Origin of the sequence: Collimonas sp. OK412 (genome assembly GCF_900112135.1) — a bacterium.
Lineage (GTDB): Bacteria > Pseudomonadota > Gammaproteobacteria > Burkholderiales > Burkholderiaceae_D > Collimonas > Collimonas rhizosphaerae.
The window spans coordinates 1-80,807 of the sequence record NZ_FOLC01000021.1; the positions used below are offsets into that span (position 1 = coordinate 1).

An 80,807-nucleotide genomic window follows, 5' to 3' on the forward strand; every position below is an offset into this window, starting at 1 on the left:
TGCCGGCAAAGCATTTGCCACCGTCTGCACTGGAAAGCTGTTTTGTGAACAGGCAAGGACGACTTCTGCCTTTGCGACATCAACACCAATAAACAGGGGGGATTGCATGAATGCCTCCTTATGGCTAGAGTAAGAATTGTCGGAGTGGCCCTCTCTTCACGTTAGCTTGCACATATCGGCGGTCCGGGCTGGCAGGCCATTAACGGCCGCTGGATTCCTCATCGACGTTGGAGAGGTGGAGTGGGAGAGATCTAATACAGTCTGTCAGTGAAAACTGCAGATGCGAAGCGTTGTCCCTCCACTCCGGCACCTTCTAGTTTCCCAGAAAGCGTCACTTCTAACCATACAAGCGAAGCGTATTACGCCGCATGTTCAGTCAACATAACGCAGCATTCCCTCATCGCCACCGGCCCAGTCAGGTGGATAAACATCATTTTTCACCAGCCAATGGAAAGTAGAGTAAGGCCAATCAACGACTCGTTTCACCAAACCATGTTTAACCGGATTGATGTGGACATAATCCATGTGTGCCGCGAAATCTTTCTCATCTCGGATGAGATGCTCCCAATACCGTCTTTGCCATATGCCGCGTTCACCACGCCTCTCTCGCACGGCAGAGCGCCATTCCTCGTTCGGAAGGTTTTTGGGAAAACGCATTTTGATCAACCGCCAACGCAGCGCAAAATCAGGATCGCCAACAGGTAAGGAAATCACACAGTGCATGTGTTCGTGTAGTACGACCCACCCATGGATAACGAATGGATGGCTACGGCGCACATGCCGCACCGCATCGCATCGCGCAATAGCGCATAGTTTCCATGGCATCCATTGCATTAAAAATTCCAGCGCACCCCGGCATTCGCAGCCCAGCCGCGCAAGCCCGCGCTGCCCATGCCGTGCTGGTAGGTGGCTTCGCCGTAGAGCGATACGTTATTGGCAAACTGGCTGGAAGCACCTGCGCCGACGCGATAGCTGGCGCCCAGACGGCCGCCGCTAAAGGTTTCGCTGACATTCCACGCTTCGCTGGCAACGGTGACCTGCGGACGGCCGCCGATGCTGCGGACCAGGTCGGCGCGCAGGTAGGGAGCGAATTTCGGCTCGTCGGTCTTTGCCACGCGCACACCCACACGGCCTGTGGTCTGCGCTGCCGAAGCGATGTGCGTGGTCAGCCCATCGACGTCATTGAAGTTCTTGAAGTTCAGCCATTGCCGGGTCACCTGCGCTTGCGGCTCGACCGACCAGCCCTTGCCTACGGCAAACGGATAACCGACTTCCAGCGACGCTGTCCACATGTCGGCGTGGATCTTCGCCACGTTGCTGCCGCGCAGCGTTGTGCTGACGTCACCCGAGAAGCGCTGCGCACCCAGTACCGCATCCACGTAAAAACCGCTCGCCTGCTGCCAGGTCAGCCAGCCCGATACGCCATAGGCGGTGTAGTTCGCATGGCTCTCGCCATCAGCGGCCTGGGGAGTGACGCGGGTGGTGCCGAGATCAATCGCCCAGCCGGCGCGCATAGTAGAGTCGCCGGTATGCCATTTGACCAAGCTGCCGCCTGCCTGCAGCGTGTTCATCTGCTGCTCGAAGTCGTAGCCGTAGTCGTTGAAGCTCAGGTCCGAACGGTACTTCAGCTGGCCGCCCAATACGCGGGCGAACACTTCGCCGCCCAGCTGGTCATCTGATTTTCCAGCGATGTTGCGCAGCTCGCCCAACCGTTGGTGCAGCGTGTCGAGGGTGCGTGAACCGTAGTTGAACAGGGCTGTCGGTGCGACCAGGTAGGATGGTATTTGCGGCACGACCGCGATCCGGCCTGGATTCGGCACCTCTGGTTCGCCAGGTCCCTCAGGTTTGTCGATCTCGCCAGGATCTCCGGGTTCTCCAGGCTCACATCCGCCTTCGCAGACAAAGGTATTGCCCAAACGGTAATCCCAGTTTAGCCCGCCGCCCGGCAGCAAACTTTGCGACGGATCGGTCTCGCCCGGGCCGAACGCATGCAAGGTGTATTGCCATGGGCCGGCAGCCACGTAGCCACCCTTGAGCGCGAATGCGCCGGCGTGAGAATCCCCGCCTACCTGTACTATTGAAATCCCTTCATCGGCATCGACCACACCGCTCTTGCGCAAGTCAGTCAGTGCTCCGGTGCCGGTCGGCTTGACCTCGATCAGGGTGGTGCCGGTGGCGTTACCCTCGACCAGCAGGCGGTTGGTGTGCTGGTTAGCCAGCGCACCGCCTTCGTTGAGCACCGTGTTCAACGCCACCACGCCGTTCTGGCCGGCGATGTCGCCTTGCACAGTCAGCGTATGGTAGTTGCCACCCGCCGGGTCGGCAAACGAGACCAGGCCGGCATGGCTCAGGTTCTGCACCGTCGAACTGCCGGCCATTTGCCACTGGCTGCCGGCGTCCAGCGACAGGTTGCGCACGGTACTGGTCGTACCGTTCCACAGCGACCGGTTCTCCAGCGATACATCGACGATGGCGTTGCCATTGGCGACGATATCGCCAACAGCATGTACGCCGCCATTCATGGCCAGGCTGGTTTGCGTGTCGGCGCCGGCATTGAGCAGCACGCCGGTGCCGCTGCTGACCTGCGTGCCGTTGAGCAGGCTGACCTGCACCGGCACGGCTGCCGCGCGGACGGCAGGATCGGCAACCACTTCGATCGCTGCGCCGTCAGTGCTGTTCAACACACTGTTGCTGACGCGAGCCGTTGCGGCTAGCGCTCCGTTTTGCAACAGCAGCGCCGCACCGTCTGCGCCAATAGCCTGGATCGAGGTATCGATAAAGGTAGCGTCGCCGCCGGCAGCGATCAGAGCGCCGACCGCTCCGGCGCCGCTGGCTTGCACTTTGCCGCCTTGAAACACCAAGGTACTGGTGGCGCTATCACCTGCAGCGCCGGCTTGCAGGGCGCGACTATTCGCCCCTTCCGTGTATACAGGCGCATTAAGGAGTTTCGCTGACCCGCCGCCGACCGCCTGTACGCCGATGCCGCCTTCACCAGTGGTGCCGAACGAACCGTTGGACACCAGCAGTTCAGCGGCCGGACCGTCTACACGTGCGCCGACACTATTCACACCGCTAGTTATGATGTGCGTGCCATCCATCGCCAGCACGGCACTGGCGCCGCCAGTGTCGAGCACCTGCAAGGTGATAGCATTGTCGGCCGATGACGATACCCAGGTATCCAGCAACGTTGCGCTGCCGCCACCCGCCCCCACCGTGACAGCATCGCCCTCGCTGCTGATGTATCCGCCCCGAACCACTGCGCTGCCCCCCTGATTGACGACCAGGCCCTGCGCACCGTCTCCGTTGCTAATTAGCAAAACGTCGGCAAGACTGATCAAACTCCCGCTGCCCGTCGCCAAAGCGCCGATACTGTGTGCGGTGCCGCCCGTGAGCCCGGCATCCACCTGGAGGACGCCGTTACTCATCGTGATGACGGAACCCGAACCGGCATTGAGGCCATAGGCATTCGTGAAGCCACCGGCTGAGTTCAGGCTTGCTCTTACGTAGACGCTGGTATCGGCCAGATCGACGCGGGTGCCGCTGTTGAAAGCAGCAACACCGATGAAGGGGTCTTTCCTATTGATACTGCCGCCACTGGCCGACACAAAGATAGTGCTGTTAGTCACAGCAACCTGAGCATTGCCGGATGCGCCGATGCCGGTAGCCAGACCTCCAGGATTGTTTGATACTTCGAGCATGCTGTCCGCCACGGATACCTGCGCACGGCTCGAAGCACTTACGCCGGTACTACCAAAGGCGCCAGAACCCGTAGTAGTCAAGGATGTGTTGCGGATATTGAGAAGGGCGGAATTGGAGGCGCTGGCACCGCTCTGAGAAGCAATCACTGTACCATTCTCAAAATCGAGCTGACTGCCGGTACCTGTCACCAACATGCCGAGCCCGAAAGTACCAGTGGCCAGCACGTTAACTGCATTGGCAGTCAATGTGCTGCGGCTGTTTACATTTAATCCAATGACGGTACCGGCGCCATTGCTGAGATCGCTGTTTGATACCGTGATGTCGCTGTTGGTCAAAATGACTTGCGAAGCGTCTTGAGCATAAACACCTCTTATATCGGCACGGGTATCACCGGCCACAACATTAATGGCTGTGCTATCCATCTTCAAAGTTGCCAGGCTGCTGACCGCCGCACCAGTGCCGACACTGGTGATACTGCCTCCCCGAAAGTCGATCAGGCTGCCAGCGTCAGTGACGCTCACACCCGGGAAGCTAACCAATGTGTTAACTACATTCACCGGACCGCTGGTAGTAATGCTGCCACCTCCGAAAGCCTCCAAGGCAGCAAGACCACCGTTCGCCTCATAATCTCCCGAGGCGATCAGATGCTCACCAGGCCCGGCCACCAGCGGCGGATTGGCCGCATGGACGGAGGCAAATGGCGCGCATAGCAGGCTGCTGATGGCAAGCGCAAGGGTGCGCTTTCTGAGCGCAGGCGGGGAAGTCAATGTTTTCATGATTGTTGCAGTTGATAATCAACGCTTGTTGTATTCAACTCGCAACTATGCGGAACAGCGCCTTTGAGACAAATAGGAAAAGTCTTAAATTAAATTACATTAAGAAAATTCTTAAGTGAGAGCTGGGAATATGCCCGGAAGAAATCGATCTCTGATGCGCCAGGCAGCACTTGCCGGCCTCCCGACATCAGCTGCCGAGGCAAACCATGACTGAAGCCGGCGCGCCAACCATGGCCATCGCCTGCCGATGTCCATTGCCTTATATGTGGCAATGGATAGTTTAAGGCAACATCATTTGACGATAATAAAAAAGCAACGCAAACTTCCACTTCCGACATACTTTGAATCAATCCACATGAAAAACCGCAGCATCACCGTACATGGTACAGAAGTGACCATCACGACACGCCATGAACAGGACTACATCGCCCTGACTGACATGGTTAAAAACTTCGACGGCGGAAGCGCTTTGATTGAGCAATGGCTGAAGAACAAGGACACCGTACTGTTTCTAGGGGTCTGGGAGCAAATCAACAACCCTGATTTTAATTCCCCCGAATTCGAGGGAATTAAAAATAAGGCAGGACACAATAGTTTCTATCTGTCGGCAAAGAAGTGGATTGACGCAACGGGTGCCATTGGCCTACATGCCAAGGCAGGTCGCTATGGTGGAACTTATGCCCACCGCGATATTGCTTTCGAGTTCGGTTCTTGGCTCAGTCCGGAATTCAAGCTTTACCTTATCAAAGAATTCCAACGCCTCAAAGACGAAGAAGCCCGCACTACATCACTGGAATGGAGTTTTCAACGCACGCTGGCCAAGGTTAACTATCGCATTCACGCAGACGCCATCAAAGAACACTTGATTCCGCAGAAACTCACCCAAACACAAACCAGCACGGCGTACGCCAGCGAGGCTGATTTGCTGAACGTGGCGCTGTTCGGCATGACAGCAGCTCAGTGGCGGCAAGCGAATCCCAAGGAGCCAGGCAATATGCGGGATGCGGCAACACTGGAGCAATTGGTCGTGCTGTCGAATATGGAAAGCATCAATGCTGTCTTGATTCATCAGGGATTGGCAGCGTCAGAGCGCCTGGTGCAGCTGAATGCGATTGCGATGACGCAAATGCGGTCTTTGGTTGGGTTGGGGACTGTGAAGCTGTTGGGTGAAGCACCGAAATAATGCGGCAAGACGTACTGTGTGGGGCGTCAATAGATTCAATGGTTTCCGACAAGTTTTTATGGGAACGAAGTGTGGGTTGAAGCTTGTTATGATTTTGGAGTTTAGATCTACAGGATGCGGGATGCGCCTCACCGCATTGCAGAGGCTGAAGGGAACAAGGCTGAAAATTCTTATGCCAGCTGCGGAATTGTCCGCAGCCTGGCGCGCGGGAGAATCGGGCGCGATGCCGGCCCGCTGATATTTAAGCAAAAACTTAGACTAAGAAAAAACTTAGAACACGGCCCGGACATCCGCATGTCCGAACACGTCAGACGCCGTCAGACGCAGTCAGGCGCTACGCTTGACAAAAAACAAGGCTGTCCCCACTCCCATCAGCACACCGCCGAAGAAACGGTTCTGTTTCCTGACCGCGCGCGCATCGCGGAAATAGCCTTGCATGGTCGATGCAGCAAAGGCGTAGCTGTGCATCACCACCAGGTCGACCGTGCACATGGTGACGGCCAGCAGCAGCAACTGCGGCAGCAAGGCGCTGCCGGCGCTGATGAATTGCGGCAGCACCGCCACCATGAAAATGATTCCCTTGGGATTGGTGGCGTTGGTCATGAAGCCCAGCAGCATGCGCTTGCGCATGGTCGGCGGCGTCGATTGCAGGGCCGGCTCTGGCTGCTGCAGCGCGGCGGCGTCGACCTTGGCGCGCCACTGGCTCAGGCCGAGGTAGATCAGGTACAGCGCGCCGACCGTCTTGACCACCGTGAACATGGTTTCGGACGCCAGCAGGATCGAGCCGACGCCGGCGCCGGCCACAAACAGGATCAGCAGCAAACCCAGCTGCAGGCCAGCGATGGTGGCCGAGGTTTTCTTGACGCCGTACGACAAGCCATGCGACATCGACAACACCGCGCCGGAACCGGGAGAAATGGCGATCAGCCAGCAGGCGGCGAAAAAGGTAAACCAGGTATGGAAGTTCATGATCAAAAAAAGAGGATTTAACGGCCTTGGACGGAATTCAGGAGGATATCACCGACCGCCGATCCTGGCTTGCGCGCAGGCGCTGCAAAATTACCACAGGAACTTTTCAGCACACGCCCCGCGCCGCGATTATTTTTAAAAAACTTGAGCTAAGTCAACGCAACGCAGCCGCCGATGGCAGCACTCTGAACCGTCGTACAAAAAATTTTCCTATAACGATGGAGACAACATGACGTTCAGGCTGAAGCCGCTGCAAGCGGCATTTATCGTTGCATTTTCCCTTCCCTCACTGACACTGTCCACCGCGGCCAAGGCCGACCCGGCAACCGATGCCCGCATCGAAGCGCTGGAACAGCAGGTAAAACTGCTGACCACAAAACTGCAGCAGGTATCGACTAAACAAGACGCTCCGGTTACTGCTGCGGCGGAAGTCGCCGCAGCACCTGCGGCATCGCCGGCGCTGGGTGAACGAGCGCGCAAGTTCTTCGAGGCGATCAAGGATGTCGAGTTCTACGGCAACCTGGATGTGTCGGTCGACGGCAGCACCAAGGGCTTGAAGAATTCCTATAACGACGTCGGCGGCAACCGGGTGGTGTCGCCGGTCGGGCAAAACGGCTGGCAATCCGACCTGTCCACCAACCTGTCCTACGTCGGCATACGCGGCAAGCATCCGGTGGGCGACACCTTGTCGCTGGTCTATCAGCTGGAAACGCAGATCGACATTACCGCTACAGCCGGTTCCGCCAATTCCACCAGTGCTCAGGACACTACCGTCAAAGGCGCGCTGACCACGCGCAACAGTTATGTCGGACTGGCCGACGCCAGGTGGGGCGCGGTCAAGATCGGCAAGACCGACGCGCCGTACAAGACCTCCACCGCGCGCATGAATCCTTTCTCCGGCATGTGGGGCGACTACTCGGTCATCATGGGCAATACCGGCGGCGACAACCGGGTCGAATTCGGCACCCGCCTCGACCATGCGCTCTGGTACGAATCGCCCAAGTGGCATGGCTGGAGTTTCAATGCGCTGATCTCGCCGGGCCAGAACCGCGGTTATGAAAACGCGATCCAGGCCAGCGGCGAATCGAGCTGCACCGGCGGCAATATCCCGGGCAGCGGCGGCGGCGCGATCGCTTGCGTCGACGGCAGCTACGGCACCGCCTACAGCGCCAACGTCGCCTATGAAAACGGACCGCTGTACGTGACCGGCGCCTATGAACTGCATTCCAGGGTCAACCGCACCGGCGATGTGGCCGGTACGCCACAGGCGCTGGCCAGCCCGATAGGATTGGATCCGAACGATGTCGGCAATGAATACGCGTACAAGATCGGCGCCCAGTACGCCTTCCCGACCAAGACCACGGTGAGCGCCATCTACGAGGTGATGCGCAGGAATATCCCGGCCTACCTGAACGAGCAGAACGAGCGCTCGCGCAACGGTTACTGGCTGGCGCTGACGCAGGAACTGACACCGGACGACAGCCTCTCGGTCGGCTGGGCCCACGCTAACGCCACGCCTGGCGACCCGGGCCAGCATAACACCAGCGCGGCCGACGGCATCGGCACCATCAGCCCGGACAATGCCGCCAACATGTACACCGTGGCGTATAAACACAAGATCGACAAGCAGACCACCTGGTATGCCAACTATGCGGTGACCGCCAACCACGCCCTGGCCCACTATGACCTGGGGGCGGGCGGACGCGGCGTGACGACCGATTGCCATGACGGCCAGACGATTGCGGCGGGTGCGCCGAACTGTTATGCGGGAGGACGACTGCAAGGCGTGTCGGCGGGCGTGAATTACAAGTTCTGAGCAGGGTGGGCAGTTGCACCCGCAGGAATCCAGCTCGGTACCGCGTGGGCAAGAATCCTTGCCCACGCTACTCTCTTCCTGCTCCCTATCGTATCGAACGATAGGGGGCACTGCGCCCGCGCTTGCTTAACACCAGCTGCCACAGCTGGCCTTGGCCCGAGCGGAAAAAGCCTGCCGAAGAGAGGATGAAATATTTCCACATGCGGTAAAAGCGCTGGTCGTATTTTTCCGACAGGCGCGGCCAGGCGCGCTCGAAATTGTCCCACCAGGCCATCAGGGTCAGGTCGTAGTCGCGGCCGAAGTTATGCCAGTCTTCGATCAGGAAACGCCCTTCCAGCACTTGCGTGATTTCCTTCGCCGAAGGCAGGTGGCCGTTCGGGAAAATATACTTGTCGAGCCAGACGTCGCGCTTCTTTTCGGTGACGTAGTTGCCGATGGTGTGCAGCAGGAACAAACCCTCGGGCGCCAGCAGTTTTCCGGCGACATCGAAGTACTCGGCATAATTCTTGGCGCCGACATGCTCGAACATGCCGACTGAAACAATCTTGTCGTATTGCCCGCTGAGCTGCCGGTAGTCGGTCAATTCAATGGTGACGGGAAGGCCGGCGCAGCGCGCTTGCGCGAGTTTTTGCTGTTCCTTGGAAATCGTGATGCCGGTCACTTCGACCTGATAGCGTTCGGCTGCATAACGGGCCAGGCCGCCCCAGCCGCAGCCGATATCCAGCAGGCGTTCGCCGGGCTTGAGCTCCAGCTTGCGGCAGATCAGCTCCAGCTTGTGCTGCTGCGCTTCTTCCAGGTTGGCGGCGCGCGGCCAATACGCGCAGGAATACATCATGTACGGATCGAGCATGTTTTCGAACAGGTCGTTGCCGATATCGTAGTGCTGCTCGCCGACCTGGAAAGCGCGGCCCTTGGTTTGCAGGTTGAAAAAATTCTGGCGCAGGATTTCCAGGAAAAAACCAATCTTCGCGGGGCCGACCACTGTCTGCTCAAGGTCGTGGCTGGTGACCCGGAAGAAGAATTCGTCGAGCCTGTCGCAATCCCAGTCGCCATCCATGTAGGACTCGCCAATGCCAAGCTCCCATTTGGTGAACATCTTCTGGAAGAACACCGGATCATGGATCTGCATGTCCCACGGCTGGTCGCCGTTGAGCTGGATGCCGGCATGCTCGAACAGCTGCCGGATGATCCTCGGCGCATTCGCCGTCATGTCGAACGTTGCGGGGACAGCCTTCGTTTTATCCATGTAGTACTTCCTTCAAGGGTAGTGCTATGGAACAGAATGACAGACGCAGCTAACTGGGGTCAGAGTGAACTTTCTGCGCGCTTTTTGCAGAAACTTCACTCTGACCCCATTTAGCGGGCCACGGAGTACTTGCCTCATCGTTAAAAAAAACAAAACCGCGTGTGCGCTCTGTCTTTCTCCGAATCCGTCATCTGGGGTCAGAGTCAAGTTTCGCGATGAAACGCTGCGAAAGTTGACTCTGACCCCAGATGACTCTTGCCGCCGCGATGCCATGGAGGACCGGTGCCAACCTCAGCTGGCAGGACGCCGCAGGAACGCCAGCAGCAAGCCGAAGCCGATCATCAGCGTGCCGCTGGCGCGGTTGAACCAGCGGAAGCGTCCGGCGGCGCCGGTAAAGGTTCCAAGCCTGGCGCCGATGGCGGCGTAGATGGCGATCGCGATCAGTTCAAGCATCAGGAATGTTGCGCCGAGCACGACGAAGCTGGCGGCGTAGGCCGAGCGGTCGACAAACTGCGGGAAGAATGCGGTAAAGATGAGGATCGCTTTCGGGTTGCCCGCCGCTACCAGGAACTCTTGCCTGGCGAGCCGGCGCAGCTTGTCAGCCGGGGTTTCCAGGCGCGCCTTGGTTTGATCGGCCGCGCCTGCCAGCGCGACCGGCGCGGCGCGGAACAGCTTGATGCCGAGCCAGACCAGGTAAGCCGCGCCGCCGAATTTCAGCAGCGTGAACAGCGTTTCCGACGCCAGCAGCAACGCGCCCAGCCCGAGGCCGGAAATGGCGATCATGGCCGCAAACGCCAGCAGCCTGCCAAACGCTGCAAGGATCGAATAACGCATGCCGTCGCGCGCACCATTCGACAACGACAGCACGTTGTTCGGACCGAACGCCATGTTCAGCGCGAAACAGGCGGGCAGGAAAAGCCAGTAGTTCTGGAATGACATCGGGTGTGCCTCTCAGTGGTTTTTAAAAAAACGCTTATCTCCGCCTATCTCATCTCCAGCGCACTGCCATGCCGCGGCGGCGGGAATGCCTGGTCAAGCTCAGCCAGGTCTTGCGCCGTGAGCACGATATCAAGCGCCGCGCGGTTCTCGCGTACATGCGCCGGAGCGACTGCCTTGGGAATGACGATCACCTGCTCTTGCTGCAGCAGCCATGCCAGCGCGATCTGCGCCGGGCTGGCTGCATGCCTTGCCGCGACTGCCAGCAGCTGCGGGTTGCCGAGCAGGCGCCGCTGTTCGTTGGCGGAAGACTCCAGCGGCGAATACGCCATCACCGGTATCGCACGCTCGCGGCACCACGGCAGCAAGTCCCATTCGACGCCGCGCCGCTTCAGGTTGTACAGCACCTGGTTGACCGCGACCTCTGCGCCGCCGGGCAATTCGCTCGCTTCCTGCATGCCGTCCCGGTCGAAATTGCTGACGCCGAAATCGCGTATTTTTCCGGCCTTCTTGAGCGACTCGAACGCTTCCAGCGTTTCCGCCAGCGGCACCGAACCGGGCCAGTGCAGCAGGTAGAGATCGATATGGCCGCTGCCGAGGCGCTTCAGGCTGCGTTCGCAGGCGGCCTGCATGCTGCGCCTGCCGGCGTTGTGCGGATAGACCTTGCTGACCAGGAAGACCTCGTCGCGGTGTCCGGCAATGGCCTCGCCCACGACTTTCTCGGCGCCGCCGTCGGCATACATCTCGGCGGTGTCGACCAGCGTCATGCCGAGGTCGATGCCTAGCCGCAGCGCGTCGACTTCACGCTTTTTCTGCGCCGGGTCTTCTCCCATGTACCAGGTTCCCTGTCCCAATGCCGGGATGGCGACGCCTGAAGGTAAAAGCAAAGTTTTCATTGCTGGATTTGCAATCTGGATGGTTGATTTTGCGCCGCGGGTTGAGAACAGCAGTTTTTTCCAAGTTTTGAAGCAGCATTGCTCTTAAACTCGATGTCATTCTACAACGTAATCAAATGGAGAAAACCATGCAATCGAGCGCCGCCCAACAGCATGCAAACACCTTTCACCAGCTGCACCTCGGCCCTGCGCCGCTGACTTTATTGAACGCCTGGGACGCCGTCAGCGCCCGCATCCTCGAACGCGCCGGCGCCCCCGCTATCGGCACCACCAGCGCCGGCATGGCCTGGGCCGCCGGTTATGCCGACGGCGAGCAGATGCCTGCGGCTGAACTGCTGGCTGCTTGCGCCCGCATCTGCCGGGTCGCCGGCGTGCCGGTGAGCGTCGATATCGAGCGCGGTTTCGGCCGCAGCACCGAGGAAGTGTGCGATGTAGTACGAGCATTGGCAGGGATGGGCGTGGCCGGCATCAACATCGAAGACGGCGTACTGCCCGGCACGCGCCAGCTGGCGCCGCCGGAAATCCTGTGCGAGCGCATAGGCGCGCTGCGCAAGATGCTGGCGCAGATGGATGCGCGGCTGTTCATCAATGCCCGCAGCGACACCTATTTTGTCGCCAACGATGACCCAGTTGCGCGTTATGAAGACACGGTGCGGCGCGCGCAGATGTATGCGGCGGCCGGCGCCGACGGCATCTTCGTGCCGGGCCTGGCGCGCATCGAAGAGATCGCCCGCTTCACGCAAACAATCCCTCTGCCGGTGAATATCTACGCCGGTTATGCCGGCGCGCCCGCGGTCGATGTGTTCAGGCAGGCCGGCGTGCGGCGCATCAGTGTTGGCTGCGGCCCCATGCAGTCGGCGCTTGGCCTGCTGCACCGGATCGCCGGCGAGGCGCTCGGCCAGGGCAGCTTCGGCGCCATGGGCGACGGCATGCTTGCGGCAGGCGAAATCAACGCTCTTTTTTCCCGCTAACTTCACCATCAGCCTGCGAGGATCCAGCTAGCGTCAGCGATGAAGCGATGGAGGTTTATCTGCGGGCGTATTGGCGGCATGCGGCCGGGGGCGGTAACAGGCAAACAACTCAATGCCATTAAGCAATATTCCGGCAGGCGCGCTAGAATCCCTCCATCATTTTGTTGTCCGTCACCTAACCGTTGGAGCTTGATTCATGCTGCGTTCTGCCGTGCTGTCCGCCCTGCTTACCCTCTCCGCCACTCCCTTCGCCCACGCCGCCGACCCTGCCCTGAGCACGGTCGCCGAGCGTTCCGGTTTCCAGAAAACCGGCCGCTACGAAGAAGTCATCGCGCTCTGCGCCGCTTTCCAGAAAGCCTATCCGAAGCAGGTGCGCTGCACCGAGTTCGGCCGTACGCCGGAAGGGCGGCCGATGCTGGCGCTGATCGCCTCGCGCAGCGGCGCCTTGACCGCGGAAGCCGCGCACAAGCGCAACCTGCCGGTGCTGCTGATACAGGGCGGCATCCACGCCGGCGAGATCGATGGCAAGGACGCCGGTTTCCTGGCCTTGCGTGAAGCGCTGCAGGATACCTCCGCCAATAGCGTGCTGGACAAACAGGTGCTGGTCTTCGTGCCGGTGTTCAATATCGACGGCCATGAGCGCTTTGGCCGCTGGAACCGTCCGAACCAGCGCGGCCCGGAAGAAATGGGCTGGCGCACCACCGGCCAGAACTTCAACCTGAACCGCGACTACGCGAAAGCCGACGCACCGGAAATGCAAGCCATGCTGCAGCTGGTCAACCGCTGGGATCCGCTGGCGTATATCGACCTGCACGTCACCGACGGCGCCAAGTTCGAGCACGACGTTTCGATCCAGGTCGAGCCGGTGCACGCCAGCGACCTCGCCCAGCGCAAGGATGGCGAGGCTCTGCGTGACGCTGTCATCAGCGATTTGAGCAGGCAGGGTTCGCTGCCGCTGCCGTTCTACATGTCGTTCAAGGTCGACGACGATCCTAGTTCAGGCTTTGTCGACGGCGTCTCGCCGCCGCGCTTTTCAACCGGCTATTTCCATCTGCGCAACCGCTTCGGGATGCTGGTGGAAACCCATTCCTGGAAAGATTATCCGACCCGGGTGCGCATCACGCACAACACCATTGTCTCGATCATGGCGCAGGTCGCCGCGCACGGCGACGCCTGGCTGAAGAATGCGCAGCAGGCCGACCTGCGCGCCGCCAAGCTGGGCGGCCAGCCGGTTGCGCTGACTTACGAGGCGAGCGAAAAGACCCGTCCGGTGGCGTTCCGCGGTTATGAATATACGCGCACCCAGTCGGATATTTCGGGCGCGCTGATGACACGCTACGACGAAAGCAAGCCGCAGATCTGGAATGTGACGGTGCGCGACGACCTGCAGCCGGACCTGAGCGTCAACGCGCCGCAGGCCGGTTACCTGGTGCCGGCGGCGCACGCTGCCTGGGTCGGGCAAAAGCTGCAGCAGCACGGCATTGCTTTCCGCGTGCTGCCGGCGGCGCTGAACCGGGTAACGCTGGAAACTTTCCGCGCCACCAAGACCGCCTTCGATGCGCAACCGATGGAAAGCCACCAGTTGCTCAAGTTGCAAGGCGCCTGGCACAGCGAAACGCGCGACCTCGGCGCCGGCGCCCTGTTCGTGCCGATAGCCCAGGCCAAGGCGCGGCTGGTGATGGCTTTGCTGGAACCGCAGGCGCCCGACTCGCTGGCGGCTTGGGGCCGTTTCAACAATGCCTTCGAGAAGAAGGAGTATATGGAAGCGTATGTGGCGGAAGATGTCGCGCGCGAACAGCTGGCGGCGGATCCGGCGCTGGCGGCCGAGTTCAAGCAGAAACTGGCCGACGATCCGGCGTTTGCCAAAGATCCGGCAGCGCGGCTGGAGTTCTTCGCGCGCCGTCATTCTTCCTGGGATGAGCGCTTTAACCTGTATCCGGTGATGCGGACCGCGGTTGTGCCGGGATAAACGCGTCCGGCTGGGCAGCCGGGCTGCCGGCCGGGAATTACTTCTGGTTGTTGCCGATTTTTTTCGACAGGTAGAAACGCAGGGCAAAGGCGGCGACAACGGCGATTAAAGGCAGGGTTTGAACGAAAGTCATGGCAGGGCTCCGGTTAGATAGACTGTGTTGATGCATCGCAGCATATAAAAACGGGGGACTTATTGCCAATTGTTATTTCTGATTCCTTATATAAGGTTCGTGAATATCACTCTCGCCGCCGAACCGGCTCCACCATATAAAAAGCCCGCTATCTTTAACGATGCGGGCTTTCCCTGTCTCCTCACCTCTAGAGAGATGGACTCTTTTTTGCGTGAAGCGATACTGAGCCAAAAAACTTTAACCGTCATCATGCGCCGCAACATAGCGTTGTTTTGCGCCAACAGGCGCATATGCCGCTTGCCTTGTCAGGCTGTTTTCGCGTAGCGGCAGCGATATTCGTCGCTGCCGGCGCCTTTGCCGTCATCGCCCTTGCCGTATGAAATCCACCGCTTTCTCGGCGATCATGATGGTGGGGGCATTGGTATTGCCGCCGATCAGGGTCGGCATGATGGAGGCATCGACCACCCGCAGGCCCTGGATGCCGCGCACCCGCAAGGTCGGATCCACCACGGCGGCCTGGTCGACGCCCATCTTGCAGGTGCCCACAGGGTGGTAGACCGTATCGACGTGCTGCCTGAGGATGGCGCGTATCTGTTCGTCCGACTGCACGCCTGCGGTGCGTATGTCGCGCGTGCTGTAGGCGGCCAGCGCCGGCGCTTCAAGCAGTTTGCGGGTGGCCTTGAAGCCGGCCACCATGTCTTCCAGGTCTTGCCGATGGTCCAGGAACTTGGGATCGATCAGCGGCGCGTCCTGCGGATTGGTGTTGCGCAGGCTGACGTGTCCTACGCTTTTCGGCCGCAACAGGCAGACATGGCAGGAGAAGCCGTGTCCCCAGCGCAGCTTGCGGGCATGGTTTTCCAGGCAGCCGACGACAAAATGCAATTGCAGGTCCGGCGCCGGCAAATCCGGCCGGGTCTTTAAAAAACCGCCGCATTCGGCGACATTGCTGCTCAACATGCCGCGCCTTTCCTTGCGGTAGCGCTGCAGCTCCTTGAACATGCGCAGCGCGCCGCCGGCGGAAATGCCGAAGGTGTCCAGGCTGTCGGACTGATGGCAAAACACAAAGTCGGGATGATCCTGCAGGTTCTTGCCGACGCCCGGCAAGTGGTGCTGCACATGGATGCCCAGCTTGCGCAGTTCGGTGCCGTCGCCGATGCCTGACAGCATCAGCAGCTGGGGCGACTGGAAAGCGCCGGCAGCCAGGATCACTTCGCGCCTAGCGCGCAGCACACGCAACGTGCCGCCCTGCCGGACTTCAACGCCGACCGCCCGTCCCTGCTCGATGACGAGGCGTTCGGCATAGGCGCCGGTCTCCACCCTAAGGTTGCTGCGCTGTCCCAGGTGCGGCATCAGGTAAGCGCGCGCGGCGCTCCAGCGTTCGCCGTTTTTCTGCGTGACCTGGTAAATGCCGAGACCTTCTTGCTGCTCGGCGTTGAAATCCGCGCTCAGCGGATAACCGGCCTGGCGCGCGGCTTCCAGGTAGTGCTGCTGGATCAGGTTGTCGCTGCGCAGGCCGCTGACCCATAAAGGCCCGTCCTGGCCGTGCCAGGCGTTGGCAAACTGTTCGTTATGCTCTGATTTCTTGAAATAGGGCAGCACATCGTCGAACGACCAGCCGCTATTGCCGAGCTGGGCCCAATGATCGTAATCGGAACGATGGCCGCGGACATAGACCATGGCGTTGATGGCCGACGATCCGCCCAGCGCCTTGCCGCGCGGCTGGTAACCGCGGCGGCCGTCGAGGCCGGCTTGCGGCACGGTCTCGAACGCCCAGTTGTTGATCCGGGTCGGCACCATGGCAACCGCGCCGACCGGCATCTTCACCACCCAGCTGTCGCCGCTGCCGCCGGCTTCCAGCAGGCATACCGATATTTCAGGATCTTCCGTCAGGCGGCCTGCCATGACACTGCCGGCCGAACCGCCGCCTATCACCACGAAGTCGAACTCATCGCTCACTGTGCATCTCCCGCTCTGGTTATATTTATGTGCCTGGACAAGCCAACGGCAACAAATTTAACAGCTGCGGGAGAATCACGCCATGTGGCGGGCTAGAACATTTGTTTCAATTACGCAAAATATGCAATCGGGAAACAATCGGGAAAATGCGGCAATCGCTTCAGTGCGCTTTCGACATGACTACCAGCCATTTGCGAAACAGCAATATTTCGAGATGGCCAGCCTGGATGCCGGCGTTGCATTCGACCACGGGGTTGCTTCGATAGAGGCGCTTGTAGAAATCGCGGCAGATGAACAGCTCACGCTTGCCGAAGCGCATCAGGATTGAGGAAGGGGTAGACTCCATACCAAAGCGGGAGCCGGAGGTAATGTCCAAGTTCGTCATGGCAGCAATTCCAATCTCGTTGAAGGGAATTGCACTGTACCATAACTACTGTATATGCATACAGTAAATTGTAGCGTGTCTGTTTTTAGTCACGCTGCCGACCGGCAGCGTGACCTGATTCTAATCAACGGCGCCAGCCGCGGTCATGCCAGTAATGGTCATGCCAGCCGCGGCCACCGCGCCAGTATCCCGGACGGCCGTAATAAGCCGGCGGATAGTAGCCAGGGGCGCCATACACCACGACCGGAGGCGGCCGCACATACACGGGCGGCGGCGGTGCGTAATAGACTGGCGGCGGGGCATAGTAGACCGGCGGCGGGGCATAGTAGGCGGGGCCAGGCACACCGATATTCACCGACCAATGTGCTCCGGCAAACGCCGGGGCCGCCGCGAACATGCCGACAGCAAGCATTCCGAACAGAGCAACGCGCATGGGGTTTTTCATGGCAATTCTCGATGGCTTTGAGTTAAACATGACTATATTTAACCTAATTTTTGAAGGTGGCGCTACGTACAAGTCGTAAGGCCTGTAACAACATGTATCGCTGTATATGAACTGTGGCTTTTTTCGTACACCCGGGCTTAATCGATCGCCAAGTCCTGGCGCTTGTAACGGGCAATCGCAACCAGGGCCATTGCAATCAGGAAAAATCCCACCAATAGCATGGCGGCATTGGCCATCACCCGCGGATAACCGAGCTGGACGACATTCAGGAACGGATAGGGATAAAAACCCGACAAGCTGCCGCGCACCATTGCCATCACGAAATAAGCCAGCGGGTAGATCAGCCACAGCAGGCTGTCTTTTGCCTGCAGGCCGCTCTTGACCGCGAACAGCAGCCAGTACGACACGAACAGCAACGGCACCACGGTATGCAAACCCTCGTCCGACAGCCTGTGCAGGCCGGTAAACGGCGCATGGTTGCGCAGCAGGAGGTTGTAGCCAAGGCCGACAAAGATGATGTACAGGGCCATCGCGGTGAGCACCCCGGGCCGTGAGAAAAACCGGCCGGACGCGGAATCAGGCTGAAGCAGCAGCAGCGTGCAGCACACCGCCAGCAGGACATTGGTAAGGATGGTCAGGTAGCCGAACATGCGCCAGACGGCCTCGCCGTAGGTCATGCCCTTGGCCACCAGGATCGGGATCGAAATGGAAAATTGCGCGGCGATGGAAAACCATGCAACCAGCGCAATCAGCAGCAGCAACAGCTGCGGTGCGATAGCTTTTTTCATGGGCGCATTCCGGGATGCTTTAAGAAGCCGCACCCTGGTCGACGCTCAGCATGCGTTCCACATAGCGTGCGATCAGGTCCACTTCCAGGTTGACCTGCTTGCCGACCTGCAGATGTTTCAGCGACGTCACCTCAATCGTGTGCGGAATCAGGTTGATCGAAAACAGGCAGCCATCGGCCACATCGTCGACCCGGTTGACCGTCAGCGAGACGCCGTTGACCACCACCGAGCCCTTGTAGGCAAAATATTTGGCAAGATCGCGCGCAGCCTTGATCACCAGCTCCCAGGACTCGCCCACCGGCTCGAATTTCTGCACCAGCCCGAGGCCGTCGACATGGCCCGACACCAGGTGGCCGCCCAGGCGGTCGGCCAGGGTCAGGGCCTTTTCCAGGTTCACTTCGCCGGTGGCGTCGAGGCCGACGGTGCGATTAAGGCTTTCGCGCGAAACGTCGACTTCAAAGCTGCCGGTGCTCTTCTCGACCACGGTCATGCAGGCGCCGTTGAGAGAAATCGAATCGCCCAGCGCGACATCGGCCAGCGACAGGGCGCCGGCGTCGATCTGGAGCCGGACCCCATCATCGGTGCTGGAACCCAGCGGTTTGACGGAAGTGATTTTGCCGACGGCGGCGACGATACCAGTGAACATGATGGCAATATGAAAAATTAACGGAATCGTGCAAGGATACGCAAATCCTCGCCTATCTGCTTGATTTCATGAAATTTCAGGCTTAGCTTGTCGTCGAGGTTTTCCAGCGCCGGCAGGCTGAACATGCCGCGGCCGTCGCCCAGGATCGAGGGCGCCAGGTAGACCAGCAATTCGTCGACGCAATGTTCGCGGATCAGCGAGGCATTCAGCTTGGAGCCGGCTTCGACATGCAGTTCATTGATCTGGCGCTTGCCGAGTTCGCGCATGACTTGCGGCAAATCGACCTTGCCAGCGGCGTTCGGCAGCACCACCACTTCAGCGCCCTGCTGTTCCAGCAAAGCCTGTTTTTCCGGATTGGCGGCAGCGCTGAACACCAGGTTGCCGCCGCCCGCCAGGATTTTTGCGTCCGGGCTGATGCTCAGCTTGCTGTCGACGATCACCCGCAGCGGCTGCCGCGACACCGGCGGCACGGTGCGCACCGTCAGCTGCGGATTGTCTTCTTTCACGGTGCCGATGCCGGTCAGGATGGCGCCGGCGCGGGCGCGCCACATATGGCCGTCGTCGCGCGCCGCCTGCGAGGTGATCCACTGGCTCAGGCCGTTATGCAGCGCGGTCTTGCCGTCCAGGCTGGCGGCCACTTTCAGCCTGACCCAGGGCTTGCCGGTCTGCATGCGCGTGAAGAACCCGATATTTAACTCGCGCGCCTGCGCCGCCAGGACGCCCGATTCGACCGCGATCCCTGCCGCCTGCAGGCGCGCCATGCCCTGCCCCGCCACCAGCGGATTGGGATCGCCTATGGCCGCAACTACCTTGGCTACGCCGGCCTGCACCAAGGCATCGGCGCAAGGCGGCGTGCGGCCGAAATGACTGCAAGGCTCGAGCGTGACGTAGACGGTGGCGCCGCGCACATCGTGGCCCTTGGCGGCGGCATCCTGCAGCGCCTGGATCTCGGCGTGGTTGCCGCCCGGCGGCTGGGTGAACCCGCTGCCGATGACCTGGCCGTCCTTGACGATCACGCAGCCGACGGCGGGATTCGGCGCGCTCGACAGCAGGCCGTTTTCGGCGAGCCGCAAGGCTTGCGACATCAACTGTTCAGCCGTGCTCATGGAAAAAACCTGGAAATCATGTGAAAGCCGTGAGAAAGGAGAGATGCGTTGATTGTACAAAAATATGCCGCCGCCATCGTTAATTAAAATGCGATGCCGGGTATTGCCGGCTTCAAGGCGGCGCCAGGCTCGCCGCGGCGCGGTTGCGCAAGGTAACCACCCGTTTGAATACCGCCCGCAAGCGGCGGTCGCCTGCCAGCCTGGCCGTACCGCTGCAGTCGACGTAGCGCTGCGGGCCGGTGGCCAGCTGGATTTCTCCATGCAACTGCAGGCACAGGCTAACGCTGACGACCCGCTCCCAGTTCTGCAGCTGGTCGTCAGACAAGGCCGTCACTTGGGTTGCGTTCAAGAACTGGCGCGGCGTCGTGTCGCCAACTGCCGCCACGCCGTATGTCAGCCTCATGTCCTCGACATTATTGACGATCGGCTGCGCGTTGTTGCTGCCGTTGCCCTGGCAATAAAGCGAGCTGGCGCCGCTGCCGGCGTGCACCGCAGCAAAATAATGATTGCTGGCGATGGTGACGGACGGCGCCAGCATGTACGCCGGATGGCCTGGCGGCACAGCATTCGACGCCACTCCCGCGCCATGGCAATCGACGCCGGCGCCGCTGGCCGGATCGGGGTAGTCATCCGTCCGGTAGCGGACTTCGAAAGCGGCCATCCCGGGCGCCGTGCTGCAGGAGAAATCCTTGCCTCCGGGCCCCAGCGGCTTGACGAAACCATGCTCGCAGCCGCGCAGCCCCTGGGCCGGCGCGCCGTCGGCCAGGATGAAATCGGTGATGGGCGTGGTCCCGGGCGCGGCGCTGGCCAGGTTGCCAAACCCTGCCTGCCGCAGATCCCTTTCCATCAGGATCATGGCGTCATTGCCGTCCTGGTACAACCGCCGTTTATCCTCGTTCAAGCGGAAGCTGGCTTTGCTGCCGAGATAAAGCGTCGTGCACAGCAGCAGCAAACCGGAAGCAATCGCCAGCGCCACCAGCAATTCCACCATCGAAAGTCCAGCTTGCCTGTTGCCGATGGATGCAGGGTTCAGCATTCGGCGGTGTCAGGTTTTACGCTGATGCGGCCGGTGCTGGAGATGCATACCGTGCGCGCGAACTCGCCGTTGTGGCTGACGGCCAGCTTGGCGAAACTGCTGCTGGCGTTGCCGCCGCTGTGATAGGTGATCGTTTTCCTGGTGGCGGCGACCTGGCTGCTGTCATCCAGCGCCCCCTGCCGCGACAGGATCTGGCCGCTGTCGGCCACCAGCACCAGCCAGCCGGCGCCCCAGTCGTCGGCGGCGCGCTTGGCCGTAGCGGCCGCACTGCATGCGGCGGCGGCTGTGTCGGCGTCTATGCTGCGGCACACCTGCACCCCGCGGCCGCGCTGGATGGCTTCGCTGCGCGCCAGCGTCAGCGCGGCAACCAGCTGGCTGGTGTCTGCGGCCAGCCGGTTCTGGACCAGGAACCCTCGCATGGCTGGCGCCGCCAGGCTCAGCAAGATGCCGGCGATTGCCAGCGCGATCATGGCTTCGATCAGGGTCAGGCCCGCATCGGGCGCAATCACGCGCATGGACGTTCGCAGCAAATGCATAAGGCGCTCCTGGCTAGGCAGTATTCATTTCATTTTCATCAATCATTCTGACAAAAAAATAGCGCCGGACAGGCCGGCGCTAGCGTATTTAAGAAATGACTTCCTGCATGATTCATTTCCTGCGGCTTGGCGGCCCGGAGAATTCTTCGATCATGTTCTGGAATTCCGCCACATCCTCAAAACTCTTGTAGACCGAGGCGAAACGGATATACGCAATCTTGTCCAGGCGCTTGAGTTCGCGCATCACCAGCTCGCCGACATGGCCGGACAGCACTTCGCGCTCGCCGCTCGACAGCAGTTTTTCCTTGATCCGCTGCAGGGCCTCGTCCAGCGCCTCGACCGACACCGGCCGCTTGCGCAGGGCCAGCATCAGGCTGGCGCGCAGCTTGAGCGGATCGAAATCGGTGCGGCTGCCGTTCTTCTTGACGATCACCGGCATCGCCAGTTCTATCCGCTCGAAGGTGGTGAAACGTTTGTCGCATTGCATGCAACGGCGCCGGCGGCGAATCGAGTCGCCCTCTTCCGACACCCGCGTGTCGAGCACCTGGGTTTCTTCATGCTGGCAGAATGGACATTTCATGATGGCGGTAATCCGAAAGTGATTGCAACAGGCTGTGTCGGCAGTTCCATCTCTACATTATTCCTTTTTGCGGCCATGTGCCGATTTGAAACAAACCGGCGTTACATGGAGCATGGGCCCGTGCAGGGTTCAAGCTGCGCCGGGCCCATGGCTCCAGTGCCCTGAGTCAGAAATTCATTGAAGAAAAGCGATGCAATCGGCGCCATGCGTCGTTGCAAATACTCGCAAGGAGCCACACCCTTGCTCCGTTTTGCGCCTAGCCTGGCGCCGATTGCATCACTTTTCTTATTCAACGAACCTCTGACTCAGGACACTAGCCGATTACCGACAGGCTCTGCAGCGCATCGGCAACCGGTGTTCAAGCATCAAGCTGCATATACCGGGAAAGCGTCGGTCAGTTTCTTGACTTCGGCCTTGACCCGTTCGATGGTCGCTGCGTCATGCGGATTGTCGAGCACGTCGGCGATCAGGTTGCCGACCTTGGTCGCTTCCGCTTCCTTGAAACCGCGGGTAGTGAACGCCGGGCTGCCGACACGGATGCCGGAAGTGACGAACGGCTTTTCCGGATCGTTAGGAATGGCGTTCTTGTTGCAAGTCATGTGCGCCGCGCCCAGGATCGCTTCGGCTTCCTTGCCGGTGATCTTCTTGGCGCGCAGGTCGACCAGCATCACGTGCGATTCGGTACGGCCGGAAACGATGCGCAGGCCGCGCGCGATCAGTGCTTTCGCCAAAGCGTCGGCATTCTTCACGACCTGCTGCTGGTAAGCCTTGAATTCCGGCGTCAGCGCTTCCTTGAACGCCACTGCCTTGCCGGCGATGACGTGCATCAGCGGACCGCCCTGGATGCCTGGGAAAATCGCCGAGTTGATGGCTTTCTCGAATTCGGCCTTCATCAGGATGATGCCGCCGCGCGGGCCGCGCAGGGATTTGTGGGTGGTCGAAGTCACAAAGTCGGCATGCGGCACCGGGTTCGGGTATTCGCCCGCAGCGATCAGGCCGGCGTAATGCGCCATGTCGACCATGAAATAAGCGCCGACTGCCTTGGCAACCTTGGACATGCGCTCGAAATCGATGCGCAGCGCATAGGCCGAAGCGCCGGCAATGATTAGCTTCGGCTTCTTTTCGTGCGCCAGGCGCTCGAATGCTTCGTAGTCGATTTCTTCTTTTTCGTTCAAGCCGTAGGACACCACGTTGAACCACTTGCCGGACATGTTCAATGCCATGCCATGGGTCAGGTGGCCGCCTTCCGCCAGCGACATGCCCATGATGGTGTCGCCTGGTTTCAGCATGGCGAAGAATACGCCCTGGTTGGCTTGCGAGCCGGAGTTAGGCTGGACGTTGGCGGCTTCGGCGCCGAACAGTTCCTTGACGCGGTCGATCGCCAGCTGCTCGGCGATGTCGACGAATTCGCAGCCGCCGTAGTAGCGCTTGCCTGGATAACCTTCAGCGTACTTGTTGGTCAGCTGGGTGCCCTGCGCTTCCATGACGGCAGGCGAAGTGTAGTTTTCCGACGCGATCAGCTCGATGTGTTCTTGCTGGCGGTGGTTTTCTTTCTGGATGGCGCTCCACAATTCCGGATCGACATTGGCGATGGTATGGTTTTTTTCGAACATGTGATACTCCAATCGATAAGGGTGTGCCTAAATCGAATGAGGGCCAGGATAAGGGGAAATGCGGCAGCCTCAGTCGTACTTTCCATTAGGGCTGCCCAGGCGCACGGCGGATGAAATCTCACGCTTCCCGGTGGATGCCCACCTTTTGCCGAAGCCGCCGCGATCTTATGAATCCGCGCGGTCCGGTTTTTTCGCCAGTCACGTGAGACGAAATGGTGCGGCTATTGTAAGCGAAGCACCTGGTTTGGGCAAGATTGGGCGCAGGCCTTGAAGCGGAATAAAAAAAGCCGCCCCGGAGGACGGCTCTTACGTGGAATTTACTAAAATGACAACAATTACGAACGCTTATATCTTGCCCGCCAGGCTGACGCCTATGGTGCGCGGCGCGACCCGGTAGCCTTCCGATACCGATTGCACGTTCGGACGCTGGATCACCTTGTCGCTGTTGGTTAAATTCTTGACAAACAAGGTCAGCTCCCAGCGGTCATAGGTGGCGCCGACGCTAGCATCGACGGTGCTGTAGGCCGGACGCTGGTAATCCGGGTCGGTAGCCACCAGGGTGCCGTGGCTGCTGCCGGTCCAGTGCGCGGCGGCGCGGGCGAAGCCGTAATAGTCGCCCGGCAGGTTGAAGGAGTACTGGCCGGTCAGGCTCACGTTGTATTTAGGCACGCCCTGGATCGGATCGCCGGCGTGCGCTTTCAGCGACGGCACGTCGGACGACAGGGTGGCCTTGGTGTAGCCGCCGGACAGGCCGAGCAAGATGTTGGAAGTCGGCTTGCCCTTGATCTCGAACTCGGCGCCGTAGCTCTTGGCCTTGCCGACATTGGTTTCATAATCGAAGCCGCAGCCCGGCAGCTGGATATCCTGCTGCAGGCCGTCCCACTGGATATAGAACACGGAAGCGTTGACCGACAGGCGGTTGCCCAGCAGGCGCGACTTGTTGCCCAGTTCATAGCTCCACAGCTTGTCGGACTTGAACGAAGTCGGCGCCTCGGTGATGCCGAGATTGGCGAAGTCGGAGGCGCACAGCGAGGCCGGGATCGGACGGGTATTGCCGCCCAGCCGGAATCCTTCGGTGGCCGAGGTGTACACGGTGTTGTTGGGATCGACTTCCCAGATCAGCGAAAACTTTGGCGTGAGCTTGGAAGAACTGCTGCTGACCGATGAACTGGTCGGGCCGCCGTTCCAGTAATCGTCGCCGTTGCGGCTCAGGCTGTCGGTGGCTTGCAGGTAACGCAGGCCGACGGTGCCGTGCAGGGTCGGCACGAAATAGTAATTGAGCTCGCCGAACACCGCTTTCTGCTCGGTGCGGTAGTGGCGCTCGCTGAAGTAGGAATTATCGTTCGGGAAAGCGATCCCGAGCTGGCCCGGATCGGCCGGATTGGCGCCGAACGCGGCGTAAGTGGCGTTCAGGCCGAAGATCGGCTCGTTGTCGGTGACATTGGTGTGCAGGTTGGCGTAATAGACGCCGCCCAGCCAGGTGAAAGGCGACACGTTCTGGTCATACGGCTTGGAGGCGACCCGGAATTCCTGCGAGAACTGCCGCACCTGGTTCTGCAGGTACACCGCCGACGGCAAGGCGCCGATCGCGGCCGCCAGGCCGGGCGGCGTGTCCGGCACCGCGGAACCGAGGTTGTTGACGGTGGTGCCGTCCTGGGTGCGGTTGAAGGTGCGCTGGTAAAAGCTGGAAACCGACACCAGGTCAGCCTTGCCCATGTCGTAGTTGACGGTCAGGCTGGGCACCAGCAGGCGGTCGTTGCCCGGTTCGCGCACCAGCTTGCTGGTCTGGTTCTTGGGCAGGGCCAGGTAGGAGGCATCGATATCCTTGGAATTGACTTCCTGGTAGAACACCGAGGGCGTGATGCTCAGGTTGCGGGTCGGCTGCCATTTCATGGCCAGTTTCACCACGCTTGAATCCTGGGAGTTGATGCCGGAAGCGATCACATTGCCTGTGGTTGGCGATACCTGGTCGATATAGCCGCTTTCATGGCCGGTCTGGATGCCGATGCGCAGCGCCAGCTCGCCCGGGATCAGGGGCTGGTTGACGACGCCATTGACGGTGTAGTTGGTGCCGCCGCCCTTGGTCCCCGACACTTCGGAATAGACGCTGGCTTCGCGCTCCTTCAGGTTGGGCTGGTTGCTGATGAACTTGATGGTGCCGCCCATCGAACTGGCGCCATACAGCGTTCCCTGCGGGCCGCGCAGCACTTCGATGCGGTCGATGTCGAAGAACTTCGGTTCGGAACTGCCCATGCTGTACAGGTTGCGGGTGGTCATCGAAACGTCGTCGAGATAGACGCCGACGGTAGCTGAACCGGCGGCCGAACTGATGCCGCGGATTTCGATATTGCTGAGGCCGGCGCCCGCGCCGCTGGCGCCGGAGAACGAGATATTCGGCATGGCCCGCGTGACGTCGGCAAAGTTGTTGATGTGGGCGGCTTGCAGTTCCTCGCCGCTGATCACCGAAATGCTGAGCGGCACCTTGCTGGCGTCTTCCTTGCGCTTTTGCGCCGTCACCACCACCGCTTCAATCTGCTCGCTCTGCTTCGCCGATTTTTTCACTTCGGGCGCGGCGGCCGGATCGGCGCCGGCAGGCAGCTGTTGCGCGGCGGCCGTCGCTGTCGCCAGCAGCAAGGTGGAAGTTGCTGCGGCCGCAGCAATCGCGCAGGTCAGATTCGAGGAACCAGGTCTCATTGTTTTATAACCCTTATCGTAGACAGCAGTGAAAAATGCTGTTCAGCAATATTTGTGCCACACCACGTTTCCCGGCAACGCCGGGCATCGATACCAGCGGCAATCTTGCCGGGTCAAAACCGGGGCCGGTTCCTGTGCCACGTTCTGGTGCGGCCTGCACCAAGGCCAATACCGGGCCGCCGTTCTGCGATAGGCAATGGCGGCCCGCCAAATTGGGCTACAATTTCCGGCTGGACCAACACCGCAACGACAGGAGCATTGACCATGATTGTCTTGATTACCGGCGCAACCGCTGGCTTCGGCGCCGAAATGGCACGTAAATTCACCAAGAACGGCCATCGGGTCATCGCTACCGGCCGCCGCAAGGACCGGCTCGACCAGCTGGCCGCTGAACTGGGCGCAGCCGTCCTGCCGATCGTCATGGACGTCACCGACAAGGCTTCGATCAGCAGCGCGCTGGCGGCGCTGCCGCCGGATTGGCAGGAAATCGACGTGCTGGTCAACAACGCCGGCCTGGCGCTGGGCGTGGAATCGGCGCAGCAAGCCTCGCTGGAAGAATGGGAAACCATGATCGAAACCAATTGCAAGGGCCTGGTGACCATGACCCGCCTGGTATTGCCCGGCATGGTGGAACGCGGGCGCGGCACCGTCATCAACCTCGGCTCCATCGCCGGCGAATATCCCTATCCGGGCGGCAACGTGTATGGCGCTACCAAGGCTTTCGTCAAGCAGTTCACGCTGAACCTGCGCGCCGACCTGGTCGGCACCGGCGTGCGCGCAACCGATATCGCGCCGGGCTTGTGCGGCGGCACCGAATTCTCCAACGTGCGCTACCGCGGCAACGACGAAGCGGCCGCCAAGGTGTATGAAGGCACCCAGCCGCTGACGCCAGGCGATATCGCCGACACCGCCTACTGGGTCGCGACGCTGCCGCCCCACATCAACATCAACCGCATCGAAATGATGCCGACCTGCCAGGGTTTCGCCGGCATGAGCATCAAGCGCAACTGAGCCGCAGGCCAAGCCGAAACGGCTGCAGCGCGCTTCCCGCCTGCAGCCCGTCCCTCCTGATTCCCCTCTACGACAGAAGCAAGCCAGACGATGAGCAACCCGACCCCCGCCCCGCACCCAGACTTCAGCTGGCGCATCCGTGTCTATTACGAAGACACCGATACCGGCGGCGTAGTGTTTTATGCCAACTACCTGAAATTTTTCGAGCGCGCCCGCACCGAATGGCTGCGCGCCGCCGGCGTCGGCCAGCGCGCGCTGGAGCAGGCCGACGGCGTCATGTTTGTGGTCAAAAGCACCAGCGTCGACTATCATGCGCCGGCCAAGCTGGACGACGAGCTGCAGCTGACCGTGGTGGTCGAGCGCATCGGCCGCGTAGTCGTCGACTTCATCCAGCAAGCCTGGCGCCTCGGCGAGGATGGACCAACCTTGCTGGCCACCGGCCGCATCAGCGTGGCCTGCGTAAACGCCGGCAGCTTCCGGCCGCAAGCCATTCCAAAGCAGGTGCTGCACAAGATCAAGCCCGGCGCCGCTGATTCCGTGCCGGCAGCGGCATAAAGCTTGCTTGAATGCACTCAGCCAAATAGTTCGCTGCGGCAACCCTTGAACCTTCCGGCGCCGGGCATGGTCTGAGCAACATTGCAATAAACCCGGGGCCAGCGATAACGTCCGGTAACAATTTCTTCATCAATTGCTAATTTTGCGGTAAGCACTTTACGATTACAATTCACCGTTTAAGTCTTTTACTTAAACCTAAGACCATTCCTCAAGACCGCTATCCATGAATGTCACCCAAGATCTTTCGTTTATTACCCTCATCACCAATGCTTCAGTATTAGTACAGCTGGTCATGGCACTGCTGCTGGCAGTCTCCGTGATGAGCTGGACTTATATTTTCCGCAAGATGTTCGCGATCCGCAGCGCCCGTTCGCAGACCGAGGAATTCGAACGCGCATTCTGGTCCGGCGGCAACCTCGCCACCCTGTACCAAGACGCCACCTCGAACCGCCGCAAGGGCGCAGGACAAACCGGCGCGCTGGAACGCATTTTCGAAGCCGGCATGGATGAGTTCAACAAGGTCAAGGCTTCGCTCGGCCACAAGGCCGCAGGCGATTCCGCCGCCATGCTGGACGGCGCCCGGCGCGCCATGCGCGCGGCTTACCAGCGGGAAATGGATGCGCTGGAATCGCACCTGGCGTTCCTCGCCTCGGTCGGTTCGGTATCGCCGTATGTCGGCCTGTTCGGCACCGTGTGGGGCATCATGAATGCGTTCCGCGGCCTGGCAAACGTCCAGCAGGCAACGCTGGCGGCGGTCGCGCCCGGCATCGCCGAAGCCTTGATCGCCACTGCGATCGGCCTGTTCGCTGCGATTCCGGCGGTGGTTGCCTATAACCGTTTCTCGCATGATGTCGATCGCCTGGCCATCCGCTTCGAGAGCTTCATCGAAGAATTCTCCAACATCTTGCAACGTCAGGCGCGCTAATGTCCGGCTCCTCATCCATGCGCGGCGGCCGCACCCGCAAATTCAAGGCGGACATCAACGTCGTTCCGTACATCGACGTGATGATGGTTTTGCTGGTGATTTTCATGGTATCGGCGCCGCTGACCAACCCGAGCGTGATCAATTTGCCGAATGCGGCGAAATCGGCGACGCCGCCGACCGAATACATCGAGATCACCCTCAAGCCCGGCGACCTGACCAGCATCCGCATCAACGGCCAGAAAAGCGGCACCAGCAAGGCCGAGAGCGTGTCCAGGAACGGCTTGAAGCAAAAGCTGCAGCTCCTGCATGCCGACAAACCCGACATGCCGGTGATGATTTCGGCCGACAAGGATATTAAATACGACGAAGTGATCAAGGTCATTTCGGAAGCCAAGATGCTTGGCATTAACCGCGTCGGACTGGCGACAAAGTGACGATCTGGTTATGACAGGCAACTCCCCGTATTCCGTACCAAAAGAACCCGGCAGCATACGCGCCATCTTGCTAGCAGCGGCGGTGCACGCCGCCCTGTTTGCCTTCCTCTGGTTCGGCATCCACTGGCAAAGCACGCAGCCGATAGCGGTCGAGGCTGAAATCTGGGATCCGCAGATCAAGGACGCCGCGCCGACGCCGCCGGAACCCGTGCCGCAGCCGACGCCACAGCCGAAGCCGGAACCGGTGATCCAGGAAACCACGCCGCCGAAGGTGGTGGCGCCGCCATTGCCGGACCCGGAAATCGCGCTGGAACAGGAAAAGAAACGCAAAGAACAGGAACGCAAGGACCTCCAGCGCCAGGAAGAACTGGAAAAGCAGAAGAAATTGCAAAAACAGCAAGCCGAGGATGAGCTCAAGGACAAGCTGAAGGCTGAAGCCGAGCAAAAAGCCGCCAAGGACAAGGCCGCGGCACAGGAAAAGCAGAAGCTGGATACTGCCAAAAAGGCTGAAGCCGATGCCAAGAAGAAGCAGGCAGCAACCGAGGCCGCCGCCGAAACCAAGCGTCGCAGCGATGAAATGAAGCGCATGCTGGGCCAGGCCGTGGGCAACGGCGCTGCCAACAGCACCGGCACCGCGGCTCAGTCGCAAGGGCCGCGCGGCGATCCCGGCTATGCGCAAAAGGTCGCCAGCAAGATCAAGTCGAACATTATCTTTAATGTGCCCGAAGGGCTGGCTGGAAACCCGGCAGCGGAATTTGATGTCCAACTGCTACCGGACGGTTCGGTAGCAAGCGTACGCCTCAGGAAACCGTCGGGGGTGTCCGGTTTCGACGAGGCGGTCAAACGAGCGATTGAGAAATCGGCGCCTTATCCAAAAGACAAAACGGGTTCTGTACCGTCCAGCTTCATCGGAACCCATAAACCGAAAGATCAGTAAGCCATGAAAAACAAACTGCACCAGATATTCGCGGTCATCGGGCTAGCGCTTAGCGCGCTGGTATTCAGCGCTCCGGTGAATGCTCAATTGCGTATCGAAACCTCCGGCGTCGGCGCTACCCAGATTCCGATCGCGATTGCCGGTTTCAGCAACGAAGACCTGGCGCCGCAACAGGTGACCGCCATCATCAAGGCCGACCTGGCGCGCAGCGGATTTTTCAAGATCATCGATACCGGCGACGTCATCTCCGAAGCGACCCAGGTCAACCTGGGCGACTGGAAAGCGCGCGGCGCCGACGCCTTGGTGGTCGGCAGCGTGCAGCGCCTGGCCGATGGCCGTTTCGATGTCCGCTATCGTCTGATGGACACCGTCAAATCGGCCCAGCTGTCGGCCCTGGCGATGGCCGCCGCGCCACAGTACACGCGGGTTACCGCCCACAAGATCGCCGACGACATCTATGAAAAACTGATCGGTGCGCGCGGCGCCTTCGCTACCCGCATCGCCTACATCATCAAGGCCGGCAAGGAATACCGGCTGGAAGTCGCCGACTCCGACGGCGAAGGCACGCAGGTCGCGCTGCGCTCCAACGAACCGATCATTTCGCCGGCCTGGTCGCCGGACGGCACCAAGGTTGCGTATGTTTCGTTCGAAGCCAAGAAACCGGTGGTCTATGTGCAGAACCTGATCACCAAGCAGCGCATCGTGGTGGCCAACTACAAGGGCAGCAATTCGGCGCCGTCGTGGTCGCCTGACGGCAGCAAGCTGGCGATCGCACTGGCGCGCGACGGCCTGACCCAGGTCTACGTGGTGAACTCCGACGGCGGCGGCTTGCGGCGCCTGACCCAGACCAACGGTATCGACACCGAACCGCAATTCTCGGCCGACGGCCAGAACATCTATTTCACCAGCGACCGCAGCGGTGGCCCGCAAATCTACAAGATGAGCGCCAACGGCGGCGACGCCCAGCGCGTGACCTTCGGCGGCACCTACAACATCAGCCCGCGCATTTCGCCCGACGGCAAGACGCTGGCTTATATTTCGCAGCGCGGCGGCCGCTTCCAGCTGTATGCGCTGGACCTGACCAACGGCCAGGAACAGCGCTTGTCGGATACGGTCAAGGATGAATCGCCGAGTTTTTCGCCGAACGGCAAATACATCATGTACGCCACCGAATCGGGCCGCCGCGGCTCGCTGGCAGTGGTCTCGGTTGACGGCCGCGTAAAACAGCGCTTAACTATGCAAGCTGGCGACATACGGGAGCCTACTTGGGGTCCTTTCATGAAATAATCACGTAGTTACTTTGAATCGACGTTCGTTTCCCACTCTGGAGAATTAAAAATGCTAAATATCAGAAACTTTGCCCTCGTCATTGCCAGCGCCATCCTGCTGGCCGCTTGCTCGTCCCCTGTCAAGCTGGACGACAAGGCAGTCCCGGTCGTCGACAGCGGCGCTACCGGCGCTGATACCCGTTCCGTCAATACGGTTGACGCCGGCTCCAGCGATCCGCTGAACCAGCCAGGCGGCATCCTCTCCAAGCGCAGCATCTACTTTGACTTCGACAGCTACATCGTCAAGGACGAGTTCAAGTCCGTGGTCGAAGCGCACGCCCAGTACCTGAACAGCCACAAGAACCGCAAGATCATCATCCAAGGCAATACCGATGACCGCGGCGGCCGCGAATACAACCTGGCGCTGGGACAAAAACGTGCCGAGGCAGTGCGCAAGGCATTGGTATTGCTGGGCGTATCGGATACCCAGGTCGAAGCAGTTTCGCTGGGCAAGGAAAAACCTAAGGCTCTCGGCAGCGACGAAGCGTCCTACGCTGAAAACCGCCGTTCCGACATCGTTTATCAATAATGATGCGGACGTTCTTCAAAGCCACGATGACTGCGGCCATGCTGGCCGCGGTTTTTTCCGCTCCGACCGCCCGCGCCGGGCTGTTTGACGACGATGAAGCACGTCGGGCGATTTTGGATATACGCAGCAAGATCGATGCGGTGAATGCCAGGGTCGACACCAAGGCAGACAAGACCAGCTCCTTGAGCCTGTCCGACCAGAATGAACACCTGAACCAGGAAATCGCCAAGCTGCGCGGACAGATCGAAGTCCTGACCAACGAGCTGGCCAATACCCAGCAGCGCCAGAAAGATTTCTACGTCGACCTCGATACCCGCTTGCGCAAGCTGGAGCCGCAAAAGGTCAGCGTCGACGGCCAGGAAGTCAGCATCGGCGCCAACGACCAGAAAGCCTACGATGCAGCGCTGGCGACCTTCAAGGCCGGCGACTATAAAACCGCGGCAACGGCGTTTTCGAATTTCATACGGTCCAGCCCCGATTCAGGCCTGGCGCCGTCAGCGCAGTACTGGCTGGGCAACGCCTATTACGCCCTGCGCGACTACAAGAATGCGATTGCGGCACAGCAAGTGGTTGTCACCAAATATGCCGACAATCCCAAGGCCGCCGATGCACTGTTGAATATCTCCAGCAGCTATACCGAGCTGAAGAACAAGCCACAGTCCAAGCGCGCACTGGAACAGCTGCTGTCGCAGTATCCGAACACGCCGGCAGCCCAGACTGCAAAGGAACGGCTGTCCACGCTGAAGTGAGCGGCAAAATTTAATTTTGTGGATTGTGCAAATAAAAGTGCATATGGGTTTGACAGCTCATATGCACTTTACATATAATAGCGGTCTTTCGGGTCGTTAGCTCAGCTGGTAGAGCAGCGGACTTTTAATCCGTTGGTCGCAGGTTCGAATCCCGCACGGCCTACCACGAATAAGCAGTACAGATAAGGCTCCCAGCAATGGGGGCCTTTTTCTTTGCCGCCCACTCAGTTCCGCAAAATTCGAATTGGCAAGATCATTACTGCTGTGTTCGATTTGGCTGTTTTGAATGAAGAATCAGCTCCTTGCCCAGAGTAATTTACGGGCTAAAGAGCTGATTTTATTTATAGGCAAAAAACAGGTCAGCAACGAACGTCATTGGAGCCATTGCAAGACCCGGCTCTCGCCTATTGTCGATGAGCGCGCGGAATTTGATTTGTTTCGCGCTTCACTGGCACAAAACTAGCCGGTGTAGGCGCCCTTGTACCAACCCTCGCCATCCCAGCACCACTCGGTCGTTTGGCTACCAGTGGTTGCATAGACGCGGATATGGATGGTGCTTCCGTTCAACCAGCTGGTTGCAGAGGCATTTTCACCTGGTTGCTTAAAGGCGCCTGTGTACCACCCCTTCGATCCGTCGTAGCAACGTTCAGAGATCGTAGAGCCATTGGACGTATAAACACGGATCGACGGCGAGCTGGTTCCCCATGAAACGGCGGCAGTTTGAGTTGACATTTTTAAACTCCTAGAATGAGTTGAGTAAAGTGACGAACTAAAACACTTCAGTGATCACGACATACGCGTCACTGTGATGGTGCTCATTCAGAGTAGCAAGCAACTAGCGAAATAAATACCTGTCAATTTTCCCTGTCAATTTTCGCAGCCGGCAGATGCAGGCGTAATCTTGCGAGCGCTGGATCCGGCGTCAATGCGGTTTGGCTGGATGAGAAATTTGGTTGGATGAGAAATGATGAGTCATCAAATTTCCACGATGAACGCTTCAGCGGAAAAACATACAATACGAAACGCTCAACCGGAAAATGCAGGTGGCTTTTTTGTTTTGTCCTGCCGATTTTTACATGCGGCAAGGCCCCTCTCCCCCTTTGCGAATTTCATCATCCGGCTACGTATTTGTCGCCAATAATTTATACTTGGCCATCCATTTTCGAATTTTATGTTGCAATGCCGATTTCCCTGTCTTCAAGACGTTTGCAATAATCAGCCCGCCATCCCGTGAACCGCATGAACAAAGGCATTTCCGTAATGATCGATAAATTCGAACATACACCCCTATTTTTTCCGTTTTTCTTTTGATTTGGCAACGCGCATACTTCTTCCAGTTGCTTCAACACTGCATCCGCCGCAATCATTCTTCATGGTGAAAAATGGGGCCGCCTGCAGTCATTGACGGAGAAAACCATGCTTCAAATTCGTAAAAGCGAGGAACGCGGCGTTGCCGACCACGGCTGGCTGAATTCACACCATACATTTTCGTTCGGCCATTATTTCGACGCCGAGCATACCGGCTTCGGGCCGCTGCTGGTGATCAACGAAGACCGCGTAAAAGCCGGCCAGGGTTTCGGCACGCACGGCCACAGCGACATGGAAATCATTTCCTATGTGCTGGACGGCGCGCTGGAACACAAGGACAGCATGGGCACCGGTTCGGTCCTGCATTACGGCGATGTGCAAAGGATGAGCGCAGGCAGCGGCGTGCGCCACAGCGAGTTCAACCACTCGGCGACGGCCCCTGTGCATTTCCTGCAGATCTGGATCAAGCCGAATGTCGCCGGCATCCCGCCCAGCTATGAAGAAAAACATTTCACCGTCGCCGAAAAACAAGGACAGCTGCGCCTGATCGCATCTGCCGACGGCCGCGGCAATTCGGTGCTGATACACCAGGATGCGTCGATCTATGCAGCGATCCTGAACGGCGGCGAGCCGCTGCAGCACACGCTGGCCGAAGGACGCAACGCGTATGTGCATGTGATACGCGGCCACGTCAGCGTCAACGGTCTCGAGCTGAACGGCGGCGATGCGGTGAAGGTGACTGCCGAGGCTGCGGTCACGCTGTCCAAGGCCGAGGCTGCGGAAGTACTGCTGTTCGACCTGCCTTATTGATTTTGCAGGCGCAGCAGAAGTGAACCAGGCCGGGACAGCGCCAAGCTGCCCGGCCTGTTTTTTTTAGCGCGCTCCAGGCACATGGCGGACCAGGCGCGCCATGGCGTCGCTGCCGCGCATGCGCTCCATCCACCAGCTCAAGGCGGCGCCGTCGTCGCCGGTGCGCCACGCCAGCGAAAAGGTTTCGTCCGGCTTCGGCTCTTCCACTTCTTTCACGATCAGGGCGCCCGACGCAATCGCCGCGCGCGCACATGGCTCCGGCAAAAAGCCGAAGCCGATGCCGGCCAGCTGCAAGTCGTATTTGCTGCGCATGTCGGGCACCGTCAGCGTGTCTTGCCCGAACAGCAGGCCGACCGTGCGCGAGGCCATCCTGCGCGCCGAATCCGCTACGCTGATAGCGCGGTGCGGCAACAGCTCGGCCTTGCCCAGCACACGCTTCACCTTGGCCAGCGGATGATTTGGCGCCACTACGAACACAAAAGAAATCGTCCCCATCTTCTCAGCGATATAACCGCCGCCCGCCGGCCCCTGCCCCGGCGCCGCGATCAGCAAATCGACACGGCGCTCCAGCAGCGCTTCCCAGGTGCCGGCCAGCGATTCCCTGGCGATGCGCAAGCGGGTCTTGTCGGCTACCGCGCAGAAGGCGGCGATATCGGTCTCCAGCGCCGTCACCGAAAACAGCGAGTCTATGCAGATCGTCAGCTCGGTCTCCCAGCCGGAGGCCACGCGGCGCACGCGGTGCTCCAGGTCTTCCGCCGCCTTCAGCAGGTAGCGCCCCTCCTTGAGCAGCTCGGCGCCGGCGCGCGTCAGCGCTACCTTCGGTCCCTGGCGTTCGTAGACCTGCACGCCCAGGTCTTGCTCAAGTTTCGATACGGTGTAGGAGATGGTCGAAGGGACGCGGTGCAATTCGCTGCCGGCGGCGGAGAACGAACCGCGGCGGTCGATGGCGTCGAGAATCAACAGCGCATCGAGACTGATTCTGAACATGGAACTCCCGATAGAGAGAAAAGAATTAGGAATCGATCGCGTAGCCGGCTGCGATCCAGGCGTCTATGCCGCCCGACAGCGGCCGCACTTTTTTGTAGCCCCTCAGCATCAGCTGCTTGGCGACCAGCGCCGCCGAGGCTTCGTTGGGACAGGCGCAGTAGACGATCACTTCCTGGTCTACCGGCGCATCGAACACGAAGCTGTTGATTTCCTGGTGCGAGATGGTGCGCGCGCCGGGGATCCTCCCGGCCTGCTGCGAAGCCGGCGAACGGACATCGACGATGGCCGGCGTGATGCCCTGCTTGAACAGCTGGTCCAGTTCCGCCACCGAGATGCGCGCCATGCGCAAGGACATGCGGAAACGCCGGCGCTGCCACCATTTGCTGGCGACGAATATCGCAAAGCCGGCGGCCACCAGCATCATGCCGTACTGGCCGAGCTCGGTCAGCACGCTCAGCAGGTCGTCGATGGTGGTGCTGAACAGGGAACCGAGGAAAATCGCCAGGCCGGCCCACAAGGCCGCGCCCATGCTGTCGTAAACGATGAAGGTAGTGCGGCTGGTGCCGATGGTGCCGGCCAGCGCGCTGGCGATGGAAGCAAAACCCGGGATGAATTTGGCGACCAGCAGCGAACGCGCGCCCCAGCGCGAATAGATGGACTCGGTCTGCCGCACGCATGAGTCGGGCGATAGTGAAATCCGGCACAGCGTGGACAGCACTTTCCTGCCGTAACGCCGGCCCGCCATGTACCAGAGGAAATCGGCGATCAGTGCCGCCGCCACCGCGGTAAGCAACAGCACCGGCGCCGAATAATCGCCGCGGTGCATCAGGGCGCCGGTGATCACCAGGGTCGGATAGGCCGGCACCGGCGCGCCCAGCTGCTCCGCCAGCACATTGAAAAATACGATGACCAGCCCATATTGCTCGATCAGATGAAACAGGTAGGTCATCGCTTTCGTCGCCTCGTTGCCATGTCGATAATTGCCATAATTGCCATGCCGGCAATATCAGGGTATTGCGCTCAATTCCTCGATCATTATAAAGTTGATGGCGATCCGGCCTCACTCTTTTCCGAAAGATATTCCGTGACCGCCAGCCAGGCCAGCAGCGCCGACGGCAGCAGCAGGGACAGGAACCGCAGGTACTTGTAGGCAAAAGCGCCGGCGATGGCGCCGACGCCGAACATCACCACCGGCCAGAAGAACTTGACGCAGCGCTGGCGCACCGTTTCGTCGGCCGCGCCGCGCAGGATGTCGACCAGGTCGATCACCAGCTGGGTGACATTGCCGGTCATGACCGTGGTTGGCGTCAGGTGCTGCAGCACCAGGCGGCTGCTGGCATTCTGCACGCCCATGCTGGCGGCGCCGCAGACGCCAGCCAGCAAGGCCAGCGGCGCTTCGGTGTCGCCGAGCGGTTGCGCCAGGCAGCCGGCGGCCATGAAGCCCAGTAAAAAAATCAATTGCAGCACAAACAGGTAAGGCATCGGCTGGCGGCCGCTGCGCTCAAGCCAGATCAGCGTGACCCGGGTCAGCGCCACCGCGAGTATGAAAGCCGGAAACGCCAGCAGCTTGATCAGCACGCCGTGCGAGTGATTGGCCAGTTCGCTGCCGATCAGCACGAAGTTGCCGGTGACATGCGCGGTGAACAGGCCGAACAAGGCGATGAAGCCTACGGTATCGACATAACCGGCCAGGAAACTCAATACGACCGATTGGTGGGTCCTGCGATTGCCTGCCTGCATCCTGCCTCCTCCGTTCTGTCAAACCTGGCCGGCGGCCATGTAACCCAATGTCATCGCCACCACCAGCAATGCGCCGACCGGCGTCGGCGGCGTCGGCGACGGCAGGTCGAACCAGCGGCACAAGGCGCCGACCAGCAAACCCAGCGCCATGCCCAGCAGCAGGGCAATCATAACTTGCTCCCGGCGGCGGCGCGCGCCGCCAGGTAGCGGTCCACCAGCCAGTAGCCGCTGCTCATCATGAACACCAGTATGGCGCCGCTCAGCACCGGCGGCGAAGGCACCGGAATCTGCGCCAGGTGGCAGGCGGCGCCGACCGCGAACGACAACAGCAAACCCAATACGATTTTTGTATAGCGCATGATAATCCTCAATCCGTCCCTAAAAGAAACGGACTTCCACCGGGAAGTCCGCGACAAGCTTAAAAAGCGAAACAGCTGCAACCCAGCGCACCCCAGAATCCCGAATAATCCGAGATCGGCACCGTCGATTTCCTTGCTGCGTCATGCGCGTGGGCGTGCACGCCGCAGGCGCCGGCACACTGATGCGGCAGGGCCTGGCGCTGCTGCGCCACAGGACGGTAATGGCCCGGCACGGTTTTCACCGGCGACCAGTCCGGCAGCACCGGGATAGGCGGCGGCGCCAGCGGCGCGAACTCGGCGGCGCCATAGACGATCTTGCCGCCAACCACCGTCAGCACCGATTCCAGCGCCTTGATGCTGTCTTCGTCGACGCTGAAGAAATCTGCCGACAACACCGCCAGGTCCGCCAGCTGCCCTTGCTTGATGCGGCCCTTCTTGCCCTGCTCGCTGGAAAACCAGGCGCTGCCGTTGGTCCAGAGTTCGAGCGCGGTTTCGCGCGGCAGCCTGGCCGCGGTGTCGTACAGCTTCATGCCGCCGACGGTGCGTCCCGACACCAGCCAGTACAGCGCGGTCCAAGGGTTGTAGCTGGCCACCCGGGTAGCATCGGTGCCGGCGCCGACCGGCACGCCCATCTCCAGCATGCGCGCTATCGGCGGCGTGTGGGCCGCGGCGTCGGCGCCGTAGCGGTCGACAAAATACTCGCCCTGGAACGCCATCCGGTGCTGGATCGCGATGCCGCCGCCCAGCACGCGCACCCGTTCGATATTCTGCGGCGTGATGGTTTCCGCATGGTCGAAGATCCAGTGCAAGCCGTCGAATGGAATCTCGCGGTTCACTTTTTCAAACACATCCAGCATGCGGCTGATCGATTCGTTGTAAGTGGCGTGCAGGCGGAACGGCCAGCGCTGCGAGACCAGGTGCCGCACCACTTGCTCCAGCTCGTTTTCCATGCCTGCCGCCAGCTCCGGCCGCGGCTCCAGGAAATCTTCAAAGTCCGCCGCCGAAAACACCAGCATTTCGCCGGCGCCGTTATGGCGGTAGAAATCGTCGCCCTGGCCGGGCGTGACCAAACCGGTCCATTTCTGGAAATCGTCCAGCTCCTGTCCCTTGCGCTGGGTGAACAGGTTGTAGGCGATGCGTATCGTCAGCTGCTGGTCGCGCGCCAGCTGGTCGATGATGGCGTAGTCCTCGGGATAATTCTGGAAACCGCCGCCGGCGTCGATGGCGCTGGTGACGCCGAGCCGGTTCAGCTCGCGCATGAACTGGCGGGTGGAGTTGACTTGCTGCTCGTGCGGCAAAGCCGGGCCCTTGGCCAGGGTTGCATACAGGATCATCGCATTCGGCTTGGCGATCAGCATGCCGGTCGGATTGCCGGCAGCGTCGCGCTGGATTTCGCCGCCGGGCGGATTCGGCGTGTCCTTGGTGTAGCCGACGGCGCGCAAGGCGGCGCGGTTGAGCAAGGCGCGGTCGTACAGGTGGAGGATGAACACCGGCGTGTCAGGTGCGGCGGCGTTGATTTCTTCCAGCGTCGGCATGCGCTTTTCGGCGAACTGGAATTCAGTCCAGCCGCCGACCACGCGTACCCACTGCGGATGCGGGGTGCGCAGCGCCTGTTCTTTCAGCATGCGCAACGCATCCGCCAGCGAAGGCACGCCTTCCCAGCGCAATTCCAGGTTGTAGTTGAGGCCGCCGCGGATCAGGTGCAAGTGGGAGTCGTTCAGGCCCGGGACCGCGGTGCGGCCGTTCAGGTCGATCACCTGGGTCGCGGCGCCGCGATGACGCATCGCTTCCTCCGCATCGCCGACCGCGACGAACTTGCCATCCTGTATCGCTACCGCCGTCGCCAGCGGCTGTGTCTTGTCGACCGTGTGAAAGCGGCCGTTCAACAAAATCATGTCTGCACTCATGGTTTCCTCCTCACGCAATCGGATCTGGTGTAACGCGGCCCCGCCAATGGATGCACGGGGCCTCTTGGTCTTTAATGGGCTTCAGAAGCATTGAACATGGTCTTGGCATAGATTAAGCCGAGGCCGTAGCCGCCGCCGTGCGCAATCGAGGTGGCCACGGTTTCGTTGTAGGTTTCGCCGCGCGCCCAGTCGCGTTGCAGCTCCAGCAGGTACTGCAGCGAGGTCATGGGGCGCGCGCCTTGCTGGATCATGCGTTCCACTGCGCGCTGGTGAGCCTCGTCGGAGACATCGCCGCTGGCGTCGGTGATGACATACACTTCGAATCCCTGGTCCAGGGCCGACAACGCAGGACCGACGATGCATACCGAAGTCCACAGGCCGGCCAGCACGATCTTGTCCTTGCCGATAGCGTTGACGCGTTCAGCAATGCGCGCATCTTCCCAGGTATTCATGGTGGTGCGGTCTATCGCTTCCTGTCCTGGAAACACGGTCTTGATTTCGTCGAAGATGGGGCCGGAGAACGACTTTTCGGCAACCGTGGTCAGGATGGTCGGCACCTCGAATTCCTTGGCTGCCTTGGCCACCAGGGCGACGTTATTGCGCAGTGAAGCCAGGTCGATGGACTTGGTGGCGAACGCCATTTGCGATTGATGATCGATCATGATCAGGGTGTGGTTGGCAGGGTTCAGCAGTGTGTTTCCTGGCTTGGCGGTTGCGATTGGCATGATGTTTCCTCTCTTATGTGCGATTAATTCGAAATTAAAACAGGAATCCATTCCTGTTGATTGGCATGGGTTCATTGCCAATGAATTGCAGTATGGTCGAGAGGAAATCAAAAGAAAAACGGAAAATTTATAGCCGAATGATCGAATTTATCGATCATTAATCCAATGCCATTTTTTTACAGAGGAGCTGCGCGCTTCAGGCTATCTCATCCAGCAGCGCATGGCCATATACCGTGAAGCGGCTTTTGCCCTGGCGCTTGGCCTGGTACATCGCTGCGTCAGCCTGGCGCAATGCGGCATCCCACTCCAGGTTTTCGGCCTGGCACAGGGCGATGCCGATGCTGCAGCCGATGCCGTCGCCAATGGCGGCGACGCGACTGACGATGCGGCCGGCAACCGCGGTGGCGGTAGCCTTGACGGCAGCGGCGGGGGCCACCAGGCACACCACGAATTCGTCGCCGCCGACACGGCCGGCGATATCGCTGTCGCGCAGCACCGACCTGAGGGCGGCGGCTACTTCGACCAGCACCGTGTCGCCACGGTCGTGCCCCAGGTCGTCGTTGACGCGCTTGAAGCCGTCCAGGTCGATGAACAGCAAGGCCACCGCCTGGCGGCTCGCCAAATCGCGGCTGCGCAAGGTTTCGGCCAGTTCGAGAAACAGTGAACGGCTGGGTAGCCCGGTCAAGTCGTCCAGCCGCACCTGGTCCATCCTGACTTCCAGCATGGCGTTGTTGAGCGCCAGCAGGCGGGCGTCTTGTACCGTCTTCAGGTAGACCTGGTTCATTTCGCGCAGGTAGATCAGCAGCAGCAGCGTGGCCGACGCCAGGGCGTTGCAGCGGCCGACGTACCAGCCCACCGAGAACTGGCTGCCGCCGGCCATGGTGATGGCGTTGTCGCACAGCAGCGCAACCAGGGCAACCCCCAGCCATACGTGCAACACCGCGCGGAAGCGCGTGGCCTGCCACAAGACCAGGAAGGCAAGGCCGGTCATGCACTGCAGCAAAGGGCCGGCGCCGCTGCTGGCTAGCCGGCGAAAATCGCCGTTGTCATCGAGCCGCGGCAAATACGCATGGAATACGGTGACCAGGGCCATGCTGGCAAGCAGCGCCGCCGCCACGGCGGCCATCAGCCAATGCGCCAGGCGCTGGGAGTGCCGGTACATCAGGGCCGGATTGCGCCAGTTGCTGGCGGCGTAGGCCAGGATCCCCAGCGCCAGGCCGGCATGCCATAAAAACCACAGCCAGATCGTAGTCTGCTCGCCGCCCAGCAGCGATCCGTGCGGCAGGAACATGTCGGGCAAGGCCAGGAACTGCAGTAAAAAAATCCCGGCGCAATAAAAGCAGGCGCCGCCGACAAACAGCAGATCGAGAGCCCTGGTGGCGCGATAGTGGGCAAAAATCAGGTAGGTGATGATGACATAAGCGACCACCGTCGCCGTCTGGTAGGAAGGCAGGAAGGCTGGCACCCGCGGCCCCATGACCGCCGCCAGCGGCAGCAGCAGCAATGTTCCCGAGACAATCCCGACGCAAGTCCACAATGCACGCCGCCGCTGGCGGCTGGTCGCCTGCCGCGTCGCCGGCGAAGCGTTCATATGGTGCCAGGCCGGCTTGGACATGGCGTTGTTACCTGCATTGCTTGCGCGGTCGGTCATTGCCTGTTCTTCATGAAGCCCTTGATTGAAAGAATTTCCATAGAGAAATCTTGTCTTTTAGCATCAAAATAATAACTTGAATGCCTGTGTTGAGCTAATACAGAAAAGCTATCACTCTCGCTTTCAAAAGAGAAATAAGACTTGTCATACAATGGCCTCTTTACCTTGAGACCATGCCATGCGCGCTATCGAAATCACCCATCCCGGCGGCCCGGAAGTATTGCAGATCTGCGAACGCCCCCTGCCCTCGTTCAAGCCAGGCGAAGTGCTGATCAAGGTGCAGGCTGCCGGCGTCAACCGGCCCGACGTGTTCCAGCGCACCGGCAATTATTCGCCGCCGCCGGGCGCGTCAGACCTGCCGGGGCTGGAGATCGCCGGCGAAATCGTCGACGGCGACTTCGGCAGCAGCCCGTTCAAGAAAGGCGACCTGGTATGCGCACTGGTGCAAGGCGGCGGTTATGCCGAATACTGCTGCGCGCCGACCGCCCAATGCCTGCCGCTGCCCGACGGCTGGAGCGCGGCGGAAGCGGCGTCGCTGCCGGAAACCTTTTACACCGTGTGGAGCAATGTCTTCGACCGCGCAAAACTGGCGAGCGGCGAGACCTTGCTGGTGCAAGGCGGCAGCTCGGGCATCGGCGCCGCAGCGATCCAGATCGCCACGGCGCTCGGCCACCGGGTATTCGCTACCGCCGGCTCGGATGAAAAATGCCGCGCCTGTGAAGCGCTGGGCGCCGAACGCGCGATCAATTACCGCACGGAAGACTTCGCTGCCGTCATCAAGGCTGCGACCGATGGCAAAGGCGTGAACGTCATCCTGGACATGGTGGCCGGCGATTACGTGCCGCGCGAAATCAGCTGCCTGGCCGACGACGGCCGCCTGGTCTTCATCGCCACGCTGGGCGGCAGCAGCGCCAGCATCGATTTCCGCCACGTCATGATGCGGCGCCTGACGATTACCGGCTCGACCCTGCGGCCGCGGCCGGTCGCTTTCAAGGCTGCCATCGCGGCCCAGCTGCAGGAGCGCGTCTGGCCGCTGCTGGCGGCAAAGAAGATCAAGCCGGTGATCTTCAAGACCTTTCCGCTGGAGCAGGCGGCGCAAGCGCATGCACTGATGGAAAGCAGTTCGCATATCGGCAAGATCATGCTGACCGTCTAAGCCGCGCCATGTGAAAAAAGCAGCCGATGGCTGCTTTTTTTGGGGGCGTGAAGAAACCGCGGTTTTAATCCAGCGGCACCGCGCGATAGCGGCTGACCTCGGATGCGCCCACGATCGGCGCCTTGTTGCCCCAGCTGTTGCGGATATACGAAACCACCGCGGCGACTTCGCCATCGTTCAGCGTCGGCCCGTAAGGCGGCATGCCGTAAGGACGCGGATTGGCGGCGGTGCTGGGCGCGAAGCCGCCGTTCAGGACAACCCGGATCGCATTCACCGGCGCCGGCATGGTGATCGCGTGATTGCTTGCCAGCGGCGGGTAAGCCGGCCACTGCCCCTTGCCGGAAGCCTGGTGGCAATCGATGCAATGGTTTTTGTAGATCTTCTGGCCCAGTTCCATCACCCGCGCCACCTCGTCCGGCCTGGCGCGTTCGTCGGGTTCCGCGGCTTCCTTCTGGCGCGGCAAGGACTTCAGGTAAACCGCCATGGCGCGCACATCCTGGTCGCTCAGGTGCTGCAGGCTGGCGCCGACCACTTCCGCCATCGGCCCCAGCACCGTGCCGCGCGGCGAGACGCCGTTTTTCAGCAGACCTGTAATGTGTTCGATGTCCCAGTCGCCGAGGCCGATTTCCTGGTCCGAGGTCAGCGACGGCGCATACCAGTTCACCACCGGGATGAAACCGCCGCCCAGGTCCGCTTTCAGGTCAGTGCCGCCGAGAGCATTGCGGGTGGTGTGGCAAGCGCTGCAGTGGCCCAGTCCCTGCACCAGGTAGGCGCCGCGGTTCCACTCCACCGATTGCTGCGCCTCGGCCTGATATACGCCAGGCCGGAAATACAGGGCGCGCCAGCCGTAGAGCAGGAACCGGTTGTTGTAGGGGAAGCGCAATTCGTGCTGGCGGTTCTTTTGCGGCACCGGCGGCACGCTGCGCAGGTAAGCAAACATGGCGTCGGCGTCGGCGCGCGTGACCTTGGTGTAATTCGTGTACGGGAAGGCCGGATACAGCAGGCTGCCGTCTTTGGATTTGCCGTTGTGCAGGGCTTGCCAGAAATCGTCGGCCGACCAGGCGCCGATGCCGGTGTCGTTGTCAGGCGTGAGATTCGGCGCATAGATGGCGCCGAACGGCGTCTGTATCGCGCGCCCTCCAGCCAGTTCCTTGCCGCCGCGCGCCGTATGGCAGGCCATGCAATCGCCGCCGCGCACCAGGTAAGCGCCGCGGCTTATCTGGTCGCCGGGACTCGCCGCGGCTTGCGCCGGCTGCGGCGGCGCACTGTTGTCATCAGCGTTGAAGACCGCCAGCACGCCGGCAGCAACCGCGATCAGCAGCAGCAAACCACCTAGCACCCACTTGAATAGTCGTTTCATTCTGCGCTCTGCTTGATCATGGGTTGGCCGGAGGGAGGGGAATGCTGCCGCACGCCAGCGGCAACTTGGCCGTGCCGGGGGCGGCCGCTGTAGCGTCGGCAGGCACCGGCTGCGCCGCCAGCCAGGAGGCGACGGCGCCGATGTCTTCAGCGCTCAGGCGCTGCACCACCTGCGCCATACAGTCGGGCGCCACCGCATGGCGCGCACCGTTTTTCCAGGCGCCGATCTGGCCCACCAGGTAATCGCGCGGCAATCCGAGCAAGCCTGGCGTGGTCGGCAAAACGCCGGTCATGGCGCTGCCGTGGCAGGCGATGCAGGCCGGGATCTTCTTGGCCGGATCGCCCTTGTTGACCAGCACTTCGCCGCGCGCCCGCGTAGCGTTCGACGGATCGGGCGGCTGCGGCGGCGGATAAGGCGGATGCTGGTCCGCAAAATAGTGGGCGATTTCCTGCAGATAGGCGTCGGACAGATGGTCGACCAGGTAGGTCATCATCGGATACTGCCGGCGTCCTTCACGAAAATTATGCAGCTGGTTATAGAGGTAGCCGGCCGGTTTGCCGGCGATGCGCGGGTAGTAGCCGTCGTTGGTGGCGCGTCCCTGTTCGCCGTGGCAGGCGGTGCAGGCGGTGAGGCGCTGCTTGATGGTGTCGGGAACGGCGCCGGCATCGACCTCAGCTGCGCTAGCGGCGACAGCCAGCAGCGCCGCGGCAAGGACAAACAAGGAGCCAAGGCGGCGCCCATGAGCTGGCGCTCGGCCGCAGGCCGGTCTTACCGAAAGAATCCGCATGATTTCCTACTTTTTTATAATGCTGCATTTTTTAGGGAAGGCATTCTCTGCACGATTATAAACTAGCAAGCAAGGTTGACGGCCGCCTGCAACGCCTGTCCGGGCTGGACAAATTGTCCCAGGCAGCAGGCTCTCCAGGCGCATCATTTTGGCGTTTTCTGCGGCACCAGAGGCTGGTCGATGGTGGTTCCGGGTTCGTTCACATACATTTGTTCTTCGACGATATCGAGCTGCTGGCTGCCGTCCAGTGCGTGCCCGGTCCAGCGCTCGGCCGGATTCACCTGCTGTATTTTTTTTCGCTTGCCGTGCTTGTCGTCGGCCGGCGCATGTTTGATTTTGCCCACAGCGGTCTCCTCCATGAAATGGCCAGGTGTCCTGAGTCTTTTCAATATAGGACGTATGCAGCCTGGCGCATAGCAAAGAATCCGGCGCGCCAATAAAAAACGCCGGTCCAGATTCTCATCTGGACCGGCGCCTGTTGTTTAATCCGGGCCTGGATCAGCGCTCGTAGTAGCCGCCGCGATATTGCTGGCGATAGTAATCGCGGTTTTCCACATAGACCGGCGCCGGGCGGTAATACACAGGCTGCGGACGGTAGTACACCGGGGCCGGCCGATAATAAACCGGCGCCGGCTGGTAATAGACCGGCTCAGGGCGAACGTACACCGGCGCCGGCTGCGCATAATAGCCTTGGCCACGGTCGTAATAACCGCCATCGTCACGATAGCCGCCCGAAGTCGCGCCTACCGCGGCACCCAGCACGCCGCCGACGATAGCGCCGTTACGGCCGCCCACCGCACCGCCGATGACAGCACCCGCCACCGCGCCGATGGCGGTATTGGCGCCATCGTCATAAGCCATGGCAGAGGTAGAAACCGCAGCAGTCGTGCTGGCCAGCAGCGCAACACATATCCATTTTTTGTACAGCATGATTGACTCCTTCAAGGGTCGCATAGTCACAGACCGGTATGCCCACGGCTGTTGATTTGAACTATAGACCAGCTCCGCCGGAAATCATGCAAGCGATACATACTTTTACATCTGAACAACATGCTTACAAACTCAGTGCAGCTTGACTGAAGGCTTGGCGTGCTTCATCAGGCTGCTGGCGGCAGCGGTAACCCCGGTGCGCACCGGCCCCAGCAAGGCGTTCAGATGCATCAGGTGCAGGCTGGCGTACATCATGCGGGCGAAGAAGCCGTCGACAAACCAGCCCAGCTTGGTCAGCGATCCCATCAAGGTGCCGACCGAGGTGTTCCTGCCGAACGACACCAGCGAGCCATGGTCCTTGTAGACGTAGGGGGCGTCCAGCGCCGCCTGTCCTTTATTCGAGCGGACGAACATCTCCAGCAGGTAATCGGCCTGCTGATGCGCGGCCTGGGCGCGCGGCGGCACCATTTTGCCGTCGGGGCCGATGCAAGCGGCGCAGTCGCCCAGCGCATAGATATTGCTGCTGCCGGCGACCTTGAGCAAGCCGTCGACTTCCAGCTGGCCTGATTTGGTCACCGGCAAACCCAGGGTCTTGAGAAAATCGGGAGCCTTGATGCCGGCCGACCATACGCACAGGTCCGACACGTAATTGTTGCCGTTGGCGTCAGTCACGAAATTCTCTGCGATGGCGGCGACGCGGCAATCGGTGACCACCTTCACTTCGCGTTCCTGCAGCAGCTTGGTGGCCGCCTTGGAAACCCGCTCGGTCAGCGGCGCCAGCAAGCGCGGCGCGCCTTCCAGGATGGTGATGCGGACATCGCGGTTCGGATTCAGGTGCGGGAAATCGTAGTCGGTGTAGACGCTGCTGGCGTCGCGCAGCTCGGCCGCCAGTTCGACGCCGGTTGCGCCGCCGCCGACGATCACGATGTCGACTCCGGCGTCGGGATCCTTTTCTTTCTTCAGGTCCGCCATCGCCAGCATTTTCAGCAGGCGCAGCCGGAAATGTTCGGCGTCTTCGGTGGTGTTCAGCGAAATCGTGTTTTCCTCGGCGCCGCTGATGCCGAAATAGTTGGAAACGCTGCCGACCGCGACCACCAGCTTGCTGAAGCCGATCTGGCGCGGCGGGATCAGTTCCTGCGCCGATTCATCCAGCACCGCATCCACCGTGATCGTGTTGTTGACGCTGTCGAGCGCGGTCATGGCGCCGTAGACGAAGCGGAATTTATTGTCATGCGCCAACATTTGGTAGGACAAGCCTTCCTGGTGGATATCGCGCGTTCCCGCCGCAACTTCGTGCAGGGACGGCTTCCAGATATGGTACAGCGCCCGGTCCACCAGCGTGACGTGGCCGCTCCCCAGTTTGCGGCCGAGCTTGCAAGCCAGCTCCAGGCCGCCGGCGCCGCCGCCGACAATCACGATTTCATCCGACATCCATTTTTCCTTCGATTTTTTATTGATCAATCACGCTGCAAACCGCTGAAGCTTGCGCAGCCCGAACTGGCGGATTACCCGCCAAGTCTACTTTTATAGTGCTGCATAGCGCAATAGTGCCGTAGTTTCGGCGCTTTTTGATCAGGCGCCGCCAATTTGCAGTATTCGAGGAAACCCGGCAACACGCAAAAAAACGGCATGGGCAGAATCCGAAAATCGATTTTCGCCATGCAAGAGCGGCGCCGGAAAACATCGCTGCAAATACCCAAATGGCATCTGGTTGACAGCCCCAGACTGAGCTATGATGAAAGCAGAGAGCATTGCAAATACAATTTTCAGGAGGGCATATGTACCGGAAAATTCTCGTCGCCTACAATGGCACGCCCGAAAGCCGTTCGGCCCTGTATTCCTGCATCCAGCTGGCGCCCGGCCCTGAAATCGAGGTCCACCTGTTGGGGGTCATCAACCTTGCCACCTACCTGATGGCCGGCGAATTCGTCGCCGAATCCGCCATCAGGGCTGAAAAAACCCTGCTCGAACAAGAACTGATCAAGGGCCACAAGCTGCTCAGCGACGCCGGCATCAAGGCTGTCGACCATTTTGAAAGCGGCGAACCGGTGAATGTGATCAGCGACCTGGTCAGCAAGCTGGGGGTAGACCTGGTGATCGTCGGCCATTCGCGCAAGAAACCGATGGCGACACGCTGGTGGCGCGGCTCGGTGGATACTCTCCTGGTTGAAAAAGTGCCCTGCAGCGTACTGGTGGCGACCGATCCCTGCCCACCGTCCTGAGCCAGCACCAGGCCGGCGCTCCCAGCCTTGCGCCCTGCAGCCGTCAGCCTATGCCTTAGGCGCATCCGCCGGCGCCTGCCCCGGCATCGGCAATTCGATCACCACAGTCGTTCCCTTGCCTTCGCCTCCGGCAAAGCGGACTTGCCCGCCCAGGTAGGTCGCTCTTTCATGCAAGCCGCGCAAACCGTGGGTGGTGGTGTTTTCAAAACGCTGCTGCGACATGCCGACGCCGTTATCGCGCACCGTCAGCGCCAGCCGGTCTTCGTCGATGTCGAGGATCAGATCGACCTGGGTGGCCCGGGCGTGCTTGGAGACGTTATTCAAGATTTCCTGCAGCATGCGATAGACCGCTATTTCGATTTTACGATCGACCGCAATATCTTCATCCGGCAGGCTGGAGTTGCAAACGATCTCGGTGCGCTGGCCGAAATCTTCCAGCTGTTCGACAATCGCCGCTTTCAGCCCGAACAGCTCAAGCATGTTCGGCCGCAATTCAGTCTGGATCCGGCGCGTGGTCGCCACCAGCGAGCTCAGCAGGGTTTGCATCTGCGACCGGCGATGCTGCCAGTGCTCATTCTCCGGCAGGATCTTGTAGACGCCTTCCAGGTGCATGCTCAGCGCCGTCAGCGATGCGCCCATGTTGTCGTGCAGCTCGCGCGCAATCGCCCGCTTCTCTTCTTCCCGTATGGTTTCCATGTGGTTGGCCAGTTCGCGCAGCAAGGCGGTGCGCTGGGCGATGGTGCGCTCCAGCTCAAGTTCGCGCTGCCTGAGCGAATCCTCGGCACGCTTACGCTCGCTGATGTCGGTGGCGATGCCGACCACGCCCATGACCTGCCCTTGCTGGCCGAACCACGGCGCCTTGGTGGTCTGGAAAGTGGTGACCAGGCCGCCCGGCAGCTGCGCCGTCTGTTCCAGCGTTTCGGAAACCCGGCCGTTCATGATGCGGGCGTCATCTTGATCGATGCGGATTGCATCTTCTTGATCCGGGAACAGCTCACGGCTGCGGCGGTGTCTGGCTTCTTGCCAGTTCAGCCCGAGCTGGCGCAAATAGGCCGGATTGGCGAAAATCAGGCGCCCCTGGCTGTCTTTCACGAAAATCGGGTCGTTGGTATTGTCGCTCACCGCAATCAACAAGGCCGTGGCTTCCGCCAGTTCCGCTGCGCTTTGCAGGCGCGCCCCGTATTCGCGGTCGACCTGGCCTGCGGCGCGCCAGAAAATGAACAGCACCAGCACGCCGTCGATCAGGGTCAGCAAAGGCGGCACCGAGGTACGGTCGTAAAAACCCTGGCGCGCGCCCCAGTCCGCCAGCCAATGCAGGGCCACCAGCAAGACCAGCATCTGCGGCAGCGAGCGGCGCAGCATCTGCCCGCCCGGCGCATGGCGGGTGATGATCGCCATCAGGCGCTGATGCGGGCGCGCCATCAGCAGCGCCATGCCGAACAGCAGGAAAGCGATGGCCGACGGCCAGGGAATGCTGGTGGCGTACACCATCTGGGTCATTGCCGCAACGTGGTACAGATAACCCAGCAGCGGGATCGCGCTTAAAAATATCAGGGCAATCGCCAGGTATTCGGTCAGGTGGCTGGTTTTTTTGCCGCGGCGGTCAAGCAGGAGCAAAGCCGGTCCGCACAAAACAAAACCGATGGCCACCATCGGATGCAAACCGCTCGGGCTGCGCAAGCCGGGCTGCGGCGCCAGCGCGGCAAGAAGGATGTCAAGCCAGCCTGGGCTGCGAAACGCTTCATGCCACAACGCTGCCATGGCAAACAGCAGCAGCAGGATGGCCAGCGCTTGCGCCGCCAGCCTGGCGGCTTTGCGCAGCCTGCCCGTCAGGCACTGCAGCAGCAGGCTGCCGGCAGCCAGCAGGAAACCGGCGGCGGTGTTGGCCCGCATGAGCGGTAGCTGCGATGTCGGGAACGGCAGCGCCACCTGGTAAACGCCGGCAACCAGCACCGCCGCAGACACGATCGTCAGCGCCAGGCTCACCAGGATGGCAGCGATGGCGGTGCGCGACACATAGTTGCGTGTAGCGGCAAGGCTTTCCAGCGCCCGCGCCTTCAGCAAATCCTGGTAATGCGGATTGCCCAGCCCAGCCTCATGGTCGTCTGTCGTCAAGTCGTCTCCAGGATTTTCATGTCGTTCGATAGCATAACCGGATCATTGCAAAAGGAAACAGCACAAAACCCGCCGGATGCCGGCGGGCGGGTATGGCTGAAAGCGTTGCAGGCGATCAATGGAATGCAACAGCTCGGTCAATGATCCGGCAACCCTGTCCCAAGTGCCGCCAGCAGGTCGCGCAGCTTGGTGAATTCCGAACTCTTGTCGAAGAAAAAACGCACGCCGTATTTCTCGCCGGCGCGGCGAAAAGCGTTGCTGACGTTATTGCTGAATATGATTTTCGTGGAATTGAGCGGCTTGGGCAATGCCGCCAGCGTGCGCAACAGGCTCATGCCATTGCCCTGCTTGAGTTCGATATCCAGGATCAGCACGTCAAAAGGCTCGGCATCGATTTTTTTCAATGCATCCGCTTCTTCCTCGGCAAATCCGGCAAAGACCACGCCCGGAATTTCACTCAAGGTATCAATCATCAAATCCCTGACAGCCACTGAATCTTCGACCAAAAAAATCCGCAACGGCGTGGCGCCGGATTTGGCTATATCGGAGGTTGTTGTATGGTCCATTTTAGTTGACGGCTATCTTTCAACATCCCTCGCTTCAATTCATGCATTGCGCCAGGCCGGCGAACGGCAGGCAGTTTTCACCCGCGACACGATTGCCCCATCTAATCGATCAGGTTGTTCTTGATCGCATAATAAATAATATCCGCATTGCTTGTCATGCTCATCTTCTGCAGCACACGTGTACGGTAAGTGCTGATGGTCTTGACGCTCAGGCAAAGCTCTTCGGCAATCCTGGTCACTCCTTCACCCTGGCTCAATTTATAAAAAATTTCATACTCGCGCGCCGACAAGGATTCATGCAGCGGCGCATTCTCATTACTGGCGGGATCTGCCGTCAGCAGCTCGGCCACCGCATAGCTGATGTACTTGTGGCCCTGCAGGATGGTTTCGATCGCCTTCACCAGCTCCGTCGCCAGCGCTTCTTTCTGCACATAGCCGTCGGCGCCGCTGCGCAGCACCTGCACTGCGTAACGGCTTTCCGGGTGCATGCTCAGGATCAGCACCGGCAACAGCGGCTTCTCGCGCTTGATCTGCTTCAGCACTTCCACGCCGCTCTTGTCCGGCATCGCGATATCGAGCAGCACGATGTCGTATTCCTCGGAACGGATCAGCCGGATCGCTTCCTGCGCATTGGCGGCTTCGCCGGCGATTTCCATCTCCGGGATATCAGCAATGAAATACTGGACGCCGGCGCGGACTACCGCATGGTCGTCAACCACCAAAATTTTTATCATCTATTCAACCGTCGCAATCAGATAAGTTGTCGGCGCTGGCGCCAGCGCGTAACGTTTAGTGTGCGTCCGACTGTCTTCAATGTAAACCCTATGGTTATTTGCCGAGCTCAGCCTTGGCCGCAACGATACAGTCTTCCTTGGCAGCGCCTGCCAGCGCATCGCACTTGGCCATGGCAACCTTGTAGCGTGCATCGGCGCGTTCTTCCCGAGCGTCAGCCTTGGCCTTGGAAACATCCCTCTGGGTGTTGGCGTTGGCTACATCGTTAACCTGGTCCGCCTTGGCCTGCTTGATGCAGACATCCTTGGCGTTGCCCGCCAGGCCATCGCATTTTTCCCTGGCTACCGCATAGTCGGCGTCAGCTTCGGATTTGCGTGCGCTGGCGATGGCTTTGGGGGTATTTTTATATTCGGCTTTTGCATCTTGCGTGGTGTGTTCGCGGGTGGCCTTGGCCTGCTTCAGGCAAACATCCTTGCCGTTGCCGCTGAGCTCGTCGCATTTTGCCTTGTCGCTCTTGTAGGTGGCGTCCGCCAGGTCTTCTGTCGCCTTGTAGCTGGCTTTGGCGCTGTCCGCCGCCAGCGCCAGCGATGTGCCGCTAAAACCGGCAACGCCGATCAGCATGGCCGCGAGGATTTTGTTGATAGTCATGTCAATGCCCTTTCTTCGACATCATGGCGTCATTGCCCAATCATGCATGGTGGAATCGAGGATTCGGAACTACCGTTCCTTGTGACGCTCTTCAAACGCGCGGATCTGCTTTTCGGCCTCGTCCTTGCTGACGCCATAGGCTTCCTGGATGCTGCCGGCCAGCTGGTCGCGCTTGCCGGCGATCTGCTCCAGCTTGTCGTCGGTGAGCTTGCCCCATTGCTGCTTGACGTTGCCCTTGAATTGTTTCCAGTTGCCTTGAATAGTGTCCCAGTTCATTGTGCACTCCTTGATGGTTGTCGATTCAATGCCAGGCCGGTCTTTCGGCAACGCGGCTGGCTTGATATGCAAGGGCGGTCTGTAGAGCGACGGCGCCGGCCCGACCGGCCCGCATCGCTACCCTTGCATCGGTGAGTCCATGCTAACCAGCCTCCCCACGGGGCGCTATAGGACAGGGACCGAAGTCCTTGTAGGACAAACGGAAGCGGCGGCCGCACGGAACGCGCCGTCAATGTGTAAAATTGTCAGCCTGCTACCGTTACAAGCGGTTTTCCACCAGCGAACCGCCGGCGCAGCGGCAATCTTAAAAGGAAGGAAATCATGAGAGTCAGTCGTTACCTTAGTTTCTGGGCAGTGCTGTTGCTGACTTTGCTGCTTGCCGCCGGCGCCGCGGCCGGCAAGATGGGATGGTGGTGGGCGGTGCTCCCCGGCCTGCTGACCGCGCTCGGCATCTGGGACATGAACCAGCGCAGCCATGCGATCCTGCGCAACTATCCGCTGATGGGGCATTTCCGTTTTCTGTTTGAAATGATCCGCCCTGAAATGCGCCAGTATTTTTTCGAGAGCGACAACGACGGTGCACCGTTCACCCGCAAGGAACGCAGCCTGGTCTACCAGCGCGCCAAAGGCGAAGTCGACAGCCGGCCGTTCGGCACCGAGCTGGACGTCAAGCTGCGCGGCTATGAATGGGTCGGCCACTCGCTGTCGCCGACCATCATCGCCAGCCATGATTTCCGCGTCACGGTCGGCGCCGAGCGGGCGCAGCCGTATTCGATGTCGGTCTTCAATGTATCGGCGATGAGCTTCGGCGCGCTGTCGGCCAACGCCATCCGCGCGCTCAACCGCGGCGCCAAGAAAGGCGGCTTTGCGCACGATACCGGCGAAGGGTCGATCTCGCCCTATCACCGCGAATTCGGCGGCGACCTGCTGTGGCAGATCGCCTCCGGCTATTTCGGCTGCCGCAACGGCGACGGCAGCTTCAATGAAGAAAAATTCGTGGCGCAAGCGACTTCGCCGCAGGTCAAGATGATCACGGTCAAGCTCTCGCAAGGCGCCAAGCCCGGCCACGGCGGCGTGCTGCCCGCAGCCAAGGTCACGCCGGAGATTTCCGCCACGCGCGGCGTGCCGATGGGCGTCGACTGCATTTCGCCCGCCGCCCACTCCTCGTTTTCGAATCCTATCGGCCTGCTGGAATTCATCCAGAAACTGCGCACGCTGTCGGGCGACAAGCCGGTCGGTTTCAAATTGTGCGTCGGCCATCCCTGGGAGTTTTTCGGCATCGTCAAAGCCATGCTGCAGACCGGCATCCTGCCGGATTTCATCGTGGTGGACGGTTCCGAAGGCGGCACCGGCGCGGCGCCGCTGGAGTTTGTCGACCACGTCGGCATGCCTCTGCAGGAAGGTTTGCTGCTGGTGCATAACACCCTGCTCGGCGCCGGCCTGCGCGACCGCATCAAGATCGGCGCCAGCGGCAAGGTGATCACCGCCTTCGACCTGGCCCGCACGCTGGCGATAGGCGCCGACTGGTGCAACTCGGCGCGCGGCTTCATGTTCTCGCTCGGCTGCATACAGTCGCAAAGCTGCCATACCGACCGCTGCCCGACCGGCGTCGCGACCCAGGACGTGGGCCGGCAGAAGGCGCTGGTGGTGCCGGACAAGGCCGAACGCGTGTATCGCTTCCATGAAAGCACTTTGCATGCGCTGCAAGAGCTGGTGCAGGCCGCGGGCCTGCCGCATGCTTCTGCGCTACGCGCGCATCACATCGTGCGCCGTACCTCGGACCATGAAGTGAAGCTGATGTCTGATTTGCTGCATTACCTGCAGCCGGGAGATTTGCTGAACCAGAAATACCGCTACCCGGTGTTCGAGAAATACTGGCCTATCTCGCGCGCGGAGAGTTTTCATCCTGCCGCGCCGATCCAGGCCGGCGCCTGAAAAAAAGCCAGGGTGGTTGCACATCCTGGCTTTTTTATTGTCGCTGACCCGGTTCAGGCTTCCGCATCCGGCTGGTTTTCCGGCGCTGCCTTGCTAAAGGCGTCAAGCTGCTGGCAGTTCTGGTAAATGCCCATCACGGTCGGCATCGCCGACAGGTCGCATTTCAGGCGCTGTGCATTGAAAATCTGCGGCACCAGGCAGCAGTCGGCCAGCGTCGGCGTATCGCCGAAACAGAACTTGCCGGGCCGGCTGTCCCTGGCCAGCGTCACCTCCAGCGCCGCCAGGCCGCTTTCGCACCAGTGCCGGTACCAGGCGTTCTTGGCGTTTTCATCCACTTTCAATTCGTGCACCAGGTAACGCAGCACGCGCAGGTTGTTGAGCGGGTGGATGTCGCAGGCAATCGACAAGGCTATGCTGCGTACGAAAGCCCGGTCCAGCGCGGCCGGCGGCAGCAATGCCGGCGCCGGATGGATTTCTTCCAGGTACTCCAGGATCGCCAGCGACTGCGTCAGCACCGCCTGGCCGTCGACTGCATCGTCGTCGACCATGGTCGGCACCAGGCCGTCGCTGTTCAAGGTCCGGTACATCTGGCTGAGCTGCTCGCCGCCATGTTTCAGCAGATGCACGGGAACGGTATCGTAGGGCATGCCTTTCAAGTTCAAGGCAATCCGTACCCGGTAGGAGGCGGAGCTGCGGAAGTAGCTATACAGTTTCATCGGTATCTGCTCAGACCAGGCGTACGCGCAGATCGCCGACACCGGCTACCGATCCTTCCAGCAAGTCGCCCTTGCCTACGGCGGCAACCCCGGCCGGCGTGCCGGTAAAAATCAGGTCGCCGGCCTGCAGTTCAAAATAGGCGGACAGTTGCTCAATGGTCTCGGCGATGTTCCAGATCATCTGGTTGATGTCGCCCTTCTGACGCAATGCGCCGTTCACGTCCAGGTGGATATCGCCTTGCTCGATGACGCCGGTGGCGCCGATCGGATGGATGGGCGAAATCGGCGCCGAATGATCAAAGCCCTTGCCGGTGCACCATGGCCGTCCCAGCTTCTTGGCTTCGCCCTGCAGGTCGCGGCGGGTCATGTCGAGCCCGACTGCGTAACCCCAGATGTGCTTGACGGCTTCCGCCGCCGGAATATTCTTGCCGCCGGTGGCCAGCGCCACCACCAGCTCGATTTCGTGATGCAGGTCCTGGGTCATGGATGGATAAGGCATCTCGCCTGTGCTGCCGTGGGCGACCGGCAGCACCGCATCGGCGGGCTTCATGAAGAAGAACGGCGCTTCACGGCCGCTGCTGCCCATTTCCTTGGCGTGTTCGGCATAATTGCGGCCGACGCAGTAGATCCGGTGCACCGGAAACAATTGGTCGCTGCCGGCCACGGGAACGGCTGCTGCCGGTTTGGGAGGGAAAACGAAGTGCATGGAAGCTCCTTTTTCAATACCGCCGGAATGCCGGCAGCGAACATTGTCTGAATTTAATCCTTGCCGAGAAACTGCCCCAGGCGACGTACCGCTTCTTGCAGGTTTTCCATTGAAGTCGCGTACGACAAGCGGACGTAGTGCTGTGCCGTATAGGGGCCAAAATCCAGGCCGGAAACCATGCTGACGCCGGCCTGGTTCAAGACTTCCTTGACGAACTTGTCGGCGTCGTCGCCTTCCTTAAACAGGGCGCTGCAATCCGCATACACATAAAACGCGCCATCCGGCATCACCGGCACCTTGAAACCCAGTTCGACCAGGGCCGGCACCAGGTAATCGCGGCGGCGCTTGAATTCGCTCTTGCGCGACTCGTACAAAGCCAGCGACTCGGGCTCGAAACAAGCCAGCGCCGCGTGCTGGGCAATCGCCGAAGGGCAGATGAACAGGTTCTGGGCGAGTTTTTCGATAGGCGCCACCAGCGCTTCCGGCAGCACCAGCCAGCCGAGACGCCAGCCGGTCATGTTGAAATATTTGGAGAAACTGTTGATGACGATGATGTCGTCGCCCAGCGACAGCGCCGAAAACGGGTCGCCTTCGTAGCTCAGGCCTTGGTAGATTTCATCGACGATGGAAAAGCCGCCCTTGCCACGCACGGTGGCGATGATCTTCTCCAGCTCGCTGTGCAGGATCGAGGTGCCGGTCGGATTGGACGGCGACGCCAGCAGCACGCCGCGCGTCTGCTCACCCCAGTGCTCGCGCACCATCTGGTCGGACAGCTGGAAGCGCTGCTGCGGACCGCTGGCGATCATTTTCGCCTGGCCGTCGAAGGCCGCGACAAAGTGGCGATTGCAGGGGTAGGACGGATCAGGCATCAGCACCTCGCTGCCCTTTTCCACCAACGCCGCGCAAGCCAGCAGCAAGGCGGCCGAAGCGCCGGCGGTGACGACAATGCGCTCGGGCGCGATATCGAGGCCGAATACCTGGCGGTAATGGGCCGAGATCGCTTCCCGCAGCGCCGGCAGGCCGGTGGCCGAGGTGTACTGCATCTTGCCGTCGGCCATGGCCTTGGCGGCGGCTTCGATCACCAGCGGCGCCGCGGTGAAATCAGGTTCGCCGATACCCATGTGGATAATGTGGCGGCCTTGCCGCTCCAGCGCTGCAGCCATTTTTGCCAGCTCCATCACATGGAACGGTGCGATGTTGTCGAGGCGTGAAGCCAGGTGCGAGAATGTCATGAATGCTTTTCCGAGTGGCGCGGCGCTACCTGTCAGCGGCTGTTCGCCTCGCCTGAAACACGGAACCGGAAGCGATAACGCAGCATCCGCGGCTCCGCCTTGATTGCTGGATCAGGATTTCTTGCCGGCGCCGATTTCCACGGCGCGCGCCTTGGCGGCAAATTTGTCCAGCACGCCGTTCACATATTTGTGGCCGTCTATGCCGCCGAACGATTTGGTCAGTTCGACCGCTTCGTTGATGACTACGCGGTAAGGGATTTCAACGTGGTTCTGCAGTTCGAAAGCGCCGATCAGCAGGGCCGCGTGTTCCACCGGCGACAGCTCGCTGATCTTGCGGTCGATCAGCGGCTCCAGGCCGGCGCGCAAGGTGCCGGCGTCCTTGATCGCACCGTACAGCAGCGAGTTGAAATGCTCGGCGTCGGCCTTGTCGAAACCGTGCGCCTGGCGGATGTTTTCGCTGATCGCGGTCACGTCTTCATTGTTCAACAGCCATTGGTACAGGCCCTGCAACGCGAATTCGCGCGCGCGGTGACGCGGCGTGCGGCTCTTGCTCGGATTGGCGTGCAAAGTTTTATTAGTCATAATTTTTCCAGCTGGTACATCAAAGTTCGAATACAAAAAGCAAGCACCACCGGCGCCTTGCCTGTCACAACATCTTATTCTTCGCTGGTGGCTTCCGCCAGCTCTTCCAGCGCGATCGCCAGGTTCGCCATTTCCACCGCCACCCGCGCGGCGTCGGTGCCCTTCTCTTCCATCCGCGCTTCGGCCTGCTCGTCGTTCTCGGTGGTCAGCACGGCGTTCGCGATCGGGATGCCGGAGTCCAGGCCGACGCGCGTGATGCCGGCGCCGGATTCATTCGAGACCAGCTCGAAATGGTAAGTCTCGCCGCGGATGACGGCGCCGATCGCGATCAGCGCATCGAACTGCATGGTCTCTGCCATCTTCTGCAGCGCCAGCGGGATTTCCAGCGCGCCGGGCACGGTGACGTGCAGGATGTCTTCATCCGCCACGCCCAGGTGCTTCAGCTCCGCCAGGCAGGCCGAGATCAAGCCGTGGCAGACATCTTCGTTGAAGCGGGCTTGCACAATACCGATGCGCAAGTCTGCACCATCCAGATTGGTTTCGTAAATTCCGACTGTCATGGTTTTCCTCTTATACGCACCAGGCGCTTATCTATTCATCAATTACTGCAAACGTCGGCTACAACAGACACCGCTACAGCACTCTACTCTTCTACTCTTCAAGCATTCGGCTTGTTTTGATAACCGGTGATCTCCAGGTCGTAACCCGTCATCGACGGCATCTTGCGCGGGCTGGCCAGCAGCTTCATCTTGCCGACGCCGAGGTCTTTCAGGATCTGTGCGCCGATGCCGTATGTCCGCAGGTCGACCCGCGGCGGCGGCGGCTTGACGCCGCTGCAAGCTGCTTCCAGCGCGGCGAACTTGGCGAAGATCTGGTCGGCCGATTCTTCGCAGTTGAGCAGCACCACCACGCCGCACGGCGAAGCGGAGATCGCCGCCAGGGCCGACGCCATGTTCCAGGAATGGTTGGTGGCTTCGGTTTCCAGCAAATCCAGGATCGATACCGGCTGGTGCACGCGCACCAGGGTTTCCACATCCGGCGATGGCGTGCCGTGCAGCAGGGCCAGGTGGGCGCCGCCGCTAGGCGTATCGCGATAGGCGATGGTCTTGAACGTGCCTTGGGCAGTGTGGGTAGTGCGCTCGGCGAGGCGCTCGACGATGCTTTCATGCTGGCCGCGGTAATGGATCAGGTCGGCAATGGTGCCGACCTTGAGCCCGTGTTCCTTGGAAAATTCCAACAAGTCAGGCAGGCGCGCCATGGTGCCGTCTTCCTTGAGGATTTCGCAGATCACAGCGGCTGGCGTCAGGCCCGCCATTTCGGTCAGGTCGCAACCGGCTTCGGTATGGCCGGCGCGCATCAGCACGCCGCCCTTGCGCGCCTTGATCGGGAAGATATGGCCCGGCTGCACGATATCGCCAGCCTTGGCGCCGGACGCTACCGCCACCTGGATGGTGCGGGCGCGGTCGGCGGCCGAAATGCCGGTGGTGACGCCTTCGGCGGCTTCGATCGACACGGTGAAATTGGTGCCGTAGGCGGTGCCGTTGCGGCTGGTCATCATGCCCAGGTTGAGCTGGTCGCAGCGCTCTTCGGTCAAGGTCAGGCAGACCAGGCCGCGCGCATACTTCACCATGAAATTGATCGCCTCAGGCGTCACGAAATCGGCGGCGAGCACCAGGTCGCCCTCGTTTTCACGGTCTTCCTCATCCACCAGAATCACCATGCGCCCGGCACGGAGTTCAGCAATGATTTCCTCAGTTGTTGCAATTGACATGTTTCGCCTTGGAGATAACCGGCCCGGAAGCCGCCTTATGGGTAGCCTGGTCCAGCTTTGCTATAAATCTTGCTATGAAGGTTGCGGCTTATGCACGCTAGGCTGCTGCTGAGCAGCCTGGTAAAACAAACATAAACCAGAGGTCGCTATTTTAAAGGATTTAGCAGACTGAAAATGTTTTACGGACACCAGTTTGCTGCCGTTTTATGCCAAGACCCGGCCAAAACCCGGGATCGCCGCTCTCAGGCCGCCAATGGTTGCATGTTTGCCAACGCATCGACCAGCAACAAGGGATCGCCCAGGGCCAGCCGTTTCGAGTCAGACAGCGCCTGCCGGAACGATTTGGCGCCCGGCACGCCGGCCATCAGGCCCAGCATGTGACGGGTGATGCTGTTGAGGCGCAAGCCCTTGCCGTCGTGCCCATGCAGCGCCAGCTGCCGGCGGATATAAGGCAGCATGGCTTCAATCACTTCGGCGCGCGTCTTCGGCACTGCGCCGGCGGCGCCGAAATAGCGGGAATCGAAATCGGCCATCAGGTAGGGATTGTGATAAGCCTCGCGGCCCAGCATCACGCCGTCGACATATTGCAGGTGGAAGTCGATTTCTTCGGTAGTCTTGATGGCGCCGTTGATGATGATTTCCAGCCCCGGGAAATCACGCGCCAGCTGGTAGGCATATTCATACTTGAGCGGCGGGATTTCGCGGTTTTCCTTGGGGCTCAGGCCCTTCAGGATGGCATTGCGCGCATGCACGATGAAGGTCTGGCAGCCGGCCTGCGCCACGGTGCCGACAAAATCGCGGACAAATTCGTAGGATTCGGTCTTGTCGATGCCAATCCGGTGCTTGACGGTAACATCGATGCTCACCGCATCGCGCATCGCCTTGACGCAATCGGCCACCAGCTCGGCTTCCGCCATCAGGCAGGCGCCGAAAGCGCCCTTCTGCACCCGTTCGGACGGGCAGCCGCAGTTCAGGTTGATCTCGTCGTAACCCCACTGCTGCCCCAGTTTGGCGCTCTTGGCCAGGTCGGCCGGTTCGCTGCCGCCCAACTGCAGGGCGACCGGATGCTCGACATCGCTGAAATCAAGGTGGCGCGGCACGTCGCCGTGCAGCAAGGCGCCGGTGGTCACCATTTCGGTGTAGAGCCAGGTGTGGCGGGTGATCTGGCGGTGGAACACGCGGCAATGGCGGTCGGTCCAGTCCATCATGGGCGCCACGGAAACACGCCTTTTACTGTAATTCGCTGATTTCATTAGGTTTTATGCTGATTTCGCGCGCATGCAATTCATGCGCCATTTTGCTTGATTTCTGGATATCTTGCCGTTCACCGCACGTGCACTTGCCGCGGGTGCTGTGGGAATGACCACGAAACGAAGGTGTCAGGTTCGCGCAAATTCGGCGAAAGGCGCTAGTTTATCAGTAAGTCGCTCGCGGCCAAAGGCCCCGCCTTAAAGCGGCCGCATCGCGCCACCAGGACAGATCGCGGCAGGCAATCAGGACAACACGCTACACGTAAAAATGCCCGGCAAGGATCTCGGTCCGTGCCGGGCATGGCTTAGGCTGCGCAAGATGCGGGATGCGGGATGCGGGCCTCTATGTTTACTGACGTGCAGGTGTATTTTCAGCGAAGTATTCGTGGTTATCAGCGTTGTCGACGGCATTGGTCGGATTGCTGAGAGCCAGGTTGTGCGCGCCGGTCTGGCCGTATACGTGGTCGTCGGTGCCGGCCACCACCGTGAAGTGGCTGGTTTCATGGACCAGCGTGCCGGCCTTGGAATCGGTGCCGTTGGCCGGTGCGGTCCAATAGGCGCCGCAGAGGTAGACCGTGTATGGCTGGTCTGGATAGACGTAGGCGTAAGTGCCGGATTCGGTGCAGCTGCAGTCGAATTTATACGCTTGGGTGCCGAGCGCGCTGCTAAGGTTGGTGTAGTGGTTGGTCACCGTTGTATAACGGCCGCTGGTGACCGCGCCGAACCACCAGGTGTAGCGGCTGCCGGTGTTGTTCGCATTCAGGTAATTCCTGGAATTGGTCGCGATCGAAGTGGCGTCGGTGCGGGCCTTGGTCAGCGCGGTTTTCTGGGTGTTGCTGCAGCTGGCGAAGGTGGTGGATGCAGCCGCCGCGCCGTTGATTGCGCCCAGCAGGTCGGAAGAGGCCTGTTTGGACGATGGCGCCGGGCCGCCGTCGACCGACAGCGGGATCGCATTGGTTTCCAGCGTGACCGCAGGAGCAGCAGCGCCGCTGGCCTTGGCGGCGACGGCATTGCCGGCTTCGCGCACCAGGGTGTCGGCGCTGCGCTTGTACTTGATCACATATTGGCCGGCGCGATACATCTCGTAGTAGGCGCTAAGGTCCACTTCTACCGCACGGCTTTCGTTCGGCTTGAGCGTGATGTAATCCTTGTCGGTCGCCGGCTTGCGTTTCACCAGCCGTCCCACGTAACGCACCGGCTGGCCGCCCAGGTCGACGCTGAACAAGTCGCCGCTGACGCCGTTCAAGGGAGTTTCCCAGTTCAGCACATGCAAGGTGGCAGCGCTGGTGTTGGTGATGGTGTAGAGCACCTTGCCTGAACCGGCCGCACCTTTCGCGCTGGCTTCCTGCAAGGTCACTTCGATATCGGCCCGCGCTGCATAAGCCGAGCCGCTGACAACGATTGCTGCCACACATGTAACGCCTGCCAACCATTTTCGAAAACTGTACATGGATCACTCCTCTTGTAGAGTTAAATGAGCCCCCGCCTTGTGGGCCTAGGGAAATTTATGCTAGCACGCACATTTCGAGGCGGACTCCTGTCAAAGTTGACAGGATGCTGTAACGGTCATGCGAGGAATCGGCCCTATATATCGCGGGCTTGGCCGGCGCCATGCGAAGCGGCCCTAAACGTACTACCATCATCGGCAAGAGCCTGAAATCCGCCAACCGCCAAGGAGACGCCATGCCGACCACCCTGAACACCGACCATTTCTGGATGCCGTTTACCGCCAACCGCCAGTTCAAGAGCAAGCCGCGCTTGCTGGTCTCCGCTTCCGGCATGTACTACACGACGGACGACGGCCGCCAGATCCTCGACGGCACCGCCGGCCTGTGGTGCACCAACGCCGGCCACTGCCATCCGAAGATTGTCGAAGCAATCCAGCAGCAGGCTGCCAGGATGGATTTTGCGCCGGTGTTCCAGATGGGCCATCCGCTGGCGTTCGAAGCCGCCAGCGCGCTGGTGTCGATTGCACCGGAAGGACTGAACCGGGTGTTCTTTTGCAACGACGGTTCGGAGTCGGTCGATACCGCGCTGAAGATCGCGCTGGCATATCACCGCGTGCGCGGCGACGGTTTGCGTACGCGCCTGATCGGCCGCGAGCGCGGTTATCACGGGGTCGGCTTCGGCGGCATTGCGGTGGGCGGCATCGCCGGCAACCGCAAGCATTTCGGCCCGACGCTGGCCGGCGTCGACCATCTGCGCCATCCGCTGGATATCGGGCGCAATGCGTTTTCACACGGCTTGCCGGAACATGGCGCGGAGATCGCCGACGAATTTGAACAGCGCCTGCTGGCGCTGCATGATCCGGCCACGGTGGCGGCGCTGATCGTCGAGCCTGTCCAGGGTTCGACCGGCGTGATCCTGCCGCCCAAGGGTTACCTGCAAAAGCTGCGCCTCATCTGCGACAAGTACGGCATCCTGCTGATTTTCGATGAGGTGATCACCGGCTTCGGCCGTCTTGGCGCACCGTTTGCGGCCGATTATTTCGGCGTGATGCCTGACATGATCTGCTGCGCCAAGGGCCTGACCAACGCCAGCGTGCCGATGGGCGCGGTGATCGTGCGGCAAGATATCCATGACGCCTTCATGAGCGCCGCCGCCGACAACGCCATCGAATTCTCCCACGGCTACACCTACACCGGCCATCCGCTGGCGGCGGCCGCCGCAATGGCCAGCATCGCGGTCTACAAGAGCGAAAACCTGTTCGACCGCGCGGCGGCGACCGCACCGTATTTCGAGCAGGCGGCGCACAGCCTGAAGGGCCTGCCGTTCGTCAAGGATGTACGCAACCTGGGGCTGGTGTGCGGGATTGAACTGGAGCCGGTCGCAGGCAAACCTGGCGCACGCGCCTTCGATGCCTTCCTGCAGTGTTTCTGGGAGAAAGGCGTGCTGATCCGCACCACCGGCGACATCATCGCCCTGTCGCCGCCGCTGATCATCGAACCGGGACAGATCGACCAGCTGTTTACGGCCATCGGCGATGTGCTCAAGGCGCAACATGCAGCGAGCCCGGCAGTCGCCTGAACCCGGAAAGTAAAAAACCCGCCGATGCGTGCTCTGGACAAGGGCACGGATCGGCGGGTTTTTCGTGGCGGAGCCCGAAGGCCCCGGTTCACTCGACAGCTTAGGCGTCGCGCGAAGCCTTTTTACGCTCATGTTCCTTCAGGTAGCGCTTACGCAGGCGGATGCTCTTCGGCGTGACTTCAACCAGCTCGTCGTCGTCGATGAATTCAACCGCATATTCCAGCGACATTTCGATCGGCGGCACCAGGCGCACCGCTTCGTCGGTACCGGACGAACGGACGTTGGTCAGCTGCTTGCCCTTGATCGGGTTGACCACCAGGTCGTTGTCGCGCGAGTGGATGCCGATGATCATGCCTTCGTACACCGGGTCGTTGTGGCTGACGAACATGCGGCCGCGATCTTGCAGTTTCCAGATAGCGTAGGCAACTGCCGCGCCGTCGTCCTGCGAGATCAGCACGCCGTTGCGGCGGCCGCCCAGTTCGCCCTTGGAGGCGTCGACCGGTGCGTATTCGTCAAACACGTGGCTCATCAGGCCGGTGCCGCGGGTCAGGGTCATGAATTCGCCCTGGAAGCCGATCAGGCCGCGCGCAGGAATGCGGTACTCGAGGCGCACGCGTCCCTTGCCGTCCGGCTCCATGTTTTGCAGGTCGCCGCGGCGGCGGCCCAGTTCTTCCATGACGCCGCCCTGGTTGACTTCTTCAACGTCGACAGTCAGGTTTTCGTAGGGCTCGTGGCGCACGCCGTCCACCATCTTGAACACCACGCGTGGACGCGAAACGGCCAGCTCGTAGCCTTCGCGGCGCATGTTTTCGATCAGGATGGTCAGGTGCAACTCACCGCGGCCCGACACTTCATAGGTCGAATCGTCGCCTTCAGCCTGCACTACGCGCAACGCCATGTTGGCTTTCAGTTCGCGGTCCAGGCGGTCCTTGATCTGGCGGGTGGTGACGAACTTGCCTTCGCGGCCGGCCAGCGGCGAATTGTTGACCATGAAGTTCATGGTCAGGGTCGGTTCATCAACCTTCAGCATCGGCAAGCCTTCCGGCGAATCCGGTGCACAGATGGTGGAACCGATGCTGATTTCTTCGATGCCGTTGATCAGCACGATGTCGCCGGCCAGCGCTTCATCGGCCAGCACGCGGTCCAGGCCGCGGAAAGTCAGCACCTGGTTGATGCGGGCCTTGGTCGGCTTGTCTTCCGGACCGTTCATCCAGACCACGTCTTGCAGTGCCTTGATTTTGCCGCGCAGGATGCGGCCAACGCCGATCTTGCCGACGTAGGAAGAGTATTCCAGCGATGTGATCTGCAGTTGCAGCGGGCCGTTAGGATCGTCTTCACGCGCAGGAACGTGCTTCAGGATCGCGTCGAACAGCGGTTCCATGTTGCCGTCGCGGACGGTGTCTTCCAGGCCTGCATAGCCTTTGAAGCCCGATGCGTAGATGATCGGGAAATCCAGCTGCTCATCGGTTGCGCCGAGTTTGTCGAACAGTTCGAAAGTGGCGTTCACAGCCTTTTGCGGATCGGCGTTTTCGCGGTCGATCTTGTTGACCACAACGATCGGTTTCAAGCCCAGCGCCAGTGCCTTGCGCGTCACGAAACGCGTTTGCGGCATCGGGCCTTCTTGCGCATCGACCAGCAGCAGGACGCTGTCGACCATCGACAGGACGCGCTCGACTTCGCCGCCGAAGTCGGCGTGGCCCGGGGTATCGACGATGTTGATGTGCGTACCCTTGTATTCGACTGCGCAGTTCTTCGACAGGATCGTGATGCCGCGTTCTTTTTCAATATCGTTCGAATCCATCACGCGTGCATCGACGTGCTGGTTGTCACGGAAAGTGCCGGATTGACGCAGCAGCTGGTCAACCAGCGTGGTCTTGCCGTGGTCAACGTGGGCAATGATGGCAATGTTGCGGATGGCGCGAGGTGTGTTTGACATGGTCAGTTTGGAGATTGAATAACTTAGTAAGTGCGCAGATAACGATTGCGCAGAAAATATATAGCTACAAATGCGGCCAAAAATGCTCGCTAAGGCACTGCACAGGAGTACGGCAGATGTAGCGGAATTTGGGAGGCCGCGCATTATAGCATGACGCGCTGCACTACTTTATGAAAAGCCTTGTAATTTCAAAGAGTTGCTGTCTCAATCGCAGTACAGATATTGCTAAAAAACTATTTTATGCGGGCTGCGCGGTGGCAATCAGGCGTTCGGGAGCCAAGACCCCGTACTCATGCAATTGCGCGGTCCCCAGCAGTTGCCGATTGGATACGGCATCCTCCGGCTGCAGGTATACCCGCACCCGCCCAGCCGCTGCCGGCAAGGGCACGCCTTCTTTCGTCAGCGTCAGGCGCTGGCCTTGCAGGAAGCGCTTGGCGAGCGGCTCGGACAAGGATACTTCAGGAAACGTCAGCAGCAGGCTGTCGACCGGCGCCAGCAAGGCGCTGCGTTCGGCCTCGCCGGTGGCGCCAAGCTGCTCCAGGGTGACGCAGCCATCCAGCGTCAGGTGGCCTACCTGGACCCGCCGCAATTCCTGCAAGTGCGCGCCGCAACCGAGCGCCGCGCCGATGTCTTCGCCCAGCACCCGGATGTAGGTGCCCTTGCTGCAGGCAACCCGCAAGCGCAAAAACGGCGCCTGGTAATCGAGGAATTCCAGGGCATGGATGGTCACGTCGCGGGCTTCGCGCTCTAGCGTGATGCCGGCACGGGCGTATTCGTACAATGGCTTGCCGTCGCGCTTGAGCGCCGAATACATCGGCGGCACCTGCTTGATCGGACCGCGGAACCGGGCCAGCGCAGCGTCGATCTGCTCGCGGCTGACGCTGACATCCTTGCGCTCCAGTATCTCGCCCTCGGTATCGCCGGTGGCGGTGCGCACTCCCAGGTGGATCAGGGTCTCGTAAGTCTTGTCGGCATCCAGCAGGTCCTGGGCAAACTTGGTGGCTTCGCCGAAGCATAGCGGCAGCACGCCGGTGGCGAACGGGTCGAGGGTGCCGGTGTGTCCTGCCTTTTGCGCATTCAGCAAGCCTTTTGCCTTGATCAACGCGTCGTTGCTGGAGAAGCCGACGGGCTTATCCAGCAGCAAGACGCCATTGAGCGGAACGCGGATTCTTTTGGGTGGACGTGATGCCATGGGTAGCGGATGCAAAAAGGAGAAAGCGGAAACGGCCTGCAGTCACCAGCAAGCCGTATCGAATTTTAATGGTGACCGTTAGTTAACTTGACTGAGCTTGACCAGGCAATCGTTCAATCCTGGCCATCGTCCTTGGAACGGGTCGCGTTCGCCAGGTCGATCAGGCGCGACATCTCGACGCCGCGGGCGGTCGAATTGTCATGGATGAAATGCAAGGCAGGCAAGGTATGGATAGACAGGCGGCGGCCCAGCTGGTTGCGCAGGAAACCGGCAGCCTGGGTCAGGCCCTTGACGGTATTTGCAATCGCTTCCAGGTCGTCGTTCAGCATTGTGAAAAACACCTTGGCATGGGCGTAATCCGGCGTCACCTGCACTTCGGTAATCGTAATCATGCCGACCCGCGGGTCTTTCAGCTCGAAGACGATGATCTCGGACAAGTCCTTCTGGATCTGGTCTGCAACCCGCAAACCGCGGCCAGGGATGGATTTACTATGTTTAGCCATGCTTTTATTCAGCGCGTTGCCACGCTTTGTCTTTCAGAAATGAACTGCCAACCAACGTTACACAGGTTACTACAAAATGAAAATCGGGCTGTCAGGCCCGATTTCCTTGCCTGCGCACATGCTTGCCGTGCGCTTGCTTATGCTGTTACAGAGTCCGTGCGACTTCTTCGACTTCAAAGATTTCGAGGTGATCGCCTTCTTTGATATCGTTGAAGTTCTTCAGGGTCAGGCCGCACTCGAAACCGGAACGGACTTCCTTGACGTCATCCTTGAAGCGTTTCAGCGAATCCAGCTCGCCGGTCCACAAGACCACGTTGTCGCGCAGCAGGCGGACCGAAGCGCCACGCTTGACCAGGCCTTCGAGCACGTAACAGCCGGCAATCGCACCGACCTTGCTGACCAGCAGCACCTGGCGAATCTCGACCAGGCCCAGGTTCTGTTCGCGCTTCTCAGGCGACAGCATGCCGGACATCGCTGCCTTGATCTCGTCCACCGCATCGTAAATGATGTTGTAGTAACGGATGTCGACGCCGTTGGCTTCCGCCAGCTTGCGTGCCGAAGCATCGGCGCGGGCGTTGAAGCCGATGATCACGGCCTTCGAGGCTACCGCCAGGTTGACGTCCGACTCGCTGATGCCGCCGACGCCGGCGTGCACCACTTGTACCCGGACTTCGCTGGTGGACAGCTTCTGCAGGGACTGGACCAGGGCTTCTTGCGAACCCTGGACGTCGGTCTTGATGATCATCGGCAGGTTCTTGACTTCGCCTTCGGCCATCTGGTCGAACATGTTTTCCAGCTTCGCGGCTTGCTGCTTGGCCAGTTTCACGTCACGGTATTTACCTTGGCGGAACTGACCGATTTCACGCGCCTTGCGCTCGTCTGCCATGACCATGACTTCTTCGCCGGCAACCGGCACTTCTGTCAGGCCCTGGATTTCGACCGGGATCGACGGGCCGGCTTCGGAAATCGCCTTGCCGTTTTCATCCAGCATCGCACGGACGCGGCCATAAGCCGAACCCGCCAGCACGACGTCGCCGCGCTTCAAGGTACCGGATTGCACCAGGATCGTCGCCACCGGACCGCGGCCCTTGTCGAGACGCGCTTCCACTACCAGGCCACGGGCCGGCGCGGCAACCGCTGCCTTCAGTTCCAGCACTTCAGCCTGCAGCAGGACTTGCTCCAGCAGGTTGTCGATGCCTTCGCCGGTCTTGGCCGATACCGGCACGAACGGCGATTCGCCGCCGTATTCTTCCGGCACCACTTGTTCCGCGATCAGTTCCTGCTTGACGCGATCCAGGTTGCCGCCCGGCTTGTCGATCTTGTTGATCGCCACCACCAGCGGCACGCCGGCGGCTTTCGCATGGGCGATCGCTTCCTTGGTTTGCGGCATCACGCCGTCGTCGGCGGCAACCACCAGGATCACGATATCGGTCGCCTTGGCGCCGCGGGCACGCATGGCGGTAAACGCTTCATGGCCCGGGGTGTCGAGGAAGGTGATCATGCCGCGCGGCGTTTCCACGTGATATGCACCGATGTGCTGGGTAATGCCGCCGGCTTCGCCGGATGCAACCTTGGCGCGGCGGATGTAATCCAGCAGCGAGGTCTTGCCGTGGTCGACGTGACCCATGACGGTGACCACCGGTGCGCGCGGCAGCAGTTCGGCGTCGGCATGCTCTTCACCGTCGACCAGCAGCGCTTCCGGATCGTCCAGTTTCGCGGCGTGCGCGGTGTGGCCCATTTCTTCGACCAGAATCATCGAAGTTTCCTGGTCCAGCACCTGGTTGATGGTGACCATCTGGCCCAGTTTCATCAAATGCTTGATGACTTCCGAAGCCTTGACCGACATCTTGTGCGCCAGCTCGGCGACAGTAATGGTTTCAGGAACATAAATGTCCTTGATGACCGCTTCTGTCGGCACCTGGAAATTGCTTTCGTGATCGTCGTTGTGCGCATTGCGACGGCCCTTCGGACCGCCACGCCAGCCATCGCGTCCGCCGCCGGTATTGCCGCGGGTCTTGATGCCGAGGCCGCGCTTCTTGGCCGCATCGTCTTGCCAGGTGGAAGAGACGTTGGCGGACTTGATCGACTTCTTGTCGACCACCACTTTCTTGTCGTCTTTCTTCTCGCCAGGCTTCTTGTCGGCAGGCTTGTGCAACGTGCCTTCGGCGGTCTTGGCCGGGGCTGCAGCAGGCGCGACCGGCTCAGGCGCCTTGATGACGCGGCGCGGCGCATTCATCATCGCCTTGATCTGCGCCACTTCATCTTGCACAGCCTTGCGGGCGCGTTCAGTCGCTGCCGATTTCTCGGCGGCTTCCTTGGCGGCCAGCGCGACCTTTTGCTTGGCTTCTTCGTTCGCCAGGCGCTTCTTTTCTTCAGCGGCAGGATCTTCCTGCTTCTTGACGGCAGCATCGGCAGAAGCGGATGCCGGCGCCGGTGCTTCGGCAGCCGCTTTCTTGGCTTCGCTTTCCGCTTTACGGGCGTCGTTTTCGGCTTTCAGCGCAGCCTTGGCTTGCGCTTCTTTTTCAGCTTCCAGCTTGGCCAGGCGCTCCTGCTTCTCCAGCAGTTCGGCTTCCTGGCGAGCGATCAGCTCAGCCTGGCGGCGCGCCTCTTCAACCCGGCGCGCCTGTTCGGCTTCGTCGATGACCGGCGCTGCAGGCGCAGCCTGTGCTGCCGGCGCTTCCGCGACCGGTTCGTCGCGCTTGACGAAAGTACGCTTCTTGCGCACTTCAACCTGGATCGTGCGCGACTTGCCGGTGGCGTCAGCCTGCTTGATCTCGGTGGTTTCCTTGCGGGTCAGCGTGATCTTCTTCTTTTCGCTGTCTGGCACCGCACCGTGCGAACGGCGCAGGTGTTCCAGCAGGCGATCCTTGTCTTCTTTCGACAAGGCGTCGTCAGTCGAATTTTTCTGGACGCCAGCCGATTGCAGTTGTGTCAGCAGGAGATCCGCTGGCATTTTCAGCTCGGTGGCAAATTGGGCTACATTGTTACTCGCCATTCAGTCCTCTTTTTCTATGTGGCGCGGCAGACGATATCGGAACCTCTCGGATCACTGGATCACTTGGCTTCCGCTATATTCCATGCCTTGGCTTGCAGGGCCTTGGCATGATCATCGTACTTGGCATCGATGAGTTTCATCTCATCGTCGGTCACATCTTTAAACTCGTCTTCAATCAAATGACGCGCACGGTCCGCCGGCAAAGCCAGGATCGCGCCAAATTCGTCATAAGCCAAACCGGCGAACGCAGTCAATGTCTTGACTCCCGCCAAACCCAGCTTGCCGGCGGTAACCCGGTCCATGCCGTCGAAATTGACCAGGGCATCTTCCATGCCTTCCAGTCCTTCTTCCGAGGCAATCGCTTCTGTCACCAGCGCATCGCGGGCCCGGTTACGCAGTTCGTTGACGGTGTCTTCGTCAAACGAATCGATTTCCAGCATTTCGGTAATCGGCACGTAGGCGATTTCTTCCAGGCTGGCAAAACCTTCTTCCACCAGGATGTCGGCGACTTCCTGGTCGACGTCCAGCTTTTCCATGAACAGGGCGCGGATCGCAGCGGTCTCCACCGCCGATTTATCCGCCGACTCTTCCGCCGTCATGATGTTGATCTGCCAGCCGGTCAGTTCTGCCGCCAGGCGTACATTCTGGCCGCCGCGGCCGATGGCGATCGCCAGGTTTTCTTCGTCGACCACCACATCCATGGCATGCTTTTCTTCGTCAACCATGATCGAAGAAACGTTGGCCGGAGCCAGCGCGCCGATAACGAATTGCGCCGGGTCTTCCGACCACAGCACGATATCGACACGCTCGCCGCCCAGTTCGCCGGTCACGGCCTGCACGCGCGAACCGCGCATGCCGACGCAGGTGCCGATAGGATCGATGCGCTTGTCGGCGGTGAAAACCGCGATCTTGGCGCGGACGCCCGGGTCGCGTGCAGCCGACTTGATTTCCAGCGAGCCTTGTTCGATTTCCGGCACTTCCAGCTCGAACAGCTTCATGATGAATTCCGGCGCGGTACGCGACAAGATCACTTGCGGGCCGCGCGCATTGCGGTCGACACGCAGGATGAAGGCGCGGACACGGTCGCCGATACGCAGGTTTTCCTTAGGAATCGTCTGGTCGCGCGGCAGACGCGCTTCGATCTTGCCCGACTCGACGATGGCGTCGCCGCGTTCCATCCGTTTGATGGTGCCGGTTACCAGCGAGTCGCCGCGCTCCAGGAAGTCAGCCAGTATCTGTTCGCGTTCAGCGTCGCGGATGCGTTGCAGCACGACTTGCTTGGTGTCTTGCGCAAAACGGCGGCCGAAATCCACCGATTCGATCGGCTCTTCAATGTGGTCGTCGACTTCGACGTCGTCAATCTGTTCCTTGGCTTCGAACAGCAGGATTTCCTGGTCCGGCAGTTGCAGGCCGGCTTCATCCGGCACCACGTGCCAGCGGCGGAAGGATTCGAACTCGCCGGTTTCACGATCGATCGTGACCCGGATGTCGACGTCGCCCTCGTAGCGTTTCTTGGTTGCCTGTGCAAGTGCGTGTTCGAGCGCACCGAACACCACATCACGATCGACGTTTTTTTCATGCGCGAGCGCATCGACCAACAATAAAATTTCGCGACTCATGCTTTGCGACTCCTAAAATCCACTTGCGGCACCAAGTGTGCCTTGTCTACGTCAGCGAGCGTGAAATCCAGCATCGCCGCCCCATCTTTTGTTTCAAATTCGATTTTCAAGTTTTCGCCGTCCGGTTCACCGAGGACGCCTTGAAATGACTTGCGGTGCGCGGCGCCTGGCATCGGCACGCGCAATTTCACAATTGCTTCCTTGCCGGCAAACCGCACATAGTCAGCCAGTTTCTTCAACGGCCGGTCGAGGCCCGGCGATGATACTTCCAGGCGCTCGTACACGACATTTTCCACCGTCAGTACATGCAGCAGCTGATGCGTCACCTTTTCGCAATCTTCTACCGTGATCTGGCCCTGCTCGGCATTTTCAGGCGTAAAGTCGATGTAGACGCGCAACAGCCCACGCGCGGCCTTTTCGAATTCGACCAGCTCGTAGCCCATGCCAACCACGGTTGTTTCAATTAGCTCCAGCAACTGCAAAGCAACTCCTTAATAAAGATCTGCACGTCCGCGCATCCCGCAACCGCATCTCGTTATATTTCCCGCCATTTAAAACCGCTTCAAAACGAAAAGCAAAAAAAAAATGGGCATCTGCCCATCTTCTTATCGTTTGTCATTTCAAGCAGTTTCACGAGATCGGCTGCGAATTGATTTTGCAATCAATTCTTGGGGTGAATCCCATTGATGACTTCTGTTAACTTGTAAATTATAAACGATTAGGCTATGTACCGCAATGCGGGAAATTTGCATTTATTGACAATCAGGCGCCTCAAGGCGCCAAATTGGTCAATAATGCAACACTTTCCAGCTCCTGCATTCCTGTTGCGGCCAAGCCGCAAACCACGGCGCTCACAGGCGCCATGGCTGACAATCCGAATCCATCAACCGCGCGGACGGCGGCGCGGCATTCCCTGCCCGCCGTGCTGGCCGCCGCCTTGGCCGCCATGACCACCCGCGGCCGACTTGTTAGGCCGCGCCGGACGGGCAAAACCGTTGCCGCCGCCATTGCGCCGCTGGCCGGCATCGGGGAAACCCAGCGCTGTTTGCAAAGGATCGGGCTGGCGGCTGCGCGCCGGGCCGCCATTGCCGCCGCCTTGCGGCCGGCCCTGGTTGCCGCGCGACTGGCCGAAGCCAGGATCACGGTAGACGCCAGGTCCTTGCGGCGAGCTGTAAGCACGGTTGCCGTTAGGCTGGCGATCCTTGTTGAAGTCGGGACGGCCTTGGCCCTTGCCGCCGCCTGCGCCTTGGGCAGCCGGTTTTTCCAGGCCGTGCGCCGCCAGCATGTCGCGCACTGCATTTTCTTCCAGTTCTTCCCAGCGGCCGCGTTTCAAGCCGCGCGGCAGCGTCATGGCGCCGTAGCGGGTGCGGATCAGGCGCGACACGGTCAGGCCGATCGCCTCGAACATGCGGCGCACTTCGCGGTTACGGCCTTCGCCGATAGTGACGCGATACCATTTGTTGATGCCTTCGCCGCCGCCGTCGGCGATCTTCGAGAATTGCGCCACGCCGTCTTCCAGCTCGACGCCGGCCAGCAGCTTCTGGCGCATGCCCTGCTCCAGCTCGCCGAGGGTACGCACCGCGTATTCGCGGTCGATGCCGTAGCGCGGATGCATCAGGCGGTTAGCCAGGTCGCCCGAGGTGGTAAACAGCAGCAAGCCTTCGGTATTGAAATCGAGACGTCCGACCGCAAGCCATTTGGCCGCCTTCATGTTCGGCAGACGGTCGAACACCGATGGGCGGCCGTCCGGGTCGTTATGGCTGACGATTTCGCCGGCCGGCTTGTGGTACACCAGCACCCGCGGCGGACGCTTGCTGACTTTACGCTGCAGCAGCTTGCCGTTGATGCGGACTTGGTCGGTTGGCAAGATGCGCTGGCCGATATGGGCCGGCTCGCCATTGACTGAAACCCGGCCGGCGATGATCAGCTCTTCCATGTCGCGGCGCGAGCCGAGGCCGACATCCGCCAGGACCTTGTGCAATTTTGGTGCATCGTCCTCGGCGGTGAGGTCGCGCCGCGCGCTTTTCTGCGGCTGGCGATCATCCGCCGTGACCAGGGTGTCGAACGATTCGGAGGTAACAAACGAGAATACTTCGTCGGCGTCGCCGCCGCGGGCGCCCGGCTTGCCGCCGCGCGGCCCCTGTCCTGGCTTGCCGTTCTGTGCCTGCGGCTTCTTGCCCTTTTGCGGCCGTTCACGCGCATTGCGTTCGCCGTTGCGGCCAGCGCTGTTGTTACGGTCGCCGCGCTGCTGGCGCGGTTCGCCGCTTGCCGGATTGTCGCCGGCCTGCGCTGCGCCTGGCTGGCCTTCCACTGGAGCAGCATCGCCCGCTTCAACAGCGGAACCGGCCGCTGCCGCCGATTCTTGCGCTCGTTGCGCGGCGCGATTGCTGCGCAGGGCGCGCGGACCGCGCACGCCACGCTTGGCTGGCCGCTCCCTGGCCGGCGTTTCCGATATTTCCTGATTTACAACCATCGGAGCAATAACAGCCGGCGCCGCTTCCACTACAAATTCAACCGGAGCACTCGGTTCAACCACGACCTGGACCTTCTTGCGCGGCGCAGCCTTAGGCTTGGCCGGCGCCACTGCTTCGGCGACAACGTCAACCGTGCCGGCGCTGGCATCCGCTGCGGCAACCGCTTTCTTGCGCGGCGCACGAGCCGGCTTGGCCGGTTCTGCAACATCAGCTGCCGCAACAATCGGCGCATCGGCTGCCGCAGCATCGGCTGCCGCAGCAACCTTGCGCGCTCTAGGCTTTTTGGCTGGCTTCGGGTCGGTTGTGGCAGTCAGGTCGACGACCGGTGCATCATTGGAACTAGGTGGGTTCATTATTCAGGTGTTGGTTATGCCGACCTGGCGTGGCTTCATCATCCGATTCGGACGCGTGGTCGTTGGTGTGGGTTTCATTCGATGCAACTGGCTCTATTTGCGAATGAGCAACTTCCCCATCCGCTTCCATCGCATTTTCCGTCTTGACTGTATCTACGACTACATCTTCTGTAGCAGGTTCTGCTGTCGGCAACTCATCGGCAGCAATCTGGTCTTGCTCATCCTGGCTCAACTGCTCGGACTGGAACTCGTCGGCCGCCGCGTCTTCCGCTTCCAGCGCTGCGGCGGCGTCCAGCACCGCGCTGGCTTCAATGCTCGCTTCCAGCGCCTGCAATTCGAGCAGATTGCCTTCCTGCATGTCATTCCTGGCAACCTGCTGCAGCGGCGGCAGCTGATCCAGCGAGGTCAGGCCGAGATCGTCCAGGAACTGCTTGGTGGTGGCAAACAATGCCGGGCGTCCTGGCACGTCGCGATGGCCGATGGCCTCGATCCAGCCGCGCTCTTCAAGCATCTTTACAGTCTGCGAATTGACGGTCACGCCACGGATTTCCTCGATGTCGCCGCGGGTCACCGGCTGCCGGTAAGCAATGATCGCCAGGGTTTCCATGGTCGCCCGCGAATACTTCGGCGGTTTCTCGGGATTCAGGCGCTCCAGGTAGATCTTCATCTCGGGGCGGCTCTGGAAACGCCATCCGGTCGACAGGGCAACTACCTCGATGCCTTTGTCGGTCCAGTCGTCGCGCAACTCCGCCAGCATGGACTTGATCGTATCTGCATTGATTTCGCCGTCTTCTTCACCGCCTGCTGCATACAGCTTTTTCAAGTCGTTAAGCGACAGCGGCTCGTGAGCACAGAGCAATGCAGTTTCGAGGACTTTCTTGGCCTCAATAATATTCATGTACGACGTAGTTTATTTAAATTTTATTAAAAATTCGCAGAGCTCATGTTCAACGGCAGGCCGGGCCTGGTCAAAGAGAAAGCTGTTGATACTGCTGTCCAGCGCCCGTTAGAGGAGGATTAATGAGGGCGGGGACAATAAGACTTGAATAAGACGGGTAACTGCGCCGCTCGTTCTTTCAATTTTGATCTGACCGGGGCCATGACTGCTGCGACCGATCCTGCTGCCAATCAAAATGTTGAGAGACAGTTTAGCACAAAGCGGATGGGAAGGCGTACCGATCTTGCGGATGTGGTTATTTGACGATAGCCGGCAAGCGGGGGAATCGGCCGCTTTGCCGGCAGGCTGCCGGCGCCAGGAATGTCGCCGGCTGGCAAGAAAGTTGCTTAATTGGCTGCTTGATCAACTGCCACGATAGGTCGAGTAGGACCAGGGCGAAACTACCAGCGGCACATGATAATTCTGGTCAGGATGGGCAATCCCGAAAGCGAGCGTGACGCGGTCGACAAAACGCGGGCTTGGCAGGTCGATGCCTTGCGCGGCGAAATAGTCGCCGGCCGAGAACACCAGTTCATATTGGCCGGCCTGCATTTCCTCGCCCTGCAGCAAAGGTGCGTCGACCCGGCCGTCCTGGTTGGTCACGGCGCTCTTGAGCAGGTTGCGGCCCGAGGAACTGACCGCATACAGTGCAATCTTGACGCCGGCGCCCGGCTTGCCCTGGGTAATATCCAAAACGTGTGTACTTAATTTTCCAAAGGCGTTTCCCATGGCATTTCCCTATATCGATTAGTTGAAAACGAGTATCGATCAAATGATATACCGCAGGGTCCAGGTCAATATACTATCCGGCATATATTAATCATGGCTGCAGCACACATAATCCAGAACACCAGATCAATACTCCAGGCCAAGCAATGACTATCAGCTCCGACCCTAATTATCCACGCGACATGACCGGCTACGGCCGCACGCCGCCGCACCCGCAATGGCCGAACCGGGCCCGGATCGCCCTGCAGTTTGTCCTCAACTATGAGGAAGGCAGCGAAAACTGCGTGCTGGACGGCGACGCCGGCTCGGAAACCTTCCTCTCCGAAATCATCGGCGCCCAGAGTTTTCCGGCCCGCCACATGAGCATGGAATCCCTGTACGAATACGGTTCACGCGCCGGCGTCTGGCGTTTGCTGCGCATGTTTGAAGAGCGCCGCCTGCCTTTGACCGTGTTCGGTGTTGCGCGCGCGCTACAACGCAACCCGGAAGCGACTGCCGCATTCCAGCAACTCGGCCACGAAATCGCCTGCCACGGCTTGCGCTGGATCAGCTACCAGAATATCGATGAAGCGACTGAACGCGCCCACGTCGCCGAAGCCGTCGCCGTCATCAAGCAACTGACCGGCAGCGCCCCGCTCGGCTGGTATACAGGCCGCGACTCGCCCAATACCCGCCGGCTGGTGCTGGAGCACGGCGGCTTCAGCTACGACGCCGACCACTACGGCGACGATCTGCCGTTCTGGGAACAGGTCAAGGTCAGCAACGGCAGCGGCGAAACCGTGGTCAAGCCGCAGCTGATCGTGCCTTACACGCTGGACACCAACGACATGCGCTTCGCCGCCATGCAAGGATTCAATTCCGGCACCCAGTTCTTCGATTACCTGAAAGACGCTTTCGACGTGCTGTACCGCGAAGGCGATCCGCACGGCCTGAACCAGCCGAAAATGCTGTCGGTCGGCCTGCATTGCCGCCTGGTCGGCCGTCCTGGGCGCGCCGCCGCGCTGGCGCGTTTCCTCGATTACGTGCAGAGCCACGGCCAGGTATGGATCACCCGCCGCATCGACATCGCCGACCACTGGCGCGCGACCCACCCGTTTATTGCGTAACGTTTTTTTAACCCGCCGTGGCGGTTCCACGGACCTTGCTTGAACACGGACGCGTGTTGTTTCAGATGAATAAAACCAGAAGTCTATTTTCCACTTATCTGCCATCTTATAAAAATCAGGAGACAGGGATGCACCCATCTAAATACAGATTGAGAACACTGCAAATTGCCGCCGCCCTCGGCGCGGCGGTCGCGCTGCCGGCAATGGCGCAAACGTCGGTCCAGGTCACCGGCCTGGTCGACACCTACGTCGGCTCGATGAAATACAGCGGCGACACGGGACGCACCAGCGTCGTCAACAGCGGCGGCCTGACGACTTCCTGGATCGGCTTCAAAGGCACCGAAGACCTCGGCGGCGGACTCAAGGCGAAATTCAATCTGACCTCGTTCTTCCGCGCCGACACCGGCCAGGTCGGCCGCTTCGACGGCAACGAAACCATGTTTTCGCGCGACGCCAACGTCGGCCTGATCGGCAGCTTCGGCGCCGTCTCCCTCGGCCGCGACCTGGCGCCGAATTTCCTGCCGTCGATCCTGTTCAACCCGTTCGGCGACTCGTTCCAGCTGTCGCCGCTGATCCTGCACCTGGACGTGCCTTGGTTCAACGCTTCCGGCTGGACCAGTTCGCTGGCGGGCGATACCGGCTGGAGCAACGAAGTCATCTACACCACGCCGGATTTCGGCGGCCTGAAAGCCAACTTCCACTATCAGTTCGGCGAGCAGGCGGGCAACAACGGCAAGAACAACATCGGCGCCAACGTCTTGTATTTCCACGGCCCGCTGGCGCTGACCGCCTATTACCAGCGCGTCAAGGTCAACAATCCGCTGGAACTGTCGCCGGGCAATGTGCAGCCGTCCACCAACATCCCGCTGCCAAGCGGCATGTTCGCAGCGCGCCAGTCGGCATGGTTCCTCGGCGCCACTTACGACTTCACGGTGGCGAAACTGTTTGCGACCTACGACCAGACCTCGCATGACATCGACCTGAAAGACAAGACGCTGCAGCTCGGCACCAGCATCCCGCTGGGCCAGGGTGCGGTGCTGGCCTCGTGGGCCAATACCAAGCGTTCCGGCGCCGCGGTGGGCGAATCGCTCAAGCGCAATACGGCATCGCTGGGCTACGACTACAATATGTCGAAGCGCACCGACCTGTATGCGATCTACATGTACGACAAGATCACCGAGCAAACCGTCGGCAACAGCATCGCCTTCGGCATCCGCCATCGTTTCTGATGTCCCGGTAAGCTGATACAGTAGCTGCAACATCACTCGATGCGCGTCGATCGCTTAGCCGATCGGCGCGCATTTTAACGTTTGGATTCCTATGCCGGCAGACTCCACCATCAGCAGCGCCGAATGGCAGGTACGCAAGGACCTGGCGGCCTGTTACCGCCTGTGCGCCTTGAAACATTGGGATGACCTGATCTACACCCACATCTCCGCTTCGGTGCCGGATGAACCCGGGCATTTCCTGCTGAATCCGTTCGGTCATCGTTTCGACGAAGTGTGCGCGTCGAACCTGGTCAAGATCGACGGCCAGGGCCGCATCGTCGGCAACTCTCCTTACCGGGTCAACGCCAGCGGTTTCGCCATCCACGGCGCGGTGCATGCGGCCAGGCCGGATGCCGTGTGCGTCATGCACCTGCACAATGTCAACGCCGTGGCGGTCAGCGCCCTGGCCGACGGCCTGCTGCCGCTTTCCCAGCATGCGCTGCGCTTTTATGAACAGATTGCCTATCACGACTATGAGGGCTTGGCGCTGACACCGGCTGAACAGCAGCGCATGGTCGAGCTGCTGGGCCAGCTGCCGGCCATGCTGCTGCGCAATCACGGCAGCCTGGTATGCGGCCGCACCGTGGCCGAAGCCTACGTCCTCATGGATACACTGGACAAAGCTTGCGAAATCCAGCTCAAGGCCCATGCCGGCGGCGGCAGGCTCAACTTGCCGCCGCCCGAGATTTGCAGCAAGACGCGCGACCAGCTGCTCGGCGACGGCAGCCCGGAGGGCCTGCTGGAATGGCCCGCCCTGCTGCGCCGGCTGGATGCCATCGATCCCAGCTACCAACACTGATCATTTTTTACAGGAAGGATTGCCATGCCGACTTTTAACGTACAGCTGTTCGAAGGCCGCAGCGCCGAGCAAAAGCGCGCTTTCGTCAAAGCCATCACCGAAGTCACTTGCCAGACGCTGGAATGCGGCCCGGAATCGGTGGACATCATCATCCAGGAAGTCAAGCGCGAAAACTGGGCTACCGCCGGCAAGCTGTGGTCTGAATGAGTTTGCAAAGCGCCGCGATATAAAAAAAGGAGCTGCGGCAGCGTGGTTCCTTTTCCATTTACGGCTGCTTCGATCGGACAGATTCGCCGATCTCCTTTAGTGCGGGATCCCGATCAAGCGCGGCGGGCATACATGGAATTGAGGCGTATGTCGTCGCCGCGATACACGGCGCGGTAGCGCAGGTAGCCTTGTCCTTCAACGTGCTTGCGCCAACCTTCGCCGCCTAGTTTTTCGATGAATCCGGCATAAGAATCATGCACCATGTCGTCGTAAAAGCCCCCAACCGTGGGAGATACTTTTATCTTCTGGATCGAGCGATAGATCTCTACGACATTCTCGCTGTA

Annotated in this window: 79 protein-coding genes, 1 tRNA gene and 1 riboswitch; of the genes, 25 read left to right on the plus strand and 55 right to left on the minus strand. The window is 60.4% G+C overall.

The features are described 5' to 3' along the window. Positions 1 to 372: 372 nt before the first annotated feature. Positions 373 to 834, minus strand: coding sequence for an REP-associated tyrosine transposase (locus BM062_RS18965; protein WP_254785158.1), 462 nt, complete (start codon positions 832 to 834; stop codon positions 373 to 375). After that, entirely contained in the window at positions 834 to 3,698 is a 2,865-nt protein-coding gene (locus BM062_RS18970; protein WP_175501087.1) for an autotransporter family protein, read from the minus strand. Before BM062_RS18970 ends, BM062_RS18965 begins: the two co-directional genes overlap by 1 nt. Positions 3,699 to 4,830: 1,132 nt before the next feature. Between BM062_RS18970 and BM062_RS18975 the strand changes: the two genes are divergently transcribed. Beyond that, a complete protein-coding gene (locus BM062_RS18975) occupies positions 4,831 to 5,658 on the plus strand; it encodes a KilA-N domain-containing protein (RefSeq protein ID WP_092399708.1) in 828 nt (275 codons plus the stop codon). 327 nt (positions 5,659 to 5,985) lie between these two features. Here the strand turns inward: BM062_RS18975 and BM062_RS18980 are convergent, their stop codons facing one another. Continuing rightward, positions 5,986 to 6,627 (minus strand): LysE family translocator, encoded by a 642-nt coding sequence (locus BM062_RS18980; RefSeq protein ID WP_092399842.1) that lies wholly within the window; start codon positions 6,625 to 6,627, stop codon positions 5,986 to 5,988. 229 nt (positions 6,628 to 6,856) lie between these two features. On the opposite strand from BM062_RS18980, the gene BM062_RS18985 reads away from it, so the two are divergent. Then, positions 6,857 to 8,443, plus strand: coding sequence for a porin (locus BM062_RS18985; RefSeq protein ID WP_092399710.1), 1,587 nt, complete (start codon positions 6,857 to 6,859; stop codon positions 8,441 to 8,443). A gap of 85 nt (positions 8,444 to 8,528) precedes the next feature. Here the strand turns inward: BM062_RS18985 and cfa are convergent, their stop codons facing one another. The 3 genes from cfa to BM062_RS19000 all read right to left on the minus strand — a co-directional run bounded on the left by cfa (position 8,529) and on the right by BM062_RS19000 (position 11,521). Then, positions 8,529 to 9,689, minus strand: a complete 1,161-nt coding sequence (gene cfa / locus BM062_RS18990) for a cyclopropane fatty acyl phospholipid synthase (RefSeq protein WP_092399712.1) — start codon at positions 9,687 to 9,689, stop codon at positions 8,529 to 8,531. 291 nt (positions 9,690 to 9,980) lie between these two features. Then, on the minus strand, positions 9,981 to 10,628 hold the full coding sequence (locus tag BM062_RS18995) for a LysE family translocator (RefSeq protein ID WP_092399714.1): 648 nt from the start codon (positions 10,626 to 10,628) through the stop codon (positions 9,981 to 9,983). A gap of 44 nt (positions 10,629 to 10,672) precedes the next feature. Further along, positions 10,673 to 11,521 carry an aldo/keto reductase gene (locus tag BM062_RS19000; RefSeq protein ID WP_092399716.1) on the minus strand — a complete coding sequence of 283 codons (849 nt, stop codon included), beginning with the start codon at positions 11,519 to 11,521 and terminating at the stop codon, positions 10,673 to 10,675. Between the two features lie 128 nt (positions 11,522 to 11,649). On the opposite strand from BM062_RS19000, the gene BM062_RS19005 reads away from it, so the two are divergent. Beyond that, on the plus strand, positions 11,650 to 12,492 hold the full coding sequence (locus BM062_RS19005; RefSeq protein ID WP_254785159.1) for an isocitrate lyase/PEP mutase family protein: 843 nt from the start codon (positions 11,650 to 11,652) through the stop codon (positions 12,490 to 12,492). Positions 12,493 to 12,688: 196 nt separating this feature from the next. After that, positions 12,689 to 14,461: a M14 family metallopeptidase gene (locus tag BM062_RS19010; protein WP_092399720.1), complete on the plus strand. Its 1,773-nt coding sequence runs from the start codon at positions 12,689 to 12,691 to the stop codon at positions 14,459 to 14,461. 493 nt (positions 14,462 to 14,954) lie between these two features. Here the strand turns inward: BM062_RS19010 and BM062_RS19020 are convergent, their stop codons facing one another. From BM062_RS19020 to BM062_RS19070, 11 genes are all read right to left on the minus strand, one after another. Further along, positions 14,955 to 16,550, minus strand: a complete 1,596-nt coding sequence (locus BM062_RS19020) for a GMC family oxidoreductase (RefSeq protein WP_092399724.1) — start codon at positions 16,548 to 16,550, stop codon at positions 14,955 to 14,957. A gap of 160 nt (positions 16,551 to 16,710) precedes the next feature. Further along, entirely contained in the window at positions 16,711 to 16,935 is a 225-nt protein-coding gene (locus BM062_RS19025; RefSeq protein WP_038492120.1) for a hypothetical protein, read from the minus strand. 124 nt (positions 16,936 to 17,059) lie between these two features. Further along, positions 17,060 to 17,380 carry a hypothetical protein gene (locus BM062_RS19030; protein WP_092399726.1) on the minus strand — a complete coding sequence of 107 codons (321 nt, stop codon included), beginning with the start codon at positions 17,378 to 17,380 and terminating at the stop codon, positions 17,060 to 17,062. Positions 17,381 to 17,517: 137 nt separating this feature from the next. After that, on the minus strand, positions 17,518 to 18,168 hold the full coding sequence (locus BM062_RS19035; RefSeq protein ID WP_092399728.1) for a Pr6Pr family membrane protein: 651 nt from the start codon (positions 18,166 to 18,168) through the stop codon (positions 17,518 to 17,520). Positions 18,169 to 18,187: 19 nt separating this feature from the next. Then, entirely contained in the window at positions 18,188 to 18,814 is a 627-nt protein-coding gene (locus BM062_RS19040; protein ID WP_092399730.1) for a riboflavin synthase, read from the minus strand. 17 nt (positions 18,815 to 18,831) lie between these two features. Beyond that, complete coding sequence (gene ribD / locus BM062_RS19045; protein ID WP_092399732.1) at positions 18,832 to 19,920, minus strand: bifunctional diaminohydroxyphosphoribosylaminopyrimidine deaminase/5-amino-6-(5-phosphoribosylamino)uracil reductase RibD; 1,089 nt, start codon at positions 19,918 to 19,920, stop codon at positions 18,832 to 18,834. Between the two features lie 112 nt (positions 19,921 to 20,032). Then, complete coding sequence (locus BM062_RS19050) at positions 20,033 to 20,956, minus strand: PilW family protein (protein WP_092399734.1); 924 nt, start codon at positions 20,954 to 20,956, stop codon at positions 20,033 to 20,035. Beyond that, positions 20,950 to 21,492 (minus strand): GspH/FimT family pseudopilin, encoded by a 543-nt coding sequence (locus BM062_RS19055; RefSeq protein ID WP_092399736.1) that lies wholly within the window; start codon positions 21,490 to 21,492, stop codon positions 20,950 to 20,952. The genes BM062_RS19050 and BM062_RS19055 overlap by 7 nt, the downstream gene beginning before the upstream one ends. Positions 21,493 to 21,604: 112 nt before the next feature. Further along, a complete protein-coding gene (gene nrdR, locus BM062_RS19060; RefSeq protein ID WP_014007375.1) occupies positions 21,605 to 22,072 on the minus strand; it encodes a transcriptional regulator NrdR in 468 nt (155 codons plus the stop codon). A gap of 365 nt (positions 22,073 to 22,437) precedes the next feature. Then, positions 22,438 to 23,685 carry a serine hydroxymethyltransferase gene (glyA, locus tag BM062_RS19065; protein ID WP_092399738.1) on the minus strand — a complete coding sequence of 416 codons (1,248 nt, stop codon included), beginning with the start codon at positions 23,683 to 23,685 and terminating at the stop codon, positions 22,438 to 22,440. Between the two features lie 86 nt (positions 23,686 to 23,771). Next, positions 23,772 to 23,897, minus strand: a riboswitch (ZMP/ZTP riboswitch). A gap of 133 nt (positions 23,898 to 24,030) precedes the next feature. Beyond that, positions 24,031 to 26,379, minus strand: coding sequence for a TonB-dependent receptor (locus BM062_RS19070; RefSeq protein ID WP_092399740.1), 2,349 nt, complete (start codon positions 26,377 to 26,379; stop codon positions 24,031 to 24,033). A gap of 35 nt (positions 26,380 to 26,414) precedes the next feature. Between BM062_RS19070 and BM062_RS25255 the strand changes: the two genes are divergently transcribed. The 11 genes from BM062_RS25255 to BM062_RS25670 all read left to right on the plus strand — a co-directional run bounded on the left by BM062_RS25255 (position 26,415) and on the right by BM062_RS25670 (position 33,310). Next, on the plus strand, positions 26,415 to 26,699 hold the full coding sequence (locus tag BM062_RS25255) for a hypothetical protein (RefSeq protein WP_139220123.1): 285 nt from the start codon (positions 26,415 to 26,417) through the stop codon (positions 26,697 to 26,699). Beyond that, entirely contained in the window at positions 26,644 to 27,390 is a 747-nt protein-coding gene (locus BM062_RS19075) for an SDR family oxidoreductase (RefSeq protein WP_092399742.1), read from the plus strand. Before BM062_RS25255 ends, BM062_RS19075 begins: the two co-directional genes overlap by 56 nt. A 90-nt stretch (positions 27,391 to 27,480) precedes the next feature. Continuing rightward, on the plus strand, positions 27,481 to 27,945 hold the full coding sequence (gene ybgC / locus BM062_RS19080; RefSeq protein WP_092399744.1) for a tol-pal system-associated acyl-CoA thioesterase: 465 nt from the start codon (positions 27,481 to 27,483) through the stop codon (positions 27,943 to 27,945). Positions 27,946 to 28,168: 223 nt separating this feature from the next. Continuing rightward, positions 28,169 to 28,870 (plus strand): protein TolQ, encoded by a 702-nt coding sequence (gene tolQ, locus BM062_RS19085; RefSeq protein WP_092399746.1) that lies wholly within the window; start codon positions 28,169 to 28,171, stop codon positions 28,868 to 28,870. Next, positions 28,870 to 29,304 (plus strand): biopolymer transporter ExbD, encoded by a 435-nt coding sequence (locus BM062_RS19090; protein ID WP_092399748.1) that lies wholly within the window; start codon positions 28,870 to 28,872, stop codon positions 29,302 to 29,304. Before tolQ ends, BM062_RS19090 begins: the two co-directional genes overlap by 1 nt. Positions 29,305 to 29,314: 10 nt before the next feature. Then, positions 29,315 to 30,241: a cell envelope integrity protein TolA gene (tolA, locus tag BM062_RS19095; protein WP_092399750.1), complete on the plus strand. Its 927-nt coding sequence runs from the start codon at positions 29,315 to 29,317 to the stop codon at positions 30,239 to 30,241. A gap of 3 nt (positions 30,242 to 30,244) precedes the next feature. Then, positions 30,245 to 31,528: a Tol-Pal system beta propeller repeat protein TolB gene (gene tolB, locus BM062_RS19100; protein WP_092399752.1), complete on the plus strand. Its 1,284-nt coding sequence runs from the start codon at positions 30,245 to 30,247 to the stop codon at positions 31,526 to 31,528. 51 nt (positions 31,529 to 31,579) lie between these two features. After that, on the plus strand, positions 31,580 to 32,098 hold the full coding sequence (gene pal, locus BM062_RS19105) for a peptidoglycan-associated lipoprotein Pal (RefSeq protein ID WP_092399754.1): 519 nt from the start codon (positions 31,580 to 31,582) through the stop codon (positions 32,096 to 32,098). A 2-nt stretch (positions 32,099 to 32,100) separates the two neighbouring features. After that, positions 32,101 to 32,847, plus strand: a complete 747-nt coding sequence (gene ybgF / locus BM062_RS19110) for a tol-pal system protein YbgF (protein ID WP_371326611.1) — start codon at positions 32,101 to 32,103, stop codon at positions 32,845 to 32,847. Positions 32,848 to 32,937: 90 nt separating this feature from the next. Next, positions 32,938 to 33,013 (plus strand) — tRNA-Lys (locus BM062_RS19115). Positions 33,014 to 33,133: 120 nt separating this feature from the next. After that, on the plus strand, positions 33,134 to 33,310 hold the full coding sequence (locus BM062_RS25670; protein ID WP_175501088.1) for a hypothetical protein: 177 nt from the start codon (positions 33,134 to 33,136) through the stop codon (positions 33,308 to 33,310). Here BM062_RS25670 and BM062_RS19120 read toward each other — a convergent pair. Both BM062_RS19120 and BM062_RS25260 read right to left on the minus strand, forming a co-directional pair. Then, a complete protein-coding gene (locus BM062_RS19120; protein WP_092399758.1) occupies positions 33,307 to 33,579 on the minus strand; it encodes a fucose-binding lectin in 273 nt (90 codons plus the stop codon). The two genes, BM062_RS25670 and BM062_RS19120, sit on opposite strands and share 4 nt — an antisense overlap. A gap of 122 nt (positions 33,580 to 33,701) precedes the next feature. Then, positions 33,702 to 33,932 carry a hypothetical protein gene (locus tag BM062_RS25260; protein WP_139220124.1) on the minus strand — a complete coding sequence of 77 codons (231 nt, stop codon included), beginning with the start codon at positions 33,930 to 33,932 and terminating at the stop codon, positions 33,702 to 33,704. A gap of 331 nt (positions 33,933 to 34,263) precedes the next feature. Here BM062_RS25260 and BM062_RS19125 point away from each other — a divergent pair, with 331 nt between their 5' ends. Beyond that, positions 34,264 to 34,965, plus strand: a complete 702-nt coding sequence (locus tag BM062_RS19125) for a pirin family protein (RefSeq protein ID WP_092399760.1) — start codon at positions 34,264 to 34,266, stop codon at positions 34,963 to 34,965. Between the two features lie 63 nt (positions 34,966 to 35,028). Here BM062_RS19125 and BM062_RS19130 read toward each other — a convergent pair whose 3' ends face one another. The 8 genes from BM062_RS19130 to BM062_RS19165 all read right to left on the minus strand — a co-directional run bounded on the left by BM062_RS19130 (position 35,029) and on the right by BM062_RS19165 (position 42,334). After that, positions 35,029 to 35,952, minus strand: a complete 924-nt coding sequence (locus BM062_RS19130) for a LysR substrate-binding domain-containing protein (protein WP_092399762.1) — start codon at positions 35,950 to 35,952, stop codon at positions 35,029 to 35,031. Positions 35,953 to 35,977: 25 nt separating this feature from the next. Next, entirely contained in the window at positions 35,978 to 36,901 is a 924-nt protein-coding gene (locus tag BM062_RS19135; RefSeq protein WP_092399764.1) for a DedA family protein/thiosulfate sulfurtransferase GlpE, read from the minus strand. Positions 36,902 to 36,987: 86 nt separating this feature from the next. After that, positions 36,988 to 37,692 carry a YoaK family protein gene (locus BM062_RS19140; RefSeq protein WP_092399766.1) on the minus strand — a complete coding sequence of 235 codons (705 nt, stop codon included), beginning with the start codon at positions 37,690 to 37,692 and terminating at the stop codon, positions 36,988 to 36,990. 18 nt (positions 37,693 to 37,710) lie between these two features. Beyond that, the gene (locus BM062_RS19145; RefSeq protein ID WP_092399768.1) at positions 37,711 to 37,863 is read right to left on the minus strand and encodes a DUF1427 family protein; all 153 of its coding nucleotides are present in this window, start codon (positions 37,861 to 37,863) and stop codon (positions 37,711 to 37,713) included. Next, positions 37,860 to 38,051 carry a DUF1427 family protein gene (locus tag BM062_RS19150; RefSeq protein WP_092399770.1) on the minus strand — a complete coding sequence of 64 codons (192 nt, stop codon included), beginning with the start codon at positions 38,049 to 38,051 and terminating at the stop codon, positions 37,860 to 37,862. The genes BM062_RS19145 and BM062_RS19150 overlap by 4 nt, the downstream gene beginning before the upstream one ends. Before the next feature lie 59 nt (positions 38,052 to 38,110). Next, positions 38,111 to 39,958: an amidohydrolase gene (locus BM062_RS19155; RefSeq protein ID WP_092399772.1), complete on the minus strand. Its 1,848-nt coding sequence runs from the start codon at positions 39,956 to 39,958 to the stop codon at positions 38,111 to 38,113. Positions 39,959 to 40,029: 71 nt separating this feature from the next. Continuing rightward, a complete protein-coding gene (locus BM062_RS19160) occupies positions 40,030 to 40,683 on the minus strand; it encodes a hydrolase (RefSeq protein ID WP_092399774.1) in 654 nt (217 codons plus the stop codon). 196 nt (positions 40,684 to 40,879) lie between these two features. Then, positions 40,880 to 42,334: a GGDEF domain-containing protein gene (locus tag BM062_RS19165; protein ID WP_092399776.1), complete on the minus strand. Its 1,455-nt coding sequence runs from the start codon at positions 42,332 to 42,334 to the stop codon at positions 40,880 to 40,882. Between the two features lie 178 nt (positions 42,335 to 42,512). Between BM062_RS19165 and BM062_RS19170 the strand changes: the two genes are divergently transcribed. Further along, positions 42,513 to 43,490, plus strand: a complete 978-nt coding sequence (locus BM062_RS19170) for an NAD(P)H-quinone oxidoreductase (protein ID WP_092399778.1) — start codon at positions 42,513 to 42,515, stop codon at positions 43,488 to 43,490. Between the two features lie 64 nt (positions 43,491 to 43,554). On the opposite strand, the gene BM062_RS19175 is transcribed toward BM062_RS19170, so the two are convergent. From BM062_RS19175 to BM062_RS19195, 5 genes are all read right to left on the minus strand, one after another. Next, a complete protein-coding gene (locus BM062_RS19175) occupies positions 43,555 to 44,850 on the minus strand; it encodes a c-type cytochrome (protein WP_092399780.1) in 1,296 nt (431 codons plus the stop codon). 16 nt (positions 44,851 to 44,866) lie between these two features. Further along, complete coding sequence (locus BM062_RS19180; RefSeq protein ID WP_139220125.1) at positions 44,867 to 45,637, minus strand: c-type cytochrome; 771 nt, start codon at positions 45,635 to 45,637, stop codon at positions 44,867 to 44,869. Between the two features lie 143 nt (positions 45,638 to 45,780). Next, the gene (locus BM062_RS19185) at positions 45,781 to 45,981 is read right to left on the minus strand and encodes a hypothetical protein (protein ID WP_139220126.1); all 201 of its coding nucleotides are present in this window, start codon (positions 45,979 to 45,981) and stop codon (positions 45,781 to 45,783) included. Positions 45,982 to 46,135: 154 nt separating this feature from the next. Continuing rightward, entirely contained in the window at positions 46,136 to 46,567 is a 432-nt protein-coding gene (locus tag BM062_RS19190; protein WP_092399784.1) for a glycine zipper 2TM domain-containing protein, read from the minus strand. Between the two features lie 132 nt (positions 46,568 to 46,699). Next, a complete protein-coding gene (locus BM062_RS19195; protein WP_175501089.1) occupies positions 46,700 to 47,998 on the minus strand; it encodes an NAD(P)/FAD-dependent oxidoreductase in 1,299 nt (432 codons plus the stop codon). Between the two features lie 347 nt (positions 47,999 to 48,345). Between BM062_RS19195 and BM062_RS19200 the strand changes: the two genes are divergently transcribed. After that, positions 48,346 to 48,789, plus strand: a complete 444-nt coding sequence (locus BM062_RS19200) for a universal stress protein (protein ID WP_092399788.1) — start codon at positions 48,346 to 48,348, stop codon at positions 48,787 to 48,789. Positions 48,790 to 48,837: 48 nt separating this feature from the next. Here the strand turns inward: BM062_RS19200 and BM062_RS19205 are convergent, their stop codons facing one another. Continuing rightward, on the minus strand, positions 48,838 to 50,904 hold the full coding sequence (locus BM062_RS19205) for a PAS domain-containing sensor histidine kinase (protein WP_254785162.1): 2,067 nt from the start codon (positions 50,902 to 50,904) through the stop codon (positions 48,838 to 48,840). A gap of 18 nt (positions 50,905 to 50,922) precedes the next feature. Between BM062_RS19205 and BM062_RS26150 the strand changes: the two genes are divergently transcribed. Beyond that, complete coding sequence (locus BM062_RS26150) at positions 50,923 to 51,048, plus strand: hypothetical protein (protein ID WP_256381583.1); 126 nt, start codon at positions 50,923 to 50,925, stop codon at positions 51,046 to 51,048. Here the strand turns inward: BM062_RS26150 and BM062_RS19210 are convergent. The 4 genes from BM062_RS19210 to BM062_RS19225 all read right to left on the minus strand — a co-directional run bounded on the left by BM062_RS19210 (position 51,042) and on the right by BM062_RS19225 (position 53,126). Beyond that, positions 51,042 to 51,470 (minus strand): response regulator, encoded by a 429-nt coding sequence (locus BM062_RS19210; protein WP_092399790.1) that lies wholly within the window; start codon positions 51,468 to 51,470, stop codon positions 51,042 to 51,044. The two genes, BM062_RS26150 and BM062_RS19210, sit on opposite strands and share 7 nt — an antisense overlap. 101 nt (positions 51,471 to 51,571) lie before the next feature. Further along, positions 51,572 to 52,204, minus strand: a complete 633-nt coding sequence (locus BM062_RS19215; protein WP_092399792.1) for a response regulator — start codon at positions 52,202 to 52,204, stop codon at positions 51,572 to 51,574. A gap of 94 nt (positions 52,205 to 52,298) precedes the next feature. Beyond that, a complete protein-coding gene (locus tag BM062_RS19220; RefSeq protein ID WP_092399794.1) occupies positions 52,299 to 52,850 on the minus strand; it encodes a hypothetical protein in 552 nt (183 codons plus the stop codon). Positions 52,851 to 52,919: 69 nt separating this feature from the next. Continuing rightward, positions 52,920 to 53,126 (minus strand): CsbD family protein, encoded by a 207-nt coding sequence (locus BM062_RS19225; protein ID WP_092399796.1) that lies wholly within the window; start codon positions 53,124 to 53,126, stop codon positions 52,920 to 52,922. 321 nt (positions 53,127 to 53,447) lie between these two features. On the opposite strand from BM062_RS19225, the gene BM062_RS19230 reads away from it, so the two are divergent. Beyond that, entirely contained in the window at positions 53,448 to 55,061 is a 1,614-nt protein-coding gene (locus BM062_RS19230) for an FMN-binding glutamate synthase family protein (protein WP_092399798.1), read from the plus strand. Positions 55,062 to 55,114: 53 nt separating this feature from the next. Here the strand turns inward: BM062_RS19230 and maiA are convergent, their stop codons facing one another. The 8 genes from maiA to BM062_RS19270 all read right to left on the minus strand — a co-directional run bounded on the left by maiA (position 55,115) and on the right by BM062_RS19270 (position 62,729). Beyond that, positions 55,115 to 55,777, minus strand: coding sequence for a maleylacetoacetate isomerase (gene maiA, locus BM062_RS19235; RefSeq protein WP_092399800.1), 663 nt, complete (start codon positions 55,775 to 55,777; stop codon positions 55,115 to 55,117). A 10-nt stretch (positions 55,778 to 55,787) separates the two neighbouring features. Next, positions 55,788 to 56,483, minus strand: coding sequence for a fumarylacetoacetate hydrolase family protein (locus BM062_RS19240; protein ID WP_092399802.1), 696 nt, complete (start codon positions 56,481 to 56,483; stop codon positions 55,788 to 55,790). Between the two features lie 53 nt (positions 56,484 to 56,536). Beyond that, positions 56,537 to 57,715: a pyridoxal phosphate-dependent aminotransferase gene (locus tag BM062_RS19245; protein ID WP_092399804.1), complete on the minus strand. Its 1,179-nt coding sequence runs from the start codon at positions 57,713 to 57,715 to the stop codon at positions 56,537 to 56,539. Positions 57,716 to 57,826: 111 nt separating this feature from the next. Further along, complete coding sequence (nusB, locus tag BM062_RS19250) at positions 57,827 to 58,297, minus strand: transcription antitermination factor NusB (RefSeq protein ID WP_092399806.1); 471 nt, start codon at positions 58,295 to 58,297, stop codon at positions 57,827 to 57,829. 74 nt (positions 58,298 to 58,371) lie between these two features. Continuing rightward, positions 58,372 to 58,857: a 6,7-dimethyl-8-ribityllumazine synthase gene (ribH, locus tag BM062_RS19255; RefSeq protein ID WP_092399808.1), complete on the minus strand. Its 486-nt coding sequence runs from the start codon at positions 58,855 to 58,857 to the stop codon at positions 58,372 to 58,374. A 98-nt stretch (positions 58,858 to 58,955) separates the two neighbouring features. Beyond that, positions 58,956 to 60,068 carry a bifunctional 3,4-dihydroxy-2-butanone-4-phosphate synthase/GTP cyclohydrolase II gene (ribBA, locus tag BM062_RS19260; protein ID WP_092399810.1) on the minus strand — a complete coding sequence of 371 codons (1,113 nt, stop codon included), beginning with the start codon at positions 60,066 to 60,068 and terminating at the stop codon, positions 58,956 to 58,958. 242 nt (positions 60,069 to 60,310) lie between these two features. After that, the gene (gene dusA, locus BM062_RS19265; RefSeq protein ID WP_092399812.1) at positions 60,311 to 61,321 is read right to left on the minus strand and encodes a tRNA dihydrouridine(20/20a) synthase DusA; all 1,011 of its coding nucleotides are present in this window, start codon (positions 61,319 to 61,321) and stop codon (positions 60,311 to 60,313) included. Positions 61,322 to 61,667: 346 nt separating this feature from the next. Continuing rightward, complete coding sequence (locus tag BM062_RS19270) at positions 61,668 to 62,729, minus strand: M35 family metalloendopeptidase (RefSeq protein WP_254785164.1); 1,062 nt, start codon at positions 62,727 to 62,729, stop codon at positions 61,668 to 61,670. Positions 62,730 to 63,001: 272 nt separating this feature from the next. On the opposite strand from BM062_RS19270, the gene BM062_RS19275 reads away from it, so the two are divergent. Continuing rightward, on the plus strand, positions 63,002 to 64,345 hold the full coding sequence (locus BM062_RS19275) for an omega-aminotransferase AptA (protein ID WP_092399848.1): 1,344 nt from the start codon (positions 63,002 to 63,004) through the stop codon (positions 64,343 to 64,345). Positions 64,346 to 64,445: 100 nt separating this feature from the next. On the opposite strand, the gene typA is transcribed toward BM062_RS19275, so the two are convergent. The 9 genes from typA to uraH form a co-directional block, all read right to left on the minus strand. After that, positions 64,446 to 66,281: a translational GTPase TypA gene (gene typA, locus BM062_RS19280; protein WP_092399816.1), complete on the minus strand. Its 1,836-nt coding sequence runs from the start codon at positions 66,279 to 66,281 to the stop codon at positions 64,446 to 64,448. 238 nt (positions 66,282 to 66,519) lie between these two features. After that, positions 66,520 to 67,473 carry a tRNA pseudouridine(55) synthase TruB gene (gene truB / locus BM062_RS19285; protein ID WP_092399818.1) on the minus strand — a complete coding sequence of 318 codons (954 nt, stop codon included), beginning with the start codon at positions 67,471 to 67,473 and terminating at the stop codon, positions 66,520 to 66,522. 113 nt (positions 67,474 to 67,586) lie between these two features. Beyond that, positions 67,587 to 67,976, minus strand: coding sequence for a 30S ribosome-binding factor RbfA (rbfA, locus tag BM062_RS19290; RefSeq protein ID WP_014007418.1), 390 nt, complete (start codon positions 67,974 to 67,976; stop codon positions 67,587 to 67,589). Positions 67,977 to 68,121: 145 nt separating this feature from the next. Beyond that, positions 68,122 to 70,971 (minus strand): translation initiation factor IF-2, encoded by a 2,850-nt coding sequence (gene infB, locus BM062_RS19295; RefSeq protein WP_092399820.1) that lies wholly within the window; start codon positions 70,969 to 70,971, stop codon positions 68,122 to 68,124. A gap of 59 nt (positions 70,972 to 71,030) precedes the next feature. After that, the gene (gene nusA / locus BM062_RS19300) at positions 71,031 to 72,590 is read right to left on the minus strand and encodes a transcription termination factor NusA (RefSeq protein WP_092399822.1); all 1,560 of its coding nucleotides are present in this window, start codon (positions 72,588 to 72,590) and stop codon (positions 71,031 to 71,033) included. Next, a complete protein-coding gene (gene rimP, locus BM062_RS19305; RefSeq protein ID WP_092399824.1) occupies positions 72,587 to 73,072 on the minus strand; it encodes a ribosome maturation factor RimP in 486 nt (161 codons plus the stop codon). The genes nusA and rimP overlap by 4 nt, the downstream gene beginning before the upstream one ends. 401 nt (positions 73,073 to 73,473) lie before the next feature. Next, the gene (gene rluB / locus BM062_RS19310; RefSeq protein ID WP_092399826.1) at positions 73,474 to 75,417 is read right to left on the minus strand and encodes a 23S rRNA pseudouridine(2605) synthase RluB; all 1,944 of its coding nucleotides are present in this window, start codon (positions 75,415 to 75,417) and stop codon (positions 73,474 to 73,476) included. Continuing rightward, positions 75,404 to 76,315: an SMC-Scp complex subunit ScpB gene (gene scpB, locus BM062_RS19315; RefSeq protein ID WP_092399828.1), complete on the minus strand. Its 912-nt coding sequence runs from the start codon at positions 76,313 to 76,315 to the stop codon at positions 75,404 to 75,406. Before scpB ends, rluB begins: the two co-directional genes overlap by 14 nt. Positions 76,316 to 76,717: 402 nt before the next feature. After that, positions 76,718 to 77,083, minus strand: a complete 366-nt coding sequence (uraH, locus tag BM062_RS19320; protein ID WP_092399830.1) for a hydroxyisourate hydrolase — start codon at positions 77,081 to 77,083, stop codon at positions 76,718 to 76,720. A 146-nt stretch (positions 77,084 to 77,229) separates the two neighbouring features. Here uraH and puuE point away from each other — a divergent pair, with 146 nt between their 5' ends. The 4 genes from puuE (at position 77,230) to BM062_RS19340 (ending at position 80,463) form a co-directional block, all read left to right on the plus strand. Then, on the plus strand, positions 77,230 to 78,189 hold the full coding sequence (puuE, locus tag BM062_RS19325) for an allantoinase PuuE (RefSeq protein ID WP_092399832.1): 960 nt from the start codon (positions 77,230 to 77,232) through the stop codon (positions 78,187 to 78,189). Between the two features lie 128 nt (positions 78,190 to 78,317). Then, positions 78,318 to 79,418, plus strand: a complete 1,101-nt coding sequence (locus BM062_RS19330) for a porin (RefSeq protein WP_175501090.1) — start codon at positions 78,318 to 78,320, stop codon at positions 79,416 to 79,418. 91 nt (positions 79,419 to 79,509) lie between these two features. Continuing rightward, a complete protein-coding gene (locus BM062_RS19335; RefSeq protein ID WP_092399836.1) occupies positions 79,510 to 80,256 on the plus strand; it encodes a class II aldolase/adducin family protein in 747 nt (248 codons plus the stop codon). 24 nt (positions 80,257 to 80,280) lie between these two features. Further along, positions 80,281 to 80,463 (plus strand): 4-oxalocrotonate tautomerase, encoded by a 183-nt coding sequence (locus BM062_RS19340; RefSeq protein WP_092399838.1) that lies wholly within the window; start codon positions 80,281 to 80,283, stop codon positions 80,461 to 80,463. Between the two features lie 113 nt (positions 80,464 to 80,576). Here BM062_RS19340 and BM062_RS25675 read toward each other — a convergent pair. Continuing rightward, a partial coding sequence (locus BM062_RS25675; RefSeq protein ID WP_217647616.1) for a hypothetical protein occupies positions 80,577 to 80,807 on the minus strand: 231 nt, incomplete at its 5' end.

Excerpts from the sequence above, each read along its gene's own strand:
- BM062_RS18965 (WP_254785158.1), bottom strand. The coding sequence starts at position 834 with ATGCAATGGATGCCATGGAAACTATGCGCTATTGCGCGATGCGATGCG.
- BM062_RS18970 (WP_175501087.1), bottom strand. The coding sequence starts at position 3,698 with ATGCTCGAAGTATCAAACAATCCTGGAGGTCTGGCTACCGGCATCGGC.
- BM062_RS18975 (WP_092399708.1), top strand. The coding sequence starts at position 4,831 with ATGAAAAACCGCAGCATCACCGTACATGGTACAGAAGTGACCATCACG.
- BM062_RS18980 (WP_092399842.1), bottom strand. The coding sequence starts at position 6,627 with ATGAACTTCCATACCTGGTTTACCTTTTTCGCCGCCTGCTGGCTGATC.
- BM062_RS18985 (WP_092399710.1), top strand. The coding sequence starts at position 6,857 with ATGACGTTCAGGCTGAAGCCGCTGCAAGCGGCATTTATCGTTGCATTT.
- cfa (WP_092399712.1), bottom strand. The coding sequence starts at position 9,689 with ATGGATAAAACGAAGGCTGTCCCCGCAACGTTCGACATGACGGCGAAT.
- BM062_RS18995 (WP_092399714.1), bottom strand. The coding sequence starts at position 10,628 with ATGTCATTCCAGAACTACTGGCTTTTCCTGCCCGCCTGTTTCGCGCTG.
- BM062_RS19000 (WP_092399716.1), bottom strand. The coding sequence starts at position 11,521 with ATGAAAACTTTGCTTTTACCTTCAGGCGTCGCCATCCCGGCATTGGGA.
- BM062_RS19005 (WP_254785159.1), top strand. The coding sequence starts at position 11,650 with ATGCAATCGAGCGCCGCCCAACAGCATGCAAACACCTTTCACCAGCTG.
- BM062_RS19010 (WP_092399720.1), top strand. The coding sequence starts at position 12,689 with ATGCTGCGTTCTGCCGTGCTGTCCGCCCTGCTTACCCTCTCCGCCACT.
- BM062_RS19025 (WP_038492120.1), bottom strand. The coding sequence starts at position 16,935 with ATGACGAACTTGGACATTACCTCCGGCTCCCGCTTTGGTATGGAGTCT.
- BM062_RS19030 (WP_092399726.1), bottom strand. The coding sequence starts at position 17,380 with ATGAAAAACCCCATGCGCGTTGCTCTGTTCGGAATGCTTGCTGTCGGC.
- BM062_RS19035 (WP_092399728.1), bottom strand. The coding sequence starts at position 18,168 with ATGAAAAAAGCTATCGCACCGCAGCTGTTGCTGCTGCTGATTGCGCTG.
- BM062_RS19040 (WP_092399730.1), bottom strand. The coding sequence starts at position 18,814 with ATGTTCACTGGTATCGTCGCCGCCGTCGGCAAAATCACTTCCGTCAAA.
- ribD (WP_092399732.1), bottom strand. The coding sequence starts at position 19,920 with ATGAGCACGGCTGAACAGTTGATGTCGCAAGCCTTGCGGCTCGCCGAA.
- BM062_RS19050 (WP_092399734.1), bottom strand. The coding sequence starts at position 20,956 with ATGCTGAACCCTGCATCCATCGGCAACAGGCAAGCTGGACTTTCGATG.
- BM062_RS19055 (WP_092399736.1), bottom strand. The coding sequence starts at position 21,492 with ATGCATTTGCTGCGAACGTCCATGCGCGTGATTGCGCCCGATGCGGGC.
- nrdR (WP_014007375.1), bottom strand. The coding sequence starts at position 22,072 with ATGAAATGTCCATTCTGCCAGCATGAAGAAACCCAGGTGCTCGACACG.
- glyA (WP_092399738.1), bottom strand. The coding sequence starts at position 23,685 with ATGTTCGAAAAAAACCATACCATCGCCAATGTCGATCCGGAATTGTGG.
- BM062_RS19070 (WP_092399740.1), bottom strand. The coding sequence starts at position 26,379 with ATGAGACCTGGTTCCTCGAATCTGACCTGCGCGATTGCTGCGGCCGCA.
- BM062_RS25255 (WP_139220123.1), top strand. The coding sequence starts at position 26,415 with ATGCTGTTCAGCAATATTTGTGCCACACCACGTTTCCCGGCAACGCCG.
- BM062_RS19075 (WP_092399742.1), top strand. The coding sequence starts at position 26,644 with ATGATTGTCTTGATTACCGGCGCAACCGCTGGCTTCGGCGCCGAAATG.
- ybgC (WP_092399744.1), top strand. The coding sequence starts at position 27,481 with ATGAGCAACCCGACCCCCGCCCCGCACCCAGACTTCAGCTGGCGCATC.
- tolQ (WP_092399746.1), top strand. The coding sequence starts at position 28,169 with ATGAATGTCACCCAAGATCTTTCGTTTATTACCCTCATCACCAATGCT.
- BM062_RS19090 (WP_092399748.1), top strand. The coding sequence starts at position 28,870 with ATGTCCGGCTCCTCATCCATGCGCGGCGGCCGCACCCGCAAATTCAAG.
- tolA (WP_092399750.1), top strand. The coding sequence starts at position 29,315 with ATGACAGGCAACTCCCCGTATTCCGTACCAAAAGAACCCGGCAGCATA.
- tolB (WP_092399752.1), top strand. The coding sequence starts at position 30,245 with ATGAAAAACAAACTGCACCAGATATTCGCGGTCATCGGGCTAGCGCTT.
- pal (WP_092399754.1), top strand. The coding sequence starts at position 31,580 with ATGCTAAATATCAGAAACTTTGCCCTCGTCATTGCCAGCGCCATCCTG.
- ybgF (WP_371326611.1), top strand. The coding sequence starts at position 32,101 with ATGCGGACGTTCTTCAAAGCCACGATGACTGCGGCCATGCTGGCCGCG.
- BM062_RS25670 (WP_175501088.1), top strand. The coding sequence starts at position 33,134 with ATGAAGAATCAGCTCCTTGCCCAGAGTAATTTACGGGCTAAAGAGCTG.
- BM062_RS19120 (WP_092399758.1), bottom strand. The coding sequence starts at position 33,579 with ATGTCAACTCAAACTGCCGCCGTTTCATGGGGAACCAGCTCGCCGTCG.
- BM062_RS19125 (WP_092399760.1), top strand. The coding sequence starts at position 34,264 with ATGCTTCAAATTCGTAAAAGCGAGGAACGCGGCGTTGCCGACCACGGC.
- BM062_RS19130 (WP_092399762.1), bottom strand. The coding sequence starts at position 35,952 with ATGTTCAGAATCAGTCTCGATGCGCTGTTGATTCTCGACGCCATCGAC.
- BM062_RS19135 (WP_092399764.1), bottom strand. The coding sequence starts at position 36,901 with ATGACCTACCTGTTTCATCTGATCGAGCAATATGGGCTGGTCATCGTA.
- BM062_RS19140 (WP_092399766.1), bottom strand. The coding sequence starts at position 37,692 with ATGCAGGCAGGCAATCGCAGGACCCACCAATCGGTCGTATTGAGTTTC.
- BM062_RS19145 (WP_092399768.1), bottom strand. The coding sequence starts at position 37,863 with ATGATTGCCCTGCTGCTGGGCATGGCGCTGGGTTTGCTGGTCGGCGCC.
- BM062_RS19150 (WP_092399770.1), bottom strand. The coding sequence starts at position 38,051 with ATGCGCTATACAAAAATCGTATTGGGTTTGCTGTTGTCGTTCGCGGTC.
- BM062_RS19155 (WP_092399772.1), bottom strand. The coding sequence starts at position 39,958 with ATGAGTGCAGACATGATTTTGTTGAACGGCCGCTTTCACACGGTCGAC.
- BM062_RS19160 (WP_092399774.1), bottom strand. The coding sequence starts at position 40,683 with ATGCCAATCGCAACCGCCAAGCCAGGAAACACACTGCTGAACCCTGCC.
- BM062_RS19165 (WP_092399776.1), bottom strand. The coding sequence starts at position 42,334 with ATGACCGACCGCGCAAGCAATGCAGGTAACAACGCCATGTCCAAGCCG.
- BM062_RS19170 (WP_092399778.1), top strand. The coding sequence starts at position 42,513 with ATGCGCGCTATCGAAATCACCCATCCCGGCGGCCCGGAAGTATTGCAG.
- BM062_RS19175 (WP_092399780.1), bottom strand. The coding sequence starts at position 44,850 with ATGAAACGACTATTCAAGTGGGTGCTAGGTGGTTTGCTGCTGCTGATC.
- BM062_RS19180 (WP_139220125.1), bottom strand. The coding sequence starts at position 45,637 with ATGCGGATTCTTTCGGTAAGACCGGCCTGCGGCCGAGCGCCAGCTCAT.
- BM062_RS19190 (WP_092399784.1), bottom strand. The coding sequence starts at position 46,567 with ATGCTGTACAAAAAATGGATATGTGTTGCGCTGCTGGCCAGCACGACT.
- BM062_RS19195 (WP_175501089.1), bottom strand. The coding sequence starts at position 47,998 with ATGTCGGATGAAATCGTGATTGTCGGCGGCGGCGCCGGCGGCCTGGAG.
- BM062_RS19200 (WP_092399788.1), top strand. The coding sequence starts at position 48,346 with ATGTACCGGAAAATTCTCGTCGCCTACAATGGCACGCCCGAAAGCCGT.
- BM062_RS26150 (WP_256381583.1), top strand. The coding sequence starts at position 50,923 with ATGTCGTTCGATAGCATAACCGGATCATTGCAAAAGGAAACAGCACAA.
- BM062_RS19210 (WP_092399790.1), bottom strand. The coding sequence starts at position 51,470 with ATGGACCATACAACAACCTCCGATATAGCCAAATCCGGCGCCACGCCG.
- BM062_RS19215 (WP_092399792.1), bottom strand. The coding sequence starts at position 52,204 with ATGATAAAAATTTTGGTGGTTGACGACCATGCGGTAGTCCGCGCCGGC.
- BM062_RS19220 (WP_092399794.1), bottom strand. The coding sequence starts at position 52,850 with ATGACTATCAACAAAATCCTCGCGGCCATGCTGATCGGCGTTGCCGGT.
- BM062_RS19225 (WP_092399796.1), bottom strand. The coding sequence starts at position 53,126 with ATGAACTGGGACACTATTCAAGGCAACTGGAAACAATTCAAGGGCAAC.
- BM062_RS19230 (WP_092399798.1), top strand. The coding sequence starts at position 53,448 with ATGAGAGTCAGTCGTTACCTTAGTTTCTGGGCAGTGCTGTTGCTGACT.
- maiA (WP_092399800.1), bottom strand. The coding sequence starts at position 55,777 with ATGAAACTGTATAGCTACTTCCGCAGCTCCGCCTCCTACCGGGTACGG.
- BM062_RS19240 (WP_092399802.1), bottom strand. The coding sequence starts at position 56,483 with ATGCACTTCGTTTTCCCTCCCAAACCGGCAGCAGCCGTTCCCGTGGCC.
- BM062_RS19245 (WP_092399804.1), bottom strand. The coding sequence starts at position 57,715 with ATGACATTCTCGCACCTGGCTTCACGCCTCGACAACATCGCACCGTTC.
- nusB (WP_092399806.1), bottom strand. The coding sequence starts at position 58,297 with ATGACTAATAAAACTTTGCACGCCAATCCGAGCAAGAGCCGCACGCCG.
- ribH (WP_092399808.1), bottom strand. The coding sequence starts at position 58,857 with ATGACAGTCGGAATTTACGAAACCAATCTGGATGGTGCAGACTTGCGC.
- ribBA (WP_092399810.1), bottom strand. The coding sequence starts at position 60,068 with ATGTCAATTGCAACAACTGAGGAAATCATTGCTGAACTCCGTGCCGGG.
- dusA (WP_092399812.1), bottom strand. The coding sequence starts at position 61,321 with ATGAAATCAGCGAATTACAGTAAAAGGCGTGTTTCCGTGGCGCCCATG.
- BM062_RS19275 (WP_092399848.1), top strand. The coding sequence starts at position 63,002 with ATGCCGACCACCCTGAACACCGACCATTTCTGGATGCCGTTTACCGCC.
- typA (WP_092399816.1), bottom strand. The coding sequence starts at position 66,281 with ATGTCAAACACACCTCGCGCCATCCGCAACATTGCCATCATTGCCCAC.
- truB (WP_092399818.1), bottom strand. The coding sequence starts at position 67,473 with ATGGCATCACGTCCACCCAAAAGAATCCGCGTTCCGCTCAATGGCGTC.
- rbfA (WP_014007418.1), bottom strand. The coding sequence starts at position 67,976 with ATGGCTAAACATAGTAAATCCATCCCTGGCCGCGGTTTGCGGGTTGCA.
- infB (WP_092399820.1), bottom strand. The coding sequence starts at position 70,971 with ATGGCGAGTAACAATGTAGCCCAATTTGCCACCGAGCTGAAAATGCCA.
- nusA (WP_092399822.1), bottom strand. The coding sequence starts at position 72,590 with ATGAGTCGCGAAATTTTATTGTTGGTCGATGCGCTCGCGCATGAAAAA.
- rluB (WP_092399826.1), bottom strand. The coding sequence starts at position 75,417 with ATGAACCCACCTAGTTCCAATGATGCACCGGTCGTCGACCTGACTGCC.
- scpB (WP_092399828.1), bottom strand. The coding sequence starts at position 76,315 with ATGAATATTATTGAGGCCAAGAAAGTCCTCGAAACTGCATTGCTCTGT.
- uraH (WP_092399830.1), bottom strand. The coding sequence starts at position 77,083 with ATGGGAAACGCCTTTGGAAAATTAAGTACACACGTTTTGGATATTACC.
- puuE (WP_092399832.1), top strand. The coding sequence starts at position 77,230 with ATGACTATCAGCTCCGACCCTAATTATCCACGCGACATGACCGGCTAC.
- BM062_RS19330 (WP_175501090.1), top strand. The coding sequence starts at position 78,318 with ATGCACCCATCTAAATACAGATTGAGAACACTGCAAATTGCCGCCGCC.
- BM062_RS19335 (WP_092399836.1), top strand. The coding sequence starts at position 79,510 with ATGCCGGCAGACTCCACCATCAGCAGCGCCGAATGGCAGGTACGCAAG.
- BM062_RS19340 (WP_092399838.1), top strand. The coding sequence starts at position 80,281 with ATGCCGACTTTTAACGTACAGCTGTTCGAAGGCCGCAGCGCCGAGCAA.